Origin of the sequence: Paenibacillus albicereus, from assembly GCF_012676905.1 — a bacterium.
Taxonomy (GTDB): Bacteria; Bacillota; Bacilli; order Paenibacillales; family Paenibacillaceae; genus Paenibacillus_O; species Paenibacillus_O albicereus.
Map to the genome: position 1 here is coordinate 2,018,374 of NZ_CP051428.1, position 115,343 is coordinate 2,133,716.

101 protein-coding genes, 1 tRNA gene and 2 riboswitches (1 of these 104 running past the window's edge) are annotated in these 115,343 nt (G+C 51.7%); of the genes, 84 read left to right on the forward strand and 18 right to left on the reverse strand.

Going from position 1 to position 115,343, the window contains the following annotated elements:
- Positions 1–189: 189 nt before the first annotated feature.
- Positions 190–276, forward strand: a tRNA-Leu gene (locus HGI30_RS08745).
- A gap of 2 nt (positions 277–278) precedes the next feature.
- Here HGI30_RS08745 and HGI30_RS08750 read toward each other — a convergent pair.
- Together HGI30_RS08750 and HGI30_RS08755 are read right to left on the reverse strand one after the other, a co-directional pair.
- The gene (locus HGI30_RS08750) at positions 279–1,547 is read right to left on the reverse strand and encodes a tyrosine-type recombinase/integrase (protein WP_168907276.1); all 1,269 of its coding nucleotides are present in this window, start codon (positions 1,545–1,547) and stop codon (positions 279–281) included.
- Positions 1,548–1,622: 75 nt separating this feature from the next.
- The gene (locus HGI30_RS08755; protein WP_048743932.1) at positions 1,623–1,892 is read right to left on the reverse strand and encodes a helix-turn-helix domain-containing protein; all 270 of its coding nucleotides are present in this window, start codon (positions 1,890–1,892) and stop codon (positions 1,623–1,625) included.
- Between the two features lie 902 nt (positions 1,893–2,794).
- Here HGI30_RS08755 and HGI30_RS08760 point away from each other — a divergent pair.
- The 32 genes from HGI30_RS08760 to HGI30_RS08920 all read left to right on the forward strand — a co-directional run bounded on the left by HGI30_RS08760 (position 2,795) and on the right by HGI30_RS08920 (position 41,507).
- Positions 2,795–3,484 carry a hypothetical protein gene (locus HGI30_RS08760; RefSeq protein ID WP_021877781.1) on the forward strand — a complete coding sequence of 230 codons (690 nt, stop codon included), beginning with the start codon at positions 2,795–2,797 and terminating at the stop codon, positions 3,482–3,484.
- A gap of 18 nt (positions 3,485–3,502) precedes the next feature.
- A complete protein-coding gene (locus HGI30_RS08765; RefSeq protein WP_069202412.1) occupies positions 3,503–4,300 on the forward strand; it encodes a Shedu anti-phage system protein SduA domain-containing protein in 798 nt (265 codons plus the stop codon).
- 245 nt (positions 4,301–4,545) lie between these two features.
- On the forward strand, positions 4,546–5,373 hold the full coding sequence (locus HGI30_RS08770) for a ParA family protein (protein WP_021877783.1): 828 nt from the start codon (positions 4,546–4,548) through the stop codon (positions 5,371–5,373).
- On the forward strand, positions 5,321–5,701 hold the full coding sequence (locus tag HGI30_RS08775) for a ParB N-terminal domain-containing protein (protein ID WP_456238627.1): 381 nt from the start codon (positions 5,321–5,323) through the stop codon (positions 5,699–5,701). Before HGI30_RS08770 ends, HGI30_RS08775 begins: the two co-directional genes overlap by 53 nt.
- Positions 5,702–6,281: 580 nt before the next feature.
- Positions 6,282–8,096: a reverse transcriptase/maturase family protein gene (locus tag HGI30_RS08780; RefSeq protein WP_168907277.1), complete on the forward strand. Its 1,815-nt coding sequence runs from the start codon at positions 6,282–6,284 to the stop codon at positions 8,094–8,096.
- A gap of 96 nt (positions 8,097–8,192) precedes the next feature.
- On the forward strand, positions 8,193–8,783 hold the full coding sequence (locus HGI30_RS08785) for a hypothetical protein (RefSeq protein WP_206110056.1): 591 nt from the start codon (positions 8,193–8,195) through the stop codon (positions 8,781–8,783).
- A gap of 84 nt (positions 8,784–8,867) precedes the next feature.
- Positions 8,868–9,038: a hypothetical protein gene (locus tag HGI30_RS08790; RefSeq protein ID WP_021877785.1), complete on the forward strand. Its 171-nt coding sequence runs from the start codon at positions 8,868–8,870 to the stop codon at positions 9,036–9,038.
- A 2-nt stretch (positions 9,039–9,040) separates the two neighbouring features.
- Positions 9,041–9,652 (forward strand): hypothetical protein, encoded by a 612-nt coding sequence (locus HGI30_RS08795; RefSeq protein ID WP_049867097.1) that lies wholly within the window; start codon positions 9,041–9,043, stop codon positions 9,650–9,652.
- Between the two features lie 47 nt (positions 9,653–9,699).
- Positions 9,700–10,821 carry an SAF domain-containing protein gene (locus tag HGI30_RS08800; RefSeq protein ID WP_021877787.1) on the forward strand — a complete coding sequence of 374 codons (1,122 nt, stop codon included), beginning with the start codon at positions 9,700–9,702 and terminating at the stop codon, positions 10,819–10,821.
- Positions 10,822–10,832: 11 nt separating this feature from the next.
- Positions 10,833–11,540: a hypothetical protein gene (locus HGI30_RS08805; RefSeq protein ID WP_021877788.1), complete on the forward strand. Its 708-nt coding sequence runs from the start codon at positions 10,833–10,835 to the stop codon at positions 11,538–11,540.
- Positions 11,541–11,554: 14 nt separating this feature from the next.
- On the forward strand, positions 11,555–12,394 hold the full coding sequence (locus HGI30_RS08810) for a CpaE/TadZ family protein (protein WP_048743945.1): 840 nt from the start codon (positions 11,555–11,557) through the stop codon (positions 12,392–12,394).
- A complete protein-coding gene (locus HGI30_RS08815; RefSeq protein ID WP_049867098.1) occupies positions 12,391–14,253 on the forward strand; it encodes a Flp pilus assembly complex ATPase component TadA in 1,863 nt (620 codons plus the stop codon). Before HGI30_RS08810 ends, HGI30_RS08815 begins: the two co-directional genes overlap by 4 nt.
- Positions 14,250–16,319, forward strand: a complete 2,070-nt coding sequence (locus HGI30_RS08820; RefSeq protein WP_049867099.1) for a hypothetical protein — start codon at positions 14,250–14,252, stop codon at positions 16,317–16,319. The genes HGI30_RS08815 and HGI30_RS08820 overlap by 4 nt, the downstream gene beginning before the upstream one ends.
- A 72-nt stretch (positions 16,320–16,391) precedes the next feature.
- A complete protein-coding gene (locus HGI30_RS08825; RefSeq protein ID WP_049867100.1) occupies positions 16,392–16,871 on the forward strand; it encodes a hypothetical protein in 480 nt (159 codons plus the stop codon).
- Positions 16,872–16,938: 67 nt separating this feature from the next.
- A complete protein-coding gene (locus tag HGI30_RS08830; RefSeq protein WP_049867101.1) occupies positions 16,939–17,331 on the forward strand; it encodes a hypothetical protein in 393 nt (130 codons plus the stop codon).
- Positions 17,328–17,876, forward strand: a complete 549-nt coding sequence (locus HGI30_RS08835) for a hypothetical protein (protein ID WP_049867102.1) — start codon at positions 17,328–17,330, stop codon at positions 17,874–17,876. The genes HGI30_RS08830 and HGI30_RS08835 overlap by 4 nt, the downstream gene beginning before the upstream one ends.
- Positions 17,863–18,846, forward strand: coding sequence for a hypothetical protein (locus HGI30_RS08840; RefSeq protein WP_049867103.1), 984 nt, complete (start codon positions 17,863–17,865; stop codon positions 18,844–18,846). The genes HGI30_RS08835 and HGI30_RS08840 overlap by 14 nt, the downstream gene beginning before the upstream one ends.
- Positions 18,847–18,915: 69 nt before the next feature.
- Positions 18,916–19,887, forward strand: coding sequence for a DUF916 domain-containing protein (locus HGI30_RS08845; RefSeq protein ID WP_049867104.1), 972 nt, complete (start codon positions 18,916–18,918; stop codon positions 19,885–19,887).
- 126 nt (positions 19,888–20,013) lie between these two features.
- Positions 20,014–21,126: a copper amine oxidase N-terminal domain-containing protein gene (locus tag HGI30_RS08850; RefSeq protein WP_049867105.1), complete on the forward strand. Its 1,113-nt coding sequence runs from the start codon at positions 20,014–20,016 to the stop codon at positions 21,124–21,126.
- Complete coding sequence (locus HGI30_RS08855; protein WP_228551405.1) at positions 21,127–24,957, forward strand: DUF5704 domain-containing protein; 3,831 nt, start codon at positions 21,127–21,129, stop codon at positions 24,955–24,957. It begins immediately after the preceding gene.
- A 30-nt stretch (positions 24,958–24,987) separates the two neighbouring features.
- On the forward strand, positions 24,988–25,476 hold the full coding sequence (locus HGI30_RS08860) for a hypothetical protein (RefSeq protein ID WP_049867106.1): 489 nt from the start codon (positions 24,988–24,990) through the stop codon (positions 25,474–25,476).
- Positions 25,477–25,490: 14 nt separating this feature from the next.
- A complete protein-coding gene (locus tag HGI30_RS08865; RefSeq protein WP_084781212.1) occupies positions 25,491–25,757 on the forward strand; it encodes a helix-turn-helix domain-containing protein in 267 nt (88 codons plus the stop codon).
- A 13-nt stretch (positions 25,758–25,770) separates the two neighbouring features.
- Positions 25,771–32,991 carry a DEAD/DEAH box helicase family protein gene (locus HGI30_RS23745; RefSeq protein ID WP_437348426.1) on the forward strand — a complete coding sequence of 2,407 codons (7,221 nt, stop codon included), beginning with the start codon at positions 25,771–25,773 and terminating at the stop codon, positions 32,989–32,991.
- Positions 32,992–33,460: 469 nt separating this feature from the next.
- Positions 33,461–34,408, forward strand: coding sequence for a DUF3991 and TOPRIM domain-containing protein (locus tag HGI30_RS08880; RefSeq protein WP_048743965.1), 948 nt, complete (start codon positions 33,461–33,463; stop codon positions 34,406–34,408).
- Between the two features lie 246 nt (positions 34,409–34,654).
- On the forward strand, positions 34,655–35,098 hold the full coding sequence (locus tag HGI30_RS08885; protein WP_021877804.1) for a plasmid mobilization protein: 444 nt from the start codon (positions 34,655–34,657) through the stop codon (positions 35,096–35,098).
- A 14-nt stretch (positions 35,099–35,112) separates the two neighbouring features.
- On the forward strand, positions 35,113–36,504 hold the full coding sequence (locus tag HGI30_RS08890) for a relaxase/mobilization nuclease domain-containing protein (RefSeq protein WP_021877805.1): 1,392 nt from the start codon (positions 35,113–35,115) through the stop codon (positions 36,502–36,504).
- Positions 36,446–37,408, forward strand: a complete 963-nt coding sequence (locus HGI30_RS08895; protein ID WP_069202417.1) for a PcfB family protein — start codon at positions 36,446–36,448, stop codon at positions 37,406–37,408. Before HGI30_RS08890 ends, HGI30_RS08895 begins: the two co-directional genes overlap by 59 nt.
- On the forward strand, positions 37,405–38,307 hold the full coding sequence (locus HGI30_RS08900) for a hypothetical protein (protein ID WP_048743968.1): 903 nt from the start codon (positions 37,405–37,407) through the stop codon (positions 38,305–38,307). Before HGI30_RS08895 ends, HGI30_RS08900 begins: the two co-directional genes overlap by 4 nt.
- Positions 38,308–38,347: 40 nt before the next feature.
- Positions 38,348–38,539, forward strand: coding sequence for a hypothetical protein (locus HGI30_RS08905; RefSeq protein WP_021877380.1), 192 nt, complete (start codon positions 38,348–38,350; stop codon positions 38,537–38,539).
- Entirely contained in the window at positions 38,526–40,295 is a 1,770-nt protein-coding gene (locus HGI30_RS08910; protein ID WP_048743973.1) for a VirD4-like conjugal transfer protein, CD1115 family, read from the forward strand. The genes HGI30_RS08905 and HGI30_RS08910 overlap by 14 nt, the downstream gene beginning before the upstream one ends.
- A gap of 11 nt (positions 40,296–40,306) precedes the next feature.
- Positions 40,307–40,600, forward strand: a complete 294-nt coding sequence (locus HGI30_RS08915) for a glutamyl-tRNA amidotransferase (protein WP_256715116.1) — start codon at positions 40,307–40,309, stop codon at positions 40,598–40,600.
- Positions 40,601–40,667: 67 nt separating this feature from the next.
- Complete coding sequence (locus HGI30_RS08920; protein ID WP_228551416.1) at positions 40,668–41,507, forward strand: VirB6/TrbL-like conjugal transfer protein, CD1112 family; 840 nt, start codon at positions 40,668–40,670, stop codon at positions 41,505–41,507.
- Positions 41,508–41,528: 21 nt separating this feature from the next.
- On the opposite strand, the gene HGI30_RS08925 is transcribed toward HGI30_RS08920, so the two are convergent.
- Complete coding sequence (locus HGI30_RS08925; protein WP_036684668.1) at positions 41,529–41,864, reverse strand: helix-turn-helix domain-containing protein; 336 nt, start codon at positions 41,862–41,864, stop codon at positions 41,529–41,531.
- A 164-nt stretch (positions 41,865–42,028) separates the two neighbouring features.
- Here HGI30_RS08925 and HGI30_RS08930 point away from each other — a divergent pair, with 164 nt between their 5' ends.
- The 5 genes from HGI30_RS08930 to HGI30_RS08950 all read left to right on the forward strand — a co-directional run bounded on the left by HGI30_RS08930 (position 42,029) and on the right by HGI30_RS08950 (position 46,188).
- Positions 42,029–42,214, forward strand: coding sequence for a hypothetical protein (locus HGI30_RS08930; RefSeq protein ID WP_021877385.1), 186 nt, complete (start codon positions 42,029–42,031; stop codon positions 42,212–42,214).
- 24 nt (positions 42,215–42,238) lie between these two features.
- Positions 42,239–42,568, forward strand: coding sequence for a hypothetical protein (locus HGI30_RS08935; protein ID WP_021877386.1), 330 nt, complete (start codon positions 42,239–42,241; stop codon positions 42,566–42,568).
- Positions 42,569–42,592: 24 nt separating this feature from the next.
- Positions 42,593–42,958, forward strand: a complete 366-nt coding sequence (locus HGI30_RS08940; RefSeq protein WP_049867107.1) for a PrgI family protein — start codon at positions 42,593–42,595, stop codon at positions 42,956–42,958.
- Entirely contained in the window at positions 42,951–45,281 is a 2,331-nt protein-coding gene (locus HGI30_RS08945) for a VirB4-like conjugal transfer ATPase, CD1110 family (RefSeq protein WP_021877388.1), read from the forward strand. Before HGI30_RS08940 ends, HGI30_RS08945 begins: the two co-directional genes overlap by 8 nt.
- A 202-nt stretch (positions 45,282–45,483) precedes the next feature.
- Positions 45,484–46,188, forward strand: coding sequence for a recombinase family protein (locus tag HGI30_RS08950; RefSeq protein WP_407945017.1), 705 nt, complete (start codon positions 45,484–45,486; stop codon positions 46,186–46,188).
- Positions 46,189–46,204: 16 nt separating this feature from the next.
- Here HGI30_RS08950 and HGI30_RS08955 read toward each other — a convergent pair whose 3' ends face one another.
- On the reverse strand, positions 46,205–47,881 hold the full coding sequence (locus HGI30_RS08955; RefSeq protein WP_021877391.1) for a multicopper oxidase family protein: 1,677 nt from the start codon (positions 47,879–47,881) through the stop codon (positions 46,205–46,207).
- 68 nt (positions 47,882–47,949) lie between these two features.
- Here HGI30_RS08955 and HGI30_RS23555 point away from each other — a divergent pair, with 68 nt between their 5' ends.
- The 4 genes from HGI30_RS23555 (at position 47,950) to HGI30_RS08975 (ending at position 50,914) form a co-directional block, all read left to right on the forward strand.
- Complete coding sequence (locus tag HGI30_RS23555; RefSeq protein ID WP_228551418.1) at positions 47,950–48,309, forward strand: DUF1259 domain-containing protein; 360 nt, start codon at positions 47,950–47,952, stop codon at positions 48,307–48,309.
- A 282-nt stretch (positions 48,310–48,591) separates the two neighbouring features.
- Positions 48,592–50,016 (forward strand): MFS transporter, encoded by a 1,425-nt coding sequence (locus tag HGI30_RS08965; protein WP_049867109.1) that lies wholly within the window; start codon positions 48,592–48,594, stop codon positions 50,014–50,016.
- Positions 50,017–50,118: 102 nt separating this feature from the next.
- On the forward strand, positions 50,119–50,457 hold the full coding sequence (locus tag HGI30_RS08970) for a metal-sensitive transcriptional regulator (protein ID WP_048743981.1): 339 nt from the start codon (positions 50,119–50,121) through the stop codon (positions 50,455–50,457).
- A gap of 127 nt (positions 50,458–50,584) precedes the next feature.
- Positions 50,585–50,914, forward strand: a complete 330-nt coding sequence (locus HGI30_RS08975; RefSeq protein ID WP_048743983.1) for a metal-sensitive transcriptional regulator — start codon at positions 50,585–50,587, stop codon at positions 50,912–50,914.
- Between the two features lie 186 nt (positions 50,915–51,100).
- On the opposite strand, the gene HGI30_RS08980 is transcribed toward HGI30_RS08975, so the two are convergent.
- Positions 51,101–52,345 (reverse strand): IS110 family RNA-guided transposase, encoded by a 1,245-nt coding sequence (locus tag HGI30_RS08980; RefSeq protein ID WP_168907279.1) that lies wholly within the window; start codon positions 52,343–52,345, stop codon positions 51,101–51,103.
- A gap of 409 nt (positions 52,346–52,754) precedes the next feature.
- On the opposite strand from HGI30_RS08980, the gene HGI30_RS08985 reads away from it, so the two are divergent.
- The 12 genes from HGI30_RS08985 (at position 52,755) to HGI30_RS09040 (ending at position 63,766) form a co-directional block, all read left to right on the forward strand.
- Complete coding sequence (locus tag HGI30_RS08985; protein ID WP_048743986.1) at positions 52,755–52,955, forward strand: cation transporter; 201 nt, start codon at positions 52,755–52,757, stop codon at positions 52,953–52,955.
- A gap of 29 nt (positions 52,956–52,984) precedes the next feature.
- Entirely contained in the window at positions 52,985–55,432 is a 2,448-nt protein-coding gene (locus HGI30_RS08990) for a heavy metal translocating P-type ATPase (protein WP_049867110.1), read from the forward strand.
- Between the two features lie 22 nt (positions 55,433–55,454).
- Positions 55,455–56,378: a DUF8832 domain-containing protein gene (locus HGI30_RS08995; RefSeq protein WP_021877399.1), complete on the forward strand. Its 924-nt coding sequence runs from the start codon at positions 55,455–55,457 to the stop codon at positions 56,376–56,378.
- Positions 56,379–56,400: 22 nt separating this feature from the next.
- Entirely contained in the window at positions 56,401–57,021 is a 621-nt protein-coding gene (locus HGI30_RS09000) for an NAD(P)/FAD-dependent oxidoreductase (RefSeq protein WP_153783394.1), read from the forward strand.
- 14 nt (positions 57,022–57,035) lie between these two features.
- Positions 57,036–57,293, forward strand: coding sequence for a glutaredoxin family protein (locus HGI30_RS09005; RefSeq protein ID WP_021877401.1), 258 nt, complete (start codon positions 57,036–57,038; stop codon positions 57,291–57,293).
- Between the two features lie 101 nt (positions 57,294–57,394).
- Positions 57,395–58,249 (forward strand): class I SAM-dependent methyltransferase, encoded by an 855-nt coding sequence (locus HGI30_RS09010; protein WP_048743993.1) that lies wholly within the window; start codon positions 57,395–57,397, stop codon positions 58,247–58,249.
- Positions 58,250–58,290: 41 nt separating this feature from the next.
- Complete coding sequence (locus HGI30_RS09015) at positions 58,291–58,962, forward strand: TVP38/TMEM64 family protein (protein ID WP_048743995.1); 672 nt, start codon at positions 58,291–58,293, stop codon at positions 58,960–58,962.
- 118 nt (positions 58,963–59,080) lie between these two features.
- Positions 59,081–59,773: a response regulator transcription factor gene (locus HGI30_RS09020; protein ID WP_048743998.1), complete on the forward strand. Its 693-nt coding sequence runs from the start codon at positions 59,081–59,083 to the stop codon at positions 59,771–59,773.
- Positions 59,770–60,840, forward strand: coding sequence for a sensor histidine kinase (locus tag HGI30_RS09025; protein WP_048744001.1), 1,071 nt, complete (start codon positions 59,770–59,772; stop codon positions 60,838–60,840). Before HGI30_RS09020 ends, HGI30_RS09025 begins: the two co-directional genes overlap by 4 nt.
- A gap of 141 nt (positions 60,841–60,981) precedes the next feature.
- Positions 60,982–61,887 carry a F510_1955 family glycosylhydrolase gene (locus tag HGI30_RS09030; protein ID WP_374725869.1) on the forward strand — a complete coding sequence of 302 codons (906 nt, stop codon included), beginning with the start codon at positions 60,982–60,984 and terminating at the stop codon, positions 61,885–61,887.
- A gap of 13 nt (positions 61,888–61,900) precedes the next feature.
- Positions 61,901–63,199, forward strand: a complete 1,299-nt coding sequence (locus HGI30_RS09035) for a cell wall-binding repeat-containing protein (RefSeq protein ID WP_048744006.1) — start codon at positions 61,901–61,903, stop codon at positions 63,197–63,199.
- A 237-nt stretch (positions 63,200–63,436) separates the two neighbouring features.
- Positions 63,437–63,766 (forward strand): four-helix bundle copper-binding protein, encoded by a 330-nt coding sequence (locus tag HGI30_RS09040; RefSeq protein WP_083436180.1) that lies wholly within the window; start codon positions 63,437–63,439, stop codon positions 63,764–63,766.
- Positions 63,767–64,777: 1,011 nt separating this feature from the next.
- Here the strand turns inward: HGI30_RS09040 and merA are convergent.
- The 7 genes from merA to HGI30_RS09075 all read right to left on the reverse strand — a co-directional run bounded on the left by merA (position 64,778) and on the right by HGI30_RS09075 (position 71,100).
- The gene (gene merA, locus HGI30_RS09045; RefSeq protein WP_021877410.1) at positions 64,778–66,418 is read right to left on the reverse strand and encodes a mercury(II) reductase; all 1,641 of its coding nucleotides are present in this window, start codon (positions 66,416–66,418) and stop codon (positions 64,778–64,780) included.
- A gap of 3 nt (positions 66,419–66,421) precedes the next feature.
- Positions 66,422–66,682 (reverse strand): heavy-metal-associated domain-containing protein, encoded by a 261-nt coding sequence (locus HGI30_RS09050; RefSeq protein WP_021877411.1) that lies wholly within the window; start codon positions 66,680–66,682, stop codon positions 66,422–66,424.
- 170 nt (positions 66,683–66,852) lie between these two features.
- A complete protein-coding gene (locus HGI30_RS09055) occupies positions 66,853–67,113 on the reverse strand; it encodes an Uncharacterized mercuric resistance protein MerE (RefSeq protein ID WP_021877412.1) in 261 nt (86 codons plus the stop codon).
- Positions 67,110–67,523 (reverse strand): mercury resistance transcriptional regulator MerR, encoded by a 414-nt coding sequence (merR, locus tag HGI30_RS09060; protein WP_021877413.1) that lies wholly within the window; start codon positions 67,521–67,523, stop codon positions 67,110–67,112. Before merR ends, HGI30_RS09055 begins: the two co-directional genes overlap by 4 nt.
- Before the next feature lie 469 nt (positions 67,524–67,992).
- Positions 67,993–68,580: a class I SAM-dependent methyltransferase gene (locus HGI30_RS09065; protein ID WP_328805261.1), complete on the reverse strand. Its 588-nt coding sequence runs from the start codon at positions 68,578–68,580 to the stop codon at positions 67,993–67,995.
- 41 nt (positions 68,581–68,621) lie between these two features.
- On the reverse strand, positions 68,622–70,739 hold the full coding sequence (locus HGI30_RS09070) for a heavy metal translocating P-type ATPase (protein ID WP_021877416.1): 2,118 nt from the start codon (positions 70,737–70,739) through the stop codon (positions 68,622–68,624).
- A complete protein-coding gene (locus tag HGI30_RS09075; RefSeq protein WP_048744055.1) occupies positions 70,729–71,100 on the reverse strand; it encodes an ArsR/SmtB family transcription factor in 372 nt (123 codons plus the stop codon). Before HGI30_RS09075 ends, HGI30_RS09070 begins: the two co-directional genes overlap by 11 nt.
- 217 nt (positions 71,101–71,317) lie before the next feature.
- Between HGI30_RS09075 and HGI30_RS09080 the strand changes: the two genes are divergently transcribed.
- The 20 genes from HGI30_RS09080 (at position 71,318) to HGI30_RS09175 (ending at position 92,958) form a co-directional block, all read left to right on the forward strand.
- Positions 71,318–71,749, forward strand: a complete 432-nt coding sequence (locus tag HGI30_RS09080) for an arsenate reductase ArsC (protein ID WP_021877418.1) — start codon at positions 71,318–71,320, stop codon at positions 71,747–71,749.
- Positions 71,750–71,763: 14 nt separating this feature from the next.
- Positions 71,764–72,087, forward strand: a complete 324-nt coding sequence (locus HGI30_RS09085; RefSeq protein ID WP_048744011.1) for an ArsR/SmtB family transcription factor — start codon at positions 71,764–71,766, stop codon at positions 72,085–72,087.
- Positions 72,088–72,102: 15 nt separating this feature from the next.
- Positions 72,103–73,515: an arsenic transporter gene (locus HGI30_RS09090; protein WP_021877420.1), complete on the forward strand. Its 1,413-nt coding sequence runs from the start codon at positions 72,103–72,105 to the stop codon at positions 73,513–73,515.
- Between the two features lie 30 nt (positions 73,516–73,545).
- The gene (gene arsC, locus HGI30_RS09095) at positions 73,546–73,971 is read left to right on the forward strand and encodes an arsenate reductase (thioredoxin) (RefSeq protein ID WP_048744013.1); all 426 of its coding nucleotides are present in this window, start codon (positions 73,546–73,548) and stop codon (positions 73,969–73,971) included.
- Between the two features lie 10 nt (positions 73,972–73,981).
- Positions 73,982–74,452 carry an ArsI/CadI family heavy metal resistance metalloenzyme gene (locus HGI30_RS09100; RefSeq protein ID WP_028598746.1) on the forward strand — a complete coding sequence of 157 codons (471 nt, stop codon included), beginning with the start codon at positions 73,982–73,984 and terminating at the stop codon, positions 74,450–74,452.
- Positions 74,453–74,455: 3 nt separating this feature from the next.
- Complete coding sequence (locus HGI30_RS09105; RefSeq protein WP_021877422.1) at positions 74,456–74,899, forward strand: protein-tyrosine phosphatase family protein; 444 nt, start codon at positions 74,456–74,458, stop codon at positions 74,897–74,899.
- A 104-nt stretch (positions 74,900–75,003) separates the two neighbouring features.
- A complete protein-coding gene (locus HGI30_RS09110; RefSeq protein ID WP_048744016.1) occupies positions 75,004–75,453 on the forward strand; it encodes a MarR family winged helix-turn-helix transcriptional regulator in 450 nt (149 codons plus the stop codon).
- A gap of 51 nt (positions 75,454–75,504) precedes the next feature.
- A complete protein-coding gene (locus HGI30_RS09115; RefSeq protein ID WP_048744018.1) occupies positions 75,505–76,560 on the forward strand; it encodes a flavin-containing monooxygenase in 1,056 nt (351 codons plus the stop codon).
- 246 nt (positions 76,561–76,806) lie between these two features.
- Positions 76,807–77,607 carry an arsenite methyltransferase gene (locus HGI30_RS09120; RefSeq protein ID WP_168907280.1) on the forward strand — a complete coding sequence of 267 codons (801 nt, stop codon included), beginning with the start codon at positions 76,807–76,809 and terminating at the stop codon, positions 77,605–77,607.
- Between the two features lie 255 nt (positions 77,608–77,862).
- Positions 77,863–77,948, forward strand: a riboswitch (cyclic di-GMP riboswitch).
- 84 nt (positions 77,949–78,032) lie between these two features.
- Complete coding sequence (locus HGI30_RS09125) at positions 78,033–78,737, forward strand: response regulator transcription factor (RefSeq protein WP_048744021.1); 705 nt, start codon at positions 78,033–78,035, stop codon at positions 78,735–78,737.
- Between the two features lie 444 nt (positions 78,738–79,181).
- Positions 79,182–79,643, forward strand: coding sequence for a hypothetical protein (locus HGI30_RS09130; RefSeq protein ID WP_021877427.1), 462 nt, complete (start codon positions 79,182–79,184; stop codon positions 79,641–79,643).
- A gap of 1,017 nt (positions 79,644–80,660) precedes the next feature.
- Complete coding sequence (locus HGI30_RS09135; protein ID WP_048744023.1) at positions 80,661–81,080, forward strand: sigma factor-like helix-turn-helix DNA-binding protein; 420 nt, start codon at positions 80,661–80,663, stop codon at positions 81,078–81,080.
- 119 nt (positions 81,081–81,199) lie between these two features.
- Complete coding sequence (locus tag HGI30_RS09140; RefSeq protein ID WP_021877429.1) at positions 81,200–81,607, forward strand: DUF6075 family protein; 408 nt, start codon at positions 81,200–81,202, stop codon at positions 81,605–81,607.
- Positions 81,608–81,635: 28 nt separating this feature from the next.
- The gene (locus tag HGI30_RS23040) at positions 81,636–83,645 is read left to right on the forward strand and encodes a C40 family peptidase (RefSeq protein WP_021877430.1); all 2,010 of its coding nucleotides are present in this window, start codon (positions 81,636–81,638) and stop codon (positions 83,643–83,645) included.
- A 393-nt stretch (positions 83,646–84,038) separates the two neighbouring features.
- Positions 84,039–85,151, forward strand: coding sequence for an ABC-three component system protein (locus tag HGI30_RS09150; RefSeq protein WP_153783395.1), 1,113 nt, complete (start codon positions 84,039–84,041; stop codon positions 85,149–85,151).
- On the forward strand, positions 85,148–85,651 hold the full coding sequence (locus HGI30_RS09155; protein ID WP_069202419.1) for an ABC-three component system middle component 2: 504 nt from the start codon (positions 85,148–85,150) through the stop codon (positions 85,649–85,651). The genes HGI30_RS09150 and HGI30_RS09155 overlap by 4 nt, the downstream gene beginning before the upstream one ends.
- Positions 85,651–87,549 (forward strand): SMC family protein, encoded by a 1,899-nt coding sequence (locus tag HGI30_RS09160; protein WP_168907281.1) that lies wholly within the window; start codon positions 85,651–85,653, stop codon positions 87,547–87,549. Before HGI30_RS09155 ends, HGI30_RS09160 begins: the two co-directional genes overlap by 1 nt.
- Positions 87,550–87,566: 17 nt before the next feature.
- Positions 87,567–90,659: a sacsin N-terminal ATP-binding-like domain-containing protein gene (locus HGI30_RS09165; RefSeq protein WP_198156122.1), complete on the forward strand. Its 3,093-nt coding sequence runs from the start codon at positions 87,567–87,569 to the stop codon at positions 90,657–90,659.
- Positions 90,656–91,564: an AlbA family DNA-binding domain-containing protein gene (locus HGI30_RS09170; protein WP_021877435.1), complete on the forward strand. Its 909-nt coding sequence runs from the start codon at positions 90,656–90,658 to the stop codon at positions 91,562–91,564. The genes HGI30_RS09165 and HGI30_RS09170 overlap by 4 nt, the downstream gene beginning before the upstream one ends.
- A gap of 575 nt (positions 91,565–92,139) precedes the next feature.
- A complete protein-coding gene (locus HGI30_RS09175) occupies positions 92,140–92,958 on the forward strand; it encodes a divergent polysaccharide deacetylase family protein (protein ID WP_168907282.1) in 819 nt (272 codons plus the stop codon).
- Here the strand turns inward: HGI30_RS09175 and HGI30_RS09180 are convergent.
- The gene (locus tag HGI30_RS09180; protein ID WP_168907283.1) at positions 92,923–93,660 is read right to left on the reverse strand and encodes an N-acetylmuramoyl-L-alanine amidase; all 738 of its coding nucleotides are present in this window, start codon (positions 93,658–93,660) and stop codon (positions 92,923–92,925) included. The genes HGI30_RS09175 and HGI30_RS09180 overlap by 36 nt on opposite strands.
- A gap of 127 nt (positions 93,661–93,787) precedes the next feature.
- Between HGI30_RS09180 and HGI30_RS09185 the strand changes: the two genes are divergently transcribed.
- On the forward strand, positions 93,788–93,970 hold the full coding sequence (locus HGI30_RS09185; RefSeq protein WP_168907284.1) for a YqzE family protein: 183 nt from the start codon (positions 93,788–93,790) through the stop codon (positions 93,968–93,970).
- On the opposite strand, the gene HGI30_RS09190 is transcribed toward HGI30_RS09185, so the two are convergent.
- The 3 genes from HGI30_RS09190 to HGI30_RS09200 all read right to left on the reverse strand — a co-directional run bounded on the left by HGI30_RS09190 (position 93,967) and on the right by HGI30_RS09200 (position 97,892).
- A complete protein-coding gene (locus HGI30_RS09190) occupies positions 93,967–94,965 on the reverse strand; it encodes a hypothetical protein (RefSeq protein WP_168907285.1) in 999 nt (332 codons plus the stop codon). The two genes, HGI30_RS09185 and HGI30_RS09190, sit on opposite strands and share 4 nt — an antisense overlap.
- Before the next feature lie 144 nt (positions 94,966–95,109).
- Positions 95,110–96,057: a YqhG family protein gene (locus tag HGI30_RS09195; RefSeq protein ID WP_168907286.1), complete on the reverse strand. Its 948-nt coding sequence runs from the start codon at positions 96,055–96,057 to the stop codon at positions 95,110–95,112.
- Entirely contained in the window at positions 96,054–97,892 is a 1,839-nt protein-coding gene (locus HGI30_RS09200) for a DEAD/DEAH box helicase (protein WP_168907287.1), read from the reverse strand. Before HGI30_RS09200 ends, HGI30_RS09195 begins: the two co-directional genes overlap by 4 nt.
- Positions 97,893–98,315: 423 nt before the next feature.
- On the opposite strand from HGI30_RS09200, the gene HGI30_RS09205 reads away from it, so the two are divergent.
- Positions 98,316–99,767 (forward strand): arsenic transporter, encoded by a 1,452-nt coding sequence (locus HGI30_RS09205; RefSeq protein WP_328805282.1) that lies wholly within the window; start codon positions 98,316–98,318, stop codon positions 99,765–99,767.
- A gap of 102 nt (positions 99,768–99,869) precedes the next feature.
- Here HGI30_RS09205 and HGI30_RS09210 read toward each other — a convergent pair whose 3' ends face one another.
- Positions 99,870–100,445: a dihydrofolate reductase family protein gene (locus HGI30_RS09210; protein ID WP_168907289.1), complete on the reverse strand. Its 576-nt coding sequence runs from the start codon at positions 100,443–100,445 to the stop codon at positions 99,870–99,872.
- A gap of 273 nt (positions 100,446–100,718) precedes the next feature.
- Here HGI30_RS09210 and HGI30_RS09215 point away from each other — a divergent pair, with 273 nt between their 5' ends.
- Both HGI30_RS09215 and HGI30_RS09220 read left to right on the forward strand, forming a co-directional pair.
- Complete coding sequence (locus tag HGI30_RS09215) at positions 100,719–105,251, forward strand: endo-1,4-beta-xylanase (RefSeq protein WP_168907290.1); 4,533 nt, start codon at positions 100,719–100,721, stop codon at positions 105,249–105,251.
- Positions 105,252–106,328: 1,077 nt separating this feature from the next.
- On the forward strand, positions 106,329–107,759 hold the full coding sequence (locus HGI30_RS09220) for an FAD/NAD(P)-binding protein (RefSeq protein WP_168907291.1): 1,431 nt from the start codon (positions 106,329–106,331) through the stop codon (positions 107,757–107,759).
- Positions 107,760–107,946: 187 nt separating this feature from the next.
- On the opposite strand, the gene HGI30_RS09225 is transcribed toward HGI30_RS09220, so the two are convergent.
- On the reverse strand, positions 107,947–108,603 hold the full coding sequence (locus HGI30_RS09225) for a universal stress protein (RefSeq protein WP_168907292.1): 657 nt from the start codon (positions 108,601–108,603) through the stop codon (positions 107,947–107,949).
- A 328-nt stretch (positions 108,604–108,931) separates the two neighbouring features.
- Positions 108,932–109,127, forward strand: a riboswitch (cyclic di-AMP (ydaO/yuaA leader).
- 161 nt (positions 109,128–109,288) lie between these two features.
- On the opposite strand from HGI30_RS09225, the gene HGI30_RS09230 reads away from it, so the two are divergent.
- The 6 genes from HGI30_RS09230 to HGI30_RS09255 form a co-directional block, all read left to right on the forward strand.
- Positions 109,289–109,735, forward strand: a complete 447-nt coding sequence (locus tag HGI30_RS09230; protein ID WP_168907293.1) for a hypothetical protein — start codon at positions 109,289–109,291, stop codon at positions 109,733–109,735.
- Between the two features lie 100 nt (positions 109,736–109,835).
- Positions 109,836–109,916: a potassium-transporting ATPase subunit F gene (locus HGI30_RS23630; protein ID WP_407945033.1), complete on the forward strand. Its 81-nt coding sequence runs from the start codon at positions 109,836–109,838 to the stop codon at positions 109,914–109,916.
- Positions 109,917–109,940: 24 nt separating this feature from the next.
- Positions 109,941–111,608, forward strand: a complete 1,668-nt coding sequence (gene kdpA / locus HGI30_RS09240; RefSeq protein ID WP_168909804.1) for a potassium-transporting ATPase subunit KdpA — start codon at positions 109,941–109,943, stop codon at positions 111,606–111,608.
- Between the two features lie 31 nt (positions 111,609–111,639).
- Complete coding sequence (gene kdpB, locus HGI30_RS09245; RefSeq protein ID WP_168907295.1) at positions 111,640–113,670, forward strand: potassium-transporting ATPase subunit KdpB; 2,031 nt, start codon at positions 111,640–111,642, stop codon at positions 113,668–113,670.
- Between the two features lie 50 nt (positions 113,671–113,720).
- Positions 113,721–114,296, forward strand: a complete 576-nt coding sequence (kdpC, locus tag HGI30_RS09250; protein WP_168907296.1) for a potassium-transporting ATPase subunit KdpC — start codon at positions 113,721–113,723, stop codon at positions 114,294–114,296.
- Between the two features lie 60 nt (positions 114,297–114,356).
- Positions 114,357–115,343, forward strand: the beginning of a protein-coding gene (locus HGI30_RS09255; RefSeq protein WP_168907297.1) for a universal stress protein. Its footprint extends 1,368 nt past the window's final position; only the first 987 of its 2,355 coding nucleotides appear in the window; its start codon is at positions 114,357–114,359; its stop codon lies off the right edge, out of view.

Sequence of the window (115,343 nt, forward strand, 5' to 3'; positions counted from 1 at the left end):
GTATATTCTTACTCGTTGGTTATGCGGTCATGGCGGAATTGGCAGACGCGCTAGATTCAGGTACTTGTGCGAAAGCTGGTTGAGATTCCCCAAAACCCTTGTGGTTATGCGGTTTTACTGAAGTATTGGTTCCAAGTTCTCTCCTGTAGTTCTCTCCGTTTTCCGAGAGGCACATGAGGGTAAAAATGTGCGGTCATGGCGGAATTGGCAGACGCGCTGGCTTCAGGTGCCAGTGGTAGCAATACCGTGGAGGTTCGAGTCCTCTTGACCGCACCACCCTAACAATTAACGAGCTCTTGAATTTGTCCTTGTGACGATTCAGGAGCTTTTTGCATGATTGGGATTTGTAAAGTGTTGCTCATGACCTGTGCCGACGAAATCTTTGAACTGCAGTCAAGATGAGCATAAATGTTAGCCGTTGTGGAGTAATGGCTATGCCCAAGCCATTCTTGAATGTCCTTCATATTAACGCCATTTGCCAGCAATAAGCTGGCGCAGCTATGCCGAAGATCGTGAAAGCGAATCCTTCTCAAATTATGCTTCTCTAGCACAATCGGGAAGTGCTGCGTAATATACCCCGGTTTTATCAATTGCCCTAGCTTATCTACATAGATATAGTCTTTGTAGTCATTGGAGTACGAACTTTTGTAGAGCGCCTGATTTCGCTGCTGTTCCTCAAGTAATCGCAAAAGCAATTCCTGAAACGCCGGGACGAGGGGAAGGGTGCGACGACTGGATTTATTTTTGGCCCGGTCCTTTGCGATTGTGATTTGTTTGCCCTCATAGGAAACAGGAATGACGGTGTGCTGGATGGTAAGTGTCTGGTTCTGAAAGTTGATCGCCTGCCATTTGAGCCCTACAATCTCGCCGCGCCGTAAGCCATAGAAAGCGGCCAGTAGGACGGCAAGCTCGACTGGATCGCCTTTTACTGCCTCGAATAACTCCTGAAGCTCTTGATCGTTGTAGAAGCTTCCTACAAAATGGTTCTTTTTTGGGCGCTCAACTTTATCAGCCGGATTGGTTAAAATCATATCCATTTTAAGCGCGTGTTGCAGAGCTTGACGGATATAGGCATGAAAGTGTTGTACGGTACTTGTAGAAAGCTTGAACTCCTTTAACATGTGCTGGTAGAAATCATGCAAGTGTTTGGGTTGTATCTCCAGCAGTCGAAATCCTTTTTCACGAAAGTAAGGGACGATTCGGCCTTTGACCCCAAAGGTGTACGCGGCATGAGTAGTGACTTCGACTCGATGCTTCATCATTTCCAGCCATTCCAACATGAAATCGCTGAAAAGAACACCGGCTGGACTGTCCGCGTCTGGAGTGGCTTTCTTCTCAATCGGCGGCGTTATTTCCTCGACAATCGTTTCAGAAGGAATTTCAAAGCTCTTGCGTGCGTCTTGCAGCATGCTTTCTGCTTTCTTCTTGTTCCCCTTTGTCGGTAACCCTGTTGCAATCCATTTGGTTCTCCGCTTGCCCTCTTCGTCTTTGTAATTCAGAACGATATAATAATTCCCTTTCTTTTCTTGCAGATGGCCTGCTACCATCGTAATCCCTCCCAGGATAGCAGCCCGGCTTCCTACCATCGACACTTTAATGATAACAGGCATAGAAAGATTAGTTCAATGCTGTAAAGCGTCATAGTCGAGTGGAGTGCCGGGGGTCATGATTTCCCGTAAATAATGGATGATGCTCAGCTTCGGGATTCTGTAGAAGCGCCCGATGCGAAAGTGGGCGATGCGCCCTGATTGGAGTAATTTGCGGCCTGTCTTGGTACTAATGCCGCCTAACATGGTACACATTTGCTCGACATTTACGACATCAGGCATGGTCTGAAAAAGAAGTTGGTAAGGATCAGGTTCAAGAACTGGTTGATTTTGATTGTGTGGCATGGGCGAACTCCTTATTCAACATAATTCGATTGAGATGAGGTTCTGAAATATCCCTCTACTATCCGTTTCATTTTTTGGGGGAAATCGGACACTTCCGAGAAAAAATTTACTTTATTCGCTGAAAACAGAATGGGCGTGAGTATGGAGTTCATGTCTGTTGTGAAATTCTGGGGAATGTGCGGTGGTCAATAGAGGAAATGAAAACCTTTGTAAACCTGTGTTTGAAGGAGGACTCGCACCTGCGCGAATGCTATGAAATGATCAATGTCCTAAAACACTAGAACATATCTTATATTAAAGAGTTTTTCAAACATACGGAAAGGATGCAGTTACACACAATAATTTGCGGCAGCACCAAGCTCTATGAAGAGTTTGATGCTGCCGCTTTTATTTTCATAAATATTTTTTGAGAGAAGGGTCCGGTTTGGCTTCAAAAATGAAACGGATGGTAGAGGGGATACATCCCTCCACCGTTCTTTGACAATAACATAACCACTCATCCGGTACGTTCCCCGCATACCCGAAAGGGAAAGCCATTTTGCAGGTGCGCCACGACCATCCTTTATTTGGGGTGCGAGCGATCTTTACCTATGCAAAAATAAATGATGGTATCATTTTGGCGATAATCTATGCGGCGGGATAATGATACTTCCGTCTAGCCATAGTTATCGCAATGGGGGCGGCTTGCAGTGATCCTGGAAGGGGCGACAGCCTATGAGGACGGTTAACCGCCGTTCGCTGGATGAGTTTATTATCATTGAAAGTAACATATCTGTTATGTGTGATTTTAATTGATCGACGTGTTGAATAGGTTATTTTACGATGAAGGCTTTCCCGGATAAGCGTCAAAATATGATACAATATTATACATATCGTCCGTCCATATAACATGTTAAGGAGTCGTGTCGTTGAACAACTGGCTACCATTTATTATTGTCGTGTTAATTATTGTTATTGGTTTCGTCAAAACAGTTGCTACTCTTCGAACCACAGTAAAAAACGAAAACTTCGCTATCGAGTTTATGAATAATTATAGAGATTTTTGTTCGCCGTTGTTTCAAAACACATTCAACGGCGACAAATACCAATGGCTAAAAATGAAATCAACAAAGATGCAAACGTTAATGGGGTCATTCGGTATAGCATCGGTGTATAAACCACCCGGCGCGAATCATTATTTTAGGAACTATGAAATTATCGTAAACGGAATAAGTGGCATTAGAGAAAACTATTCAGAGATGGTTAATAGTTATAGTTTGGATTTGGAACGTCGAATATTGCAGGAAGTTATCAGTACGATAGACGATGTGTTGCTTACGTTTATAGGCGCCGCAGAAGGCTGGGTGAATGAAGCACAAAAGGAAGTGAAGAACCCGTTAATATGGCTTCGTGAAGGGGTCCGCTTTGTTGTTACAAGTCCAATATCTTTGATGTATTGGTCAGGATTAGTACGATATAGGATGTACAACACACTTTCAAATAACTATCCAGTCAAGCTGCTTTCCTTTCTTATTGGTGTGATAGGTCTAGTCAGTTCAATTGTTACGATTGTAACTGGATATACGCCATTTAGATCGATGATCGGTTTTTAATAGGGGTGAATCGTTAAAATGTCATTGTATTCGCGAGATTATACGAAACTTACCGAAGAAGAAAGAATTACATGGGAAGCGATGAAACAAGATGAAAAAATAGGCACAGGAAGATGGCGGAAAAGAAGTCGTTATAGAGAATATCCGAAGGCAGCGCGGCATTTCATGAGCTTATTTCCAAACAATTTTTTGGATGTCGAAGAACTGAGAGAAGAAGATAGATTGAACCATCTAACGGAAAAGTTCCTTGTTGAACTAGACAAGCCGGATGCCACCGAAGCTTCGATCATGAGGTTTATAAAACAGAACCAAGCGTATTTTATAATTGGTTCCATTCTCAAAGACCACAACTTCGGGCATCATGAAGCCTACGTTATACCGGAATTTTGGTTCGGCAATACATACCGCGTTGATTATCTGATAATTGGGAAGAGATCAGGCGGCTACGAATTTATTCTCGTTGAATTGGAACACCCCAAAAAAGACATTACCATTAAAGACGGCGAATTAGGTGCGGCGTTTCGTAAGGGGATTAAGCAAATTAACGAATGGAAACGATACCTTGAACCTAATTTTCCCACGCTTGAAGAATCGTTTAACAAATACAAACATCCGAACATGGAACTACCCCGCGAATTTCTTAAACTAGATAAAACGCGGATTCATTACACAGTTGTAGCGGGACGCCGCGAAGATTTTGATGAAAATACTTACTGGATTCAACGCAATATGAAGGATAACGATAAAATTAGTCTTCTTCACTTCGATAATTTATACGATAATGTTACCGAGATCATTGGACGATCAACGTATTAAGAAATATCCTTGTGGTCAAGTGACTTGGATTTGGGCGTGGGATGGGTAGATATGTTGAACGAAAGAGAATAGTTTCGCGATTTGTTTTTGATGCCAGATTGCTATATTCGATGAATGTCCAAGAGAATGCCTTCCACTTTCGGGGGCGTTCTCTTTTTATATAGATACTTTTCAAAAAAGCCGATTGTCTGAACTATTGAATGTTCAGTGCAGTCGGCTTTTTTGCGTGAAAGGAGAGTTGTTGGATGAGCAAAGTAATCGCTCTCGCCAATCAGAAAGGTGGCGTCGGCAAAACGACAACGGCGGTCAATCTCGGTATTGGCTTAGCGGCTGAAGGTAAGAAAGTTTTGCTGCTGGACGCGGATGCGCAGGGCAACCTGACGGATTCGTTAGGCTTCCATGAACCGGATAGTCTGTCCATTTCACTCGCCACAATGCTAGTGAAGGGCATGACGGAGGAGCCGTATGAACCGAGGGAAGGTATTTTGCACCATCACGAAGGTATCGACCTGATGCCGGGAAACATCGAATTATCGGCGGTCGAAGTGGCGCTCGTCAATACGATGAGCAGGGAAACGATTATGCGTTCGTACATCGATTCCGTAAAAGCAGATTACGATTATATCCTGATCGACTGTATGCCGAGCTTGGGCATGATGACGATCAACGCATTGGCAGCGGCGGATAGCGTCATCATCCCGGTACAGGCACACTATCTGCCCGCCAAAGGCATGACGCAGCTTTTGCAGACGGTTGCCCGCGTTCGGCGTCAAATTAATCCGAAGCTGGCTGTGGACGGTGTGCTGCTCACGATGGTAGACAGCCGAACCAATTTCGCCAAAGACATTTCTTTAGTTTTGCGTCGGGATTATGGGGATAAGCTGCGTGTATTCAATACAGAAATCCCCCTGTCCATCCGCGCGGCGGAAACAAGCGCCAAGGGTAAAAGCATTTACGCCCACGATCCGAACGGACAGGTTGCTAAAGCCTACGCTGCACTTACGAAGGAGGTGCAGGATATTGGCAGCGAAAGAAGATCGGCTCGCCAGCATAAAGCTGACCAAAGTCGATGATTTATTCTCGACAGAGGAAAGCCGCAACGATTCGCAACGGGAAAAGGTGATGGATATTCCATTGGCTGAAATTAGTGAATTTCCCGGTCATCCCTTTAAGGTAAGGGCGGATGAAGCGATGTTAGAAATGGCGGATAGTATCAAGCAGTATGGTGTCCTTGTTCCCGGCTTAGTTCGGCCAAAGGTAGGCGGTGGATACGAGATGGTATCCGGCCATCGTCGAAAGAAGGCAAGTGAATTGGCTGGTATGGAGACAATTCCATGTCTCGTTCGCGAGTTGGATGACGATCAGGCGACTATCATCATGGTGGATAGCGTGCGCCCGTAAGCAACCCGAAAGGTGTTGCGCGGAGCATTTGGATGTTGCCTTAAGCAAGCAACAAGTAAAAATATCAAAGTGCTATCAGGCACAACTTGCCATCGACAACTAACCCAGCGGGGAAACCCAAAAGGAAAAACAGCATGTTGCTAAAGGCATAAGTCAGATTAACTTCCAAATCTGCGACTGAATGCCGAGATGGAAAGTCATGTATGAGGATGAAAGCTAAACTGCTTGAAGGGCAGTCAGAGATTGGGGCTAATCATCCCCACGGCGAAAGGAAGATGATACGCCGTTGTTCCGGCAGAAAGTATTTTGCTGTCTGCTATCTGCGAGATATTCGGAACAAATCAGCCACAAGAAGTGGAAAATGACGAAAACCCCATCCGACAACATGACAAGCTTATCCAAATGTCTCTAAACGGGGATTGCCTAAACTGAAATGCCCACGGGCTATTCACTATTAAGGTGATGAATATTCAGCATGGCAACGGAGCCGTCGTAGTAGTCCGAGAGCGTTAACGGCGCTTACATGGCGAAGGACGGCAGTCTATCTTTCAATACAAAATTGGGAAGGATGTGTGAGACATTGAGAGAACCCATGAGTGTATTGAAAAATCTTTCAGAGAGAGCAACAGACAAACAGTACAAATTTCAGCGTCTGTACAGGAATTTGTACAACCCGGAATTCTACTATCTTGCTTATCACAACATCAGAAGCTCCCCAGGCAGTATGACACCCGGTGTGGATGGTACAAGCATAGATGGTATGAGTGAAAAACGCATAGAGGCCATTATCCATTCACTCAAAGATTTCAGCTATCAGCCAAATCCGGCAAAGAGGACATATATTGCGAAGAAAAACAGTAGCAAGAAGCGTCCGCTGGGTATCCCGTCTTCCAACGATAAATTGATACAGGAAATTGTGAGAATGCTGTTAGAGAGTATCTACGAGCCTAATTTCTCGAAAAATTCACATGGATTCAGACCCAAAAAAGGCTGTCAAACGGCTTTACTGCAAATTCAAAACAATTTTACAGGTATCAAATGGTTTGTGGAAGGCGACATCAAGGCATGCTTTGACAGTTTTGACCACCATGTACTAATCAGCATACTCCGCAGAAGAATCCATGATGAAAATTTCATTGCACTCATATGGAAGCTGTTAAAAGCAGGGTACATGGAGCAATGGCAACACCACAAGACGTTTAGCGGTACACCTCAGGGTTCGGGAGCAAGTCCAATACTGGCAAACATTTACTTGTCAGAGTTGGATAGCTTCATGGAACAGTATAAGGAAAGCTTTGATTACGGCTGTAGCAGTGCTAATCTCGACTATGGCAAAGCCGCAAGCAAGCTATTCTACATCAGAAGAACAAACCGAAATAATTGGGGAAAATGGAGTGCGCTTGAACGTAAAGAAGCATTGCTTATACAGAAGCAGGCGCAAGATAAACTTCATTCACTTCCCAGTAAACTGCAATGCGATACCGGATTTAAAAGGATACAGTATTGCAGATATGCTGATGATTTCATCATTGGTGTAATCGGTTCACGCGAAGATGCTGAAAAACTGAAAACTGTCCTAAAAGAATTTCTGCACACCGCCCTGAAACTAGAATTGTCGGACGAAAAAACCAAGATAACGCATTGTCTGGATAAAGCGAGCTTTCTTGGTTATGACATTACGCTTTCTAATTCTACATCCATAAAAAAGGACAAGCGTGGTCAAATGCGTAAGACAAACAGTGGAACGGTCAAGCTGTATGTGCCTAAAGAAAAATGGCTGAACAAGCTGAAAGAGTACGGGGCTATCGCAATCCGGCAGGATGATTGTGGCAGAGAGAAATGGGTTACACTTCATCGAAGTGAACTTGTTAATCGTACTGACATAGAAATCCTGTCCAAAATCAACGCTGAAATACGGGGTATGTACAACTACTACTGTATAGCCAACAACGCAACGGTCATAAAAAACTTTGCGCACAATTTGGAATACAGCATGTACAAGACCTTTGGCTTGAAATTCAAGTGCAGCGTTAAGAAAGTCATTGCTAAATTCAGTCGCAACGGCGTATTTGGAGTAGCCTATGAAACGAAAAGCGGAAGAAAATTCAGTGAGTTATACAATTCTGGGTTTAGACGTAAAAAACGTGCAATCCCATTTGACACTGACACTCTGCCGCAACACATCTATTTTGGGCGACCAGATCAACTACGTGCACGGCTGAAAGCAGGGGTTTGCGAACTATGCGGAATTGACACTGAAAATGCCCAAGTCCATCATGTGCGAAAACTTAAAGATTTAACCGGTAATGCACCGTGGGAAGAAATGATGAGAGTAAAACGGCGAAAGACGCTCGTCGTTTGCTCTGCTTGCCACGAGAAAATTCATCTAATCTGAAAGATGATAGACGGAGAGCCGTATACACCGAGAGGTGTACGTACGGTTCGGGGGCGAGGTCACGGAAACCTGCTGTAGCAATGCAGTAAGGCGCCGTTGACCTTAGCCTACAACCTGCAACGGGAGTATATTTCTCCGAGTGAAAAAGCTTTTGCCTACAAAATGAAATTGGAAGCAATGAACAGACAAGGACAACGAACAGATTTAACTCGTTCCCAAGTTGGGAACAAGTCTGCTGCAAAGAAATCAAGCGAGATATTAGCAGAACAGATGGGCGAAAGCAAAAACCAAATATTTAGATACGTTCGCCTAACCGAACTCACTCCTCACATTCTCGAAATGGTAGACGACAAACGGATTGCCTTTAATCCTGCCGTTGAGTTATCTTACTTGGCCGAGAAAGAACAGCAAGCCCTATTCGATACCATGCAGGCAGAGGACTGCACGCCTTCACTTGCACAGGCTCAGCGTATGAAAAAGATGAGTCAAGAAGGCAGGCTGAATACAGATGTCATTTACACCATACTAACGGAGGAAAAGCCGAATCAGAAAGAAAAAATGAGTATTCAGCGAGAACGAATCGACCGCTTTTTCCCACGAGACTTCTCGGAAAAACAAAAGGAAGACCTGATCGTGCAACTGCTGGAAAGCTGGTACAAAAGGCGGCAGAGGGAGCACGAACGGTAATTCCCCCGTTGCCGCCTTGTTCATGCACCCTCTCCCCTGACGGAGAGCTTTTTTTATGCCCATTTTCGGGGAGGAGATCATCCAATGGACTTTACGAAAGGAAAACGGCGTCAGTATGAACGTCTGATGAAAGAAAAGCCGGGTTTTGCGCGTAGTAGGCCATCTGAGGAGGAAGAAGCACAACTGCGCAAGCAGGCTCAGGAAGCCGAAGGCTGGCACAAGAAACGTGACCGCAAAAAGAACCGGGAGGGCTGACGATGGAGCAAGAGAAACGAATGGCCGGTGACTACGAAGTCTATCAAGCGCTACCCATTGGCAGGGTGGAGGTTGTTTTAGGCATCGACATCACGAATACCGAAAAGCCCTATTTGGTTTGCTACTGCTCGCAGAATAATTTGTTTGGTATCGATCAGTATTACGGTGCAGAAGGATATGAGGATTACCTAGTCGCAATGCAGGAATTTACCAAGCTATTGCAATGGGAAATCGAGAAACTCCAGACCGAGCGCGCTACGATCACGGAGCCGATGCCTCCCATTCAACCGGACCAATGCCTGCCCATCAAAAGTGACGATGATCTCGGCGGCAGAATTGTTGTGACCCGTTTGGATTGGTTGCGGCCGGAATTTCGCACGGCAGACCATCAGTTGATTTGGGTAACGGGAGGTTTCGGGGCTTCGGGGAACTCACGTGGGCGGGCGGTCTATGCGGAAACCCTCTATTCCGGCGATGAATACCGCTATAACCGGGAAGACCTGATGGGGTTCCTGAAGCCGGAGCATACGCCCACATGGGCGGCCGAGAAGCTGGCACAACGACAAGCGGAGCAAGCCCCATCAAAGCCGCGTCCGCGAGGCGAAGCGCGTTAAGAGAAGCGCAAGGTATCTTCTATATAAATGAAAGGAGATCGTGAACGATGTCATGGACGTATCGACACCGCAAGACGCTCATCATGGGAGCCATTGCGATCAGCGTGGCGCTTCTGGTAGCAGCGGCCTTGTATATGCTGATGCAGCACACCGACCAGCAGCAAAAGCAGCAACAGATGAAAGAGGAGTATGAGCGGCAGATTCAGCAATTGAAAAAGGAGGAGCAGCAAAACAGCCGAAATGTCTGGACGACTGCAAAAACGATACCGGCAGGCGTCTCGCTCAAAGCGGATGACCTCAAGGCTGTTCCGATGCCCGTCAGTTTGGTTCCGCCGGGCGTAATCACCGACCGGGAAAGCATCATCGGCAAAAACGCCAAGATCGAGCTTGCATCAGGAATGCCGCTACTTTCCTCTTTATTGTACGAAGGACAGCCCATTCCGAAGGATTTGCGCATACAGGAGTTTCAGGTCATTCAGCTTCCCTCTAATCTCAAGCCTAACCAATATATAGACGTTCGCATCGGCTTTCCAACCGGCGAGGACTTTGTTCTTTTATCTAAAAAGAAGGTACAGGAGCTGTCCGGTACGGTTGTGTGGCTGGAACTGAATGAGATGGACATCCTCCAAACGTCCAGCGCAATTATTGATGCGTACTTGCAGGGAGCGCGGCTGTATGCCCTCCCGTACATCGAGCCGGGCTTACAGGAAGCGGCTGTGGTCAACTATCCGGCCAATCAGAAGGTATTGAACCTGATGGCGGTCGATCCCAATCTGCTCGAAACCGCAAAAATCGAACTTGCCCGCGCGCTGCGTCAAACGCTGGATGGCAATTTGAAGGCGGTCAGCGACTCGGACAAACTTCGCGTCACCAGCGGTAGTGTAACCGTGCAGCAGCAGTTGCAAAACGAACGGATGACGACGCGGCAGGGCAATGCCATGGGCGGAACACAGCCAGTAGGCACACCGCAGTCTGGAGAATCAGCAGTTTCGACGAATGGTCCGCAGCCTAGCGTGAGTGATGCTGCTGGTGCAGCAGCTACTCAATCTCCGAAAAATCAACAGACGCCCCCTCCTGCCGTTTCGCCGTCGCTGCCATCGGGTATGCCTCCTGCAACCGAAGCGCCTCCGGCAAGCGAAGATAAGTGGGAAAACATCTTCAATCAATGAGGAGTGCGGATATGAAAAAAATTGTTTTTATCGGCGTAGCGGACAAGACGCATGCTTTGTTGGTGCTTGGCCGCTTGCTTGTGGCCTTGGGGAATAAAGTGCTGTTGGTGGATTCCACCGTCACGCAGTCGATTCGGGGTTATCTGCCGCACGCCTATGCCAATAGCGCCGTTCAGGATTATGAAGGTATGGATGTGGCCTACGGCTATCTCACTCCCGAACAGCTTGAACGAGGCTTGGCACAGGCAGGGACGACACCGGCATACGACATCATGCTGGTGGACACTGACCATACGGAATTTGTTTTCCACCACAACCTGTCCCAGTTTGATAAGCGGGTGTGGTGCTGGGATGGAAGGCGGTTATCGCTGGAGAAAAACGAGGAGCTGATGCTTCGTCTCGGCTTACAGAACACGGAAGAGCCTATCTCGTTTTTCGAGTTGCTCTCCCCTGACATACCGGGAAAGTTGGCAGCGTGGCGAGCCGAAAAGCGGTTGCGGCATATCCAGTTGGAGGATACGGTGTTTCGCTTCCCTTTTGACGAACGCGATGCAGCCGTCGATTTGAACAATCAACACCACGGCCGCATCGACCTTCGCGGGCTGACCGGGGCGTTTCGCGAGATGCTGCTGACGATGCTGGAGCAGCTTGGCGATTGCGACCGCAAGACAGCGCGACGAGCCTGGGCAATCGCCCGTAAACGGGTGCGGGTGTGGTAGAAAGGAGAACGTTTATGGGAGCTACCGTTGTATTTTGGAGTCCTGTATCAGGTCAGGCCGGGACAACGACTAATCTGCTCGCCGCGGCGACGTGCATGGGTTTGGAATATTCGGCGCGATTGCTGTTGCTTGGGCATTTGCTAAGCAGTTACGCCGCTGTCGAACGAGCCTATTATCGACCTGCCGGAAGAGAGGACATGCATACCCCGGACACGGGAATTGATGCGCTCTTGCGTCTGCTGAAAAACCGCAAGCTGGAGCCTGTCATGCTGCGTGACTATGCCCATCCGTTACTGCGGGATCGCCTGGATATTTTGCCCGGCTCCATCAAGCAAGAGGATATCTTTATCGAAACGGCAAAGGAATGGCTCACACCGCTGCTTGCGGTTGCCCGCCGCGCTTACGATGTAGTGCTGTTGGATGGGGGGAGCGGCAGCGGGTCGGCTTGGGACGAAATGCTGCGGCAGCAGGCGGACGTATGGGTCGTCTGCCTGCCGCAAAACCGTCTCCTTCTAGAGCGATTTTTTCAATCGGCAGAAGCAGCGATGCTGCAAGGCCGAAGAACGCTGCTCGTGTTCGGACAGTACGACCCTTATTCGACGCTCACTTCTAAAAATCTCATGCGTCAATTCCGTATAGGACCGACCGTGTACCCTGTTGCACATAATACAGGCTGGATGGATGCGGCACAGCATGGCGAAGCGAATCCTTTCTGGTTTCGCAACAGAAAGATAGCAAGCGGTCATGAGAACCACCTGTTCGTGCAGCAGGTGCGACGATTGGCGCAGGCTGTGATAGAAAGCGCAGGCGCAAGGCAGCACCTTTTCGAAGGGAAGGAGGGCGACACGCCATGACGGCTTTGCTCAATGCCTTCATCCTGATCGCGCTCTTGTTGCTTTCAATCTTCTTCCTTTATTTGCGCCTGAGCCGACGATTGCCGGAACGGACGGACGACACATCGGTATATACGCTGGAAGCGATGACCACTTTCGTAAAAGCAACGCTACACGAGTTAACCAGCAGCAACCTAGCCGACTTCGGTTTGTCGGAGGAAGAATACCGCCGCCGAAAAAGCAAACGGGCGGAGCTGAAAAAGGCGCTGCGGGGCTGCACCTCCGGTGATCTGCGGGACAAGGAATACGTCAAGGAGATCATTGCCGACCTGCTCGTGCAGCGCTATGAGTTGGACGATGCGAATTTGAACCTCCTGCTGCCATTTCATCAGCCGGAGTCCCTCTCCGCGCAAGACCAGTTTGATATTCTGCTTTACACATATAAAAAGGAAGCCGGGCTTCATGCGCTCGACCGGCTCGTTCAAACCTATGAATGGGATCGGCAAAGACGAAACGAGGAAGGCCAGCTTGAAACGTACCGGATTACGGCGGAGGATATTCGTAGCGTCTTCGCCCGTGAAGCGCCGCGTTTGACGACGGACGATAAGCTCCAACTTGTCGTCCAGCGGATTTATCAGCATTACAAGGGATTCAGCGTCGTGGACGAGTTGCGCGACATGCGTGTGGACGGCGTATCCGGGGGCGTATCCGGTCTGCCGCCGCTCATGTGGGAGGGCGAATGGTCGCTGGAGGAGGACGCACAGCTTCAGTCGCTGCCCCGTTCGCATGACAGCATATGGCTGTTTTACAAGGGGAAGTCCATCCACCTGAGCTTCTTGTCCTTCGGCTCCGAGCAGGAACTGCGACGCGTTTGCCAGATCATCTACAAGCACAATTTTCCCGGCCAGTTGTCCGAGGCGAACGGATTTAAGGTCAATGAAATGGCAGACGGCTCCCGCGTCGTCGTGCTACGCCCCCGATTCAGTGAATCGTGGGCTTTTTTTGTGCGCAAATTCGACGTGCAAAGCGCGACACTAGAGCAGTTGATTCAGGACGAAGGCGCGGAATTGCCGATTGGCCTCATTCGTTACTTGGTATCGGGTGCGCGGATCACCGCGATTACCGGCGCGCAGGGCAGCGGCAAAACAACGCTGCTTATGGCGATGGTTCGTCATATTCCAGAAGTGCTGCCGATCCGGGTACAGGAAATGAGCTTTGAGCTTCAATTGCGCAAAATTTATCCAGAACGCAACATCGTCAGCCTGCGCGAAACCGAGACGATTTCCGGTCAACAGGGGCTGGACATCCAGAAGAAGACGGACGGCTCTGTCAATATTTTGGGCGAGGTAGCGACCGACCCGGTCGCCGCTTGGATGGTTCAGATGGCACAGGTGGCGTCATTATTCACCTTGTTCACGCATCACGCCAAAACCTTCCGTGACCTTGTGCTGTCTCTCCGCAATTCCTTGTTGAAAACAAAGGTGTTTACGAACGAGCGTGTGGCGGAGCAGCAGGTCGTCAGCGTCGTCAATTTCGATATTCACCTCCGCCGCGACCTGGACGGACGGCGCTATATCGAGCGCATTACGGAATGCGTCCCAGTGCCGCAGGAGACGGCGTACCCGGAAGCCTTTCGCGGGAAAATGACAAAGGACGAACGGATGGCAGCCTTTATGGAAACGACGCTCGAATACTTCCGCCGCTCGACGGATCGCCCGCTGTACACCGCCCGAAATCTCGTCGAATACCGCGACGGCCGTTACGCTGCCGTTCATCCCCTGTCCGAGCAAAGTCGCTGCGAGATTGCGGAATACTTGAGCGGCCCCGATAAGGCCGTCTTTGATGCGTTTCTGGCATCCCATTGGGGGGATGAGACATGATTCAGGAATGGCTCTCCCCTCTGCTCGGCATCGCAACCGTGCTCTTTCTTGCCGCTGTCGCGGCCTTCCTGTGGCTGTCCCGGCGTGATTCGGAGGTGGCGGCAGTCCGGCGCTACGAAGCGCTGCGTAAGCCGGGGCAAGCGCCTCGCAAGCAGGCGGTTTACAGTTTCATGCAGCAGCTATACAGCGTTTGCGAGCAGATGCCGGTTTTAAGGATGTACTTGCTGCACCTTCGCAGGCGATTGGTCATCCTGCGGCTCGGGGACGAATGGAAGCTGCGGCTTGAGGTGATGAAATCGGCGCTCTTGATGTGGCTTGTCCTGTTTTTGGCCGCGATTCCGCTTGTTTTGGCGGTGCGCGACCCTTACACGCTGGCGATGCTCGGCATTGGTCTTTGGGTCGGCCACGGCATCCTCTCGGATATGGGTGTTTATCGGCTCGAAATGCGGCTGCTGCGACAACTTCGTCTGTTTCTTGGGGATGTGAGACATCATTACCATCGTCACGGGATGGTAGATGAAGCCGTCTATGAATCGGCGGACAGCGCGCCGTATGAAATGGCGCTGCACGGGCAAGAGCTGTACGACATGCTGACGGACAGCGACGCCGAAGATAAACTGGCGCAATATGTGGAGCATGCCCCGAATCGTTATTTGCAGGGCCTTGCGGGATTGTCATATCTCATCAAGGAGCATGGCGATCAGCAAACGGAAAGCGGTTCGGTCTACCTCAAGGGACTGGAAAAGCTGTCCATCGAACTGAATCTGGAATTGCTGCGTCGCGAGCGTCTCAGCTTCTTATTACAGGGGCTGACCGTTATCGCGCTGCTGCCGCTGCTATTTACCCGTCCGATTGAAGCCTGGGCTAGCCACTTTTTTCCGGCAATGGACACGTTCTACGCCAGCGCTTTCGGTTGGGCCGCCAAACTCTGTCTGCTTGTCGTCGTGTGGCTATGCTACGTGCTGCTGCGCAACCTGTCGGAGCTGGATGCGACAGCAAGGCCCACCAGCCGAAAAAGATGGGAGCAACGGGTTTATGGCTGGCCGTGGATGCGCTGGCTGGCCCACCGGCTGGGGCCGGTTCCCGGCTCGCGAGAAGCGGAACGGATAACCCGGCTGCTCAAGGATACAGCCTCTCCCTTACGTCTCGAATGGTTTTACGTGCAGCGGATCGTAGCCGGGTTCGCAGCCTTTTTGGCGGTGCTGGGCTTATTCGTGTCCTTGCATGCAGCGGAGCGGCATCAGGTGCTGTATTCACCTGTGAAGCCGGGAACACTTTTCGGGCAGTTGTCCCCGGAGGAGGAAACGAAGGCACGGGAAGCCGCCGCGCTGGATCGCAGGATGCTCGATCAATTAAAGGAGGTGAGGCCGCGAAGCGAAAATAGCGTCATCAGCCTGCTGCGCAAGGACCCGGCTGCACAGGTCAAGGAGGATCAGCTTCGAGAGGCGGCGCGGCGCATCCTGGGCAAGCTGGAGAAGCTGAATAAGCCTTTTCTGGCGTGGTGGGAAGCGTTTTTGGCTTTCGCCGCAGGATGGGGCGGGTACACGCTGCCAGTTGGTATTCGGCTGTTCCAGCGGCGTATGCGGCAGATGGAGATGAAACACGAGGTGGATCAGTTGCAGGCCGTGATTGCCATGCTCGCCGGGATGGATCGGATGTCGGTTGAACAGCTTCTGTTATGGATGGAGCAGTTCGCGCAGGTCTTCAAGGAGCCACTGCAAGCCTGCCTTCTTCACTTTGAACAGGGTGAGGAGCAGGCGCTTGCGCAGCTCAAAGAAGATGCACCGTTTCTACCTTTTGTTCGGATCGTGGAAAAGCTGGAAATGGCTTCGCAGCATTTGACGATCCGGCAGGCATTCGACGATCTCGAAGCAGAGCAGGCGTTTGCGCGGGAGCAGCGCAAGCAGGAGTATGAACAGTTAATTGAACAAAAGGCAGGCTGGGGACGCTGGATCGGGTTTGCCCCCTTGATGACGTTGATATTCGGGTATTTGGTCATTCCGCTTGTCGTCGTCAGCCTACATCAGATGACCGTGTACTACGATCAGCTTCAACGCATCCAGTAACCCATATAGACGCTTTCCTTCATCAGCGGGAAGGCGTTTTTTTTATCCCCTAATCAAAGGAGAGAATTGTACATGTCCAATGCGCAGAAGGCACTTGTCATGGCAGCAGGAATCTTCCTTGCCATCGCACTCATTACACTGGCTGTCGTGCTGTTTATTTCCGCCCAGGATTCGACCAAGGCGGCTCAAAGCAATTTTAGCAATATCCAGACGGAGCTTTCACAAACGGCGTTTACGGTGTATGACAATACGACGCTATCGGGCAGTCAGGTTGTCAACGCGCTTCGCAAGTTCCGCGATCAGGACCAATTTGGCATCCAGATCGTTACCGGCAAAAACCCGACCGGTCAGTGGTACGGCAAGGTTATCAATACCGGTGTGCCTCTGGATAGCATCACCTACGGCGCAATCGTCGGAGCCGCACCCGGCCAGATTAGCCAGACCGTAGACGAAGCGGATATCAACTACGTTAATCCAAGCGGCAAGTTCCGCAGCACGCTGGTGCTGGACAGCAGCAATGTCATTCGCGGCATCGTCTTCCGGCAGCAATAAGGTCGGATGAGGTTACGAAAGCGTCCGGCCCAGGTTGGACGCTTTCGTCATGAAGGAGGTGTAACACATGAACTATGCGCCAAGAACGATGCTGGAGATGAGCGCAGCATTGCTCGTTTTCCTCATGGCCGCAGGCAGCGGTCTGATTTTGTTTCAGACCGGTGCCTCACTCAATTCGCTTGCCTATGTAACCGGCCAATCGCAGGATCGTAACTTGCAGCAAATCGCTGTACCGCTCTCGGGCGACGGTTCGGTATCCGGTGCGGAAGTGCTGCAAGCTATCGCTCGCCTAGATGAAGGAGATGCGGAAATGGTGGTAGACGGCGTTCGGTTCGCGCCGCCGCTGGAACGGGAGCAGCTTTCGTCCGCAGGCATACGTCTAAAGGGGCGTTATCAGCCCGCCTATGAACGGGACGTTTCTGGTCACTTGCAGCGCCTGACACTAAGGAGCCTGCCATGAACAGTCTGATCAAAATTTTCGCCGTATTGATCGCTGTTCTGCTGCTCTATCTCTACCCGCTCTCTGCCGCCTTTGACCAGCAGGACGATATTTCGGAACTTGTTGCCTTGCGCGCGACGACAGCCTTCGTCGATGCGGTTCGGGACAAAGGCGGCATCACGCCAACGATGTACAACGATTTCATGACCGCGCTTGCGGCGACCGGCAATACCTTCGACGTTCAGATGGAGCATGACAGCAAGAAGTACGTGCCGGTTTACGACGATCCGACACGGCCCGAAACCTTTAAGGGCAACTACGAGGTACAGTACGATGCGTTTTTCAATGCGCAGATCCTGCCGGAGCTGTTCCCCGACAATCTGGCAGCAAAGGATGACCCAAACCGTCGTTATCGGATGCGCGCGGGCGACAGCTTTTCGGTAATTGTGCGCAATACGAACCGGACGGCAGGCACGTTGTTCTTTGATTTTCTGAACAATACCATTAGCCCGAATGAAAAAATCGTGATTCCGTATGGCGGGGTGGTGCGCAATGAAATGGATTGAATGGGCTATCGTCGGCGCGCTGTTGTTTCTTCCCTTCGCGATCGTCAATCGGAATGAGACGGATACCCTGAGACGGACGGTGCTGTCGGAGATGAGTTACGATGCTGCACTAGATGCGGCGGTGGACGACGCCGCGAGGTTGCTCGTCGTTAACGCAAGCCAGCAGCAGGAAGCGCAATATGCCTCGGCCAAGCATTTCGCGCTGAACAAGGAAGAAGCACTAGCGGCGTTCTACCGGACGCTGGACACGGGCTTCGGCGCTGCGGATGATCTGGTGTCGCAAGGTGTCCTGCATCGCTACATTCCGGCTATCGTGATCGTCGGCTACGACGGCTTTTACGTCTATTCCGAGCAAGAATGGACGGGGGCTGACGGAAAAACCGTCATGAATCCGGCTTGGGGAACGAAGAAGCCTTATGCGTATGTCGATGCGGCGGGTAACAGCCTGTCCTTTACGCTTGACCAGCAGGTACTCGCTTACGATGCGGCCAGCCGAAGCTGGCATGAGGGCTTGCGGCAGGACATCCGGCAGCAAACGACGATACCGCTTTTGCAGGATGCTGCGCTCTTCGAGCAGGTACGACGAAGCACGATTGTCCGGGCGATCCAGGACGAGTTGGCCTACCGGATCAATCGATATAACGAAACAGTCTCTCGAAATGGCCTGTCCTACACGTTCACCCTGCCTCTGATCTCCGATGAGGACTGGCACAATACGGTGGATGATGTGGGCGTTTTGGCTTTTGTACAAGGTATCCCGATGGGAGCAAAGGTGTACAACAACTATGCGCTTGGCGGGAGCCGCATCGTGAAACGTCCAACGATCATCGGGGCAAGGAGAGGCAGTATGAAGGTGTACTACCGCAGTTCCTGCGGTTACACCTATCCGACCGAAGAAACGTTTGCCAGCGAGCAAGCAGCCGCACGCAAGGGATATATGCCCCTGACTTGCCTCGGCTCGGCCTTCTAGCAGGAACGTATGCCTATTCGCTCATGTAAGCGATGGCAAGCGGAATACAAGCAAAGGAGTTCATCAATCATGTGGATTCGACTGGTGCTGGCGGCAATCGTTTTTTGGATAGCCGCCGGATTTACCAACCCTATGGACGGGCAGCAATTGGTCATCAGTGGGGATTCCGACCGGATCAATCCGGAGTTGGGCGCTTATGTCGAGGATATAGTACCCGGCGATAAGCGAGAGTACAAGGTTCACGTCACGAATCCCACTGATGAGGAAATAACAGCGCTGCTCTATGCGGCCGATGCCATGCCTGCATTGGGCGGCGGAAAGGATTTTACTTTACCGAGCGATCCCGATACCGGTTCGGCTGCATGGTACAGGGCGCCGGATCGCAGTATAACCCTCAAGGCTGGCGAGACGCAAAGCTTTACAATGGAAATGCAGATACCTGAAAGTGTGGAGCCGGGCCAGTACGTGTCCGTCATCGGCGTCTACGATCAAAGTATGAGGGAATCGGCGGCGCGTAAAATCGGGTTGCAGGTCGTCCTCAACTACAAGTTGGACGAAGCGAAGCCTCCTGAGGCTGTCCCGCACGCGGCCGCATATACGCTGGAGAACGGAAAAGCGAGCCTGACGATTTTGCTGGTCAATGAAGGCGATAGCTTGTCCGAACCGGAGATCGAGGTGCGGCTCAAACGTCAGGACGATGCCAGCGAGCTTTTGTTTGAAAGGAAATCAACGGTTGATTCCATTTATGCAGGCACGGTCGCACAGTACATGGCGGACCTAAACAGGCCGCTTTCTCCCGGTTCTTACATGGCGGAAGTAAAGACAACGCTGGGTGACCGCACAGAACAGAAGGAATTCCCTTTTGAAGTAACGGACGGTCGGACTATGCCTTCAGGAACCGTGATTCAAGCTACTGGGGACATTTCTCCGCATCATGAAGGTTCATTTGGATTGCGCCCATCCTTCGTCTACGGGGGCTTGCTGCTGATTCTTGTCATCGTCGTTGTTGTTATAAGAAGAAGGGCTTCGCGCACGGAGTAACGAGCGGCTCCTGGTTCCTGCAGAGGACAGACTGCCGGACAGTGGACAGGCAACAGAATCGGCACTATGATGTAGGCAACAGCAAGTTTTTCCAGTTCCGCACAATTTCTTTAGGGAGTGAGGCATTTGAAAAGAAGGTTAGTATCCCTCCTCATTGTGACACTTTTCGGAAGTATATTCAGTTTGACGGCAAGCGCAGCCAGTAAACCGCCAACCTTTGTCAGCGTCGTCATGGACGGCAAAAAAATCTGGTTTCCCGACGCGCAGGCGTTTATTGATGAGAACGGGCGAACGCTCGTCCCGGTACGTTTTGTCGCCGAATCGCTCGGAGCGAAAGTCGGCTGGGAATCGAAAACACAGACGGTTCCGATTACGAGAGACGATCAATCTATCGTTCTGACGATTGACCAAAATGTTGTGCAGGTAGATGGCAAAGCGGTCACTTTGGATACGAAAGCCATCCTGAGCGGCGGTCGAACGTTTGTGCCGCTCCGTTTCGTCAGCGAGGTGTTAGGTGCGAAGGTGGATTGGGACAATCCGACAGACACCGTGTTTATCAAGACCAGCGAAGATAGCGCGGGGCAGATCGACCAATGGGGGCGCTTGATTCGCACGACCGACTTACCGAAGAATGCGAGCGATTATCCATACATTCTTGCGGACGTTCCGAACGAAATGTACGAGATGGGCTATCCATTTTCGCATCCAACAGACAGCAAAGTTTCATCCGTCCTCTACTCGACGAAGCCGGAATTCAACAAGAAGAACGTGGATATTTGGATGGGAAGACTGAAAGCATTCGGTGCGCTTTGGCTGAATGTAAATTACAACACGATTGATGACGCTTGGGCGCAGGCGGTTTTTGCTACCAAAATGCAAAACTCTGATGCCGAACTGAAACATATTCGCCGCTACGCAGAATGGGTCAAAGAGAACCAAATCCAGATGGAAGGCTATCTTGATCCCGAGCCATCCATGATTTATAAAGATGGGTTTGGCAACAACTTTGTGCGATCCAAGTTCAGGATTAAATTCGTCTCGTACAAGGCAAGCAATGACTTGCTTTACGATGAGTGGTTCCCGAATAAACAAACGTTTGAGAAAGGTGTTTGGTACGAAGGCTACGCCGATATTTCTCTATCCACTAATGTAGGCGGCGATTGGGGAAGTACGTTGAAGGTCGATCCGAATGCAAGTTTGTTCCGCAATCATATCATTAGAAAGGCGGACTCGAACTAGATGCGCAAACATAAATTCATACGAATCACGTTGAGCATGCTGCTGGCATGCTCTTTTTTATTGTCGTGCTTTCCGTTTCTTATGAATGCTGCGACACCGGCTGTCCGGGTAGATGAGGGTAAGATCAAATTTGAAATCACTAGCACAGCAGCAACCTCGTCCATCCGCTACAGAACGGTAGGTTGGACGGTGCGTCGTGACCAACTCTGCACGAATACATCATCCAAACAGTGTAGTGATCCACGTAACGGCAGTCACGCATCATTTGTCAATCAACAGGTGCGTCAAGTCGCGCAAAATCCGAACCCCCCAATTCCCGGAGAGCCGGTCACGACCTACTACGAAGTCAGTGAAGATTTAGTAACGGACGGCATGTGGCAAGCAGGCATGGGAGACATCAAGGACAACGACGACCTGTACTTGTACGCAATTATGGTATCCGTCGATGGCAATGGAAACGTGCGCAAAGGACCATTTTACACGTTAGAAGGAATCAAGAACGCTGAACCTTGGGCGCACCCGGATGATCTCGATGATTACTTTGGGATTCACGTCCCCTATCGCAGCGCGAATTTTCCTGTCGATGTCGTTGCGAAAACCGTGAGAGGAACGATCCTCAATCAGCCTGAGGTCACGTTCCATAAGGGCGACTACAAAGTCGGCGAGACGATCAACCACGAGTTTCCTGCGACGATTGAGGATAACGGGAAAACGTACAGTATTGTCCGCTCCTACCTATCGCCGAAGAAGGACCTAACGCAGAAAAGCTGGTTGCAGGAAAATCCGGATACGAATCCGAAGGTGAGAACGCGAAGCTTCACGGTTGCGCTTGGCGGAACGGAAGCGATTGCCGAATACGCTGAAAATAACCCGGTAAAGGCGATCTATCAAAAGGAAGATGGTACGAAACTCAAGGAAGTCGACAAAGGCGTCTACGAGACTGGAGAGGAAGTGAACTATACGTTTGATCCGCAGCTCACATCTGGCGGCCAGACATATGAAATTGTTCGCACTTATATCACAAACAACAAGAAGCCGGATGAGAAGCTATTCATACAAGAAAAAGGCGACGCGAAGCTGCTCGAACGCTCCATCTTGGTTGGCTCTGGCGGCTCCAACTTCGTCGGCATCTATAAAATTCCTTCCCCGATTACCGTGACCTCTCGTATTGACGCGCCAGATCACGTCGATGCTTCCGTCACCTCTGTGGATGGAAATTTTGTATTTGAAGCGAAGTCACCCGTGCCGCTCAAAACGTATGAGATCACAAAAATAGAGAACGCAACATTCGTTACGCCTAGCGATAAGTCCGGCTCACTCAGCGGGCTGACGGCAAGTAAATCGCTGCCGATCAAAATTCCATTCACATCCGGCTCCAGTATTACCGTCAAAATCACGGTCGTCGTGAAAGATGCTAATGGTAACAGCGGAGATTCCACCTCGGATCACACCGTACGCAAAGGCGACAATGGCGGCGATACCTCGTCACCCGGCACGAGCCAGCAAGCCGAGGCGATGGATGCCACGGCATCGGCGATCATCAAGGCGGATTCGCGCGGCGCAGAACGCTTTGACGTTTTGAAGGGCATTCCGACCTCAGAAAGCCTTTATGTTAACGCGAGCGCCAAAGCGTATTTGTATCGCAACACATTCACGGAAGTGAAAGGCTCGAAATCTTACCCGATTACAGTCAGCCGCACGTATACGCTGAGTTGGACGGAATATGTTCCCGGCCCGCCGGATAGCGAAGGCCATTCGACCACGGTTCCGGTATCCCGATCCGACACGCAAACCGTCACCCAAAGCTACAACGTGGAGCGAAAGTACAGCTATTGGCTGGTAGACCGTTTGGAAGTGTATGGCTTACAGAAGGTGACAGTCGTCAATTACGCGCTTCCCTCCGGTTCGGTGACGCTTCAAGCAAACGGGTATTCCACACCGTCTGTTTCCGCCACCCATGATGTAGCCGCTACGTCCCATATTACGGACCCGGTGTATCGCAACGTTGTGCTTTCCGGACAAACGGTTTACGGCGGCTCCAGTAGACCTTCGGTTCCAAGCGAGAACTGGAAGTCTGAGGCTGAAAATGCAGTCGGTAAAATCAAGGTCAAAAACGATACGGTCGTCTTTAACGGACAAACGATCATGGATAATCGGACGGTTGAGGAAACGGCTCCCGCTCCGGGGGCGATTCCCGCATCTCCCATGATCGGGCAGGACGTTTTATATGGTTCGGGCTTTGTCATTGATCCGACTAAAACGAACAAGGCGAGCCAGCCAAGCACGGGCACGATTTATTATACGCTGGTCAAGGGCATCGGCGGCGGATCGAACCAAAGCTTCCCGATCAATGACATCAATCCGGTGACGGTGCATACCCCCGTCGTCAATCTGGCATCAGTAGCCAACGATCAGGCGCACAATCAGAAAACGGTGCCGACAGCCGATCGTTCGGCGCTTATTCTGGATCGTCCCTTTACCGTGACGATTCCTACCAGCGGGCCGCACCGGGACATTACCGGCTACGGCAATCGGGACTATGCCAAATATGTGCGAGACAAGCAGGTAAGGTTCCCATTCGATGTATACAAGGCTGACCACGCAACGTTGATTCCGAAGGACACCTGGACTTCGATTCCTGTCGGCCAGCTTACAACCACTTTTTACATGCCCGTTTGGGTAGATGAGGGAAATTATGATGTACTATTCCGCACGTTTGCCGAAAACAGTCCGGCTTCATTCACATCACAAAGTAATGCCAATTTGGACTTAACTAATCATGTGGCGACACAAGTTGTGGCGGTTGAGGTTATTGGCCGTCTGTTCGACTTCCGAATTACCGATGTTGCCGACTACCAGTGGGAAAAGGTGTTCAGAACGGCGGCAGGCAGTGCGACGCCGACCGGAAATAGCTATTGGGTTGGTACAAAAGGGATCGACGGCGCGGCGCGCGGCAATACGGCCCCTTACGTGCTGCCGATTCGGCCCGGCAGTCACCCGGAGAGCGGAAAGAAAAATGTTGTCGTAAAAACAGGCTATCACTTCAAATTTGAGGTCAAAACGCTCGGCAACATGTTCAGCGCGGGCGACGGGATTAAAATCACGCCTACCTTTTACTTCGTTGACAAGCAGGGCAAAAACCGACAACAGGTGGACTTGTACTATCATTCGGGAACCAAGCGGTTTATTCGGATCGGCTCCACGGAAGACACCGAGCAGCGGCTGGTGACGCTGGATACCCGTCTGCGCAATGTGTCGCAGCAGGAGTTAACCAATACTGCCAGTTCACTTTGGAGGGTGAATGGTTCTTCCGGCAGTCAGACATCGTATGTACAGCAGTATTTGAGGGAAGCGGCGCAAAAGCGGATTTACGTCGGTGGCTACGACGGCATGCTGCTTCCTTCGCAGCTCCGGACGTTTATCGGCAGTATGCAGGTGCCGTCCGGCATTGATACTGCACGAGCTAATGCCTCGGTGCAGCGCTGGTTTGGCGAGTATAGCCTTCCCGCTGCTCCCTATGCAGTGCCAGCAGGCATGAATCTGGCCGAGTACGGACGTACCCACCGGCTGGACGACAATGCGCCGATCTTCCTGCGTGACGGCTATTTTGTAGTCAATTTTAACATCGAAACCATTCGCAATAAGGACATCGCTCACCCGCATTTGCAGTATAAAAATGCGCCGCTGGACAACCAGTGGCATATGGAAGGTTTTCAGCGCAGTTTTGTCGATCCTTACGGGGGGATGTTCTTATTGCTAGACGGGGATGTTGTGTTTTATCACGCCGACTTGTCCAGCTACGACGATTTTGGTACGGGCGGCACCCATTAAAAACAGCATACCGTTTGGGAGGAAAAGAGCATGATTGAGAAGCTGAAGATTGCCACATCTGAGGATGAGGCTTATTTTTATTCCGCCTCCATCGAGAAGGATACGGAGCGCGGTTGTATTGGGCATGTGCGCGGTGATTTCGGCAAAGATGGGGAGGCATTCTGGGCGACTTGGTTCGAACATATCTCTTCGTTGAAAACTCCTGATTTTCGGGAGGAGCTTGGAGCGGTCATTCAAGCGTTGACGGAACAGGGGCTGCTTCAAAACCGCAGTGGCATGCACGATTTTTGTATAAAACATCCAGAGGCCCGTCTACCAAGCGCGCGGCACAGCGATGTCTATGGCTTTTGTTTACAGACGGCAAAGCATCGTTACTATCTGCGATGCTTTCCGCGTGCCGGCGACTATAACTTTTATTTATATTGCTTCACTCGGCCGGAGCGAATAATTGAATTGTCGTCGCCCCTCCATTCCCCTTCATCGGCACCACTAAAGCAGAAGTCTGAACTGGAACGATAGGAGGATGCACTTCTATGAATGATCTTGCCCGTTACCGGTTGCTGACCGGAGCATCTATTCCCCCTGCAGCGAAGCTGCTGTACAGCTATTTGCTGGATCGTGCAGGCGGGCGAAACGGCGCGGTACTGCTTTCGTCCAGGCGACTTGCATCAGAGGTGGGTCTTTCCACTTCTGCTGTGCGTCGCAACCTGCATCGGCTTCAGCAAAATGGACTTATTCGGCTCACGCCAAGATATTCCGAGGAAGGCATTCGTCTGACGAACCAAATTACCTTCGTATGAGGAGGTGCGACCTTTGACAGCCAAGTTGCAGCGAATGTCCGAGCTTGCCGCCAGTACGGCCCATGCGGTTTCGGATCACCCCGAGCGCTGGGCCGATTTTCTGCGAACGGCAGCCTGGAACTACAAGTATCCGTTTCAAGATCAACTTTTGATTTACGCGCAGCGCCCCGATGCTACGGCCTGTGCTTCAATTGAAATCTGGAACAAGCGGTTGAACCGTTGGGTAAAGCGCGGCGCAAAAGGCATCGCGCTGATCGAGGATCGGGGCAGTCATCTGGGGCTGCGTCATGTCTTCGATGTGTCGGACACGCAGAGCCGCAGCCGACAACCCATCTCCCTATGGCGCATGGAGGAGCCGGATACGGAAGCCGTCATCGAAACGCTGGAAAATGCATTTGGCAGTGAACGAGAGCCTGGTATGGAGTTGGTTGACACGCTGTTGTCTGCTGCCCGAGACGCGGTGGAGGATCACAGCGCCGATTACGTGCGGATGCTGCTGGCCGAACGCGATAACAGCCTGCTGGAAGAACTGGATGAGCCGCATGTGGAACTGTTGTTCAGGGAAGCCGCTCAACACGCGGTCACCTTTATGGCGCTGACACGCTGCGGTCTGGAACCCTCCCGTTACATCAGCGTTGACGATCTGTCCGGTGTCGGCTATTTCAATACGCTCCCTGCGCTGTCACATTTGGGCGCGGCGATCAGCGACGTAGCTGAAACGATGCTGCGCGAGATTGAATCCACCGTTCGGGCGATGCGCCGCGATGAGCAGCGAAAAAAAGAGCGACAGGCGAGTCGTACCGTTGCAAGGCCAGAATCCTTGCCGCAAAATGAAGCTAAATTACGCGAAAGGATGATTGAGCATGGAACTGACCTACACGCCGAGCGGGGATTACCTGCTGCCCGACCTGACGCTGACCGAACCGATGAGCATCGGGAAATATGGGATGTTGCACAAGACGTTTCTCAAGGAGCAGCGGAAGGGAACCTACGCGCACCTGATGCTGTCGGAGCAACTGACCCGGCATCTGGCGGACATCGACCGGACAGCACGGGAGCAGATCAACCTGACGATGCAGGAACTGACTCGGCAGCACCCGGCCCCGGACAAGGCGACCGACCCGATGGGCTGGACGAGTCACATGAACAGCTTGAAGCAGCAAGCGGAGGAACTGATTCTCACGGAGCTGATTTATCACTAAAATGGTACGACCGGGAAACGGAGGACAGAAGTCTTCCGTTTTTTCATGACCAAGCGATCATCAACGATATGCTTCGCGCCGCGCCGCTTTCCGAGAGCAAGGCGGCTATCGAAGCCTTTTTTGATGTGAATAAGGAAGATCGGGAACGGACGCTGTATATACGCAGTCTGTTCCCTCCGGGAATCACGGAGTTAACGCTAGATGATGACATAAAGGCCGGTTTTGAGCCGTACCGCAACGTACTGCATCTTTGGACGGGATCGGCGGAGCAGCGGACGGCGCAGAGCTTTTACGATTGGTCGGTGATTGCCGGGCATTTCGCCAGCATGATGATCCTTAACGAGTTTGATCCTGTTCGTACATCGGTGCCTTCTATTCAGCAGCAGACATTATGGATGAAGCAAGCGGAGGACGAAAAAGCCTCCGCTTTTTCACTTCCTCAAGCGGCCATCGACGCTGTTCTGCAAGGTGGAAGTGGTTTTGAGAGCGGAAAGCATCGCATCGCGCTATTTTTCCAACAGTCGTTATCGGCGCAGGAAAACGCTGATTTTCTGAAACGGGAATATGGCACTGGCGGGCGCCTCCCTGCTCTGATCGGCACCGATATTCATGAAAATCACGATAGTAAGGGAATTACGGTGACACGAGGTTCTATTATGAACCCGGACGTTAAAGTAGTGTTGCCATGGATCAAGGTGCAAAAGCGAATCGGCGAGCTGCTGGCAGCGGGCCGTTATCTAAACCGCCAGGAAGAAGAACGATTGCCTGCCTATGCCGAGCAGCAGGAGGAGAAGCGCAGGCAGCGCGCGGCGGAAAAGACGGAACACAATCTGCCGCTTTCGGAAGTGCAGCCGGATGAGTCGCAGCAAATACCCAACCGGGCTCGGGCGCACTATGCGTATACTGAGGGCAGCAAAGTATTTATCGGTGCGGATGAATACGAAATTGCGCAGATGGAGCCGCGAAAGGTTGTACTGCAGGACGTTCAATTTCCGTTATTCATGCAGGAAATGAATCGCCGGGATTTCGAGCGCATGCTGCGCGAGAATCCGCTGAACGATCATCTGATTTCCGGCCAGCAGGAATCGGATTCGGAACACGCGGAATGGGATACGGAACTGGTGGACGAACCGGAGCAAGCGGCACATGATGAAGGTGAGGGATTGACTCCCTCTCCTCCTTCCGCTGCCCCCAAGCTTCGGCATGAATTGGCTCCGGTCAGCAACTACCGAATCATGGACAACGAATTGGGACATGGCGGCGCGAAAACCAAGTACAAGTGGAATGTGGAAGCGATTCGGCTGCTCGGGAAACTGGAGAAGGATAACCGTCAGGCGACAGCGGACGAACAGGCTGTGCTTGCCCGTTATGTGGGCTGGGGCGGGATTCCGCAAGCGTTTGATGATGGGAATCCGCAATGGGGACCCGAATATGCGGAGCTGCGAGATTTGCTGGACCCGGAGGAATATGCATCCGCCCGCGCCTCCACGCTAAATGCGCACTACACCTCTCCAACCGTCATCAAGGCGATGTACGATTGCCTGGAGAGAATGGGCTTTCGTAGCGGTAATATTTTGGAGCCGTCTTGCGGCATCGGCAATTTTTTCGGTCTATTGCCGGAGTCATTTCAGGACGCTCGGTTGTTTGGCGTTGAGCTGGACAGCATCACCGGGCGCATCGCGCGGCAGCTTTACCCGCAAGTATCGATTGCTGTCAGCGGCTACGAGCAAACCAGCTTGCCGGACAGCTTTTTTGACCTCGCGATTGGTAACGTCCCGTTCGGCAGCTACGGCGTGGCCGACAAAAAATACGATAAGCACAAGTTTCTGATTCACGACTATTTCTTTGCGAAGACGCTGGATAAGGTTCGTCCGGGCGGCATCATCGCCTTTATTACCTCCAAAGGAACGATGGACAAACATAACCCAACCGTCCGAAAATACATCGCGGAACGGGCCGCGCTGCTTGGCGCGGTGCGTCTGCCTAATAATGCGTTCCTGGCGAATGCCGGAACCGAAGTGACCGCCGACATTTTGTTTTTGCAAAAACGGGACCGTAAGATGGCCGTCAGCGAGCACACCGAGGAATGGCTTTCGCTCGGCGTTACGGCAGAGGATGTACCGGTGAATAGCTACTTTGCGGCCCGCCCCGAAATGGTTCTTGGTACGATGGCCTACGATGATCGGATGTACGGCAATCAACAGGAAACGACCTGTCGTCCCTACCCGGACGCTCCTTTGGACGAGCTGCTGCGTGAGGCGCTAGCGAACATCCATGCGGAGTGGTTCGACTTGGAACGGGAGGAACAGCCGGAGGAGGAGGAAGTCTCCCTGCCTGCCGACCCGTCCGTTCGTAATTTCAGCTTTGCGCTGGTCGAAGGACGCATCTATTTTCGGGAAAACAGCCGGATGCGACCGGTTGAAACATCAGCAACTGCGGCGGGCCGTATCAAGGGCATGATTCAGCTTCGGGACACGGTGCGCGAACTGATCGAATACCAAACCGAGGATTACAGCGACGAAGCGATAAGGGAGCAACAGCGCAAGCTGGATACGCAATACGAACGGTTCACAACGCAATACGGCCTGATTAACAGTCGCGCCAATAGCCTTGCCTTTTCGGATGACAGCTCGTACTTCCTTCTCTGTTCGTTGGAAGTCATAGATGAGGAAGGACGGTTGCTACGTAAGGCGGATATGTTCACGAAGCGTACCATTCGGCAACGCACCAACATAAAACAGGTGGATACGGCTTCGGAGGCGCTGGCGGTTTCCATCGGTACGAAAGCTCGCGTCGATTTGCCGTATATGGCAGAGTTGACCGGACTCGCGCAGGAACTGCTTGTGCAGGAGCTTCGCGGCGTGATCTTCCCGAATCCTGAAAATCTGGACGAAGAAGGACAACCGATATACGAAACAGCGGATGCGTATTTATCGGGCAATGTTCGTGAAAAGCTGCGCACTGCCAAACAGTTTGCGGCCTTTGACGCCGAGCGGTACGCTGAAAATGTTAAAGCGCTGGAAGCCGTGCAGCCGATGGACTTGGACGCTTCCGAGATTGATGTACGACTGGGCGCAACCTGGCTGCCGCCGGAAGTCATTCGGGCATTCATTTTCGAACTGGTGGATACGCCGTATATGTACCAAACCTCCATCAACGTGATGTATTCCGGCTACACAGCAGCCTGGAACGTTAAAGGCAAAAGCGATGATCGTAGTAACAATATTAAGGCCAATGTCACCTACGGTACGAATCGCATCAATGCGTACAAAATTCTCGAAGACACGCTGAATCTGCGGGATGTACGGATATTCGATACGGCCGTTGAAAACGGTGTGGAAAAGCGGGTGCTGAACAAGCAGGAAACGGCTATCGCGCAGCAAAAGCAGGAAGCCATGAAGGAAGCGTTTCGAGACTGGATATGGCAAGATCCGCAGCGCCGGGAGCAGCTCACGCGACTGTACAATGATCGATTTAATTCCATCCGTCCGCGCGAATATGATGGAAGTCATATCCGCTTCACCGGGATGAACCCGGAAATCCGGTTGCGGCAGCATCAGGTCAATGCGGTTGCCCGAACGCTCTACGGCGGCAATTCCCTTTTCGCCCATTGCGTCGGCGCGGGCAAAACCTTTGCGATGACCGCCGCGGCAATGGAAAGCAAGCATTTGGGCCTGTGCAACAAAAGCATGTTGGTTGTTCCTAATCATCTGACCGAGCAATGGGCTGCGGAATTTTTGATGCTCTATCCGTCCGCGAACGTACTTGTCGCCACCAAGAAGGATTTTGAAACGAAGAACCGGAAGACGTTCTGCGCACGGATTGCCACCGGCGATTACGACGCGATTATTATCGGCCACTCGCAATTTGAAAAAATTCCGATCTCGGCGGAGCGCCAGCGGCAACAGCTTTACGAGCAAATATCCGAAATCACCAGCGGCATCCGCGAGCTAAAGGAAGCCAAGGGCGAGCGGTACGCCATCAAGCAGCTTGAGAGGACAAAGAAGACGCTGCAGGTCAAGCTGGAGAAGCTGAACGACACGAGCCGTAAGGATGATGTGGTTACCTTTGAGGAACTCGGCATCGATCGATTGTTCGTCGACGAAGCAGACTCGTACAAAAATCTATTCCTTTATACGAAAATGCGCAATGTCGCCGGGCTATCGCAAACCGAAGCGCAAAAGTCATCGGACATGTTTGCCAAGTGCCGCTATTTGGATGAATTGACCGAGGGACGGGGCATTATTTTTGCCACGGGTACGCCGATCTCCAACTCCATCACCGAGATGTACACGATGCAGCGCTACTTGCAATACGAGCGGCTCCGCGGGCAAGGCTTGCAGCACTTTGATTCGTGGGCTTCAACATTTGGCGAAACAGTTACTGCCATCGAATTGGCACCGGAAGGAACGGGCTATCGCGCGAAAACGCGGTTTGCCCGTTTTTATAATTTGCCGGAGCTGATGAACGTCTTTAAGGAAGTGGCGGACATTCAGACAGCGGATATGCTCCAGCTTCCGGTTCCCAAAGCCCACTTCCACAACGTCGCTGTTCCGCCGAGCGATTTTCAGCGTGAGATGGTCGCGGATCTCGCCAGCCGCGCCGAACTGGTGCGAGCGAAGCGAGTAGAGCCGCATGAAGACAACATGCTCAAGATCACCAACGACGGACGCAAGCTGGCCCTCGATCAGCGGCTGGCAAACGCCATGCTACCCGATGACGAAGGCAGTAAAGTAAGCGCCTGCGCGGATAACGTCTTTCGGCAATGGGCCGACAGTCGGGATCAGCGGCTCGCGCAGCTGGTCTTTTGCGACCTTTCCATTCCTAAGCAGGACGGAACCTTTAATGTGTACGACGAGCTGCGGCGAAAACTGACGGAGAAAGGCGTTCCGGTTGAGGAGATCGCCTTCATTCACGACGCCAATACAGAAGTGAAGAAGAAGGAACTGTTTGCCAAGGTGCGAACGGGACAGATTCGCATATTGCTCGGATCGACGTTTAAGATGGGTGCGGGAACGAACGTTCAGACCAAGTTGATCGCGCTTCATGACCTCGATTGTCCGTGGCGACCACGCGACCTGGAGCAGCGCAGCGGGCGGATTATTCGGCAAGGCAACCAGAACAGCGAGGTTCACATCTTCCGTTATGTCACAGAGAACACGTTTGACGCTTACCTCTATCAAACGCTGGAGAACAAGCAGCGGTTTATCTCGCAGATCATGACCAGCAAATCGCCGGTTCGTTCTGCCGAGGACATTGATGAGACGGCTTTGTCCTATGCTGAAGTTAAAGCGCTGGCGACCGGAAATCCGTACATCAAGGAGAAGATGGACCTCGACATCCAGGTATCCAAGCTCAAGCTGCTCAAGGCGAATCATTTAAGCCAGCGTTATGCGCTGGAGGATCGGCTGCTCAAAATGCTGCCGCAACAGTTCAAGTCAACGGAGGAACGCATTGCTGGGTATGAGCAGGACGTGGCCTTGTTCATGCGCGCCCAAGCGTCGGAAAAGGCTAGCAGCGACGATTCCCGTTTTCCCGGTATGACCATCAAAGATTACACGTACTCGGAACGTGCTACGGCGGGCGTTGCCCTGCTGGAAGCCTGCAAGGGCATGACCTCTCCCGATCCGCAGGATGCAGGCAGTTACATGGGCTTTTCCTTATGGCTATCGTTTGATAGCTTTGCAAAGGAATACAAGGTGACGCTGCGCGGCGCTTTGGGCCATACGATTACGTTAGGACCGGATGCAGGCGGCAATATGAGTCGAATAAACAACACCTTGTCGGATTTGCCGAATAAGCTCGCCTATTGCCGTGACCAGCTCGCAACACTCAAGCAACAGATGGTAACGGCGAAGGAGCAGATCGAGGCACCGTTCAAGCAGGAGCAGGAATTGCAAACGAAGTCCGCGCGGCTCGCGGAGTTAAATGTGCTGCTGAACATGGACAAAAGGGAAAACGAAGCCGTGGACAGCGTGTCGGATGAAGAACCGGAAGCACCCGAACGGCGGGTTGCGGATCGAGAGCGATAACAGCAATGGAAAGGTATAAATCACAGGACGAAACGGACTCCGGCTTTTGGGGTCCTTTTCGCATTTCTGGAGGTACGCACATGTTGTATGCCATCCCAAGCGGCGGCGGATGCTTTTGCCCGATTCTACCGCCTATTTGTTATGGAACCGATCCGACCGAGGAGGGAGAAACCATGCCGGAATTGGAATTGATATCCAAAGGGAAGAACTGATTTGGAGACACGTATTATTACATCCGTGATTCGAACGGGGTGACCAGTCAAGTCTATGAAAGCGAGTTAGACGCATTCATGAAAAAGAAAGGCGCTTCAGAGTTGAGGGAAAGAAGAGCTTATCTGTATCCCAAAAAGAAGGGTAAGGCACGATGAACAAATGAAGCAGGATGAAAGAAAATCAGCCTTACAATTAAGAGACACGATTTTTAAAGCCCGTTGTGTCTAATTTACTTTTTTCGAGAGGAACTACGGCAATGAGCTATGTAAGCAAGGAACAAATCGAACGTGCAAAGCAATTGGACCTGCTCACCTATTTGCAATGTTTCGAGCCATACGAACTGGTGCGGTGCTCGCGCAACGCCTATTCGACCCGCTCCCACGACAGCCTTAAAATCTCCAACGGTAAATGGTTCTGGTGGTCTAGGGGGATCGGCGGTCGTTCTGCGCTGGACTACCTCATTAAAGTAAGAGGCATGTCGTTTCCCGATGCGGTGCTGCAAATTGACGGTAATCCACCCGTTCACATGGCTCCAGCTACCCCTGCCATTCAGCAGGATGGTTCAAATGCGCGGCTGGAGCTTCCCGAACCGTATGAGAATTCGAATCGCGTCATCGCTTATCTTCGCAAACGCGGCATTTCTCGCGACGTAATCGAATTCTGTCTCGACTCAGGACGTCTTTACGAAAGCCGAATGTACCATAACGCAGTATTTGTGGGATTTGATTTGAAAGGTTCCCCACGGTACGCAGCGATTCGAGGAACAACCAAAACCCGATACAGGAGCGAAGCGTCAGGTAGTGACAAACGGTATTCGTTCTCCATCCCCGCCATTGGGAACAGCTCTGAACTGCATGTATTTGAGAGTTCGATTGATCTGTTATCGTATTGTACTCTTGCCTCAATCTTTGAAAAGGACTGGCGTTTATCTCATCAATTATCACTTGGAGGGATATATGGTCCAAAAGAAAATACGTATGAAGATACGACACCGGCTGCACTCACTCATTATTTGCAAAGCTATCCAAAGGTTAATCGTCTGGTGCTTCATTTAGATAACAACGATCCGGGCCGTTCAGCGGCAAATATGATTATTCGTTTGCTTGGCACCGCTTATGCCATTTCCGACGAGCTACCTAAAGGTGAAGATGTTAACGATGAACTGGTAGCTTATCGAAAACATCGCTCTGAGCTAACGCGTTAGCGATGGGTACGGGGATCGGCTGTAAGTGAATCATGTCTTTTCGATGATGCTGAGCGATCAGCGTCTTTTTGTCGTTTCGATGCCCCTCCCCTTTTTCCCGGCAGGTGCCTTCAGGGCGACGCGAGACGAATGTCTCGTGTTGCAGCAAGCACTGAATTTGGTCTCCCAAATTCGCTTGTTAGGGGCAAGCCCCTAATACCCCTGCCTCAGCTACACGCTCTTTTAATAAGAATATAGGTTTCAACAATGATCGGTATCTTTCAGAAACAGCAGAAACCATTCAGCTATTTCGTGCGAGCCATGTCCTTTGAAGAAGGAGTGAACATGATGAGAAGACGAGCGATTCGCATTCAGGTATGGGTGAACCATGATGAAAACGCAAAGCTCCAAGCGAGTGCGAAGACATCGGGACTTTCACAGGAAGGTTATATTCGATCCCTGATTAATAGATATGTCCCGAAGGCGATGCCGCCAACGGACTATTTCGCTATGATGCGCGAGCTTCACGCCATCGGCAATAACCTTAACCAACTCGCAGCGAAGGCCCATGCGACAGGTCATCTGGATCGAGCGGCTTTTCAGCAGGAAGCAGACCACTTGCGCCGCGCCGTCCAGCAGATTCAACAAGCCGTGACCGCACCGGAACCGAGAAACGAGCTACAAGGAAATTCTAACGTACATCCACCGTAAAGGGGACAGCGCACATGGCGACAACCGCAATATGGGACGTTACCGACCGCCTCAAGCGTGTGCTGGATTACGCCACCAATCCTGATAAGACCGATCAAGCGCGTGTAGCGCATGATGATTTACAGCAGGTGCTCGCTTATACCAGCGCGGATGCCAAAACGGAAAAACAGCTTTACGTGAGCGGGATCAATTGCGATCCGCTTACCGCTTACGAGCAAATGCAGCGAACCAAACGACAATTTCAAAAGACTGATGGCATTGTGGCTTTTCACGGGTATCAGGCGTTTGCACCGGGCGAAACGACGCCGGAGGTGGCACATGCCATTGGCATCAAACTGGCGCAGGAGCTATGGGGGGAGCGCTTTGAAGTCGTTGTATCAACCCATTTGGACAAGGAGCACTTGCACAATCATTTCGTACTTAATGCGGTGTCGTTCCTGGACGGTAAACGCTACTACGATAACAAAGCCTCTTACGCGCTGATGCGGCAAACATCCGATCGACTTTGCCGGGAGCATGCCTTATCGGTCATCGAGCAGCCGGAACCGGGTAAGGCCAAGCATTACGGTGAGTGGCGAGCGGAACAGGAAAGCAAGCCGACTTGGCGCGGCTTGATACGCGAGGACATCGACGCCGCTATCGCCGCTGCCATGACGATGACGCAATTTTTCGCGATCCTTCAGAAGCAGGGTTATGAAATGAAGTCGAACGTCAAGCATTTGGCGGTACGCCCGCCGGGCAAAGAGCGGTTTGTTCGATTGCGCAGTCTTGGCGACGATTACACGGAGCATGCGATAAAAGAGCGTATTCTGCAAAACCAGTTACCGCAGCGTCAGCCACCGATGCCGTTGCCGCGGCGCAGACGAGCCGTCATCGTTCGCAGTACCCTGCATATCGGACGTAGATTTAGCGGTCTGCAAGCCTTGTATCTGCGGTACTTATTCAAGATGGGGATTCTGCCTCATTCCCGCGCGTCCCTCAAACGGACGTCTTTTTTATTGCGCGAAGACTTACGATATCTGACGGCCATCACGGAGCAAACCAAGCTGTTATGCCGTCATCGAATTTTCAATACGGATCAATTGACGGGTTATCTTGACGGGCTGCAAACGGAATTGCGACAAGGATACGGCTCCCGCAAAATGCTGTACAACCGGCTTCGCCGCTGTCAGCTTCCCGAGCAAATCGAGTCGTATAAATCGCAAATTGCCGAACTTTCCCGTCAGCTTGCGAAGCTCCGAAAGGAGGTGAGGCTTTGTACGGGCGTTCTTGCCCGATCCGACGAACTGGCAAACAAGCTGCAACGTAACGAGGAAGACCAATCGACACGAAGGGAGGCCAATGTCCATGAGCAGCGGAACCGAGGCGGCCGATCAGGTCGTCAGCATGAGTCTTCGTGGCATTGAAGTCATGGCGAAAATTTCCGGCGAAGGCGCGAAGCATCTGGCTGTTTATTTGTTCGCCGCCCTGCAAGGGCAAAAACGAACAAGAGGCCGCATTCGTTTGGAAAGCTTGCTGCGCAGCGGTAAGGAACTGAAGGTATTTGCAGTACGAAATGAAGACTTGCCGACGTTTTGCAAAGAAGCGAAGCGGTATGGTGTCCTCTATTGCGCGCTGCGTGACAAGAAAAATGTGGACGGGCTTTGCGACGTCATGGTACGGGCCGAGGATGCGTCCAAGATCAACCGAATCGTTGAACGCTTCAAGCTGGCGACCGTAGATACGGCCAGCATCAAGCAGGAGATTGTGAAATCCCGCAGCGAGAAGCAGTCGGTCGAGCGTGAAGGGGCGGCGCAACCACCGGAGCAACATGCCGGGACACCCGAAGAAGGAGCCAACGAGTCGCCAGCTTCAAATGAGGGAGCGGTAGTGAGCGAAGATTTTTTGGACGATCTGTTGGGAAAGCCCGAGCCGGCGGCGGAGGTGCAGCCGGTAAACGAGCAGCAGGGAACCGATCAACCGGCGGCCGAGGCGTGGGAGGTCGAGCGAACGGAACCGGAGCGTCCGCTTCCCCTCCCGCCGACACAGGAGGAGAGGACAACGGAACCATCCTCTCCGTCCGCGCCTACCTCCGAGCGCAGCGCGGCATACGAAAGGGTTACGATTGACCCTGAAAAGCCGAAGGAAAAAGTGTCCGTCCGCCAATTGCTGCGTGAAATTCGGGAGGAAAACCGGGCGGCAGAGAGCAGACGGCGGCAGCAGGTGCAGGAACCGTCGTTGCCTAAGCGCAGAGATCGCGGGAATTCGGCGTCCGGCAGTAAAGCATCCGTTCCGATGGCCGGGAGTCGAAAGCGAGGGAAATCGAAATGAGCGAACTGGACGAGTTATTCCAGCCCCAAGTCACGACGGCCTCCGGTCAGCGTGAGCAGCCGTTCGACAAAGAAGCGTGGGCGCAAAAAAAGCAAGAACTGCGGCAGTGGACGTATGAGACGATTGATACTGCCACAGCCGCCATTACGCAAAACGGCGAACAATTTCAGCATTATCTGGACGTACAAAGCCGTTTTGATCTCTACAGCGTCGCGAATGCGCTGCTTATTTTCGCGCAGCGCCCGGATGCCACTCGCATTGCTGATTTTGATAGCTGGAAAGAACAAGGCGTCTATATCCGTCGCAAGGAATCCGGATTTTACATCTTGGAGCCAGGCGAGGAATACAAGCGAGAAGATGGGAGTACCGCAATCAGCTACAACCCCAAGAAGATGTTCGATGTTGCGCAAACAACCGCACCGAAAAAGGAATCGCCGATCTACCCGGATGACCGCACGCGCATCAAGGCATTGATGGACCGCTCACCTGTTACGATTACGATTGGAGATGCCTTGCCTGCGGAGGTTCATGCGCTCTATCAGCCGGATACGCGAAACATCGTGATACGTCACGGGCTTGGGGCCAGTGACATTTTTCGGGCGCTCGCACAGGAGTTGGCGCATGCGGAGATTGATCGCGGCCATAACGACTACAGCCGCTCCCATTACAATTTCCAAGCTTATTGCGCTGCGTATATGCTTTGCAAAAAGTTCGGCGTCGAGACGGCTTCTTTCCGCTTCGGCCAGGTTCACGAACGGCTCAAGGAGTTGGAGCCGCAGCATATTCGCGCCGAGCTGACGGTGATGAAGGATGCGGCACACGACATTTCCCGTCGTATACACCGTATGCTGGCCCAGCAGCGACAGCAGCAACCGAATCGCAGCGATTCCATCCGCTAGTCGTGGCATGCTTTTCATTTTTCTGTTGGGAGGAGTGGCGATGAAAGAGGAAGAACGCATCCTGAGAATGGATCATTACGAGCATGGCATTGTCATCAACGCCTTGAATGCGCTCCGCAACGACTTGATCGGCCAGCAGCGGCCGACCGATCCTGTTGACGATTTACTGCTCAAAGCGATTGACGCTCCCTATCAAAAAATAAAGCGCCGGAGTCATCATGCGGCGCGCTGAAACCGCAAGGAGTAATCTTTTACTCTTTGCGGTTTTTTTTATTCCGGTCGTGTGGGCGGCGCTGCTTGCCGCCCCCGCTTTGTCAAAGGGATTACCGGCACTTCTGCTGTATCTCAGCGAGGCGATTAACAATCCCTTCCAGATTCAATGGGTCGAGGATACGCCGCGAAGCTTGTTGCTGTTCACGTTGATTTATGGGATTTCGGTCGGCATCTACTTGGCGTCCCCGCGCAACTATCGGCGGCGCGAAGAGCATGGCAGCGCACGATGGGGCAAGGCCGGACGGATAAATGCCAAGTATCGCGACAAGCAACCGGAACAAAATAAGATTCTGACGCAGCAGGTACGCATCGGCTTGGATGGCCGCAAGCATCGCCGGAACCTGAATGTTCTTGTCGTCGGCGGTTCCGGGTCCGGCAAAACGCGGTTTTACGCCAAGCCGAACGTTATGCAGGCGCATACGTCCTTTGTCGTGCTCGATCCCAAGGGCGAAATTTTGCGCGATACCGGGCATCTACTCAAGTCCGAAGGCTATGACATCAAGGTGCTGGATCTCATCAATCAACACCGTTCGCATGGCTACAATCCATTCGCCTATTTGCAAGACGACAAGGATGTTCTCAAGCTGGTCACCAATCTGATCCGCAATACGACACCGAAGGGCAGCAATACCAACGATCCCTTTTGGGAGCGATCCGAGACCGCCTTGCTGGAAGCGCTCGTGCTATACCTCCTATATGAAGCACCGCCCGAGGAGCAAAACTTCCCAATGGTCATGGAAATGATCGCGGCTGCGGAGGTGCGGGAGGAGGACGAAACGTACCAAAGCCCGCTCGATGAACTATTCGAGCGGCTGGCCATGCGCGATCCGGAACACCTTGCCGTCAAGCAGTACAACATTTTCAAGCTGGCGGCGGGCAAGACGGCCAAGTCCATTTTAATTGGCCTCGGCGTTCGATTGGAGAAGTTCAATTTGCATACGATTGCGGGGATGAGCATGGTCGACGAAATGGAATTGCCCGTTATGGGGGAGAAGAAGACGGCGATGTTTGCCGTCATTCCCGATAACGACAGCAGCTTCAACTTCATTGTCGGCATGCTCTACACGCAGCTTTTTCAATGCTTGATGTACGAGGCGGACTATCGGCATGGCGGACGCCTGCCGGTTCATGTTCACTTTGTCATGGACGAGTTCGCCAATGTAGCGCTTCCCGACGAATTTGACAAGCTGCTCTCCACGATGCGCAGCCGGGAAATTTCCGTTTCTATCATTTTGCAAAATTTAGCGCAACTCAAGGCGCTGTACAAGGATGCGTGGGAATCGATTGTGGGCAACTGCGACGAATTTTTGTACTTGGGCGGCAACGAACAGTCTACCCACAAATACGTCTCGGAGCTGCTTGGCAAGGAAACGATTGATACCAATACCTACGGCCAGAGTAAGGGGAGAAACGGCAGCTACTCGATCAACTACCAGCAATCAGGCCGCGAATTGCTCACACCAGACGAGGTGAGGTTGCTGGATAACCGCTTTTGCCTGCTCTTTATCCGTGGCGAACATCCAGTCCAGGACGACAAATATGATTTGCTCAGGCATCCTCATGTCTCGCTCACGACGGATGGTAACGGTCTTCCCTATCAGCATGGCGGCACGGAACACGCTTTGGACTGGCAATCCGTGTTCCTTCATGCAGACGGGGATTATGAACTTCTTTCGGAAGAAGAAGTAGAGTCGCTATTTTTACGAAGGGAATGATGAACTTGAAAATGAAAACGAAACGGCTGCTGGCCCTGTACATCGTGCTGATCTTAACGGGAACTGTATTCGTCTCCACTGCTTATGCAGAGGGCGATCCGATGACGACAGTCAACAACCTGTCTACTTTTATCTTCGGTTTAATCCGTGCGATTGGCATGATTATTCTCGGTTTCGGCATTGTTCAAATTGGATTGTCGCTAAAATCCCATGACCCTTCTCAGCGCGCAAACGGGTTTCTGACGCTCGCCGGAGGGGTCATTATTACGTTTACGAAGGAAATTCTTACCCTGATTGCCGGATGAGCCTGAAGCTTTGCATGAAGGGGGGCGGACGTTTCGTCTGTTCCCCGTTTACGGAAGGGGTGAGCATGTGTCAAAAAACAGTTGGGTGATCGACAACCTCGAAAATGCCTTGGATACCTGGAACGATAAGATGAATGAAATCTGGAGCCTCGTTACGCAATCGCCAGCGGATTTTAAGGGTGGGGGCGTTTGGCGTGTCATCACAGATATTCACGGTGCGTTGCAGGCGACGGGACTGGCGCTTCTGGTCTTGTTTTTTGTGATTGGCGTGGTGAAGTCGACCGGCAGTTTTGCGGAAGTGAAAAGGCCGGAGATGGCCGTCAAGCTGTTTATCCGCTTTGTGCTCGCCAAGGCGGTCGTAACCTATGGTCTGGAGTTGATGATGGCTCTCTTTACGATTGTACAGGGGATCATCTCAACGATGATGGGACGCTCCGGGTTTGGAACGACAGAGGCTATGGCCTTGCCGGATACGGTAGCGCAAGCGATTGAAGACGTTGGCTTCTGGCAAAGCATTCCGCTGTGGATCGTCACCATTCTCGGCAGTTTGTTCATTACGGTGCTATCCTTTGTGATGATCCTTTCGGTGTACGGGCGCTTTTTCCGTATCTATTTGTATACGGCAATAGCCCCCGTTCCGCTGTCCGCATTTGCGGGGGAGCCAAGCCAAAATATCGGCAAGTCGTTCCTGAAAGGATACGCGGCAGCGTGTCTGGAAGGCGCGATTATTGTACTGGCGTGTATCATTTATTCCGCCTTTGCTACCGCTCCTCCAGCCGTCGATTCTAGTGCGGGCGCGGTTACGATGGTGTGGACGTATATCGGGGAACTCATTTTCAACATGCTCGTTCTTGTCGGTACGGTGAAGATGGCAGATCGTATCGTGCGCGAAATGATGGGACTGTAATCACCTTGTGAATGATGGGAGTTATCGGATTGCGGTCAAAAATAGCTTCAATAGCGCCAGAGCATCCTTGCGCTGCTTCTCTGTGCATTGATTGAGCGCAGCCATAATCAATGCCGTTTCATCGTAAGGTGTGGCGCTCTCCTCTTGACCCAGGAGCAATTCATTAGGAGAAAGCTTGAGCAAATTGCAAATACTGAACATCGTTTCAATGGACATCCCGGCTTTACCTCGTTCAATATCGGCGCAAAATCTTGGGACCCGTCCAACTCGTTCAGCCAGTTGTTCACGAGAAATTTCCAATGCCTCTCGTTGCTTCCGAATGCGTTGCCCCACCTTCTTTTTATCGTAACCAATCATCAAGCGTCACCTCTTTACAGGGGTTGAGTTTATAACTCCCATTATGGAGGAGTACACAATTGACATAAATGAGATTAAAACTTACCATCGAAGTAGTCTTCTAACATACACCGTGTTTCATTCAAAAATGTCGGCTCTCACAATAAAAACGGGAGGATGGATAAATGAACGAATTGTTAAGAGAGCTGGAAGAGGAGCGGCGAAAGCTGAATTCGCTTGGTGAACAGTTAATAAAGCAATCCATTTCTTTATCCGGCCATCAAGCATTTCAAGAGCAAAGTCAGAAGGTCGATCAGCTAGTAGCCTGCTATCATCACATGAAAGCCAAGCAGAAGCAGCGGGTAAGGTAAAAGAGTTGTGGGGGGAAGCAGGTAATGGAAATTCCACCGTGGTTTCGAACAGCTATTCAAGGTCGATTGGACTACGTTTCTGCACGATTCGAGCATCATCCTGATCTCAAGCGTGTTCGTGCTGAAGAAAAGAAGGCTTTTCAAGTCTTGTTTGTTGGTATGGATATTGGTCGTATGCCTGAATTTGAAGCTTGGGAGGACAGACATCATTTTAAACAATCGATTATCAATGAGTGGTTATATTTGCAAGGGATGAAGGATGGCTTTCAGCTTGCTGTGGAACTATTGAGCAATCCTGTGCCATTTGATGACGACACACTGTTCAAACCTGAAAGCAACGAGCCTGAGGCGTAGACTGCTCATCCGGGAGGGATAAAAGTGGAAGTGAAAATCAACCGGGAAATCCGGGATTATACGGAAAGCTTGTTCTTCGGACTGTCCTTGCGGCAGTTCTTTTTTTCTGTTCTGGCGGTCGCAGCGGCAATTGGACTGTATTTCGGGCTGCGCAGTCATTTCGGACTGGAAACGCTCAGTTGGATGTGCATATTGGGGGCAGCTCCCTGCGCCGCGCTCGGATTTATCTGCTATCACGGTATGACGGCGGAGCAACTATTGTGGGCGTATGTGAAGTCGGAGTTTCTGATGCCAAGACGGCTTGTCTTCCGCTCGACCAACATATACTACGAAGCGCTGAAAGGAAGCCTGCACAAGTGTGAGCAAGAAAGGATGAAGCGCAATGATTAAGACGCTCAGGCGCACCATGAAGCAGGACAAGGAACGGTCTGTTATTCCCAAAAGCGTACAACAAGCGATCCCGATCCGCGCCATCTGGCCGGACGGGATTTTTGCTGTCGGCAACAAATTCTCGAAGTCGTTCCGTTTCGCGGACATCAACTACGCTGTCGCATCGAGAGAGGACAAGGAGACGATGTTCCTTTCCTACTCCGAATTGCTTAATTCTTTTGACAGCGGCGCGACGACGAAGATTACGATTCACAATCGGCGGCTGAATCAGGCAGATGTGGAACGTTCCATTCTTATTCCGCTCCAGCACGACGGGCTGGATGTGTATCGGCAGGAGTACAACGACATGTTGCTTGGCAAAGCGACGGATGGCAACACCAATGGGACGATTCAAGAGAAATACATCACCATCTCCGTGGTTAAAAAGAACGTGGATGAAGCTCGCCATTACTTCGCGCGGGTCGGCACGGAGTTGACGGCGCATTTCTCTCGTCTCGGCTCGAAATGTACCGAGCTTGATGCGACTGACCGCCTGCGCATTCTGCATGACTTCTTCCGGATTGGCGAGGAAGCCGATTTTCGCTTCGACATGCAGGAGATGATGCGCAAGGGACACGATTTCAAAGATTACATTTGCCCGGACACCTTCGAGTTTGCCAAAGATCATTTTCGGATGGGCGAATACTACGGTCGGGTCATCTTTCTGCGTGATTACGCCAGCTACATCAAGGACAGCATGGTAGCCGAACTGTGCGACTTGAACCGCAACTTGCTGCTGTCGCTCGATGTGATCCCGATTCCGACCGACGAAGCTGTCCGTGAAGTGGAGAATCGACTGCTCGGCGTGGAAACGAACATTACGAATTGGCAGCGACGGCAAAATCGCAACAACAACTTTTCTGCTGTCATCCCTTACGACATGGAGCAGCAGCGCAAAGAGAGCAAGGAATTTCTTAGCGACCTGACCACACGCGACCAGCGGATGATGTTTGGACTACTTACGATGGTGCATGTCGCGGACAGCAAAGAACAACTCGATAGCGATACGGAGACATTGCTCACTACGGCCCGCAAGCATTTGTGCCAGTTTTCCACGCTCTCCTATCAGCAAATGGACGGTTTGAACACGGTGCTGCCGTATGGGCTGCGAAAGGTTCATGCTTTGCGGACGCTCACGACTGAAAGTACGGCTGTCTTTATCCCGTTTCGAGCGCAGGAGATCATGCATCCAGACGGCATTTATTACGGCCAAAACGTCATCAGCAAAAATATGATCGTCGCCAATCGAAAGCAACTGCTTAATGGAAACAGTTTTATCCTTGGCGTATCCGGTTCCGGTAAAAGCTTCGCCGCGAAACGGGAAATCGTCAACCAGATATTGGCGAGCGATGACGACATTATTCTGATTGACCCGGAGCGGGAGTATTCCGCTCTGGTAAATGCGCTGGGTGGCGAGACGATTCATATATCTGCTACTTCGTCGAACCATATCAATGCAATGGATATGAACCGGGATTATGGCGACGGAGCCAATCCGATCATTCTTAAATCGGAATTCGTCCAGTCGTTGTGCGAGCAGTTGATCGGAGGACATCAACTTGGAGCCAAGGAGAAGTCGCTCATCGATCGCTGTACCGCCGCTGTGTACCGCAAGTATTTGCGGAGCAACTATAAGGGACAGCCGCCGACATTGCAGGATTTTCGCGCGGAGCTGCTCAAGCAAGCAGAACCGGAGGCGCAGGACATCGCGCTGGCCATTGAATTATTTACTTCCGGTAGTCTGAATACGTTCGCCCAATCGACCAACGTCAACGTCCACAATCGGCTGATTTGCTACGATATTCTCGACTTGGGCAAGCAGCTTCTTCCCATCGGCATGCTGGTCGTACTCGACAACATCTTGAATCGGATTACGCAAAATCGCGCCAGAGGCAAGAATACGTTTATCTTTATTGATGAAATCTACCTTCTGTTCCAGCACGAATATAGCGCCAACTTTCTTTTCACGCTCTGGAAGCGTGTCCGAAAGTATGGCGCTTTTTGCACAGGGATTACGCAAAATGTGGACGATCTGCTGCAAAGCCATACAGCCCGCACCATGCTCGCAAACAGTGAATTCATCGTCATGCTGAATCAGGCAAGCACCGACCGGATGGAGCTTGCCGAGTTGCTCAACATTTCGGATCTGCAACTGTCTTACATTACGAATGTTGACGCCGGGAATGGTCTGATGAAGGTCGGCAGCTCCCTCGTACCGTTTACCGACAAGTTCCCGCGGCACACGAAACTGTATGGCCTAATGACAACGAAGCCCGGAGAGTAATGGATAAACAGCAGTAGGCGGCTGATCGCAAACAGGATCAGCCGCTTAAGCACTAATATACATCTCTCATGGACTCTTCACCAGTAAATCTTGGCTGTTAGGAAACTTACAATGTTCTGCCGAGCATTCGCATTCCATAGTTTCTGTCACTTCTTTACAAAACATTAATGGGTAGTTTATCCAATTCATCATTTCAAATTGCATGCTTTTTGATACATATTTTTTTGCTCTGTTTATACGTATCAAAATGTATCGGGTATCGGCAAAAGACCAAAATCCGGAACGGCAGCTCGTCAAGTTCCGGGAGCTGGGCGTTGATGAAAGATACATATTTGTTGACAAGCAGAGCGGCAAGGATTTTGAGCGGCCGCGCTATCAGGCAATGCGTCTGATGATTAGAGAGGGCGACCTGGTTTACCTGGATGCGCTGGATCGGCTGGGCCGAGATTACGACGGCATAATTGCCGAATGGAAAGCCATTACACGAGAGATCGGCGCAGACATCGTATGTCTGGATAACGAAACGCTGTTCGATTCCAAAAAGTTCAAACAAATGGGTGATTTCGGCAAAGTCATGGAGGACCAGTTTTTAAGCCTGCTGGCATATGTGGCCGAGCAGGAACGGAAAAAGAATCGGCAGCGGCAGGCGGAAGGGATCGAAGTTGCCCGAGCGGATGGCGTAACGTTCGGGAGGCCAAGGCAGGAAATTGACGATAAGTTTATCCGGACATACCGGGAATGGAGAGCAGGGCAAATCACGGCAACCGAGGCTATGCGAAGAATTGGTATGAAAAAACCGACGTTTTACCGGCGGGTGAGGGAGTATGAGGGAGCAAATGGACAGAACAAGCAATCGCCCGTTGCTTCAAAGGACGATGCAGAGAATGGGAATCAGGGGATGGCTTGAAGCCATCCCCTGGTCATTATTCCGGTTTATTCCCTGCATTCGGGTCTGCAACAAAATTTGTCTTATAGTCTGTATATTTCAGCTCCGTTACCATGCCGGCAGAAGCATGATGCAGATCATGACAATGGAACATCCAGTTCCCTTCATTATTTGCTTCGAATGCGACAACGTATTCTTCGCCCGGCTTCAAATTCAACGTATCCTTTATGATTGGAGATCCTTCAAGCGGTTTCCCGTTCTTGCTTAGCACTTGAAAGAAGTGACCGTGCAAGTGCATCGGATGGTCGTCAGTTTTCGAGTTATTGACAAGGCGAACCTTGACGGTATCTCCTTTTTTGACGTTTATCGGTTCGGTTTCCGGAAACGTTTTTCTGTTTATGGTGTAGACCATTTCGCCGTTTTTCATTTCGGTGTTCAAATTCATCGTGTATTCCAAATTATACTTCTGATCTAACTTAAAGTTGGCTTTGCCCACTTGGCCGTAACGGCTCATATCGACAGCCGTCAGCTTCTCTGCTTCATTCGCTTTGTCGGAACCGGCGGGAGCTCCTTCATAAGCAATCGTGGCTTTCATCCCTTTAACAGCAGCTTTGTCGCCGTGGTCCTCGATCAACCATTGGCCCGGATTGCTGGCGACAAATTCAATATCGTAACGCTCTCCTGGAGCAATACTTACGACATTATCATTCAGGATACCTGGATTGTTTATAGGTTGTCCGTCGGTAGCAATAACTTTGAATTCATGTCCGTGCAAATGAATTTGATGAGACAGAAAGCCCGCATTAATCAAACGGATTCGAACTTTATCTCCTTCCTTAACAGGGAGCTGATCTACCAGCGAACCGGATTTTCCATTTATGGTATACAGATCGTACATGCTCATATCGTGTCCCATATTCATGGAACTATTATCGGTATTGGTCGACGCTTTGTTTTCGTTCCCCATATTCATCGTACTGTGATCCATGCCCGACAAATTGCCAGACATGTTCATGCTGGATTTATTGTCTTTGCCATCCGAACTGCCCATATTCATTTTGCTATGATCCATTTCCGACATGTTGCCTCCGGACATATTCATGCCGGACATTTCTCCGGAGCTCATCCATTCATCGAGGACAAGTGTATAATCACGGTCAACGTCGGTACCTTCTTTCGGTTCAACGATGAATGCCCCATATAATCCGCGATCCAATTGATTCACACTATCCTGATGGGAGTGGTACCAATAGGTGCCAGGGACATCTGCTTTAAACTCGTACGTAAACGACTGACCTGGTTGAACGGCATTTTGCGTTACGCCCGGAATGCCGTCCATAGCGTTGGGTACAGGAACGCCGTGCCAGTGAATGGTGACTGGCTCGGGCAACTGATTTTTCAGATTGACTTTTATCGTATCTCCTTGCTTAACCCGAATTTGTGGACCAGGAACGGAATTGTTGAATGTCCAAACCGGCAACGTTTTTCCAGGAGCAATTTCCTGATTGCTTTGGGAGGCAGTCAAATTAAATTCTTTTCCTGTTAATACAACGGACTTTTCTGTTTGAGTATTTGTCGTCTTCGCAGTCTCCTTTGTTCCCTCCATATTCATTTTCGAGTGATCCATTCCGCTCATCGAACCGGAACAACCAGCCAATACAACAGATAAAGCTCCGACTGCAATTATACTTTTGAGCTTCCAGCTAAGCTTCATTCATATTCATTCCTTTCTGTATCTGAACTTCCTATAGATCAATCATAGCCGAAGCCTATGTAGAACTTTTGAAGAAGCGAGAAGGAGTTCGCAGAGACAGGTTTATTTCTTTATACTTCAGTACACCGATTTGTGAAGGTAGGCATAAGCTGATAAAAAGATACGCGAGGCTTGCTCCTCATTCCATGTGGTCCTTTGAATCAATGGATTTACAAGGAAGGACCTTAAACTTGGGGGAAACGGCACTTCTTCAGGATGAAGTTTATCCGTTTACCTGGAATTTGCAAAAAAACGGAATCATGTTATCCACCTTGCATAATCACTGGTTAATGAACAATCCAAATCTAGTTTATGCGCATTATACTTCTGTTGAAGAGACGCTTTCTTTTGCAAGGAAGGTGGCAGAAGGCTACAAGGTGTTGCAGTAATTTGATAATTAATGTTCGGAATTAGGAAGATAACGTTTTCCCGGGCGCGTGAAGGAGTAGTCAGTCTTAAAAACATAGTGTTCGGAATTTTGAAGGCCGGCGAAGATATATAATTGCGAAGAGGCAACTCCTACGTTAGGGGCTGTCTTTTTTCAATTTGCGTGAACAAAAATCGCTTACAAAATCTTCTTGACAAATAGGGTAGGGGGCTATACTATTTTATCGAAGGTGGTCAGTGCACTGACCAAACCAATTCAAAATTTCAGCAAGGAGGAAATCAAAATGTCAACGCAAGCAAATGTAATTGCAGCGCCGGATGCACGAAGATGGAGAGCCTTATTTTTGCTTTGTCTCGCACAATTCATGGTGATTATGGATACATCCATTATCGGGGTGGCGCTTCCGGCTATAAAGGAAGCGCTCGGCTATTCTCAAGATAACCTGCAGTGGATATTCAACGCATATGTTATATTCCTGGGGGGCCTTATGCTCCTTGGCGGACGCCTATCTGATCTGTTTGGCCAGCGAAGAATGTTTATGCTGGGCTTTCTCATTCTTTCCATGGCGTCTTTGCTGGCCGGTCTTGCCTGGTCGGAGGCAGCGATGAATACCGGTAGAGCCCTGCAGGGGCTAGGATCGGCGTTCATTTTGCCAGCCGCGCTGACGATTGTGATGATTTTATTCAGTCATAACCCGAAAGAACTGAATAAGGCGCTCGGTTTTTGGGGAGCCTCAGCGGCAGCTGGTGGTACGGCGGGAGTGTTTCTTGGCGGTGTCATTACCGAGTGGCTCAGCTGGAACTGGACATTCCTCATCAATATCCCGGTAGGGATATTCGCATTGATTTATAGCATGAGGGTTCTTCCAGCCGGAGTTCGTCAGAAGGGGAGCGTTGATGTTATCGGCGCGCTGGCGATCACAGCGGCGCTTGTGCTCGCTGTTTATGCTATTGTTACGGCGGAGCAAGTTGGCTGGGGATCCGTTCAGACGATTACCTTGCTTCTTATTGCCGCATTGCTGTTATTCGTATTCTTTGTGATTCAAAAAGTAAAGAGAGAGCCCCTTATACCGCTTGGCATATTTGCCGCGCCGAACTTACTTGTCGGCAACATTGCTTTTGGCCTGCTGGCGGGTGCGTGGATTCCGTTATGGTTTTTCTTGAATTTGTATTTGCAGCAAGTATTGCGGTTCTCAGCATTTGCTGGCGGCGTAGCTCTTGTCCCGATGACGGTTCTAGTCATGGTTGTCATGATCGGATTAACGGGGCGTTTAGTCGGACGATTTGGTTTTAAAAGCATTCTGGTTATCGGGCTTCTTGTTCTGGCAGGCTCTCTGTTCCTGTTAGCTGGCTATACGCCGATCAACGGGAACTTTGTGGCCAATGTGCTTCCGGCATCTTTGCTGGGCGCACTGGGAATGGCGCTTGCCTTCATCCCCGGCACTATTGCTTCGATGTCAGGGGCGAAGCCAGAAGAAACGGGCCTCGCATCAGGGATCGCCAATACAAGCTATCAGATCGGTTCTGCGATTGGTCTTGCCATCATGTCTGCGGTGGCAGCCTCCTGGACAGGCGGGCAGCTTGAGCAAGGGGCAGAGCAAATTGCCGCACTGAATACCGGCTTCCATGCGGCGTTTATCGGCGCGGCAATAGCCGCAGTCGCAGGCGCGTTCATTGCGCTACTTTTCTTACGGAAACCGAAGCAATAAGAATTTGACGATGACGATTCAGCTTCGGCTGGGTCGTTTTTTGTTTTCTTTGTATAGGGTAGGGGGACTATGGTACAATAGTGAGAGAAAGGAGTGATTTGGATGGAGCAACTTACGCAAGATGATGCCCAGACGCCTACCCACGATTCATGCTGCACGAACGGACGGCAAAGTCACCATTCTGAAAAGACGAAAAACAATTTGATAAGCCGCCTCAACAGAATCGAAGGTCAGGTTCGGGGGCTTAAAGGTTTGATTGAGAAGGATACTTACTGCGACGATGTGCTAAATCAAATTTCATCGGTCCAGTCCGCATTGAACGGTGTAGGAAAACTTCTTTTGGAGCACCATATGAAGAGTTGTGTGATCGAACGTATTCAAGATGGAGAGAACGAAGTGATCGACGAGCTCCTAGTCACCATTAATAAGCTTATGAAATAAGGAATGGCCTGGGATTCGTGAGAATCCCTTTTGTTTGGATTCAAAAATAGGGTTGGGGGGTAATGTAAAATAAGTGTTGACACATATAGTATAGGGGGGTATACTATAAATCAAGGAGGTGCTGACGATGGACGTTATGGAAGTGAAGGCTGAAGAAGCATGCTGTTCGTCCGAAGATGGCCGAAGAAGTCACCATTCACTTGCCGTAAAGTCGGACCTGACCGTTCGCCTAAATCGTATTGAAGGGCAAATTCGCGGTGTGAAAGGCCTCATTGATAAAGACACTTATTGCGATCAGGTGTTAAATCAGATCGCCGCCATCCAAGCTGCACTAAACGGCGTGCGAAAAGTTCTTTTAACAGGACACCTTAAAGAGTGTGTGGTGGAGCGCATCCAACAAGGCGATGCCGAAGTCGTAGATGAGCTGCTGCAGACCATTCAAAAGCTGATGAAATAAAAACCAATAAACAGTCAAAGTCCAGCGGTATGATGTCAAGCCCCTGATCCGTTAGATCTGGAAATTTTCTTGGCTGTAAAGCGTATCAGTCACGAAAAATAGGCACATCCAATCAAACCCAGTCGAAAATCAAGCATAATTCCAGATTTTAACTGGGAAATTGCATGGACTTTAGCAAAGGAGGCGTTAATCCTTCGCGGGCGTCACCTTCCTTCGCGGCGTATAGAGTTGGCCGTTGCGTAGCAGCACATCGACCAGACGCACAAGCTTTCTTGCCGTTAAGACGAGGGCGCGTTTGTGTTGGTGCTTGGGTACTTCCTTGTATTTCTTCCGGTAGTACGCGCCGAATTCTTCATCGCGGTTCTTCACCGAGTTGGCAGCTTCAACCAGGTAATAGCGAAGGAATCGGTTGCCGGATTTGATGCGTTTCGTATCCTCGGCTTCAAACGGTCCAGATTGGTGCCTGCGCCAGGTCAGGCCTGCGTATTTGGCTACAGCGGCCTGATCGCCGAAGCGGTCGATGTCGCCAATTTCCGCGAGAATGCCGGCGGCGTACACCCGATCGATGCCCGGGATCGAACGCAAGCATTTGGCGCCAGGGATGCCGTCCAGAATCCGCTCAATGGCCTTGTCTAGGTCCTTCAGCTGGGACTGGATGCTGCGAATCGCTTGAATGGACGTGCCGAGCACCAGGTCGATGGAATCCTCGACGACTTTCCCAAGGCGGTACGAGGCGCGAGCGGCTTTCTGAATGCAGCGCGCGACATTCTCGGGGTCAGGGAAGCGATTGCGCCCCTTGTCCCGCAGATAGTCAGCTAGATCAGCGACCTCCATGGTCGCGATGTCATCGAGACTATACTTCTCGGAGAGCATCTCCATGAGCGCATGACCGAATACGGAGCTCTCCACTTCGGTGGTAAAGGCGTTGCATTTGTAGAACAGGTTTTGCAAGAAATATTGCTTCTCGCGGGTCAGGTTGTGGATCAGGTGAAACCGCATGCGCGTCAGGCGCTGGAGCGCAACGTACTGCTCCTGCATGACGACGGTGGTCGTCAGCCTGCCGAAACGAAGGCGGTCCGCGATGACCCAGGCATCGAGGCGGTCGGTCTTATCCAGATCCGAGTAAGCTTCCCTGAACTTGCTGACCAGCTTCGGATTGATGGTGAAGACTTTGGCTTTGCGCTTCTGCAGCGCGGCATCCTGATGCATGTACATCGCCGGATGCCAGCTATAGACCGATGTCGCTTCCAGACCAATATGGATCTCGGATGACACGTGCTTGTCCGCTGCAGCAACAATACGATCACGCAGATAGGATGCGCCTTCGAGATTGTTTTTTACGGTGAGCGTCTCGAGCTTGTCGCCATCCGAATTCATGAAACACGCTTCCAGTTCTTGCGAACTGACGTCAATACCGACAAACAGCTTCAAAATAGAATTCCTCCTCTCTATAGGGGATTCAGGGAATGGACGCTCCGGGATGCCTCCGGCGCACACGCAGATCAATCACCCTCGCCTATAAGAACACGCTTCGGTCCATGAGCTGCCCCGGTTTGCTAAGCCGGGCATGGGGTGTCGAAGGGAACGGCCAGCGGGTCAGAAGCTCAGACGCGTACCGGAGAAACAGACTTTGGATGTAGACGATGCTACAGGAGACAAAAGAATTTCCCCGAATGGACCCTACGTTCCATTGTCCAGAGGCATGCCGGAAAGTCCAGTCCCATTTCAATTTTCAAAGAACGAAGCACTGGGAATTTGGAAGGCGTTTTCCAGCTCCCTCGGGGGCTGGAAGCTAGCCTTCAAAAGCTTTCAAAACATACTATACGAGGAGAATGAATCCATGAAAAATGTAACGTTGAAAGTTGAAGGTATGTCTTGCGGACACTGTGTCAATTCGATTGAAGGGGCTTTGAAAACAATTGGGGCAAGCGGCAAAGTCGATCTCTCGGGAGGAACGGTAGCTGTAGCGTACGATGAAAGCCAACTGACGATAACTGCCATTAAGGAAGCTATTGAAGAACAAGGATACGACGTAGTGTAACGAATCGGAAAAGAAACGAGGTGTTCGTGATGGAAGCAGTCAGGCTGGAAACGGAGCAAACGTCCCTGCAATTAACCGGTATGACATGCGCCGCTTGCGCAAACCGGATTGAGAAGGGACTCAATAATCTCGAAGGCGTGACGGAAGCGAACGTGAACTTTGCCCTGGAACGGGCGACGGTTACGTACGATCCGAAAAAAGTAAATGTCGCGCAAATGGAACAAAGCATTCAAAAACTCGGCTACGGTACGGCAAAAGAAGTCGTTGATTTCAAACTGGAAGGCATGACCTGCGCGGCTTGCGCGAATAAGATTGAGAAAGGCCTTGGAAAATTGCCCGGCGTCACGAACGCTTCCGTTAACTTCGCGATGGAAACCGCTCGGGTCGAGTACAACGCGGCCGATGTATCTATCTCCGATATGCAGCAACGCGTGGAAAAGCTGGGCTATAAAGCGATACCGAAGCAAGACGAAGCCAATCCTTCGGAGCATCGCGAGAAAGCCATTTCACAACAAAAGCGCAAACTGCTCATCTCCGCCGTTCTTTCGCTGCCGCTGCTCTGGTCCATGGTCAGCCACTTTTCGTTCTTATCCTGGATCTGGATGCCGGAGCTCTTCATGAATCCGTGGTTTCAATTGGCGTTGGCTACACCAGTTCAATTTTACATTGGCAAACAGTTCTATGTGGGCGCGTTCAAAGCGCTCCGGAATAAGAGCGCCAATATGGACGTACTCGTCTCGCTCGGAACGTCAGCTGCATACTTTTACAGCTTATACTTAACAATTGAATGGGCCTCAATGGGCAGCATGGCGCATCACGGTCCATCGATGTACTACGAAACGAGCGCGGTCCTCATCACTCTCGTTATTCTCGGGAAGCTGTTCGAGTCGCTGGCTAAAGGCCGTACATCTGAAGCGATCAAGACGTTGATGGGCCTTCAGGCGAAAACGGCTCTCGTTGTTCGGGACGGGCAGGAAATGACGATTCCGGTCGAAGACGTACTCGTCGGCAATATCGTGGTGGTGAAACCGGGGGAGAAGATCCCGGTGGATGGGGAAGTGCTGGAAGGAAGTTCGTCGGTCGATGAATCGATGCTGACCGGCGAAAGTATCCCGGTCGAGAAAAAAGCCGGAGACAGCGTGATCGGTGCTACCGTCAACAAAAACGGCAGATTGAGATTGAAAGCGACCAAAGTCGGCAAGGAAACCGCGCTTGCCCAAATCATTAAGGTCGTGGAAGAAGCGCAAGGCTCGAAAGCGCCGATTCAACGGGTAGCGGATGTCATTTCCGGAATCTTCGTGCCGATCGTCGTAGGGATTGCGGTTGCCGCATTTCTGGTTTGGTACTTCTGGGTGACACCCGGCGATTTCGCAAATGCGCTGGAGAAAGGGATTGCGATCCTGGTCATCGCCTGCCCTTGCGCACTGGGGCTCGCTACACCGACATCGATTATGGCGGGCTCCGGCCGCGCCGCGGAGCTTGGCGTGCTGTTCAAAGGCGGCGAGCATCTGGAATCCACGCACAAAATCGATGCGATCATTCTCGACAAAACCGGCACCGTAACGAAGGGGAAACCGGAACTTACGGATGTTGCCGCCGCAAATATAGACGAACATGCTTTTCTCCGCTTAGTTGGCGCTGCCGAGAAGGATTCCGAGCATCCGCTTGCGGAAGCGATCGTTGCCGGAATCCGGGCTAAAGGCATCGAGCTTCCGGCAACGGAACAGTTTGAGGCGATTCCAGGGTTTGGTATTCGTGCCGTCGTTGAAGGCAAAGAGGTTCTGGCCGGTACGCGCAAGCTGATGGCGAAATATGACGTTTCGGTTGAACAGGCGCTTGATCGGATGACGCAGCTTGAAGAAGATGGAAAAACGGCGATGTTGATCGCGGTTGACGGAGCGTATGCGGGTCTCGTCGCGGTGGCCGATACGATTAAAGAAACATCGAAAGAGGCTGTAACGCGGCTGAAAGAAATGGGCATAGAGGTGATCATGATCACGGGAGACAACGAACGCACCGCACGGGCGATTGCGGGGCAAGTCGGCATCGATCATGTTCGCGCCGAAGTGCTTCCAGAAGGCAAAGCGGAAGAAGTGAAGAAGCTGCAAGCGCAGGGTAAGAAAGTGGCGATGGTCGGCGACGGCATCAATGACGCCCCCGCGCTGGCGATGGCAGATATCGGCATGGCGATCGGTACCGGTACGGACGTGGCCATGGAGGCCGCCGACGTCACCTTGATGCGCGGCGATCTGACGAGCATTCCGGATGCGATCTACATGAGCCGCAAGACGATGAGTAACATCCGCCAAAACCTCTTCTGGGCGCTCGGCTACAACACCCTCGGCATTCCGATTGCCGCGATTGGACTGCTGGCCCCTTGGGTTGCGGGCGCGGCGATGGCGCTCAGTTCCGTGTCCGTCGTCCTTAACGCCTTGCGTCTGCAGCGTGTCAAAGTACGCTCTGCATCGAACTTGTAATGAAGTGGAGTTGATATAAACCATGAAGAAGAAAATCATCCTCGTCGCTGCGGCGGTACTTGTGTTAAGCATATTGGCCGCATGCGGCAAAGCAGGGGATAAGAAACCCGCAGGCGGAAATAATCATGCCGGTCATGGAGCCATCAGCGGGCAAGAGAACGCCGAGAAGCCTGCAGGAAACGAGAAAAAGGAGGCGGGAGAGATGGATCATGGAGGCGGCCACGGCGGCCATGGCGCAGATGCGAAGCCTGCTGCGGAGAATCTTCAAGCATCATTTGCCTTCCCCGCAGGCGCCGCAAAAGCAAATGAAGAAACGGAATTGACCATTCAAGTGAAGGATAAGGACGGGAAACCGGTCAATAAATATGATGTCAATCACGAGAAATTGCTTCATCTCATTATCGTCAATCACGATTTATCGTTCTTTAACCACATTCACCCCGAGTTTAAGGGTGACGGCACATTTACGGTGAATACGTCGTTCCCGGCTGGCGGTGAGTACAAAGTGTTTGCGGATTTTATTCCGACTGGCGGGGCCAATACAACGCTCAGCGAGTGGGTGAAGGTGGAAGGCAAAGAAGGCAAGCATGCCGCGATTGCAGCTGACGCAAATCTTGTGAAAGAAGTCGATGGCAAGGAAATTGAGCTCTCTATGAGTGCCGCCAAACCGAAAGAAGACGTGACATTGACCTTCAACATTCGCGACGCGAAGACGAAGAAGGGGATCAATAATCTGCAGCCTTATTTGGGTGCGGTTGGCCATGTCGTAATTCTTTCGGAAGATGCGAATCAGTATCTTCATGTTCATCCGATCGACGAGAAAGCGACCGGGCCGGATGCGAAATTCGCGACTTCTTTTCCGCAAAGCGGCACGTTCAAAATTTGGGGACAATTTCAGCACAATGGCGAGGTGTTCACCGTCCCCTTCGTCGTCAATGTGAGATAACGGATCGAAGAGGAGAATGATCATGGGAGATAAGACGAAACTGGCGGTATCGCCTGCGATTCAAGTCGGGGGAAGCCTATTTACGCCGGATCAACTTGCCAAGATCGGTACGGTTGTCGGTTCAGACGCCAAAATTGAAATGACCTCGTTCAAGCAGCTTTACGTGGAAGTGCCTCTTGATGAGCGAGAAGCCATCCAGGAAGAACTGGAGCGTGCCGGTCTGGAAGTATATCCGGCCGGATTTGCGACCAAGAGCCTGATCGCCTGCAACTTCTGCAAAGGTGCGGAAGAAGCCGGTCTGGAGACGGCTCGCATCTTGAATCGGGCGATCGCTGGCATCGCGACGCCCACGCCGCTGAAGATTGGCTACGCAGGCTGTGCGCTGGGCACAAGTGAACCGCTGCTGAAAGATATCGCTGTCGTCAAAATGCGGGATACGTTCGATATTTACGTTGGAGGAGAACCTAAAGGCATCAAAGCTGCGACGGGGCGGTTGCTTGTCTCCGGCATAACAGAGGAACGACTTGTTCCTGTTGTATCCACGCTTATTGATTTTTATAAGCAACAAGCAAAAGGAAAAGAGAAGTTCAGCAAATTCGTGGATCGGATCACGATGGAGCAGTTGAAACAAATCGTCGCGTAAAGGAGAGAAATTCCATGTCGCAAATCGATCCGAAAGATCCGATCAAAATTTACACGATCCCGACCTGCAGCGACTGCCACTTTGCCAAGCGCTATTTCAATGAGCATCAAGTTCCCTATGTTGACTACAATTGTGAAGAAAATATCGAATATGCGAAAGAAGTTCTGGAGCTGACAGGAAAGCAGGTCGTACCGACCATCGTCATTAAAGACAAGGTATTTGTCGGTTTTGCCGAGAACTTGAATGAAATAAGCAAACTCCTTGTAGGCTAAGAACTTATAGGTGTCTCGCGCAGGCTGCTATTTGTGTCCGTGACTAAAGAGTGGTTGCCTTAATCCGAATGTTAGGAGCATTCATAAGGGGAGGTACTATCGTGGCGTCCGAGCAAAATGAAGAAAGATCAAAATCATGGGAAACCGCAGGGCAAGTAGCGGCTTGGAATCGAAGCAGTGACGATCGAGAAAGGCTTCTAGGGGAAGCGACGGAGCTTATGCTGCGGGAAGCTGGCGTTAGGGAAGGAACGCAGCTTCTGGACATAGCGGCGGGGATGGGGGACCAGACGTTCATGGCCGCCCGGATGATCGGTCCGGCAGGAAATGTTGTTGCTACCGATATCTCAGCGACCATGCTGCAGGTCCTTGCCGAGATCGCGAAACAAGAGACGCTCACTAATATTCAAACGCATGTCATGGATGCCCAGCATGTAGATTTGCGGACAGACACCTTTGATGCGGCTATATCCCGTCACGGTTTGATGTTTGTTCCAGAGCTGGGGCAAGCCTTGACGGGTATCCGAGAGGTGTTGAAAACGGGCGGTAAATTCGCGGCACTCGTATGGTCGAGTCCGGATAAGAACCCGACCTTGTCCCTGCCGATTTCTATCATTTCACGATATGCAGGCATCCCGATTATGGAAGGCGGCAAAAAACCAGGCGTGTTCTCACTTGGTAACCCCGACTTACTGGCAGAAGCCTTTCAGACAGTGGGCTTCCGGGATGTAACGGTGCAGGCTGTCCCGCATATTCACCGCTATGCTTCGGCTGTGGAGTTTAGCCGTCGTGGGCGAGAAGACGTATCCGCCGGTCCGCTGGGTGAAATCATTAAACGGCTCAGTGAGGAAGAACGCAAAAAGATGCATATGGAAATTGTTCGTGCGCTGCAGACATTCGAAGGGCCAGAAGGATTTGAAGGGCCATCGGAATCACTCCTGGTTGTGGGGATCAAATAAATGGGCTTACGCAGCTTTCCTTTGGAGAACGGAATGGAAACATGATGAAAAAAGGATTGGTTGTTCTTCTTTATGGGGTCGTGATTGCCGCCGTCATAATCTTCAAGGAATCTCTGCTTTCATGGCTCTCTCTTGGAGGCGTGGAGCGTCTTCCATGGATGATCGGGGCTGCGATCCTTCTTGCGATGATTCCGCTCGTTCCTTTTGGGATTGTAGCCGGAATCATCGGGGCCGCGTATGGGCCGGTCTGGGGCAGTTTGATCAATGTGGTCAGTTCAACCACCGCGGCAGCCTTGACCTTTTGGGCGGTTCGGTTGATTTTTCAGGAACGAGGCCGTCAGCTCATGGCTTCGGTGAAAGGAGCAGAACGGTTTATCTTCCTTCTGGAGCGTAATGCATTCTTTGCGGTCATACTGGCTCGCCTGCTACCATTCGTCCCCGCGGTAATCGTCAATATCGGTGCGGCTCTCTTCCGAATGTCCTTTGGAAGTTTTATTATGGCCACTGCGGTCGGGAAAGTACCGGTCATGGTTGTGTTTGCCTTCATGGGGAGTCAGTTGGATTCAAACTGGCCCGTTATGCTACGGACGCTGTTCATTTACATGTTCTTTCTGGTGGTTGTATACGCAGGCTATCGAGTATGGCTTCGCTGGATGGAATCCCTTTATAAAAAGGAACCGACTGATGAATACTATAGAGGAAAAGGGGACTGATTCGGGCTGATTAGGGTCGCCCTTTTGTTGTTTCTGCACGGCATCTCTGCATCTACATCAGTTCTACATAAGTCATGGGTAAAGTGATACATAGAGGCGTTATTCGCGGAGGATGGTCATGAAAACGATATTGGTCGTCGATGATGAATCGAAAATTCGGGATGTGGTTGTATCCTATTTGAAAAAAGACGGTTTTCAGACCGTTGAAGCCGAAACGGGCAGCGAGGCCATTCGGCGCGTGCAAAACGAATCGATTGATTTTGTCATCCTGGACCTTATGCTTCCGGATATGGAGGGCGAGCAGGTTTGCCAAGCGATTCGTCAAATCCATTCTGTTCCGATTTTGATGCTTACCGCCAAGGTTTCCGAGAACAATCGGATTAAGGGGTTATCCATGGGGGCCGACGATTACTTGATCAAGCCCTTTGACCCACGCGAAGTAGTGGCTCGGGTTCGGGCGATTATGCGGCGTACGGACGAATATCATTTGCTTGCGGATCGCCTGGCCTTTAATCAAGGGGAACTTATCATTGATTCGTTAAAGCAGCAAGTATTCCGCGACGGCCAACCGGTGAACCTGACCCCGAATGAATATAAGCTGCTGCTTGTCCTGGCCAAGCATCCGCAGCGTCACTTTTCACGAGAGGAGCTTGTAGAACGCGTGCTTGGCTATGATTTTGACGGTGATATCCGAACGATCGATCAGCATGTAAAAAATATCCGGCAAAAAATAGAGGGCGACCCCAAGTCCCCAAAATATATTGTGACGGTGTATGGAACCGGCTATCGGTTTGCAGGAGGAACAACATGAATAAGCGTCTGCATACCCGTTTGGCTCTGATTATTATCGGGATTGCTGCTGGCATTGTCCTGATTACAACCATTAGCGTCATTTTGACGACACACTATCATTTCTCCTTGTATCAAGCTCAAGCCGGTATGACGCACGAATTACCCGAACTGAATTATCATTTGGAACAAGCGTTGATGCAAACGATCATCTGGACGTGTTTAGTTGCGATTGTACTTGCCGTATTTCTCGGTTTTTATGTAGCCAAACGAATTTCGGCTCCTCTCATTCATATGAAGCGAGTCGCGGAACGCATGACGGACGGGGAATGGAGTACGAGAGTGGACATTCAAGGGAAAGATGAGCTTGCAGACTTGGGCGCATCGCTAAATACGCTGGCAGAGCAGTTGCAGCAGCATGAGCAACTGCGCGTCACGATGACCGAAGACATCGCGCATGAGCTACGAACCCCTTTGGCTACGCTCAAAAGTCATATGCGCGCCCTAGAAGACGGGATTTGGGAGCCTACGCCGGAGCGTATCCATTCCTGCTACGAAGAAATCGAACGATTGACGCAGCTAGTAGCCGAGTTGGAAGACTTGACGCATGTGGAGTCCCCCGGTTTTCAATTGGTGCGAAAAGAAGAATCATTGACGGCCATCATCGAGAGAGGCGAAGAACTGGTTGCTGCTGCCTATCGTGAAAAAAACGTTCATCTACGGTGTTCCGTAAGTCCTCATATTGATGTTTTTGTCGATCATGATCGCATGATTCAGGTGCTTGTGAATCTGCTTAGCAACGCATTGAAATTTACTCCTGAACACGGAGAAGTGCGAATTGAGGGTAGTGAAGACAGCGGACATGTTTGGATCCGAGTTCAAGACACGGGAACGGGAATCCCACAGGAGGACTTGCCCTATGTGTTCGAGCGATTTTACCGGGCGGATAAGTCCCGCAATCGGAAGACCGGCGGCAGCGGCCTGGGGTTAACCATCGTCAAGGAGTTGGTTGCAGCCCACGGCGGGGAAATTTCGGCCGAGAACCGGGAAGGTGCCGCTTTTACAATTCGGATTCCCAAAAGACAATAGAGCAAGCATTCTACATCGAATCTTCAAAAGTATCGATTACACTGTATATGACTTGCATTTTTATCGAATGGTTTGGAAATACATGGGGGACACTGAATTCAGGTCTCTTTTTTAGATATGGGGGTAATTTTTTTGAAAAAGATGACGATGCTTGCACTAGCGGCAGTACTCTTGATCGGGACCACGGCATGCTCGAAAAAGGCAGAGCAAGGGCCGAATTCCAATGCGAGTACCACTTTTATGCACCTACATGGCCTTGGTTACTCCGCAGACGGAAAACGGCTTTTCATTCCCGTTCACAACGGACTACAGTTATATGCAGATGGTTTATGGAGTGAAGGTCCGGGGGTGAAGCACGATTATATGGGGTTCACCGCTGTCGATGACGGATTTTACAGCAGCGGCCATCCAGCACCGGGTTCGAAGTTTAAAAATCCATTAGGCCTTGTGAAAAGTACGAATGACGGGAAAACCATCACGGTCCTGGCACTTGAGGGAGAAGTCGATCTACACGGTATGACAGCCGGGTATCGTTCGCATGTGCTATACGTGGTGAACCCGGAACCTAACACCAAAATGAAACAGGCAGGGCTGTTTTATAGCAAGGATGAGGGGAAAACCTGGACAAGCAGTCCTGCAACCGGGCTCCAAGGGCAGATGATGGCAATCGCAGCTCACCCTTCTGATGCAGCAATTGCTGCCGTCGGCACGACAACAGGTGCCTTTCTGTCGAAGGATTACGGCCAGAGGTTTACCGCATTGGTTCCGGAACAACCGGTTTCGGCCCTGGCTTTCACGGATTCCGGTAACGTACTAGTAGCTACCTCCGGCCCCAATGCTTCGCTGATTGAAATTAATATAGAGAGCAAGCAATCGTTGGTGATTCAGACGCCAAGCAAGGATACGATCACCTATGTTGTCCAGAATCCAGCGAATCCGAAAGAGCTGGCCATCGCAACGGAGCCAAAAGATGTCTTTCTTTCTACCGATCGCGGCGCTACATGGATACAAATTGCAGATAAAGGCAAAACTATCAACCGAAAATAGGAGGTTTTTAAGCATGAAAAAAAGCTTGAAAGTCGGTATTATTTCGGCGGCTACAGCACTGGCCCTGACCGGATGCTTTAACAAATCCAATTCTTCCACTCCACACGATATGAACAACATGGGCCAGCAAACTGGTTCGGCACAAAGCCCAGCCAGTGCGGTATCTTTGCCGTGGATTGCCTCAAAAAACACGACGCGCATCAATACAAGTGAGCCGGTGGAAGCTGCGGTGCTGGTTTCAAAAACGCTGTGGATGGCAACCAGTGATGCGAACCGTCCCGGAGGCGTCATTCTGGCGAACCCGAAAGATTGGCAAACGACCCTCGTTAGTGCAGATTTGATTCATCACCCGAATAACGGTCCAGTTCTGTTTGTGAATAAAGACAGTGTACCGGATGTAACGCTGGACGAATTGAAAAGACTAAAACCAATGGGGACGGACATGAATAAAGGAACCCAGGTTATATTGGTCGGGGATCTTGACCCCAAGGTAGAGGAGCAGGTAAAGGCGCTTGGATATAAGACGGACAAGATTGCAGGGGGCAACCCGGCGGCCGTAGCCAAAGCCGTAGATGCTTATTATACCGCTGTCGCGATGGAAAATCCGCCTTCGGTCATCATTGGTTCTATGGACAGCGAAGAATATTCAATGCCAGCAGTGAATTGGATTTCTCATATGCCTGAGCCGCTACTTTATGTTAAAAAGGATGAGGTTCCGCAAGAAACCGTGGATGCTTTAAAGAAACGGGGCGGAAAAGCCAATATTTATTTGCTCGGGCCAGAATCGATTATTTCGGCCAAAGTCCAAGAACAATTGGGTCAGTACGGGAAAGTGGTTCGTATTGCGGGCAACGATCCATATGCGAATGCCGTTGCCTTCGCGAAGTATAAAGATTCCACAACCGGTTTTGGTTGGGGGATTACAACCCCGGGTCATAACTTTTCGTTCGTCAATAAAGATTCCGCAGCCTTGGCACTCGCGGCAGCTCCATTCTCGCATTTAGGCAAACATGCACCGCTTCTCTGGACGGACAAAGACAAACTGCCGGATACGGTGATGTCCTATGTCATGTCGATTCAACCGAAATATAAAAAGGAGCCAACGGAAGGGCCTTACAATCATGCTTGGTTAACGGGGAGCGAGGATTCGTTATCCGCCGTGGCGCAAGGGGAGATCGATTCCATGCTGGAGATCGTATCGGAGACCGGAGAAGGCCATGGCGGGCATGGCGGCGGAAATACAAAGACAGAACCGTCCCCTAAACCAAGTGAGGGCACAACCGGCGGCTATATGCCGGGCATGAAGCATTGATTATCAGGTCGAACACAAATTTCCAAAAGAAAGCAGGTGTCTGATTATGATGGGGATGATGTACGGATGGTCATGGGTCATGATGCTGTTTTGTGCATTGTTCATGGCCGCGATCATAGGTGTCGCCGTTTATATAGCGGTAAGGCTTGCTTTAAGAAAAACTCGTTTGTAGTATATCGCAGCTCGTTTGGGTAAAACATAAAAGGTACAAATTTCAAATTGGAGGTAAAACAACCCATGTCACATGAGCAATTTCAACATTGCATTGATGAATGCATAAAGTGTATGCTGGCATGCAATCACTGTTATGACGCCTGCTTGAATGAAGATCACCTTGAGGGGATGAAAGAGTGCATCCGGTTGGATCGGGAGTGCGCCGACATTTGTGCCTTTGCTGCGCAAGCGATGTCCCATCACAGTTCCTATGTGAAGGAGCTTTGCCGGATTTGTGCCGATGTTTGCGAAGCATGCGGGAATGAGTGCAAAAAGCACGAGCATGAACACTGTCAGCGCTGTGCCGATGCTTGTTTCTCCTGTGCAAAAGCTTGCCGAGCTATGGCAAGCTGAAACAAGGCGAAAACAGCCTATCCCACTCTGGGGATAGGCTGTTTCGGTGTTCTATCTTTTCAATTGCTTAAAGTAGCAATTCTTGGTTAAACTGACGCAGTAGAAAAAATTCTGTACTCACTCATGTAGGAACTTTATTTAAAGTATATAAATTTAAAGAAGCAGAGAATGGGGAAGAAGCCGTCCAACTGTTACAGGAATATTCGGCCGGATGTCGTCACCATTGATATTACGATGCTCGAAATGGGCACTATGGCAAATTCGGTTGTATCAGTACCGTAAATCTGGTTACTCTAGGCCAATGCCGTGCTCGTTATAGGTATCCCTCCATAGACTAATGTGGAAATACGAAGACGTTCAAACACACGAGGAGGGAATTTCCTTTGAATCATTTCGTCCACTATGCGATGCCGATGTACACGCAAGACAATGCCACTTATTATAGACAAATGTACGAATGGCATATGAAACCTGCATCATTATCAAGAACAGTTGCGCGGGTTTCATTTGGAACGGGCCAAGTATTTTCAAGGCTTGGTTGAAGAAAGAGAGAAAGCTGCTACAAAATCCAACGACGGCCCTGCTGCTTGATACGGAATTTCTATGGGGCGATGTGCTGAACTGGAAAAATTCCGAGTGAAGCTATGGGACCAGTACTTAACGGTTCGTGATTTTTACGGCGGAATTGCCGTTTCCTTCGATAATCTTTGGTTTGATTTCCTATCCAGATATTTTATATCGGAACAGCCATTGACATTGATTTTTGACCAAGTTTGCAGAGATATGGAAAGACACGTAATTAGAAAAACGGAACCCGAGAGTCCATAAGAAGCTAAGAAAGTCGCTTTTTGGAGGACTCCAAAGCGCTTGAAACGAAGAGGTAATATAATTGCAGTCGGTTGAATGCAAAAACCAGTCAACACGAAAATTAGTGTTTGACTGGTTTTCATTATCGATAAACGATCAGTTGAGAACAGTTGTCTTTACGATCAAGGTTGCTTGGCCAATATCTTATCCAGCACAACAGGATAATTTAGATACATCTTTATTGATCGTAAGAGCTGCTAGTTTTAATCCCTCAGCCATCGTTAAATACGGTGCTAGGCTATCGCGTAGATCCTCGACCGTTAAACCGAACTTGACTGCAAGTGTCGCAGCGTAAATTACATCTCCGGCATTTTCAGCGACAATATGAACACCAAGCACCGTTAACGACTTGGAATCAGCCACTAATTTAAAAACGCCGGTTGTTTCGCGATTAACAAGTGCTCTAGGCACCGAATCCAAAGGAAGAATGGACGTTTTAACCTCATACCCTTTTGCCTTGGCTTTCTCTTCCGTGAGTCCTACAGTAGCAACGGAAGGAGAAGTGAACGTAACACCTGGAACAGCTTCAAGATTTACCTTTTTCTCTAAGCCGCCTATTGCATTATCGGCCGCGATGCGACCTTCATAAGCAGCCACATATACAAACTGCGGCCCCATCGTCACATCGCCTGCAGCATAAATTCTAGGATTCGAAGTGTTTAAAAAATCATCGACGACGATTTCGCTTTTGGAACCTATATTTACGTTCGCAGCATTAAGGTTTAGTGCTTCAATATTTGGTTTTCTACCGGTTGCAATAAGCAGCTGCTCGACTTCGATGACTTTCTTTTCGCCATCTACGGAAATATGCACTTGTTTTAGATCGCCACTTGCTTCTATGCGATCATACGTTACACCGGTAATCAAGTGAATCCCTTGCTCCGTTAAAGCCTTTGTCACCGCTTCGGAAATTTCAGGGTCATACTCTTTCAAAATGCGAGGACTTCTTTGCATCAGCGTAACATCTGACCCTAGATTGTGAAAGAGTTGACCCAATTCCATTGCAATATAGCCTGAGCCAATGACGGCAACCGTTTTAGGCAATTGTTTGAGCTCAAGTAGTGATGTGCTTGTTAAATAATCCACGTCCCTTAATCCTTGAATATCCGGAATGGACGGAGAAGCTCCTGTGGCAATTAAAAATCGTTTCGCTGTAACCAGTCGTCCACTTACCTCAATGGTTTTTTCATCTACGAATGTTGCCTCTCCTCGAATGAGTTCAAATCCGTACTCACCAATCAAATGTTCATACTTCTGTTCTCGCATACTGGCTACCAGTTCATTTTTATGTTCGACCAACTTTTCCAAATCTACTTTTCCTGTTGATGTGGCTAGTCCCAAGAATGGGTTGCTTTTGGCTAAATGATTGATTTCACCGGCACGAAGCAGCGTTTTTGATGGAACACAGCCAACATTTACGCAGGTTCCGCCAACAATTCCCCGCTCAATGATCGCGACCTTTGCGCCATATTCCACCGCTTGAATCGCTGCGGAAAAAGCTGCTCCACCGGAACCGATGATCAGAAAATCATAGTCGCCTTCATCGCCGAGAACCGGAGCATCATGAGTTTCTATCACTTCCGCATCTCCGGATTGATATTTTGCCTCGTTAATGGCTTTTTGGGCGGTTTCGATCATAACGTCATCGGGCAATTCAAACGTGGCTTCATTACGGTGAAAACTCGTCTCGATATTGGCGGCTCCAATGTTTTTAAGTGCGGTTGCTACGTGTTCTTCGCAGCCGCTGCATGTCATGCCTTGAACGTTGATTCGGTATTTTTTCATTTTTTATCCTCCCATTACATCAAACCCATATTTTGTAACCGATGATTGGATTAGCTTTACATCGGTTTTCAGATCATCAAAGGAAACCGTCACTTTTCCAGTGCTTCCCTTAGGTTCAATTTCTACTTTGCTGACTCCGTTTACCTTGAAATTAAATCTTGAATCACAGAAGGTGGGCAACATTCTAATCCCGTGACCGTGAACGTCGCCGATTGATTTGCAACAGTTGTACTTGCAGTTTGCACTGCTGCCGATGATTTTCATTGCTGCCGCCTGCCGTACCCGTGATCATTAAAAACATCTGGTACTTGATTGAAATAATCGCGAGTGTACCTGCCAAACCGGATAATCCGAGTGGAATGAGAATTAAGGGTCCGAGGCAGCAAGAAAGGCAGATAATACCGCCCCCCAGCTCGTTAGTTTTTCTCTCAAAATCATTCACCTCGTTTTTGCCCTGGTACTGAGCAGCAATCGTGTGTCACATCGGTTTTTTCTTGTATATTCGTCCTTTTGAATACCATACAAAGGGAAATCACAAATAGAATAGCCAAAATAGCACTAGCGGCGCCTTGATGGGCTGCAAAATACGCACCCAGTGTTGTGCCAGCAAGCAGAGGAAGAATCAAAACGAGATGGCAAGGGCAGGAAAGCAGAGCTAAAAAGCCCCATCCCATTTTCTTTGTATTGTCTTTCACAGGATTTCCTCCTCATTGTCAATTAACGCCTCGATGATTGGGCATTCATGAATTGCCTTTTCATCTGGACAGCGGTCTTTTAAATCTTTTAGCATACATTCGATTCGCTCAAGGTCTCTTATTTTCAACCGAACATCTTCAAGTTTTTGAACAACAAAATCGTGCATATCCGCACATCTCACATCGTCTTTATCAACGACACCAAGCAATTTATCAATTTCAGATAACGTAAAACCAAGCTCTTGTATACGTTTAATGAACATGATTCGTTTTACCGCATCTTCCGGATAAAGCCGGTAACCTGCATCCGACCTTACAGGTTCAGCAATCAGACCTTTTCGTTCATAATATCTAAGCGTTTCTTTATTCACATTACATAATTTGGATATATCTCCTGAATGATACCTCATGGTTCACCTCCCTCATAAGTGTAAACCCTGTACCATGATACATAGTCAAGACATCTTTATTTATTTCCTTAAAGTTCCGAAATAATTTTATTTTGGTTGTATTAGCTATGTGGCCGAGCAAGAGCGGAAGAAGAACCGGCAGCGGCAGGCGGAAGGAATCGAGGTTCCCCGAGAGGAGGGCTGTTGTATTCGGCCGACCCAAGCAGGAGATCGATGGAAAATGTGGAGGCGTACCGGGAATGGAAAGCAGGCCAGATTACCGCGACGGACGCTATACGTCGGATCGGTATGAAAAAGCCTACATTTTACCGGCGAGTGAAGGAATACGAGGAAATCAATGAGCCGTTCTAAGCTATCGTCAGTTCCGCGGCGGCCAATGATGGGGTAGTACCAGCAAACAAAGCTGACACCACCCGTAAAGTACATGGGGACATTTCCCCCTCAATACCTTGGCCTAGGAGATACCTAGTTAAGTTTGATGTTTACGAACTATGATTTTTCGATACATACCGTTAAATAGGGCTGATGCATCTTCTTCCACTCGAATTTGTTTCTCGTACGGCATAATGATTTGCTCAAAATGACGACCGATGTCTGTACCCATCAATGCTACGACGGGGCGAAGAATTTTCTTCATTACAGGCAACTCCCGAGATGGAGGGGCAAACTTATCGAAAATGAGAATACGTCCCCCAGTTCGCGTAACCCGAATCATTTCTTGAAAACATTGGTTCGGATCAGGGACCACAGATAAGATCAGATTCGCAATGACCATATCAAATGATTCCGGTGAAAAGGTCAAATTTTGTGCATCCATTTCCATGAAAGTAACGTTAGGAGAGTAATATTGATTCTTAGCTCGGCCAAGCATTTCGGGTGACAAGTCGATTGCAGTTACAGAAATATCTTTCCCCATAATGAACCGCAAGTCTGCACCTGTCCCGACGCCCACAAAAAGAATTTGGCTGTTAGCTTTAATGTCGACGTCCTCAAAAATCTTTTTCCGAGCCTTTAGAAAAGGCCCGGAATTAAAGAAATAATCATAAAGGGTGCCCATACCCGATAAATCACTTTATTCCAAGGGTTATTCATAGGCGATCATTTCCCTTTCACTTTTAACAAACGTAAGCTGTTCAAAGTAACAATTAGGGTAGCTCCCATATCTGCAAAAATAGCCATCCATAGCGTAAGCCATCCAGGAACAATCAAAGCCAAAGCGACAAGTTTAATCCCGAGCGAGAACGTAATGTTTTGCTTTATTATCGCAAGGGTTTTACGGCTTAACCGAATCGTATACGGGAGTTTACCTAAGTCGTCAGCCATAAGTGCAATGTCCGCCGTTTCAAGCGCCGTATCCGTACCCGCGCCTCCCATAGCGATACCAACCGTTGAAGCCGCAAGCGCGGGCGCGTCGTTGACGCCATCGCCAATCATTGCGACATTGCCATAGTCTTTACGAAGCTGCTTAATGTAATCTAATTTATCTTGCGGCATGAGGTCGGCTTTAACGTCTGTAACATTCAACCGGCTCCCGATAGCTTCGGCGGTTGCTTGATTATCACCCGTAAGCATAATCGTTTTCTTGATGCCAATTTCGTGCAATTGCTTAATAACGTCTTTACTGGAATCGCGCACTTCATCGGCCACGGCTATTAAGGCAAGAACTTGTTGTTCCGTTCCCAAGACCATAACCGTTTTCCCTTGTTTTTGTAGAGCTTCGATACGTTGATTCGTTTCAACATTCATATCGGAGCGAAGTTCTGCAAAGAGTTTTGGACTACCGACGTAATACAATTCCTCGTTTACTTTTGCTTTAACGCCTTTTCCAGTTATCGATTGGAAATCCTCAACGGTGAGGGATAAGTCGGCTCCGAGATTTTCAGCTTTACGAACAATCGCGGAAGCGAGCGGGTGTTGCGAACCTTTTTCGATAACTGCCGCGATGGCAAGCAATTCTTTTTCGTCTTTCGTTCCGAAAGTATGGACATTTGTTACTTCCGGGAATCCTTTCGTCAGCGTACCCGTTTTATCGAATGCGATTGCGGCAAGGCGACCAGCTTCTTCAAGGTGTATGCCGCCTTTGATAAGGACGCCATTTTTCGCCGCGTTTCCGATAGCTGTAACAATCGAAACAGGTGTCGAAATGACCAATGCGCAAGGACAGCCGACGACGAGTAACGCTAATCCCCGATATACCCAATCGCCCCAATCAGCGCCGACGAACAGAGGGGGAACAACGGCAATACCTAATGCCAAAATCATAATCGCGGGCGTATAGTATTTCGCAAATCGGTCAACGAACGCTTGTGAAGGTGCACGTTCGGCTTGTGCTTCTTCAACAAGGTGAATAATTTTCGAGATTGTAGTATCCTCGACATGCTTCGTTACTTTGACCTCAAGCAATCCTTCTTCGTTTAATGTGCCTGCGAAAACTTCATCATCAATTGTTTTCGTTACGGGAACCGATTCGCCGGTTATCGCAGCTTGGTTAATGGTTGATGTCCCTTTAATAACCACGCCATCCATTGCGAGTTTTTGACCAGGCTTTACAATCATGACGTCGCCAACCTGTATATCATCGACACTTACCGTAATTTCTTCGGAACCGCGTCGAATCAGAGCTTCCTTCGGTGCAATATCCATCAGGGAACGAATGGATTGACGCGCTTTCTCCATAGAGTAACGTTCCAAAACTTCACTAATTGCAAACAAGATCACAACCGTCGCGCCTTCGCCCCATTTGCCGATCGCCGCGGCACCGATGATGGCCACCGTCATAAGGGTGTTCATATCGAACTGAAGCCGGAAGAGATTTTTAAGCCCTTTTTTGAATAGATCGTAACCGCCAATGAGAATAGAAGCCGCAAAAATGACTGCGGATAAGATACTTCCCTCACCTAGAAAATAACCTGCCGCAAGCAATACGGCAGAAACCAACACGTTCCAATGCTCTTGCCAAAATGGCTTTTTCTTTTCAATCGTCCGTTGTTTTTCAGGTGTGACTTTCAGGCTTTCAAAAGCTCCAGCCTTTTCTAAATCCTCCATTGTGGTACTTCCATAAACGGTAATCTTGGATGCTCCAAAATTGACTTGAGCATCTTTAACGCCAGGCAAACCTTTTACATTTTTCTCGAAAATGCCTGCGCAATTCGTACAGGTAAAGCCTTGAACTCTGTAGACGTTTTTATCTTCTGTGTTTTCAATTTTATTTTCCATTGGTGATCAACTCCCGCGAATGAGTAGAAGCTAGCTGTACCAATTGACGAACATGGTCGTCTTCTAGCGAATAAAAAACTAATTTGCCATCCTTGCGGTATTTGGCTAGGCCAAGCTGCTTTAAGGTGCGAAGATGGTGTGAAGCTGTTGCCAACGAAGAACCGATAATGTTAGCCACATCACAAACACATAATTCATCTTCTTCGCAAAGGGCAAAAGCGATTTTCATTCTGGTTTCGTCAGCTAAAACCTTAAACATCTTTATCATGCCTTGAATATTTTGTCCTTCAAGTGCATGTTGTACCTTTCGGACTTTAGGTTCGTCATAACAATAAATTTCACATGAGTCCTTTTCTTTCATACCGCTCATATTCTCACCTCTATAATCAAACGAGTATTTGATTGTTATCATACAACAAACTTTTCGATTATTCAAATGTATATTTGATTATCTATCAAACATATCTAAAATATTCTTTTCAACGTTGATACTGCGTTAACAATTGGCGTATATGATCATAATAGAAATAAGCAAATAATTATATGGCTATTTACAGCGGGTAGGGGAGTGTGGGAGAATGAAACGGGAAGTCAAACGAATTTATTTCCTTTGCGGGCAAAATCGGTGCCGAAGTCAGATGGCCGAAGCTTTTGCCAAGTTTTATGGCGGGGATCATGTAGTGGTGGAGAGTGCTGGATTAAATCCATCCGAAGAAGTGCATCCTTACACCATTGAAGCTATGCGTGAGGTAGGCATCGATCTTTCCCAGCATGTTTGCAAAAAAATTGATATGAAATTTTTTCTAGCGTCGAATGCGATCGTCAAGCTGTGCGAACAAATTGTGGAGCGCTGTCCTATCGTACCGTTTAAGATCATGAACGTCGAGTGGAACATCCCTGACCCGTTGGCCGTAGACGGCGGCAGCCTGGAAGACGTGAAGAGAGCGCGTGACGAGATTCGGGAGAAAGTGATTGGGTTGTTAAAAGGGATGGACATTCCCGTCGCTTAAAAGGAGTGAAGCAGTTGAGCAAACTAGAAGAAGTAGCGGATGCCTTGAAGCTATTAGGGGACCGGAACAGGCTCACTATCGTAGCCATGTTGCAGGTGAAGGAACTGTGCGTGTGCGAGATCGTGGACATTTTGAAAACAAGCCAGCCCAATATCAGTCAGCATATGCGCAAGCTGAGGGACGGGGGCTTGGTCAAAGAGTCCCGCAGGGGGCAATGGGTTTATTATTCGCTCTGCCTGGAAGACAAGCCTTATATTTTGGATATTCTAAAGGAAATTCCTTCGCAAGCGGCGATGATTGAGCCTGTCGTTTGCGAAACCAATGATTGCTGTACGTAGTTCAGGAGGACGCATATGGTTTATGTAGCGATTTTCATTTTCTTGGTAACGTTGCTTTTTGTCATCTGGCAACCGAAAGGATTAAACATCGGCTGGTCGGCAAGTGTCGGAGCGATCCTTGCTTTAATATTTGGCGTGGTCAGCTTCGCTGACGTCGGCACCGTAACCGGCATCGTGTGGAATGCCACCTTGGCGTTTGTGGCCATTATTTTAATCTCACTGGTGCTGGATGAAATCGGATTTTTTGAGTGGGCTGCCTTGCATATGGCGCGGCTGGCACGCGGAAACGGTCTACTCATGTTTGTATTTATCATCCTGCTTGGATCGGCGGTTGCCGCGCTGTTTGCCAATGACGGCGGGGCCTTGATTATTACGCCGATTGTGCTCGCCATGGTCCGGGCGCTTAAGTTTGATGAAAAGATGATCCTACCGTTTATTATGGCGAGTGGGTTCATTGCCGATACGGCATCTTTACCGCTTGTCGTCAGCAACTTGGTGAATATTGTATCCGCCGATTATTTCAACATCGGTTTTGCGGAATACGCGAGCCGCATGATTGTTCCGAATTTCTTTTCCGTCATAGCGAGCCTCATTGTGCTGTATCTGTATTTCCGGAAAAGCATCCCGAACAATTACAATCTCACGCAACTGAAAAGGCCGAAGGAAGCCATCAAGGATATGCGGCTGTTTAAGTTATCTTGGGTCATTTTAACCGCGCTGCTTGTTGCGTATTTTATTAGCGAATTTTTCTCGATCCCTGTATCCATTATTGCCGGGGTTGCAGCGATTGCCTTTTTGTTCGCGGCGAGAAAGAGCCCTGCGATTCATACTTGGAAACTGGTAAAAGGCGCTCCCTGGGCTGTCGTGATCTTCTCTATCGGCATGTATGTGGTCGTTTATGGCTTGCGCAATGCCGGACTTACGGATGCACTGGGCAGCGTCATTCAAGCGGTCGCAGACAAAGGGTTATTTGTGGCTACCGTAGGGATGGGCTTTATTGCAGCCATCCTGTCGTCCATTATGAACAACATGCCAACGGTCATGATTGATGCGTTGGCCATCCAAGGTACACAAACCGATGGATTCATTCGTGAGGCGCTGATCTATGCGAATGTGATCGGTTCGGACTTAGGGCCGAAAATTACGCCAATCGGCTCCCTGGCCACGCTGCTTTGGCTGCATGTACTATCCACAAAAAACGTGAAAATCAGATGGGGCTATTATTTTAAAGTCGGCATCTTGTTAACCATTCCCACGTTGTTCATAACGCTCACCGGTCTTTATGTATGGCTTTATGTTCTCCAGACGCTACAGGTGAATGTATGGCTATGTATTGCGGTGATTGTGGTCGTCCTGGTGGTGGTTGCAATGATCATGAAGTCTTTTATGGGAAGTAAACAAGCGAAAAGAGTTCATCAAGGCGATTAATGAATTGAAATCAAAAGGAGATTGTTCACCATGGAGAAAAAACCGTTAATTTATTTTTTGTGCACCGGAAATTCTTGCAGAAGCCAAATCGCGGACGGGTTTTTAAACGCGCTAGGCAGCGACAAATATGAAGTCAAAAGCGCAGGTCTTGAAGCACACGGACTGAATCCGCGTGCGGTGCAAGTCATGCAAGAAGCTGGGGTAGATATTAGCAAAAACACCTCCGATGTGATCGATCCGGACATTTTGAATCGCGCCGATTATGTCATTACCTTATGCGGCCACGCCGACGAGCATTGCCCTGTGATCTCCAACAAGAACGTAACGAAATGGCATTGGGGTTTTGATGATCCGGCAAAAGCAACCGGAACCGAAGAAGAAATCATGAACCAGTTCCGCACCGTTCGCGATTCGATTAAGAGCCGGATTGAACAATTCGTCAAAGAAGGGAAATGAGGTGGCGACGATGATCAAACGAATGCATGTTGCTTTAAACTGTACGGAGCTGAACAAGTCTCTGGAGTTCTATCGCGCTTTTTTTGGGGCCGAACCGAGTAAGATTAAAGATAATTACGCCAAATTCGAGTTAGAAGAACCGGCGCTGCATTTTTCGCTCAATGTGCGCCCCTTCGAACAAAAGGGTGTACTGAATCACTTGGGCTTCCAAGTCAATAATACGGAAGAAGTGCTGGCCATAGGGGAGAGGCTTCGTCAAAGCGGACTGCTGCTGATTGACGAGATGAATACCACATGTTGCTATGCGGTGCAGGATAAAGTTTGGGTGTATGATCCGGACGGCAACGCTTGGGAGATTTTCTACACAAAAGAAGATTCCGAATTCGAATCCGCCGGAGAAGCCAGGGATTTGTCCCTTTGCTGCGCGCCGCCAGCGGCCCCGGTTCCGATTGAGTTTGGATCGTTTAAAAAAGGAGTATAGTCTATGGCGTCTGAAAAAACCTACCATGCTTTGATTCCGGATAAAATTTTCATGGGCGCGGCAACTGATGTGGAATCGATGGTAAAAAATGAAGGTATCGACGTGATCGTGGATCTTCGCGGCGAAGCGACGGAATGCACCTATCCAGCGGCGAGTGCGAAATGGATTCAAATTCCGTTAGCAGATCATGCCGCTATGCCGCAAGAAAAAGCCTTCGGTCAAGCGATCCAGGCCGTCACCGAAGCTTATCACCAAAACAAGAAAGTTGCTTTTCATTGTGGCGGAGGAAAGGGACGGACCGGTACGGTAGCCGCTGGCACCTTGCTTGCCTTGGGATTAAGCGATACGCTTGACGAAGCCGAGGCCAAGGCAAAGAGCATTCGCAACATCATTGATATTAAGCCATCACAGAGAGAATGTTTGCACCAACTATATCCCGGTAAATAAGCAAGCAAGAGACCACTCAGCCGAGTGGTTTTCTTTTTGTGCGATTAAAAATATTTGCAATTTGCAAATATATATTGTATAACTGAAACATGAGGTGAATCACAGTGGAAAATGTTCGCGAACTATTTCAGATCATGACACGCCGTTTTGGGTTTCTCAATAAAAATTGCTGCACCGCCGGTGGCTGCGATATTTCCTTAGTGCAAAGCCATATTCTTTACGAGATCGATCGTCAGCATCAACCGTCCATTCAGCAGGTAGCCGAGGCGTTAGGAACCGATATAACGACCTTTAGCCGACAAATCCAATCGTTAATCAAAATGAACTTAGTGAAAAAATCGCCCGATCCCAACGACCGAAGGGTATTTGTGCTTTCTCTCACGACAGAAGGCAAATATGTAGCCACAACGATTGACCAGCAATGTAACGCTTATTTAGCAGAGATTTTCTCTCACATGAACGATTTTGAAAAAGAAACGGTCATTCGCTCCATTAAGCTTTTGAATGAAGCTATGTCAAAATCCAGCCTTTGCTGTTCCACCCCCATCGGGTGATTTCTTTTCTCTAATACTTGCATTTTGCAAATAAATCGGAGGGTGTTGGGTATGAATGAGGTATTGGATACGATTGTCATTGGAGGGGGGCAGGCGGGTCTGGCTTCCGGCTATCATCTACAGAAGAAAGGACTTCGATATCTGATTTTGGACGCGGGCGACGAGGCGGGGGGCTCGTGGCCGCGTTATTACGATAGTCTCAAACTGTTCTCTCCGGCACGTTTCTCGTCGATGCCAGGCATGACATTCCCCGGCGATCCGAATGGCTATCCCAAGCGTGATGAAGTCATTCGTTATTTACAGGATTACCGGGCAAAATTTCAATTGCCGGTCCGAACCAATCAACGCGTAGCATCGGTCGAAAGGGATGGAGAAGGGTTTACGGTCCGTACGATGGTAGGGGATACGTTTCGGGCACGCACCATCATTAATGCGGCCGGCTCATTTCACAATCCCTATACGCCAGTTTTACCGGGGCAGGAGGCGTTTCAAGGCCGCACACTTCATTCCTCCGAATACCGGAATCCGGAGCCATTTCGCAATCAACGCGTAGTGGTGGTCGGGCGTGGCAATTCTGCCGTACAGATCGGAGTTGAGCTGGCCGAGGTGAGCAAGACGTCTTTAGCGGTACTCCGGCCGATCCAATTCATGAAATCGAGGCTGTTGGATCAGGATGTGCATTTTTGGATCAAACTGATTGGGTTTGACACCTTTCCTTTTTGGCGGTTCGGGAAAACCGCGCCGAGTTCAAGTGCGGTGAACGATTCGGGCGGGTACAAAGAAAAAGTAGCGGCAGGAAAACCAGATCAACAACCGATGTTCACATCCTTTTATGAGGATGGCGTGATTTGGCCGAACGGGACAAAAGAGCCGGTAGATACGGTGATCTTTGCGACAGGCTACCGGCCGTATCTTCCCTACCTTCAAGCGATTGGCGCGCTGGATTCGGAAGGAAGGCCGTTACATCAAGCAGGCATAAGCGACGTTCCGGGACTTTATTATGTGGGGCTGGAAGGGCAGCGTTCCTTTGCTTCTGCTACCATAAGGGGGGGGGGGCCGGACGCGCAGTTTGTTGTTAAAAAGCTTTTGCATCACCTTAAACACTGAATGCTTACATTTTTTGATAAAAGGATGGGACCGACTTGAACCTCAATTGGTTTGCTGCGGAAATGCTTATGAAACAACGCCAAAGGGAAATCGAACGATCTGCTAGAGAAGCGTGGAAATGGTCAGACGCTATGCAAAAGCAATCGGTCCGATTCTTTAACCGACGGCCAATCATTCGTGCAACACCAACGGCTTGCTGCGTTACGAGCTGCTGTTGATGTATAAAAAACTAAGGAGTGAACTTTCATGAATCAAGTAAGTAATGATCAAATTCGTCAAAACGTTCGGAATCGGTATAAAGAAATCGCCTTACAGGACGTAGGGGCGGGGTCCTGTTGTAAGCCAGCGCCAGCCAATGATTGCTGTGGTTCGGCCGCGGATGTTTCCGCTAAAATGGGCTACTCGTCAGAAGAATTAACAGCCGTTCCAGATGGGGCGAATCTGGGCCTCGGCTGTGGCAATCCGCAAGCCATTGCTGCTTTGCAACCGGGAGAAGTCGTGCTGGACCTGGGCAGCGGCGGCGGGTTTGATTGCTTTCTTGCCTCCCGTCAGGTGGGCGCTTCCGGCCGCGTCATTGGTGTAGATATGACACCGGAAATGGTCAGCCGCGCCCGCGAAAATTCCAGTAAAAGCGGATTTACCAATACGGAATTTCGGTTGGGCGAGATAGAGCATCTGCCGGTTCAGGACCACTCGGTTGACGTGATTATTTCAAACTGTGTCATTAATCTGTCCCCATCGAAGCAGCAGGTGTTTGACGAGGCGTTCCGTGTGCTGCGTGACGGCGGCAGACTGGCCATATCGGATGTCGTGGCAACAGCCGATTTTCCGGAAGAAATCAAGCAGGATATCGACCGTATCTATTCAGGGTGTATTTCAGGAGCTTCCTCTATCGGGGAGTTGGAAGCCATGCTTGCGCAAAGCGGGTTTACCCAAATTGAGATCGAACCTAAAGGCGAATCCCAGACGTTCATCAAGGATTGGATTCCCGGCGCAAATGTCGAACAATACCTGGTGTCTGCCGCGATACGTGCCATCAAGGCTTGAGCCGTGAAGGGCCGAACTGTTGCAGCTCGAGTTGAGTTGAACATGTTCGGCATAAACAATAAGGCGCTGCCGGTAAGTTGGCAGCGCCTTCGCCTTTGCTTAGCGTATATTTTCGTTAAAATGTTGGCGAGACCCCCGAAAGAAGAAGTGGGTTGCGCTATGTTCGAACATACGTTACTAAGGTTGACACCAAGCAAACTTTTTGGCATCTATTGAAATATGGTAAAATAAATTAATTCAATATGTCGAATAGACTAGGAAAAAAGGCAAACCTGATCGAAAGACAGGGACGCAAAGCCACGGGTCTTCTGCACTAGTGCAATGATCGCCGGGTTACCCTCTCAAACCACACCAAGATGACAAGCAGGCACGCCAGTGAGAGGGCGTGTCTTTTTGTCATTTGAAAATAAAAGAGGTGATCGATTATGAACAAACAAACAAGCTTTTCTGTAGAGATAAAAGATATGATCCGTAGGAACGGGAGTATCAAAGTATTACTGGCGGATGGTGACCTAGCTTGGCAACAGCGACTCGCTATGTTGCTTGAATCCGAGCCAGATATTTATTTATCTAACATCGTTTCGACAAAAGAGGAAGCGATTCGAGCGAGTGTACAATTAGACGTAGACGTAATGATCTTGGAAATGATTTTGAATTCGCCCAAACGAGACGGGCTGGACGCCGCAGCGGAGATTCTCAGAAATAAAGAGTTACCGATTATTGTCCTTTCTTCGATACATGATCCGGAAGTCATGGTCGATGCAGTTGTTGCCGGAGCGGTCAATTATATTACAAAGTCCAACTATATGGACATACCGGTTGCGATCAGAGAAGCTCACCGACGTCAGTCCTCTCTCCATGCGGATGTCGCGACGATAATCCGTAGTGAGATCGAGCTTATAAAGCGAAAAGAATTGCATTGCATGCTCACACCTACGGAAAAAGAAATTTTGCAACTCATAGGCTTGGGCTATCGACAGACAATTATCAGAGAATTACTTGGCATTACTTCGAACACCCTAAAATCGCACGTTCGGCATATCACTCGTAAATTCGACACCCGATCCATTCGAGAAGCTGCTGAGAAGGCGAAACGAAGAGGTCTGTATGATCAGCACTATGCTACGTGAGTTAATGGGACTGAAATTGAAACAAGCTTTGGGAAAATTCGGGGATTTTCGACAAAATTATCATGACAGAGGGTGACAAAAAGATCACCCTCCCCATTCGAACTAATAATAGGTAAAATGAAGGGGTAATCTAAGGGAAAATAGGAATATTATCCCGTACCAAAGGAGGTGGAGAGAAAAAAGATGAATGCTGGAGATTGTTGTCGTGAATCGGAGTCTGAAGTAAATCAAAATGGGACAGGCTCTCGTAAAATGAAGAGGATGGTGCCTTTAACTTACGTAATTATGCGGCTGTCCCCAATATAACAATGAAGGGATGATCGTCATGGATCAATTAGAAACGGAGCGTGAATTATGTTTATTAACATGGATTGATTTGCACTTCATTCAGCAGTTTTGCGGAAGGAGAGTTGTAGTATTTCTTGGAATTGGGGAGGGTGTTTGATGAATCTTACTCAACAGTCCATCCCCTATGAAAAAGTTGAAGCATGGCTTATGTCCTATAGTGATTGGAAAGCAAGGTTGGAATATGCGCAGGCAGAGCTTAAGCATATTCCGGGATTAACGAGGGCTTTGCATGAGTGGGTGAATCATGGCAATGGAAGAAAACAAGAACCATTGTTGCGTACGGTCATTCATCGGATAGAGATCACTGAACATGAAATCCCGTTGCTATTATCGAGAATCGGATTGATCGATTACGCTTTCTCGGCTCTCACCACAGAGGAAATTTTGTTCGTTCGTCTACGATATTTGGATAAACTGGCGCTTTCGGTCATTATAGATCGCATTGCACTTTCCCGCCGCGCGTTCTTTTATCATCGGAAGCGAATTCTGCATAAAGTATATCGAAAAATCAAAGATCGGGCGGTCCTGTTGGAACTGGATTCCTTTGGAGAAGACTGATCATATCATTACTTCAGAAGATGCACATACGCATCTTCTATTTTTATGGTTCGTGAATTGAAGAATATCACCTCAATCCCCCATCTTTTCAAACAGGCTCTAGGGTCTACCCCCATTTTTAGCAGTCAGTTCAATCTCTCCGAGTACGATTAACTCCTCACCAAGAGATGAGATGCCGTGAATCTTTCTTGCACCGAACATGCACCGAACGCTGCACTAGATTTGCTCTTGTTTTGCACGAATTGTGCACCCGATATGCACGATTTTCCTGATACGATGATAGTATAGCAAGCTTAAGGGCAGCCTACAAGATCATCGGCTGTCCTTTATGTTTGTGAAGCAAGGATTGACGAAACGGGCATAACTTGTTCCATGGTTTCGTCATGTTTCCGCATTAAGTCGTACAATCATACCGATGAAAGGAGGGCGATGATGCGGTTCCTATTAATCTGTTTTTTTAGAAATAGGTAGAAATGCATCCTGAACTGGATACATCTGTATTTATGCTATGCGCATTACTTTGCATTCCAGCCATTGAGCGCCGCTTCATTTTTTGCTGTGATGATCAGCAAAAAGAAGCGAAGCGCTCTTTTTTATTTTCTGATTGAAACCCAAAAGAAGGTAGCTATTACAGTGACGAGTGCTGAAGGCATGTGATACGGGACAGTCAAAAAGGAGCGTTTGAACTAAAACGTAGGACAACACCATCATAAAACAGACTGGCTATTCCTCTCGCAATGGTGTTGCCATGTGAGGAGGGAAATTGATATTATGTGCCCCACGTTGCATGCAATGTCAAACCACGATCCTTTTATGTGTTTTTACTATTCGTATGGCTCATAACGCCTCAACGATGGATATTACTATCAGACTTGGCTGCAAATCAGCATTGGATTGCTGAGCGGCAAGGTCTTTTTTATTTATGTAACAAAATCAACAATCGTTTTAAAGGGAGCGTTGGCTGTCGCTCTCCCCCTCCATTTTGGTTTGCCCACAAACCAAAATGGAGGGACGAATATGAAAAGGATTAATTTGCGGGACATGTATCCCTTTATCAAAACGGATGTATGGATCGACTTAGATGATGAAGTGGCACAAGAAATCCGCCGTTTCGACTTAAACGAAAGTGCATATAAATTGCGCACCTATCGTCATCGCGCTTATTACTCGCTTGATCGGAACGACGGTATAGAACAAGATGTTCTTTTCCTTTCGATTTCCCCGGAGGAATATTACGAGCGTAAGCTTTCCAATGAGCAGCTTTATGCGGCTATGTGTCGATTGCCGGAAAAATCGTTCAGACGAATTTATGCTCACTTCTTCTTAGACATGAGCAAAGTAGCGATTGCCCAAGCTGAGCAAGTTGATGAACGGGCAGTACGAAAATCTATTGAACGCGGCTTAAAACAAATGGCGCAGTTTCTCAAAAAAATGTGATTGCGGTAGGTCAAAGGGTCCGATTTTCTTGCCAAAATGAACAGATAGGTAAAGAGCTTTATGTAGGCGGCGGCTGGTTATAACCAGCCGCTCATTTTCCATGAGGGGGGCAGGTAACAATGAATCCGATTCGATTTCGAGATGCTGAACACGAAAGTTTCTACTATCGGATGCTTGATGAAAGGAAATGCAGCGACGGCTATCATCGGGCACTTTTCTACACATTAGGTATTTCCCGCGATACTCGGAGTCATATCCGCGATTTGTTTGATTTTTCTAATGGGGGCATTAAGCCCGGAGGTCTCGCAGCCTCGTGGCAAACCGGTAGTTCTATCCGCGTGTGCAGGCTTGCTTTTAATCTGTGGAATGGCTGGACGGAAAAAGGTGGGGAACGCTACTCTACTCCCCACGAATTATTCGATTGCAGCTACGCTCCCTATTTTTTTGAAGCGATTCAACTTCGTTATCCGGATTATTGCCGAAGCCAGGAGAAGAATTTCAAGCGGCTGAACGAACAAGTTCGCTGAATGTCAACTAGTTAAGGGAGTGGAATAGATGAAGGATATTAAAACGAGGACTGTTGTGAAAGACATTAAACGTTTGGACAAACTGCCAAACTTGATGGATCGTGTAAAACATTCGAGCGCACGCACAAAACAGCATAAAGACAATGACAAGACGATTTCACAATCTCCAAATGAATATGCGCAGCACCATTCTGCATCGGCCATAGATAAAACGGTACGTTTTCAAATTGGTATGGGCGTGGTTGCTAGCAAAAGATTGATAAGGCTCATTCAAAAAAGGCGGGCAAAGTCAGAAGGGGATACGGTATCGATACAGAACCCCGCTGCTATAATTACTAAGCCTTCAGGTACACGTCAATTGCGACTTGCCCGTAGGTTGCATCTCCGCAAGCCGGTAGATGGGAAATATCTCTTGTCAGCTAACCATCAATCAAGAAAACAACGCTTTATACGGAGCCGGGTCAATGCCCGGCTTTTGCATCCTCTTCGCAAAAATAGCTTTACTAACCGAATTCTAAATCGGGAAGGTAGAGATCAAGAACCGGCCGGGAAAAAAGGAGCATTAGCCGCCGCGGCATCTCATTCAGCAAATGTACGCGTGAATCGTCCAAAAGCGCTAACGTCCGTAAGCATGAGGAAGCGGCATTTCAGGCCACCGTCATCCCGAATCCCCTTCGCTATATCAAAGCAAGCAAGCCATACGATCAAACGTAAAGAAAGGAAATTTAAGACATTATCGCCATTTATAAAAACGGGACAACGGCTAGGACAGGCTAAAAGCCACTCTGATTATCAAGCGGAAGGAAAAATGAATAGCGCCAGGACAGCGCAGCGGACTGCACAGATGGCGATGACTGCCCGCCGCTCCATTCAAAGGGCACAAGCTGCAGCGCGATTAAATCTTCGGATCATTAAAATGGTAGTAAAAGCAGCCGCTTTGCTTGTCAAAGGAGTAGCCGCGCTTTTGGGAATCAGTAGTTCCGTTATTGTATTATTGTGCATTGTTATGGCAATAGCTGCTGTCATTTCCTCGCCTTTCAGTATCTTTGTATCCGGCGAAAATACGGATGCCGATGTAAAGCCGCTTTCCCGAATCGTTCAAGAGCTGGACATTGAGTATGCCGACCGACTGGCAGAAATACAGCAGTCCTCTGGCCGTGTAGACCGGGTGGAGTTTCATTATCCCGGCAGCGCGGATAACACGCGAATAGATAATTGGATGGATATTATAGCCGTTTTTGCCGTGAAGACTGTCATGGATTCAGAAAACGGAATGGATGTAGCAACACTTGATGCAACAAGGATCGGGATCATCCAATCGGTGTTTTGGGACATGAATCAACTGGAATCCCGTATTGAAACGATCGAACATACGGAAACCGTTCCGGTAGAGCATGAAGATGGGAGTACCAGCGAAGAGACGACTACCAGTTATGAACACATTTTGCATATTACCGTTTCGAGCAAAACTGCGGAGCAACAAGCTGACTCCTACCACTTTACTAATGAACAGATGGACATCATGAGAGAAATGATGTCTGGGGAGTTTCGGCCACTCATGTTTGAGATGCTCGGTAAAGAAACGGATGTCGGCTTGACGCCGGGACAGCTTGCGGATATAGGGCAGCATTTGCCCGAGGGAGAAATAGGCAGTGAAGTCGTCAAATTGGCGCTAACTCGTTTAGGTGATCCGTACAGTCAACCGAAGGCCGGACAGGATGACTTTACAGATTGTAGCTATCTCGTTCAGTGGGTTTATCGACAGCTACGCATTAACCTGCCGCGAACCGCAGCGGAACAAGCAAGATTTTGCGTAGAAAATGGCCTGACAGTAAGCGCGGCAGACCTGGTTCCTGGCGATCTTGTATTTTGGAGCTATGAGCGAAATGGTAGGTTTATGGATATTACCCACGTTGGAATTTATGCGGGGGATGGCAAAGTTGTAGATGCTTCCTCAAGCCGGGGACAAGTAGTGTACCGCAATCTGTTTGATTCGGACAAGCAAGTGTTGTTTGGCAGACCTCATATTCAGGGGTAGAACTTTCGTATTTCAGTGGAGCAAAAGGAATCCTATTTTTGGTGGAATAACGTTCTGGTTCAATTGTATCCTGTATCCCAGTGGAGTAATAGGGCTTTCCCGAACAAGCTAGCCTCCGCTGAAAACAATCATCTGGTAAAACATTCAGGTTGCTCGGTTATCAAGATGGAAGACACCTTTCGGTCAGGCAGTGGTAGCTCGATACTCTCACATTGCCATACAAAGCGGTGTTTTTCTATTTTGCAATTGGACTATCTAACCGCCAATAACCTACCAACAAAAAGGATCAAAGTCGATTTTCGCCCTGCGGAAGTTGAGTTAATGACCAGCATTTTTGCGGAAAAGGGAGGAAATGCTTGGAAAATGTAGAATATCCTAATGAAGTAGCATTTCTTGTTGAAAGGTGATTATATGGAAACTACTCTAAGTGAATTAAAACCATTCAAATTACCGCAAAAGCCGGATAATTACGATATTCTTTTTGGGTTGCCTATCCCCCCTATAGATAGATTGCGAACATTTTCAGCAGATCAATTTGAGGATATGATTTGTGAATGGGTCGATGGATATTTGAAAAAAGAGTATACATCTGTGTATCGCTCAGGCTCGGCAGGTGATAAGGGAAGGGATATAGTTGCATTTGTAAATAATGATTCCCCGAATCATGTCTGGGATAATTATCAATGTAAGCATTATGACCATCCGCTTTATCCAAGTGATGTATGGTTAGAATTGGGGAAACTATGCTACTACACGTTTATTAAAGAATATACAATTCCAAGAAAGTACTATTTGATTTCTTCTTGTGGTTTGGGAACTTCTTTATCAGAATTAATCGAGTATCCGACTCGTCTGAATGCTGGATTAATCTCAGCTTGGGAAGATAAATGCAAGAGAAAGATTACGAATGTAAGTGAAGTTTCTTTAACTAATGAGTTGCTGGAATATATCCAAAAGTTTGACTTTTCAATAATAAATCACTGTCCTCCTCAGAAATTGATAGAACAGTACAGCAGCACACCTTTTTATAAATATCGTTTTGGTGGTGGGTTAAATAAGCCTAGACCTCAGTCGGAGGCCCCAGGGCCTTCAATAAAACCGGAAGAAGTAAGATATGTTTCACAACTATTTGAAGCATATTCAGATCACCTTGGAAAAAAGATTGCTGGTGTTGAGGAGTTGAAAAGCTACAGCTCGCTGCATCGACATTTTAATAGACAGCGGGAAGACTATTATAAAGCAGAATCACTTAGAAGATTTGCTAGAGATGAGTTGCCTTATGACGAGCCCTTTGAAAAGTTGCAGGATGAAATTTATAGAGGAGTAATAGACACTGCAGAGGATACTCATGCTGACGGCTTTGTATGTGTTAAGGAAACAATAAAAGAAGCTAGAAAATTGGAGATTACAAGCAATGTACTAATTAGCTACATTGATGGAAGTGATAGAAGTGGAATTTGCCATCAACTGGCGAACAATGACATTCTGAACTGGGTGAGAAAATGAACGAGGTAAAATTAAGTAGAGAAACCTACCTATTCAATACTCCATTAGAAACTGGACTTCGATGCTTAGTGATTTTAGCAGGATTAGAAAATAAAGCTATAGATATTCAAAGGTTGATTTATTTGGATTATCTATTAACACATTATGGTGATGTTGAGCCAGAATTTGAGAGTCTGCATCCTTCAACACCATCTCGATCTGGTGAAATACTGATAAAGCGAGATTTAGTAAGCCAAGGGCTTCACTTAATGATTAGCAAAAAGCTTATTAACATCGAATATGGAAAAAGCGGAATTTTGTATGGAGCAACACCTTACTCTAAAGCGTTTCTTCAACATTTTGAGTCTAACTATATGCTACGGCTTCTGGATGTGAATAAATTACTGATCGACAAATTCTCTAATTATACTGATGTGGAACTCAAAAATTTTATAATGAAAAATATTGATCGCTGGGGTGGAGAATTTGTAAAAGAAGCTTTCGTAAGGGGGGACAACTAATGAATACAGAGGGTTTTTTTATTTCGGAAATCCGACTTACAGGAAAAAATAAGAGAAATGCTAGTATCGTACTCAAAAAAGGGCTTAATGTTATCTCAGGTGCTTCTGATACTGGGAAGACTTACATATTTCAATTAATAAACTATATGTTTGGTGGTAAAGATGAACCAAAAGAAATAGATGAAAGTATTGGGTATTCAACTATTTTTATTGAACTTGAGAAATACGAAGGAGAAAGCTATACATTAAAGCGTGAAATTGGTGATTCATCAATTTTTGTCTATGAGTCAAAAATTGATGATATTTCATTTCTGCAGAATTGTGTGAAACTGAAAGCTAAGCATGATAAGGATGACAAGGACAATATATCAACATTTCTCTTATCCTTAACGGGAATCAAAGATATGCTTTTAAGGAAAAATGCAAGAGGAACCAAAGTATCTTTTTCTTTTAGAAATCTTGTTGCTCTAATGATGCTTAATGAGGAAAAAATTATATCAGAGGAAGTGCCTATTTTTTCAGGTATACCCTCTAATAAAACGACTGAACAGTCTGCATTTAAGACTATTCTAACAGGCGTAGACGATAATCATGGAGAAGAGATAGAAGACCCTAAGATATACAGAACCCGACTCGAAGGAAAGTTGGAGTTTGTAAGCTCTTTGTTGCAGAAATTGAAAATGGAATTGAAAGAAAAAGGCGCACAAATTCAGGACTATGATGCCAATGAACTAACAAAAGAGATTGAGAAATTAATGAGTACATTATCAAATAATAGCAAAGAAATTAATCTTAGGATGGGACAAAAGAAAGAAATATGGATTCAAGAACAAGAAATAAAATCAAGAATTTTAATGCTTGAAGAACTATTAGAAAGATTCAGATTGCTTGAAAAAAGCTATCTTTCTGATTTAGATCGACTTCAATTTCTTATTGAAGGGGATCACTATATCTCACAATTATTTGATTCAAATTGCCCTGTTTGCAATAATCCTTTCAACTCAAAAACTACTGAGCATAATCATGATTTTTACTTAGAGGATTTACAAATTGCGTGTTCTGAGGAAAGTAATAAAATTAACGCTCAGCTAATTGATCTTAGAGAAACATTAACAAATCTACAAAATGAGAATAAAGAAAACAATGAAAAAGTTAAACTTTTAAGTCAACGAATTAAGGAAATTGAGGTCATTATTCAGCGTGAATTAAAGCCAGTTGCAGTATTAACGAAAGAAAGAATGGATACTTTGTTGAACATAAAAAAGATTTTTCAAGAAATTGAACTTAATGAACGTCGTATTGCTGAGTATCAAACTAGCCAGTTAGATATTATGAGGGAGTTGTCTAAAAAGAATCAGAAGATGAAATTCGTTAATGAAATAACAACAGAAATTTATGATGATTTTGCTACAGAAGTGAAAGAGTTACTTGCTGGATGGAACTACCCTGATTTAACAAGTGTAAGCATAGATTATGATGATCAGGAGTTAATTGTTTCAGGTAAGAAAAGAAAAAATCATGGAAAAGGTTATCGGGCAATATTAAATGCTGCTTTTGTTATTGCTATTATGAAATATACAAGAAGTATTGGACTCAAGCATCCTGGGCTGATTATTTTAGATTCTCCGTTAACTACTTACAAAGAAAGACTCAATCAAACAACACTAAGCAGTAGTGAAGAAGATATATCGTTAGACATGAAGCAAGCCTTTTTCAAAAATTTATCTAAACTTCGAAATGATGTTCAGGTAATCATTTTTGAAAATATAGACCCTATTAAAGAAGTACAGGATAACATGAACTATATTCACTTTAGCAAAGTAATTGGTGTGGGGAGATATGGTTTTATTCCGGTTGACAATATTACTGAATCAGTGAGCAATAATCCAATTGAATAGTTGAAGGTGATAGTGAAATGATGGAGTTTTCGCAGAAAATACGTAATTTACGAAATAAAGCCCAAGAGACACAAGCTGCAAATAAAATAATTGATATGCTGACTGAGTTAAAATTGAAGAATGATGAGACAACCTCTTATAGATGGATCTGGGAACTTATACAAAATGCGAAAGACGTTGTTAACACAAGTGGGATGGTTGACATAATTATAAACTTTGACGAAGGCAATAAGACTGTTGAATTCAAACATAATGGTAAACTGTTCTCGACAGAAAATATTGTTTTTCTTATAGAACAAGTGTCAACAAAAGATCGCACAATAACTAATGAAAAAAATAAGAAGACTACTGGGAAATTTGGAACAGGCTTTTTAACTACTCACTTGCTTTCAGAAAAAGTTAGGGTTTCTGGATATCTGCAGGATGCTGGTGAATCACCATGTTCTTTTAATGTTATTTTAGACCGATCTGGTATGGATCAGCAATCAATAATTAGTGCCATACAAGAAAGTTGTTCGCAGTTAGATAAGAATACTACCATAACTACTGACAAAACAATAAATGACGAAGATTTCAATACTTGCTTCACCTATGTTTTGGACGAATCTGGAGTGTCAACAGCAAAGAAAGGTCTGAAGAATCTGCTTATTGCTGCACCTTACGTATTTGCATTTGTTCCAGAGATAGGTTCAATCACAGTAACAAGCGGTCAATATATACAAAAAATTAGCCGCGGCAGAATGATTGAAACTGAGCTTGAAGATGCGAGTGTGACAAATGTTGTAATTGCAACAAAGGGGATGACAAAAGATAGATATATTTTTGTTTTGGGAACGAATGACTTATCTGTTGCAGTAGAAGTCGAACAGCAAGCAGGTAACAATTTTACAACAAAGTACGATACTCAATTACCCAAAATATTTTGCGACTTTCCTCTCTTAGGAACAAATGATTTTTCATTTCCTGTTGTAGTAAACAGTCCTAAGTTTAATCCAACAGAACCACGAAACGGAATACATTTAACGGATAAAGTACATAAACAAATAGCTGAAAATAAGCAAATATTAATGGAAGCTTCACTATTTTATGTTAAGATAGTGGACTACTTTTTAGAAAAAGAATATGAGGGAATCTACAACATTACTAAAATCCCTGAACAGCCTGCAAAGGATTGGCTATCTAAAGAGTGGTTTGAGCAAGAAATAATTAATAAACTAAAGTCTCATATCATAGAAATTCCTCTCATTTCTACACATAATGCTGGCAAAATGCCTCTTATAGATGAATGGGGCGGTACAGGTGTATTCATTCCAAAAGATTTAGATGAAACTCTCAGGGCAAAAGTATGGACACTATCAAGCAAACTCATTCCCCATATGATTACAAAGCGTGAAGAATTAGAGTGTTGGTACAATTCTTTATGGGAAGAATGCCGAAATTACGGTTTATTAGATTTAATTAACCGAGTAGAAGCATTTGAAAATATTAGTGAGTTATCAAAACATCTTAATGGTAATGTAACTGACTGGCTAAATGAATTATTAGCATTATTCTATTCTAATGAATATTTGTATACCAACAACCTTGGCAGAAGCCCACGTATTTTGCCAAATCAATACGGTGAATTTCGTACTTTAGATGAGGTATCACTTGATTGCGGTATTGATGAAATTTATAAAGACATATCTACTGTATTAAATTTCGATTTTAAAATTGAATTATTGGATAGAGAAATTAATAGTGAGTTCCTTGCTAATTTAAAAAAACTCACGTTAGATGATGTTTTCTCAGAGATTCTAAAAAAATTGCATAGATCACATCCTTCAGCAGAAGACTTTTATAAGAGCATTATTTCTCTTCAAGCTAAACAGAATAGCGAACAAAATGACTTTTTAGATCTTGTTTATGAATTACAAGGTAAAGATGCCTGGATAAGGAATAGTGTATCGAAACATTCACAAGAGCTATTAAAATTGGCATTGAAATTCTGGAGGGAAAAAATAACCAAGGACATAAGCTCCTATGAAAGTATAAGAATCTTTGCCTCTAGTTTTAATTTTGCCAGTGAGCATGAGGCGATGATGTGGGTGTCAAATTTCGTTCGAATTTTGGTGAAATATGAGCAAGATGGTTTATTGGATCGGATTGCTATATTGCCTGATCAATATGGAAATTTCAAAATGAGAGCAGAATTATCACTGGATTCAGGTGAAATTGATGAAATCCTTAAAGATGCATCTAAATATGCTGGATATGATGTACGTAAAACATTGTTATCAAAAGACATTATTTTAGATCTGCCTGAAAATAGAACTGTCTACCTAGAGAATATTTCCGAGAAAATCACACAGTATGTGAAAGAAAATAAAAACAGCATTGGGCACAACGATATTGATGTAAAAGAAGTATTTAATAAAACGTATCTTTGGCTTAGAGAAAATTTGGCTAATGAAAAGGTAAAAAAGTGCTTCAAAGAATTATCAACTAATTTACATTGGTTTTATAATGATAATGATATTGCTGAAAATATGTCGAAAATTGAAGAATACAACGACATATTAGAGAAATATGGTGTTTCTGGAGTGCAAGAATTAGAGCAGATATTATCTCGCTCAAATGTTGAAAGTAGTTCTAGTAAAACGGTGGAGATTTCAATGGAAATTCTTGCACAATGGGGTATTTCAACTGAAGAAGATTTAAATCGTGCTCTGGCAAATAATGTGTTTGGCCCAGAATTTATTCATGATTCTAAACGCAATTCAGAATTATTCAGCTATGTCCAAGATATTCTTGAGCGCTCCAAGAATAAAATCCTTGAATTTTTAGATAAGAAAAAATCGGAATATGACGTTTCAGATCCAATCAGAATTAGTAATACTATCTTCGTAATAAAAAAACACGGTACTGAAATATATTTAATTACTCGACCGTCTGATTATGGTCAAATAATATTATATTATGATACTGAGTTGGATATGCTTGACTATGAAAAGGATTGTGAATTATGGGTTGAAGATGATAAGAGCGAGCCGCAAAAAATTACATTTGGGAAAATATTAAAGCTGACTGGTGTTAACAAGATTCCACTTAGGAGCATAAGAGAAAAATGATTGACATTAATGAAGTAAAGCAATTACTACAATCCCCTGATTCAAAAAATCTTATTTGTAGAAACGTAGAATTCAGACCGCAAAATTTGGCTTTGTTTATTGCTGCTCTGTCAAACATGACAGAGGGGTATGGCTACATTGTAATCGGGGTAAGCAAAAATACAGATAATTACTCTATTAATGGAATAAGTAATGGGTTCATATTAGATGAACCTATTAAACGGGCACTCAGTTTGTTAGCTGAGCAACCAATAATAGAATTTGGTACACTTAGTATTGAAGGTAAAAATATTTATGCAATAAAAGTGATAAATATTACAAACGAGATTTTCTTCAAGCCTCCACAAAATACAGAGTCACTAACCGATTTATTTATTCGTGATCTTTACTTGGCTTGCATCAAACTTCAAGCACGTAAGCTTTACGTTAGCACTACAGAAGATGAGCGTAATGACTTTATTACAGATTTACTGGAGACAAACGGATATCGCATAAAAGACCAAACTCGACGCGGAAGTTCTGCTAGTGGTAAATCATCTGGCGAAATTGATATTTTTGTTGAAAACGATAGAATGCCTTTTACTATTATTGAAGCCCTTAATTTGGATAGCTTAAATACTAATTATCTTGATGTTCATCTTGACAAGATATATTCTTACGATACAACAGGAAATGCATTCAATGTATGTTTGTCATATGTTAAAGTTAAAGATTTTGGGTCTTTTTGGGATAGGTATTGCAACTACGTTAAAACACGTGAATATCCAGTAATGCTTGTCTCTTCTGATACAAATGCTGATAAAGATTATTCATACTCTGATATAAGATTCATGACAACTACGCATAATCGTTCAGGTAAAAATACACGGCTTTATCATATGTGCGTAAAAATACAAGAATCGTAGTTACTTAGTGAAAAGTTCTTATATAAGAATCGTCAACTAGGGAAACAACCTAATCAAGCGATTGTATTAGGCTTCTTACACAAGAAAGGTATTTAATTTCTTGCTCCGCTATAATTTGTCGATGGTAGTGGAGCAGGGCTGATTCGAGTATCGTTCTCTCCGAGTTCTCTCAAACGTGCAATTTCAGTCACTTTTTGATGAATTTACGAGACGCCTTGTGGCACTAGGGAAGGGTGGCGTGAAACGCCGAAACCCCTTGATTTTATAGGCTTTTCGTGGTTTTTTGGTTCCTCTAAAGGAACATAGCTTCCGCTTGCTTCCCTTTAGCGCGCAAGTTTCAGGTTCTAGTGTCAGCAATGACGTGGAGGTTCAAGTCCTCTTGACCGCACCACTCCTTTTACATCACATGGCTTCCCGGTTGCTTCGGCACACGGGGAGCCTTTTTTGCATGAATGACGGGACGATCGCGGCTCCCTGGCGCCGTACGGAAGAACCTGCCTATCCCGAAGCCGGCATAAGCGCATCCATTCCGATGCAAAATGTACAGGCATGAGAAAAGGAAGGAGATTCCCGCCATGACCCTGTTCAGAAAAAGCGCTGCCGCCGTGCTAGCCGTGCTGCTCCTGCTGCCGTCCTGGGTCGGAGCGGCCGCGCCGCAAGCGGCGGGCCGAGGCGAATCGCCGGCACCGGCTTCGAGCCGAATCGCCGTCGTCATCGATGATTTCGGCAATCGGATGAAAGGAACCGATGAGATGTTCAAGCTGCCGGTGCCGGTGACGGCCGCCGTCATGCCGTTCATGCCGACGTCCCGCGAGGATGCCGAGCGGGCGCATCAGCTCGGCCTCGACGTGATCGTGCACATGCCGATGGAGCCGAAGCAGGGCAATCCGAAATGGCTCGGCCCCGGCGCGATCCGCGCTTCGATGAGCGACGCCGAGGTCAGGCAGGCGGTGGAAAAGGCGATCGCCGAGGTGCCTCATGCCGTAGGCATGAACAACCACATGGGCAGCAAAATAACCGCGGACGAGCGCATCATGCGCGTCGTGCTCGCGGTGTGCAAGGAAAAGGGCTTGTTTTTCCTGGATAGCCGGACGGCGTACAAGACGGTCATTCCCCGCGTCGGGGCCGAGCTTGGCGTGCCGGTGCTGGGCAACGATCTTTTTCTCGACGACGTTTATACCGCGAGCTTTGTCTCCGGCCAGATCGTCAAGCTCAAAAAGCTCGCTCGCGAGCAGAGCGATTGCATCACGATCGGGCACGTCGGCGCGCCGGGGCTCATCACCGCCGCCGCGGTGCGCTCCGCTGCGGCCTCCATGCCGCAGAGCCGGTTCGTGCGGCTGACCGAGCTGCTGCCGGCCTCAGCGAAAGAGAAGCTTGTATTGCCGCACGCCTGACGCGATCGCTTCGGCGATTTTCTGCTGGCCCTCGGACGATGTCAGCATCGCCCGGTCATCGGCGTTGCTGATGAAGCCCATCTCGACGATGACGGCAGGCTGCTTGACCGTATTGAGCAGGTAGAACGGGCTGCCCGCCTTCGGCAGCTCGGCGGCGAGCTGCTGCCGATTGAGCGCGTCTTGCACGCATAGAGCGAGCAGCACGCTCTCGCCGCGGTTTTTTTGATGCAGCACGACCGGCCCGCGGGCCGCCCCGCGCTTCGACCAGTTCACATGCAGGCTCACGAGCATGCCGGTATGGATTTCCTCCGTCAGTCCCCTTCGCTGGGACAGATCCCGCTGATGCCTGGAGCGGCTGCCGAGCCAGCGGTTGTCGTCGCTGAGCGCGTAGTCGTCGACCCGGTTCAGGACGGCGCTGACGCCGAGCTGCTGCATGCGGACGAGCAGCTTTTTGGCGACCGCCAGATTGATGTCCTTTTCGAGAACCTCCTCATGAAAGGTTCCGCCGTCGATGCCGCCGTGGCCGGCGTCGATCAGCACCTCGGCGTAAGGCAGCGCGCCTTTGTAGCTGGGACTGCCTTCGGTTTCGGATGACGGAGCCAGATCCAGCGTCGGAGCGGCATAGGCGGACATGGGCGCAAGCAGCGCAAGAGCGACGGCAAGCGCGGCCGCTCGGCAGCGGGGGAGCTTCATCTGCTTCATCCTCGATCCTCCATTCATGGTAAGCTTGCGGTTACTTTTCCACTCGAAGCCGGGCTCTATTCGCGTTTGAATGCTGTCGGCGGCGGAAATACTAGCTCCATGAACAAATCCGACGGGGGGATGAAGGATGGATTCGGAGGAATGGATCAAGGACATGACGGAGCGGTTCGTCCGCTACGTCGAGACGCCGAGCCAAGTCCGCCGCCAGCAGCGCCGGGAGCGCAAGCGCAGCCGCGAGCCGTGGCTGACGCGCTGGTTCGGCATGTCGGGCATGGGCATCAGCATGTGGCTGCGGGGGCTGAAGCGCTAAGCCTGCGAGCCGGGCGCGGCGACCGGATAAAAGAAGCCGGCCGCCGCGGCATCCACAAGCGGCACATAGCGGAGGGCGGTCGAGCCGGCCATGCGGAACGCGCCGAAGGCAGGCGCTTCGCTCCAGCGATGGAATCCGGCGGCTTGGCCGATATACAGCGCCTTGCCGCCAAACACTTCGGCGGTGTAATCAAGCGGAGTGCCCGCTTGCAGCCGCTGCAGCAGCTTCGCTTCGCTCGGCGCGGCCAGCGGCGCCTGCAGCAGCCAGGCAAGCCGCTGGAGCGGATCGTCTCCGCGGAACGAACGAGAGCTCGTCAGACGAACCGGCTTCGCCAGCGAGGCCGGTTTGTTCGGCTTCGTAACGGAAGCGTTTTCATTGTAAATGGCCGATGAAGAAGTCCTTTTCGCTGCTTGGTTCCAGTCTTTCTCCTGAATCGGCAGCAGCTCACCGCTCGTGGCATCGGCGAAGCGGATGCGGCCTTGACGGTCCTCAAGCCTCCAGACGGCAGCGAACGGCGAGGCATACTGCATGAGCGCCGTGAAATCCGCCGGACGAAGTCCTTCCTTTTCCAACCCTCGGCGCAAAGCGGATGGACGGAAAAGCGGGCTTTCGCCCGCGCCGTATTCGCCCAGCTCGACGGTTCCGTCATCCTTGGCGTTCAAGATCATATACCCGACCGGACGTCCGCCGTTCGCTTGGCGCACGTCGACAAGCCAAGCATGCGTGCCGGGGCCGAGCGGCTCGAGACGCAGCTCGGCCGACTTCCAGGCCGCGAATTCCGGCAGGCGCGACAGCTCGTCCCGCCAGCGCGAGGCCTTCGTCTCGAGGGCGGAGCGGAAGGCTCCCGCGTCGGCCTCCGAGGCGGCGAGTTGCGGCGACGTCTCGGAGGAAGCGGCTGGGGCGAGAGGAGAAGCGGCGGAGACGGCGGCCGGCAGCGCGGCGAGCGTCAAGGCGAGCAGGGCGGCCATGAGAGGCCGGAGCGAATGAAGGGCCATGTCCAGGGGTGCCTCCTGTCGAGTGGATTCGTTTTCGTTAGTCTACCTTGAATCGCGGGCGAAGGCTGTTGCTTGCTGTCCGAAAGGCGTTTCCCGCGCGGGGCTAATTGTGGCGGAAGGACGTCTACTTTGGCGAAAATCCGCTCATTCGATCCCTTCCAGATGGAACAGGCCGCCGTTGATGGCGGAAACCGTCACCCGGGGCTCGTACTGCCAGCGGATTTCCTGGCGCCTCGTCTCGAACTGGGCGGCGATCGCGTCCCGCTGGTCTTCCTCGGCCGTTTCCAGCAGCCGGTCGTAATAGTGGGCGAGGATGTCGAGCTCCTCCTGGAGCCTGCGGCTCGCTCCTTCCGCCCAGCTGAAGTCCGCGGACCGCAGCTTTCGCTCGAGATGGCCCTCGATCAGCGACATGGCGCGGGCTGGCGTGACCCCGTTGCGCGCGGCATGGACGTTGGCGGGCAGCTTGGGCGTCAGCTTCAGGCCGGACAGGCGCTCGTGGAAGTTTTCCTGAATGTTGCCCGTCGCCAGCGAGATGCCGTAGGAATGGATCTCCTCGCGCTTCATGTCGCAGGCGAATTCGACGCGCAGGTTGACGCCGAGCCATGCCGTATAGGCAACCGACTCGAGCGGATGGAGCGACCGGCGCTCCGGCTCCTGGAACAGGCAGACGTAGCTGCCTCCGCTGCGGGCGGCGGCGAACAGCTGGTCGAGCTTGCGCGAGCCGAAATAAAGGTCCTCGCGCGGCGTCCGGCCCTGGATCGAGCCGTGCACGAAGCCGATCGAGCGGGCGAGGGCGCTCTGCGCCGCCTGATCGAGCGAGCCCGGCTCGGCGGCCGCTTCCGCCTCGGCCTTGGCCTGGCGCAGCTGCTGCTCGTCGTAGCGCTGGCTGTCGGTGACGAACACGTACGTCATCGTTTCGGGCTCGACGCCTGCCCGGTCGACGTAGCTCCAGTAATACGGCCGGTTCGTCAGCTCGCGGTCGGCGGCGGGGGAGAGCTTGACGGTCAGATGCATCGGCGATTTCTCGACGATGCGGGAGCCGGTCGCCTCGGCATAGCGGGCGACGAAGCGCTGCACTTGCTTGTCGTTCATGGTGCATCGACCTCCACGGGCTGGGATATGCCGTCGAGCAGACGGTTCAGCGCCTGCTTGCGCTCGGCGCGGGAAAGCTTGCGGCCGTCCTCGCCGGAGGCGGAGACGGGCCGGGCCTTCGGCGAGGCAGGCGGCTGCTCGGTCAGGCTGCGGAGCGAGCGGCCGAGATGGTCGATGCCCTCGGCGATCGCCTCGTCGTCCGGCGCTTCCAGCATGACGCGGGCGAGCCGCTGCTCCATCGATTCCTCCTGCTCGAAGCGCTCGAGGATGTGGTCGAGCTCCCCGATGACGGATTCGAACATATCGATCTTTTCATGGAGCAGGTTCACGATATGCTCCTCGATCGTGCCGAGCGTGCACAGGTTGTACACCTGCACATCCTCGGTCTGGCCAAGACGGTGCACGCGACCGATCCGCTGCTCGACGCGCATCGGATTCCACGGCAGGTCGAAGTTGATGATGCGGCTGCAGAATTGCAAATTGATGCCTTCGCCGCCGGCTTCGGTCGCGATCATGACTTTGGCGCGGCCGCGGAACAGGTCCATCATCCAGTCCTTCTTGCCGCGTCCCATGCCGCCTCGATAAGGGACGGCGGTGATGTCCGAACCACGGAAATATTGCAGCAGATACTCCTGCGTCGCGCGGTATTCCGTAAAGATGATGACCTTGCCGTCGCTCTCGCGCACGAGCTCCATCGCCTTTTCCGCCTTCGTGTTGGCCTTGATCTGCTTGATGACCTCGATCAGCTCCCAAATCTTGCCTCGGACGGGGGAGTCCTCCTCCGTCTTCTTGAACAGGTTGACGAGCGTGAGGAACACCGAGTCGCGGCTCGAGCACACCTCGCGCTGCAGCGTCACGAGCGAGAGCATGCTCGTCAGGCTGCCGCCGCTCTCTTCGTAGCGCTCTTTGACGAAGGCGGTGACGGCCTCGTACAGATCCATTTCTTCCTTGGACAGGCGCAGCGGCACGTTGCGCACGATCCGCTTCGTGAACTGCACGTCGCCGTCGCCGCGGCGGTTGCGGATCATGACCGAGGATAGCGCCTCCTGCAGCTGATCCTCGTTTTTGGGCATGCGCTTGCCGACGACAAAGTTGGAGGCGAACTCGCCCTGGCCGCCGAGCTGGCCCGGCTTGAGCAGCGTGATGAGGTTGTACAGCTCGTCCAGGTCGTTCTGCACCGGCGTCGCGGTCAGCAGCAGGCAGTATTTTTTGCGCAGCTGGGTGATGAACTGGTAGTTGGTCGTCTTCTTGTTCTTGAGCTTGTGCGCCTCGTCGATGATGAGCATGTCGTAGTCGGTGCTGAGCAGCAGGTCGCAATGCGGCTCGCGCTTGGCGGTGTCGATGGAGGCGACGACGACGTCATAGTTCCACGTATGCGCGCGCTTCTGGGCGACGGCCGTGATGCCGAACTTCGTGTTCAGCTCCCGCACCCATTGCAGCACGAGCGAGGCGGGCACGAGGATGAGCGCCCGGCGCACGAGTCCCCGCACCATGTATTCCTTGAGCACGAGCCCGGCCTCGATCGTCTTGCCGAGCCCGACCTCGTCGGCCAGGATCGCCCGTCCGCCCATGTCATGCAGCACTTTGACGGCCGTCTCGGTCTGATGCTTCATCGGCTCGAGGCCGTTCAGGAAGCGCAGGCATTGCAGCTCGTCGAAGCTCTCGATGCGCCGGGCCTGCTCCGCCTCCATCGCCAGCTGGTACAGCGTCCAATCATCCCACGGGCCGTTGCGGTCCACGCGGGCTTGCAGCTCCTCGAACCAGGATCGGTCCATCCTCAGGTCGACGAGCGGATGCAGCCGTCCCGATCCGCCTTCTTTGACGGTTCGCGTCATCTCTATCGGCCCCTCTCGTTGTCATATGACACTTAGTATGCCCAGCGCCTGGGAGTTCAATAAGGGGAAGGCGAATCGGACATCGTCCCATGCAGCTTCAGATGTCGTAGGATATCATGATGGAGACACTAGACATGGAGTGAGACAAGCGAAGCGGGGAGAGTGCGCGCGAGAAGCCGCGAGTCTGACGCGCTCGCGTCCTCCGGTTCGACGACCATGGCGCGAGGTCGCTGGCTTCAGCCGCGACGGAATCTTGCGGGACGAAGCGTTCAAGAAAGGCCGCTATGTAAACCGAATTCGGATAAGCATCCTGCAGCAGGAGCATATTCCCGCCCGGCCTCAAGCCTAGCATGAAGCGATTCAGGCCGTTCGTTCCTTCGGGACGGACGGCCTTCTTTTTTGTATAATGGAAGCCGTGCTCTCATCAGAACGGAAGACAGGGGAGAAACAGGACCTATGACGGCGGCGATCGGCATTTTCATCTTTACCTTGATTCTAGTCATCTGGCAGCCGCGCGGTCTCGGCATCGGCTGGTCCGCTTCGGCGGGGGCGCTGCTGGCGCTCGCGCTCGGCGTCGTCTCGCTGCATGATGTGGCGGCAGTGACGGGCATCGTCTGGAACGCGACGCTCGCTTTCGTCGGCATCATCCTCATCTCGCTCGTGCTCGACGAGATCGGTTTTTTCGAATGGTGCGCGCTCCATATGGCAAGGTTGGCAGGCGGCAGCCGGCTGCTGCTGTTCCTGGCGGTCATCCTGCTCGGAGCGGCCGTCTCCGGCCTGTTCGCCAATGACGGCGCGGCGCTCATCATGACGCCGATCGTGCTGGCGATGGTGCGGGCGCTCGGCGGCGGAGGCCGCTTCGTGCTGGCGTTCGTCATGGCGAGCGGCTTCATTGCCGACACGGCCTCGCTCCCGCTCGTCATCAGCAACCTCGTGAACATCGTGACGGCCGACGTTTTCGGCCTGTCCTTCGGCGAGTATGCCTCGCGCATGATCGTGCCGACGCTCGTCTCCATCGGCGCGAGCCTGCTCGTGCTGGGGGCGTTCTATCGCAAGGACGTGCGCGGCCGCTACCGGACGGAGGAGGTCCGCGCGCCGGCGGACGCGATCCGGGACCTGCGGCTCTTCCGCTTGTCCTGGTACGTGATGGGCGCGCTGCTTGCCGCCTACTTCGCGAGCGACCTGCTGGAGCTGCCGGTATCGCTCGTGACGGGAGCGGCAGCGCTGGCGCTGCTCGGCGCGGCCCGCCGCAGTCCGGCCGTCTCGATCGGCAAGGTCGTGCGCGGCGCGCCATGGTCGGTCGTCGTCTTTTCGATCGGCATGTATGTCGTCGTGTACGGATTGCGGGGCGCGGGACTGACGGGCGCGCTTGGCGACGCGCTCGCCGCCGCGGCGGAACACGGGCTGCTCGCCGCCACGATGGCGACGGGCATCGCGGCCGCGCTGCTGTCCTCGGTCATGAACAACATGCCGACCGTCATGATCGACGCGCTGGCGATCCAGGAGTCCGGCGTCTCCGGCCCGATCCGCGAGGCGATGATCTACGCCAACGTCATCGGCTGCAATCTCGGGCCGAAGATGACGCCGATCGGCTCCTTGGCGACGCTGCTCTGGCTGCATGTGCTGGCGGGCAAAGGCGTGCGGATCTCCTGGGGCTACTATATCCGTGCCGGCATCCTGCTGACGGTGCCGACGCTGCTGCTCGCGCTCTTCGGGCTTTACGCCTGGCTGCTGTTCCTCTCGGGAGGATGGCTGAGCGCCGGCCTCGCGACGGCGATCGTCCTCGTCGCCGCGCTGGGGGCCGGCTGGACGGCATTCGCGCTGCTGCGGCGCATGCGCTCCGCCTCGGAGCGGGAGGCCTCCATCGACGCTTGAACCTTGCGGTTCGGCGTCTTTTTTCTTTTCCATAAAAAAACCGCCCTGCCAAGGGCGGTTGATGAAGCGATCCGTTCACGTCCGTTCAGCCGGCGCTGCCGTTCAGCGAACGACCTCGTAATGGAGGCCGATGGCTCCGGAATCAAAGGTCTTGTTTTCGATCAGCCGAAGACCGGTCTTCTTCTGGAGACCTCGGAACAACGGCAGGCCGCTGCCGATCAGGACAGGAGAGAACGTGAGCTTGATCTCGTCGATGAGATCAAGACCCATCACGCAATGCGCGAACCGGGGGCTGCCCAGAATGACCATGTCCTTGCCGGACTGCTGCTTCAGGTTCAGGATCTCGTCCTTGACGTTCTCTTTGACCAGCCTCGAGTGGTTCCACTCCACCTTGTCCAGCGTCGTGGAAAACACGATCTTGGACGTCCGCTCGATCCATGCGGCGTGCTCCCGTTCATGCTCCGAGGCGGATGGGTCCGAAGGCACCGACGGCCAGTACCCGTGCATCATCTGGTACGTCCCCCGTCCCCAAAGGACCGTGTCGGCCGTGCTCAGAATTTCTTTCGCGTGCTTCTCCAGATCCGCATCGTAGGAAACCCAGCCGATGTCCATCTCGCCGCCAGGCCCTTCGACAAAACCGTCCAGCGATGCGTGCAGGAATAGAACAAGCTTTCTCATTCCCATTTCTCCTTTGTCCTCCGGATAGATGCAAGTCCTATGCCTTACTATACTCGAATTCCGTCCGGGCTGTTTCTTCTGGATCGCTGTCCTGCTCGGCCCGATCGGTCTAAGGCAACCCAAGAATCTATTCTTTTTGAAGCAAGAGCTATAGTTTGCAGGGTAACCGGGAGCTGGAGCGCCTGCTATCATGTAAGGGCTTACATATAAGCGGGGGAAATCATGTAAGCGGTTTATCGCTGCTCGACCACCATGAAGGAGGGGTTGTCCACCATGCTTTCTCTTTGGAAAAAAACAGGCCGCCGCGCGCTGGCGCTGGCGCTGGCGGCGCTGCTGCTCGCTCCGCAAGTCGGAATGCCGGGGCCGCAATCGGCCCGCGCTTCCGCAGCGACTGCGGCTGGAGCGCTCGCGGCAAGCACGAGCACGGCGACTGGGGCCGTCTATGGCTTCGAGGACGGCACGACGATGGGCTGGAGCCTGTTCAACTGCGGCTCCGGGGCTGGGGCGCTATCCGTCTCGGGCGAGCAGGCGGCGGGCGGTCAAGCTTCGCTCAAGCTTTCGAACCGCATCTCGAAGACCTGCAGTCCGAGCCTCGAGCTCAATTCGCTGCTTCAGGAGGGGCATGCGTACAAAATCTCCCTGAAGACGCGGCTCGCCGAAGGAAGCGACCAGGCGCATGTCACGATGCGCACGACGGGCCAGAGCAACAACTACACGTGGATCATCGGCAACCATTCCGTGAGCGACGCGGGCTGGACGACGCTGTCGGTCGATTCGTACACCCGTCCGCCGGGCTCGAGCCAGATGACGCTCTATGTCGAGACCGCAGCATCTACGGCGGACCTGTACGTCGATGACGTCGAAATCGTCGATCTGACGGCCGAACCGCAGCAGCCCTCGGAGCCGGGCGAGGCGACGGCGATCGAATTCGGCTTCGAGGACGGCACGACGATGGGCTGGGGGCCTCGCGGCGGGGAGACGGTCGCGGTCAGCTCCGAGGCGGCGCGCGCCGGAACGTACAGCATCAAGGCGTCCGGCCGCACCGAGAGCTGGAACGGGCCGAACCGCGATCTGCTCGGTCAGCTCCAGCCGTCCGTCCCCTATACGGTGACGGCGTATGTCAAGCTGGCGGCGGCTCCGCCGCAGCCGAGCACGGTGCGGCTGTCGATGGAGAACAAGGCGTCCGGAGGCGACGCGAAGTATACGACGCTGGCGTCGGCGAGCGTGTCCGGAACGGACTGGGTGCAGCTGAAGGGAACGTTCAGCTATGCCGGCGCATTGGAGACGCTCAAGCTTTACGTGGAGACGACAAGCGCGGAAGAGGCGTTTTACGTGGATGACGTGTCGATCGCCCCTCCGGCTCCGGCCTCGATCGAGAAGGATCTGCCGAGCCTCAAGGAGGCGTATGCTCCATACTTCCGCATCGGGGCGGCGGTGACGAACGGCCAGCTCTCCGGCGTGCACAAGGAGCTGCTGGACCGGCACTACAACTCGATCGTGGCGGAGAACGTCATGAAGCCCGCCTATCTGAGCCAAGGCTACGACCGGTTCGACTGGACGGAGGCCGACGTGCTGGCGAATTACATCCGCGCCGAGAAGCAGGCGGGACGCGACGTGAACCTGCGCTTCCATACGCTGCTCTGGCACAGCCAGGGCTCGGACTGGATGCTGCAGGACGGCAGCGGCCAGTTCCTGGCCCCGACGCCGGAAAACAAGGCGCTCGTGCTGGATCGGCTGCGCAACTACATCGCCGCCGCCGTCGAGCGGTACAAGGATGTCGTCACCGACTGGGACGTCGTGAACGAAGTCATCGACGAGGGGCGTCCGGACGGCATGCGGGATTCGCAGTGGTACCGCATCACGGGCCTCGACTTCATCCGCACGGCGTTCCAGACGGCGAGGGAGCATGCGCCGGACGCCAAGCTCTACATCAACGATTACGGCACGCAGAACGCGAAGAAGCGCGATTTCCTCTACGACCTCGTCGTCCGGCTGCGCGCCGAAGGCGTGCCGATCGACGGCGTCGGGCATCAGACCCACATCAACATCTCCGGCCCGTCCGTCGCCGAGATCGTCGAGTCGATCCGCAAGTTCGGCGCAGCCGGCTTCGACAACCAGCTGACGGAGCTGGACGTGTCCGTCTATACGAACAATACCGACGTTTACCAGACCGTGCCGCAGGCGCTGCTCGACAAGCAGGGCTACCGGTACAAGGAGCTGTTCGACGCGCTCAAGAAAGTCGATGACGAAGGGAAGCGGAACGGAGCACCTGACGGATACATCAGCAACGTGACGTTCTGGGGCATCGCCGACGACCACACGTGGCTGCATGACCGTCCGAGCGGCACGGGCCGCCAGGACGCGCCGTTCGCCTTCGACAAGTCGTACAAGGCGAAGCCCGCCTACTGGGGCATGATCGACCCGAGCCGCCTGCCGGTCGTGGGCAAGAGCGCCGTCTCGCGCCAGGGAGCTCCGGGCGGCGGCGGGATCGAGGACCTGGCATGGCGGAAAACGCCGGCTCAGAAAACCGAGGAGATCGGAACGCTGCAAGCTTCCTTCAAGACGCTGTGGGACGGCAGCCGGCTGCATGTGCAGGCCGACGTCCGCGACGCATCGGCGAGCGGCGGCGACAAGGTCGAGCTGTTCCTGAAGGACGGCGGCCCCGCGCTCGCCCGGACGGTCGCGCGCGGAAGCGGGGCGACGGCGGAGGTCGAGGGAGGATATATCGTCCAGACGACGTTCGAGCTGTCGTCTCCGCTGCAGGCCGGCGCAAAGCTGAAATTCGACCTTCGGGTGACGGACACCGGTGTCAATGACGGCTCCGAGCAGGGCAGCAACGGCGCGATCGTCTCCTGGAGCGATCCTCGCAGCGCGCAGGAGGTCGACGATCTCGGCTACGGCGAGCTGACGCTGGCGTCGGCGGCGAAGGAGGCGAAAGCGCGCTACGGCACGCCGGTCATCGACGGCGTGGCGGAGGACGTCTGGCAGCAGGCGGAGGAGCTGTCCACCGACGTCGCCGTGGAAGGTCCGGCCGGCATGGGGGCGGTCGCCTCGTTCCGCACGCTATGGGACGAGAGCCACCTCTACGTGCATGCGTTCGTCCAGGATGCGCTTCTGAGCGATGCGAGCGTCAACGCCTGGGAGCAGGACTCCATTGAAATCTTCGTCGATCCAAACAACGGCAAGACGCCGGCCTACGAGGCGGATGACGGCCAGTACCGCATCAATTTCAACAATGTCCGCACGACAGGCGGCCATGCCAGTCATGACAACTACGCCTCGGCGGTCCGGATCGTCGAAGGCGGCTACGAGGTCGAGGCGAGCATCGCGCTGGATACGATCCAGCCGGCCGCAGGCGCGTTCATCGGCTTCGACCTGCAGGTGAACAACGATGAGACGGGGAGCGGCGTCCGTTATTCCGTCAAGAACTGGGCGGACGGCTCTGGCCAGTCCTATCAGGATACGAGCGGCCTCGGCATCCTGGAGCTGGCCGAGGCCGCCCAGCCGGGCCAGCCGGAGCAGCCGGAGCAGCCGGAGCAGCCAGGACAGCCGGGCCAGCCGGGCCAGCCAGGACAGCCGGGTCAGCCGGAGCCGACTCCGGTCGTCCAGCCTCCGGCGACGAGCTCGCCGTCCGCTTCTCCGGCACCGACGCCGATCGTCGAGTCGGGAGCATCCGGTGCCGTCGTCCAGCTGACCGATGCGTACCTGCGCCGCCTGCTCGAATCGGCGGCTGCGGGCGAGGCAGGCGGCCGGACGATCGCCGTCGATCTGGCCGCGCTGTCCAAGACCGACGCTTTCGAGGTCAGGCTGCCGGCGGGCTGGTTGGCCGGACCGGAGCTGCTGGCGCTGAAGCTGGACACGGGCTTCGCGGCCGTCACGCTTCCGGGACAGCTGCTGCAAGACGCCGGACTGGCGCCTGATCGCACCGTGACGCTGCGGATCGCCAAGGTCTCTGCGCTCGGAGCGCCGTGGAGCTCCGGCTTCGCGGGCTTGCCGGCGCTGCAGTGGAGCCTGGAGGCGGACGGTCGCCAGATTCCTCGGAGCGCCGCAGCCGGAGCCTCCGCCGTGTTGTCCGTACCGCCAGGAGGAGCGGCGATCGCCTCTCCCCATGCGGCGTCGATCCGGTTCCGCGACGGAGCGGGCGCGACCGTGCCGGTCCTCCGCTCCGCTTATGACCCGGCCGCGGCCGCGATCCGGTTTCCGCTCTCGGGCTCAGGCCTATATGCGATGACGGCGCAATCGGCATCCTTCTCCGATCTGTCCGCCGCCGAATGGGCGAGGGAAGCGGTCGAGACGTTCGCCGCGCGCGGATTGATCCAAGGCACCGGAGCCGGCGCCTACTCGCCGTCGGCGCCGATCCGCCGCGCGGATTACGTATCGCTGCTGCTGCGCCTGCTTGAGCTTGAGCTCAAGGGCGCGGCGGCAAGCGCGGGAGCGCCGTTCGCCGACGTACCGGCGAACGCGCCGTACGCCGCCGAGCTGCGCGCGGCCAAGGAGCTCGGCATCGCAAGCGGCCAAGGCGGCGGCACGTTCCGGCCGCAAGCCTCGCTCAGCCGCCAGGAGATGATGGCGCTGACCGTCCGCGCCCTGCAGGCCGCCGGGCTGAAGCTGGAAGGCGGCAGCGGGCTGGCGGACTTCAAGGATGCCGGCCAGGTAGCGGCCTATGCTCGCGCGGACGCGGAGAAGCTGGTCGCAGCGGGACTCATCCGCGGCGACGAAGCGGGCCGCTTGAACCCGGCCGGCGCGCTCACGCGCGCCGAAGCGGCGGTCCTTCTGCATGCGGCGTGGAAGTTGCTCTTGCCATGATGCCGCAGGCCATATAAAAGCAAAGCCGTCCCAAGGTCGATCCAATGGACCTTGGGACGGCTTTTTTTGGTGAAGGATTGTCCAAGCGGAACGGGAGGAGTTGCGCGGAAAAACCGAGTGATTCGGGTGCAGATGATGCGGAACGGGGCAGTTGCGCGGAAAAACCGAGTAATTCGGGTGAAGATGATGCGGAACGGGGGCAGTTGCGCGGAAAAACCGAGTGATTCGGGTGCAGATGATGCGGAACGGGGCAGTTGCGCGGAGAAACCGAGTGATTCGGGTGCAGATGATGCGGAACGGGAGGAGTTGCGCGGAAAAACCGAGTGATTCGGGTGCAGATGATGCGGAACGGGAGAAGTTGCGCGGAAAAACCGAGTGATTCGGGTGCAGATGATGCGGAACGGGGGCAGTTGCGCGGAGAAACCGAGTAATTCGGGTGTGTAGGAAGCGGAACGGAGAGCGTTGCGCGGAGAAACCGAGTGATTCGGGTGCAGATGATGCGGAACGGGAGGAGTTGCGCGGAAAAACCGAGTGATTCGGGTGCAGATGATGCGGAACGGGAGAAGTTGCGCGGAAAAACCGAGTGATTCGGGTGCAGATGATGCGGAACGGGGGCAGTTGCGCGGAGAAACCGAGTAAATCGGGTGCAGATGATGCGGAACGGAGGGAGTTGCGCGGAGGAACCGAGTAATTCGGGTGCGGATGATGCGGAACGGGGCAGTTACGCGGAAAAACCGAGCAATTCAGGTGCAGATGATGCGGAACGGGAGGAGTTGCGCGGAGAAACCGAGTCATTCGGGTACAGATGATGCGGAACAGGAGGAGTTGCGCGGAGAAACCGAGTCATTCGACTCTCTCTTAGTCAAACGGCACAAAGCGGCGGCATCCGGTTACAAGATTGCCCGGCAACTCTTTACGCATGATGTCATAAAATATAACATAGAAACATCATAGAAACCGTTGCGAAGAGCAACTTCCGGCTGCGAGGCGGATCCGAACAGCCAAAGACAACCAGCGGCGGCAGAAAGGCTCCCTTTGAGCCGGCCGGCAAGCGGAACGAGAAAGGATCGATGCGGGATGAGCCTTGAGCAATTGAACGCCCGGGTCAGGCGCGACCTGTCGTATATCGCCTTCGGCGGAGCGAACTGGGTGCGGCCCAGAACCCATATCGACGGCCATGTGTACGACGTAGCCATCATCGGCGGCGGCCAGAGCGGCCTCGGAGCTGCCTTCGCTTTAATGAAGGAACGCGTCTCCAACCTCATCGTTCTCGATGAGAATCCCGAAGGCCGCGAAGGGCCTTGGGATACGTACGCGCGCATGAATACGCTCCGCACGCCCAAGCATCTGCCTTCCATCGATCTCGGCGTTCCTGCGCTCACATTCCGCTCCTGGTGGGAGGCGCAGGCGGGCGAGGAGGGCTGGCAGGCGATCGACAAGATTCCGCGCGGGGACTGGATGAACTACTTGCGCTGGTACCGAAGGGTGCTGAATCTGCCTGTCGTCAACGAGACGAGGCTGACGCTCGTCGAGCCGTTCGAGGACGGACTCCACCGGCTGCATCTCGAAGGCAAAGGAGCGCCGTCTCCGCATCTGCTTGCCCGCAAGGTCATCCTCGCGACCGGCATTCAGGGCGGAGGAGAGTGGCATGTGCCCCCGCTGGTGTCGCGGCAGGTGCCAAGGGAGCGATATGCCCATACGTCCGAAGCGATCGACTTCGAGCCGCTCCGCGGCAAGCGGATCGCCGTGCTCGGCGGAGGGGCGTCGGCGTTCGACAACGCCGGCTTCGCCTTGGCCGAGGGCGTCGCGGAGGCGCATGTATTCGTCCGCCGGACAGAGCTGCCGCGCATCAATCCGATCCGGCAGATGGAGCATTCGGGCATGATCGAGCATTTTCCGCGGCTGTCCGACGAGGACAAGTACGCGGTCATGGCGCATTTCTTCCGGCACAACCAGCCCCCCACCAACGATACGTTCCAGCGGGCGGCATCCCAGCCCGGCTTCCGGCTGCATGTCGGAGCGCCTTGGCTCGGCATCCGGATGGAAGGAGACCTCGCCGTCGTGACGACTCCGCAGGGCGAGTCCGCCTTCGACTTCCTGCTCATTAGCACCGGGCTGCTGACCGATCCGGCCCTGCGTCCCGAGCTGCGGCTCGTCGAGAAGCATATTGCCCGGTGGGGCGATCGCTATGTCCCGCCGGCCCGGACCGCGAGTCCGACGCTCGATGCCCATCCGTACCTGACGCCGGGCTTCGCCTTCACGAGCCGGGACCCGGAGGGAGAGGCGCTGCTGCACGGCCTCTACACGTTCAACTACTCCGCGCTCATCAGCTGCGGACTGTCCGCCTCGGCGCTGTCAGGCATGCGCCATGCGATTCCGAAGCTGGCGGCGTCCGTGGCGGGTGAGCTGTTCCTGGACGACCGAGAGCAGATCCTGGACGAATTCTACCGGTACGACGAGCTGGAATTCACCGGCTGGATGGAACCGACGGCAGAGCCGAAAGCATGACCGCTGCCATCGCCGGACCTAACGCCGAACGGCGATCCTCAAGACCTTCGCGCCTGCGCGAGGGTCTTTTTGCGCGAGCGGCTGCGGCAGCCGATCCCTCGGGCAAGCTGCGGGCGGCGGATGACGGATAAGGCGATCTTACTGCGGACGAACCGCGATGCCAAATAAAAATCCCGTAAAAAAGCGTTCATCCGCGGCTGGCTCGCCAGTAGGCCGGGAAAGCGGGATCGACGACCACACCGCGCCGCACCAGAAACGTCCGGCTGACGCCCCCGTCCCGGACCTTGATCCAGCCGTTGTCGAAGTCGGTGCTGCGATGGCGGAAAAAGACGCCGCTCAAGCTGCCCTGATGCCTCGTCCGCTGGATGACGAACTCGCCGTCCGTCTCGGCGACCTCGACGTACACGCCTCGATCATGCGCCTGCTCCAGCTCCCGGTCCATCCGCTGGACCGCGACGATATGCAGGTCGGTCGCCCCGATCCGCCGCAGCAGCGCGTCCGCGAACGAGCCGCGGAGCCGCTCCAGCAGGCGCGGCGACGCCGGCTGGCCGACGACGACCTGCGTCATGCCGGCGCGCAGCGCCGTTTCGGCGATGAGGTCGGCCGGCTTGCGCCCGGCCGCCGGCAGCGCCAGGAATTCCGCGCCGACGGAGCTTGCCGCCTTTTTCCAAGCGCCGAGCCAGCGCTCCTGCTCCGGGCCGAGCGCCTCCTCCGCCGCCGGCAGCACGGTGAGCACGAGCAGCCGGCCTCTCGCCGCCGCGGCCAGCTCGGCGCCGCGCCGGATGAGCCGCTCCCCGTGCGGACCGAACGAGACGCACACCAGAATCGATTCTTTCGCGGACATGTCCATCACTCCTTGATCCAAGTTGCCGCCTATCCTAATCGACGGGCGGAGCGGATGTAAAAAATCGCGGGGAGCGAATCCGGTCCTAACAGCTCATGTAAGCGCGACCAAAAGGCCGTTTCGCAAGCAAGCGCCCGTCCCTTCTGGCCGGAGTCGATTTGGACGGGAAATCGAAAACGAGAGATATCAAGAGATTTGGAGAGAAAAACGGAGATATGATGCAGCCGAGAATCCTAGAAGCTGGTTTCGTACCGATTTTCTGGCGATGCTTCGGCTTTACTTTGCGAAAAGTCCGGGTGTAAGATTCGACTCAAGCAATCCAGACCAGCTTTTGACAACGCCGAGTTTCCGAAACGGGAAACGGGGGAACCAAACGGAGAGGCCAGAGCCGATGTGAGAGTCGGCACGGGCCGCTCCAGGGGTGAATCCCGGAGGAATGGAGCCATGGACTCCATCCTCCGAGTAGGGCGACTCTCACCGTCCGAATCCGACAGCTAACCTCGTAGGCGCAAGGACACGGCACGCTTGACGCGCCGCGCTCCGATCGGGAGAGAGGATGATGACGCTTGTGATCTGACCAAGACCACAGGGGCCGCTGCCTCTGTGGTCTTTTGCGCGCTTTTTTCCCATGGCGGACGACGGTCCGCCGCTGTCCGCCGCCCCTGACCCCCGAAGGAGAAGCACCATGGATCAAGACCCGCAAACTACCCTCGTCTCGCCGGCGACCCCGGCAGGCGAGCGGTTCCTGATACAGCTGCAGCATCTGCGGATGCCCTGCGCGGCCATCGTCAACAGCAGCCGCGAGCGCAAGCGGCTCGAGAGCCTCGGCATCCGTCAAATCATGCAAATCGATACGGCGGAAAAGGACCGCAATCCGATCCCGGACTGCCGGGTCGGGAACGTCTATCTGTTCGAGAGCAGCCTGGCGCTCTGCTGCCGCTACGTGCAGATCTGCCGCGACTGGACCGGTCGCCGCCTGTTCGTCGTCACGCAAGGAAGAAGCTCGCGAGGCGTGTATCAAGCGCTCGGAGCCGATCATGTCATTCATACAAACGGCCGGGACGTCTTCTACCTCATTCAGGAGGAGGCGGGCCGCGAGCTCGACACGATGAAAAAGGAGCCGTTCTCATGATGGATATCGCCATGCTCGCCCTGTTCGCCGGATTGACTGCCGCCATGCTGGCGCTTCTCGCCTGGTGCGGCAAAGAGATGCAGGAAGGAAGCGAAAAACGATGATCGCCTTGCTCTGGACGCTCGTCGCCGCCGTCTTCCTCTACCTCGTCTATGTGCTGCTTCACCCCGACCAATTCTGACCCAAGAAGGAGCCACCTACGATGATGGCAGGAATATCGATTGCAATCACGCTGCTGCTCGTGCTGCTGCTCGCCAAGCCGGCGGGCCTGTACCTGCACCGAGCGTACAGCCCGGAGCCTACCGCGCTGGACCGCGTCTTCGGTCCCGCCGAGCGGCTCCTCTACAGGATCGGGGGCATCAAGCCCGCCGTCCAAAGCTGGAAATCCTACGCCGCGGCTCTCGTCGTCAGCAACGGCGTCATGATCCTGCTCGTCTACCTCGTGTTCCGCACGCAGGGCCATCTGCCGCTGAACCCGAGCTCGATCGCGAACATGGAGCCTAGGCTCGCGTTCAACACGGCGATCAGCTTCATGACCAACACGAACCTGCAGCATTACAGCGGCGAGAGCGGCTTGTCCTATCTGTCGCAGATGATCGCCATCGTCTTCATGATGTTCGTCTCCCCGGCGACGGGGCTGTGCGCCGCGATGGCGTTCATGCGCGGCATCGCCGGCAAGCCGATGGGAAATTTCTTCGTCGATCTCGTCCGCTCGATCACGCGGGTGCTGCTGCCGATCGCCTTTGTCCTCGCCATCGTCTTCGTCGCGCTCGGCGTGCCCCAGACGCTGGAGCCGTCCGCCGCCGCGCAGACGCTGCAAGGCGAAGAGCAGACGATCGCGCGCGGACCGGTCGCCTCGCTGCTCGCCATCAAGGAGCTGGGCAACAACGGCGGCGGCCATATGGGCGTCAACTCGGCCCATCCGTTCGAGAATCCGAACGCGATCAGCAACCTGCTGCAGATGATGCTCATGCTGCTCGTGCCGACGGCGCTGCCGTTCGCCTACGGCAGGATGGTCGGCAATCCGAAGCAGGGACGGGTGCTGTTCGTGGCGATGGCGATGCTGTTCGTCGTCATGCTCGGCGTCTCGCTGTCGGCGGAGCGGGCCGGCAATCCGGCGATCGACGCGCTCGGCATCGACGCGAGCCAAGGCAGCATGGAGGGCAAGGAGACCCGGTTCGGCGTTCCGCTGACTTCCTTGTACTCCGTCGTGACGACCGCCTCGGAGACGGGCGCCGTCAACGGCATGCACGACTCGCTGACGCCGATCGGCGGCATGGTGCCGCTGATGAACATGATGCTCAATACGGTGTTCGGCGGCTCCGGCGTGGGCCTCATGAACGTGCTGCTGTACGCCCTGATGGCGGTGTTCCTCTCCGGCCTGATGGTCGGCCGGACGCCGGAATTCCTCGGCAAGAAGCTGGAGGGCCGGGAAATGAAGCTGATCGCGCTGACGCTGCTCGTGCAGCCTGCGCTCATCCTGCTGCCGACGGCGGCCGCTCTCTACGCCTATCCCGACACCATTTCCAATCCGGGCTATCACGGCCTGACCCAGGCGCTGTACGAGTTCACCTCGTCTGCGGCCAACAACGGCTCCGGCTTCGAGGGGCTCGGCGACAACACGCCGTTCTGGAATCTGAGCACCGGCATCGTCATGTATCTGGGCCGCTACATCTCCATCGTGACGCTGCTGGCGGTCGCCGGGTCGCTTGCGGCCAAAAAAGCCGTGCCGGAGACGATCGGAACGTTCCGCACCGATACGGCCACGTTCGGCGTCGTGTTCCTCGGCACCGTGCTCATCGTCGGCGCGCTGACGTACTTCCCGAGCCTCGTGCTGGGGCCGATCGCCGAGCAGCTCACGCTGAAGCCGTAGCCTAGCGGATAGAGAAGAGGAGAAACCGACCATGAGCCAACGAAACCAAACGCTTGGCGGACCGATCGTCCGTCAAGCCCTGAAAGAATCGGTCCTGAAGCTGGACCCGAGGGTAATGATCCGCAACCCCGTCATGTTCGTCGTCGAAATCGGCTTCGCCGTCATGCTGCTGCTGATCGCCGTGCCCGACGCCTTCGGCGGCGGCGCGCCGGTCTGGTTCAACGTCGCGGTCGCCGTCATCCTGCTCGTGACGCTGCTGTTCGCGAACTTCGCCGAAGCGCTGGCGGAGGGCAGGGGCAAGGCGCAGGCCGATTCCCTGAAGCGCTCCAAGCGCGACGTCGTCGCTTACCGCGAGAGCGGATCGGGGGGCCTCAAGGAGGTGCCGGCGAGCGAGCTGCGCAAGGGCGATCTCGTGCGCGTCGAGGCCGGCCAGTGGATTCCCGGCGACGGGGAGGTCGTGGAAGGACTCGCCTCCGTGGACGAATCCGCCATCACCGGCGAGTCCGCGCCGGTCATCAAGGAGGCGGGGGGAGACTTCTCCTCCGTCACCGGCGGCACCAAGGTGCTCAGCGACTGGATCCGCGTCCGCATGACGAGCGATCCGGGCGAGTCGTTCCTCGACCGGATGATCGCCCTCGTCGAAGGAGCCAAGCGGCAGAAGACGCCGAACGAGATCGCCCTCAGCACCGTGCTGACGAGCCTCACGCTCATCTTCCTGATGGTCGTGGCGACGCTGCCCTTCCTCGGCGGCTATCTCGGCGTGCCGCTCGAGGTGCCGGTGCTGATCGCGCTGCTCGTCTGCCTCATCCCGACGACGATCGGCGGCCTCCTGTCCGCGATCGGCATCGCCGGCATGGACCGCGTCACGCAGTTCAACGTCATCGCGATGTCGGGCAAGGCGGTCGAGGCGGCCGGCGACATCAACACGATCATCCTCGACAAGACGGGCACGATCACCTTCGGCAACCGGATGGCGAGCGAGTTCGTCTCCGTCGGCGGCTGGAGCGAGACGGCCGTAGCCGAGTGGGCGCTCGCCGGCTCGCTTCAGGACGAGACGCCGGAAGGCCGGTCCGTCGTCGAGCTGGCGCGCCGGATGGGCATAGCCGGAGACCCGTCGCTGGCGCAGAGCGGCGAATGGATCGAATTCCGCGCCGAGACCCGCATGAGCGGCATCGACCTGCAGGACGGCCGGAGCGTGCGCAAAGGCTCGGTCGACGCGGTCAAGACATGGGTCCGGCAAAAGGGCGGCTCGATCCCGGACGATCTGGACGCGAAGAGCGACCGCATCGCCTCCGCCGGAGGCACGCCGCTCGCTGTCGCGCTGGACGAGAGGATCGTCGGCCTCATCTACCTGAAGGATACCGTCAAGCCGGGCATGAAGGAGCGCTTCGAGCAGATGCGCCAGATGGGCATCCGCACGATCATGTGCACCGGCGACAACCCGCTGACGGCGCAGACGATCGCCCGCGAGGCCGGCGTCGACGACTTCATCGCCGAAAGCCGGCCGGAGGACAAGATCGCGGTCATCAAGCGCGAGCAGGCGCAAGGCAAGCTCGTCGCCATGACCGGCGACGGCACGAACGACGCCCCGGCGCTGGCGCAGGCCGATGTCGGCATCGCGATGAACAGCGGCACCGTCGCCGCCAAGGAGGCGGCCAACATGGTCGACCTCGACTCCGATCCGTCGAAGATCATCGAGGTCGTCTCGATCGGCAAGCAGCTGCTCATGACGCGCGGCGCGCTGACGACGTTCAGCATCGCCAACGACGTCGCCAAGTACTTCGCCATCATCCCGGCGATGTTCATGGCGGCGATCCCGCAGATGGACGCGCTCAACGTCATGCGGCTCGACTCGCCGATGTCCGCGATCCTGTCGGCGCTCATCTTCAATGCGGTCATCATCCCGCTGCTCATCCCGCTCGCGATGAAGGGCGTCGCCTACAAGGCGCAGAGCTCGGCCCGGCTGCTGCGCCGCAACCTGCTCGTCTACGGCCTCGGCGGCGTCATCGTGCCGTTCGCGGGCATCAAGCTGATCGACCTCGCCGTCATGTGGATGGTATAGGCATGCAGGCGATCGACGGAACTTTTGAACTCCGAAAGGATGGAACGACCATGCAGCTCGTCACGACCAGCCTGCGCGTCAGCCTCGTGCTGATGGCGCTGTGCGGACTGATCTACAACCTCGCCGTCACCGGCATCGCCCAGGGGCTGATGCCCCACAAGGCGGACGGCAGCCTGATCGAGGACTCCAGCGGCCGGATCGTCGGCTCGGCGCACATCGGCCAGACGTTCACCGAGCCGCGCTGGTTCCACGGGCGGCTGTCGAGCATCGGCTATGCCGCGGACGGCTCCGGCACCCCGAACTACGCGCCGTCCAACCCGGACCTGCTGGAGCGCGCGCGCCAGTCGGCGATCGACTGGCAGGCGGCCAATCCCGCCGTGCCGCTCGGGCAGGTGACGGCCGACCTCATCACCAACTCCGGGTCCGGCCTCGATCCGGACATCAGCCCTGAGGGCGCGCGCGCGCAGATTCCGCGCGTCAGCGCGGCGACCGGCATCCCTGCAGCCGAGCTGGAGAAGCTCGTCGAGAGGCAGGTGGAGCCGCGCCAGCTCGGCGTGTTCGGCGAGCCGACGGTCAACGTGCTGGAACTGAATCTGGCGCTGCAGGCTTTGGCGTCCAACTCTTAGAGCGGTCCCCGCTTCTCGGACAACGAGAGGCGGGGCTTCGCCATGTCCAGGAGGTGGCTCATGGAGCCGTTCAAACGAAAGACGCCGGAGGAGATCCTCGCCTCGATCGTCAAGCTGAGGCAAGGAAGGCTGAACATCCTGGTCGGGGCGGTCAGCGGCTCGGGCAAGACGTACCACATGCTGCGCGAGGGAGAGGAGCTGATCCGCCAAGGCGTCGACGCGGTCGTCTCCCCGCCGGTAGCCGCCGAGCGCTCATGCGCTCCCGGGGAAGGCCATCGGCTGGAGACGGTCCCGGGCATCGGCTGGAGCCGGGGAGGGGCGGACGCGTGCGACCTGGACGTCGAGCTGCTGCTGAAGCGCAACCCGGAGGCCGTCCTCGTCGACGACCTCGCCCACCGCAACCGGCCGGAGGCGCCGCGCGCCACCCGGCTCGAGGATATCGAGCTGCTCCTCGCGAGCGGCATCAGCGTCGTCACGACCGTCAACATCTACGAGCTGGAGGGGGCGGCCGCGCTGGCGCGAAGCTGGATCGGCCTGCGCGTCGACCATCCCGTACCGGAGCGGGCGCTGGAGCTGGCCGACGAGATGAGGCTGATCGACGTGACGCCCGATACGCTGCTGGAGCGCGCGGCCGAGGGGGCGATTCAGTCGCCGCCGCCGCGCTGGCTGGAGCGGGGCACGCTCGACAAGCTGCGCGAGCTGGCGCTGAGGCTCATGGCGGAGGGCGTGAACGGGACGCTGGAGAAGCACCGCGAGGAGCTCGGCCTGGCGGGGCCGTCGGGCATCGCCGAGCGCGTGCTCGTCGCCGTCCAATACCACTGGAACGGGTCGATCCTCGTGCGGCGCGGCCAGCAGGTCGCCAAGCGTCTCGGCGGCGAGATGGATGTCGTCGCCTTCGTCCCGTCCGGACGGCCGCTGAGGGGCGAGGAGGAAGCGTTCCGCCGCTCCATCCGGCTGCTCGCCCGCAAGGTCGGCGCCTCGTTCGAGGAGCGCGCGTTCGTCTCCCGCAGGCGCTTGCCCCGCCAGCTGCTGAACTACGCGCTGCAG

What these genes read in the sequence shown, in the direction of transcription:
- HGI30_RS08895 (WP_069202417.1), top strand. Translation starts at nt 36,446, where the DNA reads ATGAGCAGCGGAACCGAGGCGGCCGATCAGGTCGTCAGCATGAGTCTT.
- HGI30_RS08865 (WP_084781212.1), top strand. Translation starts at nt 25,491, where the DNA reads ATGAATGATCTTGCCCGTTACCGGTTGCTGACCGGAGCATCTATTCCC.
- HGI30_RS09220 (WP_168907291.1), top strand. Translation starts at nt 106,329, where the DNA reads ATGAGCCTTGAGCAATTGAACGCCCGGGTCAGGCGCGACCTGTCGTAT.
- HGI30_RS09225 (WP_168907292.1), bottom strand. Translation starts at nt 108,603, where the DNA reads ATGTCCGCGAAAGAATCGATTCTGGTGTGCGTCTCGTTCGGTCCGCAC.
- HGI30_RS08795 (WP_049867097.1), top strand. Translation starts at nt 9,041, where the DNA reads ATGGAGCAAGAGAAACGAATGGCCGGTGACTACGAAGTCTATCAAGCG.
- kdpA (WP_168909804.1), top strand. Translation starts at nt 109,941, where the DNA reads ATGGCAGGAATATCGATTGCAATCACGCTGCTGCTCGTGCTGCTGCTC.
- HGI30_RS09125 (WP_048744021.1), top strand. Translation starts at nt 78,033, where the DNA reads ATGAACAAACAAACAAGCTTTTCTGTAGAGATAAAAGATATGATCCGT.
- HGI30_RS08815 (WP_049867098.1), top strand. Translation starts at nt 12,391, where the DNA reads ATGACGGCTTTGCTCAATGCCTTCATCCTGATCGCGCTCTTGTTGCTT.
- HGI30_RS08755 (WP_048743932.1), bottom strand. Translation starts at nt 1,892, where the DNA reads ATGCCACACAATCAAAATCAACCAGTTCTTGAACCTGATCCTTACCAA.
- HGI30_RS23630 (WP_407945033.1), top strand. Translation starts at nt 109,836, where the DNA reads ATGATCGCCTTGCTCTGGACGCTCGTCGCCGCCGTCTTCCTCTACCTC.
- merA (WP_021877410.1), bottom strand. Translation starts at nt 66,418, where the DNA reads ATGAAAAAATACCGAATCAACGTTCAAGGCATGACATGCAGCGGCTGC.
- HGI30_RS09115 (WP_048744018.1), top strand. Translation starts at nt 75,505, where the DNA reads ATGAATGAGGTATTGGATACGATTGTCATTGGAGGGGGGCAGGCGGGT.
- HGI30_RS08995 (WP_021877399.1), top strand. Translation starts at nt 55,455, where the DNA reads ATGAAGAAGAAAATCATCCTCGTCGCTGCGGCGGTACTTGTGTTAAGC.
- HGI30_RS08885 (WP_021877804.1), top strand. Translation starts at nt 34,655, where the DNA reads ATGATCGGTATCTTTCAGAAACAGCAGAAACCATTCAGCTATTTCGTG.
- HGI30_RS09105 (WP_021877422.1), top strand. Translation starts at nt 74,456, where the DNA reads ATGGCGTCTGAAAAAACCTACCATGCTTTGATTCCGGATAAAATTTTC.
- HGI30_RS09005 (WP_021877401.1), top strand. Translation starts at nt 57,036, where the DNA reads ATGTCGCAAATCGATCCGAAAGATCCGATCAAAATTTACACGATCCCG.
- HGI30_RS09050 (WP_021877411.1), bottom strand. Translation starts at nt 66,682, where the DNA reads ATGAAAATCATCGGCAGCAGTGCAAACTGCAAGTACAACTGTTGCAAA.
- HGI30_RS09185 (WP_168907284.1), top strand. Translation starts at nt 93,788, where the DNA reads ATGGATTCGGAGGAATGGATCAAGGACATGACGGAGCGGTTCGTCCGC.
- HGI30_RS08765 (WP_069202412.1), top strand. Translation starts at nt 3,503, where the DNA reads ATGTCATTGTATTCGCGAGATTATACGAAACTTACCGAAGAAGAAAGA.
- HGI30_RS08990 (WP_049867110.1), top strand. Translation starts at nt 52,985, where the DNA reads ATGGAAGCAGTCAGGCTGGAAACGGAGCAAACGTCCCTGCAATTAACC.
- HGI30_RS09025 (WP_048744001.1), top strand. Translation starts at nt 59,770, where the DNA reads ATGAATAAGCGTCTGCATACCCGTTTGGCTCTGATTATTATCGGGATT.
- HGI30_RS08955 (WP_021877391.1), bottom strand. Translation starts at nt 47,881, where the DNA reads ATGAAGCTTAGCTGGAAGCTCAAAAGTATAATTGCAGTCGGAGCTTTA.
- HGI30_RS08825 (WP_049867100.1), top strand. Translation starts at nt 16,392, where the DNA reads ATGTCCAATGCGCAGAAGGCACTTGTCATGGCAGCAGGAATCTTCCTT.
- HGI30_RS08965 (WP_049867109.1), top strand. Translation starts at nt 48,592, where the DNA reads ATGTCAACGCAAGCAAATGTAATTGCAGCGCCGGATGCACGAAGATGG.
- HGI30_RS08860 (WP_049867106.1), top strand. Translation starts at nt 24,988, where the DNA reads ATGATTGAGAAGCTGAAGATTGCCACATCTGAGGATGAGGCTTATTTT.
- HGI30_RS08845 (WP_049867104.1), top strand. Translation starts at nt 18,916, where the DNA reads ATGTGGATTCGACTGGTGCTGGCGGCAATCGTTTTTTGGATAGCCGCC.
- HGI30_RS08900 (WP_048743968.1), top strand. Translation starts at nt 37,405, where the DNA reads ATGAGCGAACTGGACGAGTTATTCCAGCCCCAAGTCACGACGGCCTCC.
- HGI30_RS09080 (WP_021877418.1), top strand. Translation starts at nt 71,318, where the DNA reads ATGAAACGGGAAGTCAAACGAATTTATTTCCTTTGCGGGCAAAATCGG.
- HGI30_RS09180 (WP_168907283.1), bottom strand. Translation starts at nt 93,660, where the DNA reads ATGAAGCAGATGAAGCTCCCCCGCTGCCGAGCGGCCGCGCTTGCCGTC.
- HGI30_RS09035 (WP_048744006.1), top strand. Translation starts at nt 61,901, where the DNA reads ATGAAAAAAAGCTTGAAAGTCGGTATTATTTCGGCGGCTACAGCACTG.
- HGI30_RS08910 (WP_048743973.1), top strand. Translation starts at nt 38,526, where the DNA reads ATGCGGCGCGCTGAAACCGCAAGGAGTAATCTTTTACTCTTTGCGGTT.
- HGI30_RS08985 (WP_048743986.1), top strand. Translation starts at nt 52,755, where the DNA reads ATGAAAAATGTAACGTTGAAAGTTGAAGGTATGTCTTGCGGACACTGT.
- HGI30_RS08925 (WP_036684668.1), bottom strand. Translation starts at nt 41,864, where the DNA reads ATGATTGGTTACGATAAAAAGAAGGTGGGGCAACGCATTCGGAAGCAA.
- HGI30_RS08750 (WP_168907276.1), bottom strand. Translation starts at nt 1,547, where the DNA reads ATGGTAGCAGGCCATCTGCAAGAAAAGAAAGGGAATTATTATATCGTT.
- HGI30_RS09065 (WP_328805261.1), bottom strand. Translation starts at nt 68,580, where the DNA reads ATGGGCACCCTTTATGATTATTTCTTTAATTCCGGGCCTTTTCTAAAG.
- HGI30_RS09170 (WP_021877435.1), top strand. Translation starts at nt 90,656, where the DNA reads ATGATTGACATTAATGAAGTAAAGCAATTACTACAATCCCCTGATTCA.
- HGI30_RS09030 (WP_374725869.1), top strand. Translation starts at nt 60,982, where the DNA reads ATGACGATGCTTGCACTAGCGGCAGTACTCTTGATCGGGACCACGGCA.
- HGI30_RS09175 (WP_168907282.1), top strand. Translation starts at nt 92,140, where the DNA reads ATGACCCTGTTCAGAAAAAGCGCTGCCGCCGTGCTAGCCGTGCTGCTC.
- HGI30_RS09190 (WP_168907285.1), bottom strand. Translation starts at nt 94,965, where the DNA reads ATGGCCCTTCATTCGCTCCGGCCTCTCATGGCCGCCCTGCTCGCCTTG.
- HGI30_RS08945 (WP_021877388.1), top strand. Translation starts at nt 42,951, where the DNA reads ATGATTAAGACGCTCAGGCGCACCATGAAGCAGGACAAGGAACGGTCT.
- HGI30_RS09075 (WP_048744055.1), bottom strand. Translation starts at nt 71,100, where the DNA reads ATGAAAGAAAAGGACTCATGTGAAATTTATTGTTATGACGAACCTAAA.
- HGI30_RS08890 (WP_021877805.1), top strand. Translation starts at nt 35,113, where the DNA reads ATGGCGACAACCGCAATATGGGACGTTACCGACCGCCTCAAGCGTGTG.
- HGI30_RS08905 (WP_021877380.1), top strand. Translation starts at nt 38,348, where the DNA reads ATGAAAGAGGAAGAACGCATCCTGAGAATGGATCATTACGAGCATGGC.
- HGI30_RS09200 (WP_168907287.1), bottom strand. Translation starts at nt 97,892, where the DNA reads ATGACGCGAACCGTCAAAGAAGGCGGATCGGGACGGCTGCATCCGCTC.
- HGI30_RS09015 (WP_048743995.1), top strand. Translation starts at nt 58,291, where the DNA reads ATGATGAAAAAAGGATTGGTTGTTCTTCTTTATGGGGTCGTGATTGCC.
- HGI30_RS09210 (WP_168907289.1), bottom strand. Translation starts at nt 100,445, where the DNA reads ATGAGAAAGCTTGTTCTATTCCTGCACGCATCGCTGGACGGTTTTGTC.
- HGI30_RS09000 (WP_153783394.1), top strand. Translation starts at nt 56,401, where the DNA reads ATGGGAGATAAGACGAAACTGGCGGTATCGCCTGCGATTCAAGTCGGG.
- HGI30_RS09195 (WP_168907286.1), bottom strand. Translation starts at nt 96,057, where the DNA reads ATGAACGACAAGCAAGTGCAGCGCTTCGTCGCCCGCTATGCCGAGGCG.
- kdpC (WP_168907296.1), top strand. Translation starts at nt 113,721, where the DNA reads ATGCAGCTCGTCACGACCAGCCTGCGCGTCAGCCTCGTGCTGATGGCG.
- HGI30_RS09020 (WP_048743998.1), top strand. Translation starts at nt 59,081, where the DNA reads ATGAAAACGATATTGGTCGTCGATGATGAATCGAAAATTCGGGATGTG.
- HGI30_RS09215 (WP_168907290.1), top strand. Translation starts at nt 100,719, where the DNA reads ATGCTTTCTCTTTGGAAAAAAACAGGCCGCCGCGCGCTGGCGCTGGCG.
- HGI30_RS08790 (WP_021877785.1), top strand. Translation starts at nt 8,868, where the DNA reads ATGGACTTTACGAAAGGAAAACGGCGTCAGTATGAACGTCTGATGAAA.
- HGI30_RS08855 (WP_228551405.1), top strand. Translation starts at nt 21,127, where the DNA reads ATGCGCAAACATAAATTCATACGAATCACGTTGAGCATGCTGCTGGCA.
- HGI30_RS08830 (WP_049867101.1), top strand. Translation starts at nt 16,939, where the DNA reads ATGAACTATGCGCCAAGAACGATGCTGGAGATGAGCGCAGCATTGCTC.
- HGI30_RS09070 (WP_021877416.1), bottom strand. Translation starts at nt 70,739, where the DNA reads ATGGAAAATAAAATTGAAAACACAGAAGATAAAAACGTCTACAGAGTT.
- HGI30_RS08880 (WP_048743965.1), top strand. Translation starts at nt 33,461, where the DNA reads ATGAGCTATGTAAGCAAGGAACAAATCGAACGTGCAAAGCAATTGGAC.
- HGI30_RS09135 (WP_048744023.1), top strand. Translation starts at nt 80,661, where the DNA reads ATGAAAAGGATTAATTTGCGGGACATGTATCCCTTTATCAAAACGGAT.
- HGI30_RS09100 (WP_028598746.1), top strand. Translation starts at nt 73,982, where the DNA reads ATGATCAAACGAATGCATGTTGCTTTAAACTGTACGGAGCTGAACAAG.
- HGI30_RS09120 (WP_168907280.1), top strand. Translation starts at nt 76,807, where the DNA reads ATGAATCAAGTAAGTAATGATCAAATTCGTCAAAACGTTCGGAATCGG.
- HGI30_RS08950 (WP_407945017.1), top strand. Translation starts at nt 45,484, where the DNA reads ATGCTTTTTGATACATATTTTTTTGCTCTGTTTATACGTATCAAAATG.
- HGI30_RS08805 (WP_021877788.1), top strand. Translation starts at nt 10,833, where the DNA reads ATGAAAAAAATTGTTTTTATCGGCGTAGCGGACAAGACGCATGCTTTG.
- HGI30_RS08770 (WP_021877783.1), top strand. Translation starts at nt 4,546, where the DNA reads ATGAGCAAAGTAATCGCTCTCGCCAATCAGAAAGGTGGCGTCGGCAAA.
- HGI30_RS08810 (WP_048743945.1), top strand. Translation starts at nt 11,555, where the DNA reads ATGGGAGCTACCGTTGTATTTTGGAGTCCTGTATCAGGTCAGGCCGGG.
- HGI30_RS09155 (WP_069202419.1), top strand. Translation starts at nt 85,148, where the DNA reads ATGAACGAGGTAAAATTAAGTAGAGAAACCTACCTATTCAATACTCCA.
- kdpB (WP_168907295.1), top strand. Translation starts at nt 111,640, where the DNA reads ATGAGCCAACGAAACCAAACGCTTGGCGGACCGATCGTCCGTCAAGCC.
- HGI30_RS23040 (WP_021877430.1), top strand. Translation starts at nt 81,636, where the DNA reads ATGAAGGATATTAAAACGAGGACTGTTGTGAAAGACATTAAACGTTTG.
- HGI30_RS09040 (WP_083436180.1), top strand. Translation starts at nt 63,437, where the DNA reads ATGTCACATGAGCAATTTCAACATTGCATTGATGAATGCATAAAGTGT.
- HGI30_RS08915 (WP_256715116.1), top strand. Translation starts at nt 40,307, where the DNA reads ATGAAAACGAAACGGCTGCTGGCCCTGTACATCGTGCTGATCTTAACG.
- HGI30_RS08820 (WP_049867099.1), top strand. Translation starts at nt 14,250, where the DNA reads ATGATTCAGGAATGGCTCTCCCCTCTGCTCGGCATCGCAACCGTGCTC.
- HGI30_RS09160 (WP_168907281.1), top strand. Translation starts at nt 85,651, where the DNA reads ATGAATACAGAGGGTTTTTTTATTTCGGAAATCCGACTTACAGGAAAA.
- HGI30_RS08970 (WP_048743981.1), top strand. Translation starts at nt 50,119, where the DNA reads ATGGAGCAACTTACGCAAGATGATGCCCAGACGCCTACCCACGATTCA.
- HGI30_RS09140 (WP_021877429.1), top strand. Translation starts at nt 81,200, where the DNA reads ATGAATCCGATTCGATTTCGAGATGCTGAACACGAAAGTTTCTACTAT.
- arsC (WP_048744013.1), top strand. Translation starts at nt 73,546, where the DNA reads ATGGAGAAAAAACCGTTAATTTATTTTTTGTGCACCGGAAATTCTTGC.
- HGI30_RS08935 (WP_021877386.1), top strand. Translation starts at nt 42,239, where the DNA reads ATGGAAATTCCACCGTGGTTTCGAACAGCTATTCAAGGTCGATTGGAC.
- HGI30_RS08835 (WP_049867102.1), top strand. Translation starts at nt 17,328, where the DNA reads ATGAACAGTCTGATCAAAATTTTCGCCGTATTGATCGCTGTTCTGCTG.
- HGI30_RS08800 (WP_021877787.1), top strand. Translation starts at nt 9,700, where the DNA reads ATGTCATGGACGTATCGACACCGCAAGACGCTCATCATGGGAGCCATT.
- HGI30_RS09090 (WP_021877420.1), top strand. Translation starts at nt 72,103, where the DNA reads ATGGTTTATGTAGCGATTTTCATTTTCTTGGTAACGTTGCTTTTTGTC.
- HGI30_RS08840 (WP_049867103.1), top strand. Translation starts at nt 17,863, where the DNA reads ATGAAATGGATTGAATGGGCTATCGTCGGCGCGCTGTTGTTTCTTCCC.
- HGI30_RS09130 (WP_021877427.1), top strand. Translation starts at nt 79,182, where the DNA reads ATGAATCTTACTCAACAGTCCATCCCCTATGAAAAAGTTGAAGCATGG.
- HGI30_RS09165 (WP_198156122.1), top strand. Translation starts at nt 87,567, where the DNA reads ATGATGGAGTTTTCGCAGAAAATACGTAATTTACGAAATAAAGCCCAA.
- HGI30_RS08975 (WP_048743983.1), top strand. Translation starts at nt 50,585, where the DNA reads ATGGACGTTATGGAAGTGAAGGCTGAAGAAGCATGCTGTTCGTCCGAA.
- HGI30_RS09230 (WP_168907293.1), top strand. Translation starts at nt 109,289, where the DNA reads ATGGATCAAGACCCGCAAACTACCCTCGTCTCGCCGGCGACCCCGGCA.
- HGI30_RS08930 (WP_021877385.1), top strand. Translation starts at nt 42,029, where the DNA reads ATGAACGAATTGTTAAGAGAGCTGGAAGAGGAGCGGCGAAAGCTGAAT.
- merR (WP_021877413.1), bottom strand. Translation starts at nt 67,523, where the DNA reads ATGAGGTATCATTCAGGAGATATATCCAAATTATGTAATGTGAATAAA.